This is a genomic window from Cryobacterium algoricola, assembly GCF_004402485.1.
In the GTDB taxonomy this organism is placed as follows: domain Bacteria; phylum Actinomycetota; class Actinomycetes; order Actinomycetales; family Microbacteriaceae; genus Cryobacterium; species Cryobacterium algoricola.
In genome coordinates this window covers 570,205-685,547 of record NZ_SOFG01000004.1, presented here as the reverse complement: position 1 = coordinate 685,547, position 115,343 = coordinate 570,205, and the positions used below count along the sequence as shown (strand labels likewise).

Below are 115,343 nucleotides of genomic sequence, written 5' to 3'. Positions count from 1 at the left end.
CCGTTCGACCACGAGCGCCGGATGACGAGCGTCCTGGTGCGCGATTCCGCAGGCACAGTCACCCTCGTCACCAAGGGGTCGCCGGAGGATGTGCTCCGGGTCTGCCGGGATGTGGCACCGGCCGCACGGCACCTGCTCGACCAGCAATACGAGAAGGGCAGCCGCGTCGTCGCGGTGGCGACCCGGACCGCGGCCGGGCTCACGGGCATCCGCTCCGCCGATGAGACTGACCTCACCCTCGCCGGGTTCCTCGTCTTCCTCGACCGCCCGAAAGAGAGCGCGCGGGTGTCGCTGAAGCGGCTCGAGACCCTCGGCATCTCGGTGAAGATCGCCACGGGGGACAACGCCCGCGTCGCGGAAAAGGTGTGCGGCGACCTCGGCCTCGAGTCGGGAGGCACCCTGACGGGCGGGGAGATCGACGCGCTCACGGATGCCGAACTCGCGGTCCGCGCGGAGGAAGCGAGCATCTTCGCCCGGGTTTCCCCCGAGCAGAAGTCCCGGCTCATCCACGCCCTGCGGGCCAATGGTCGGGCGGTCGGTTTCCTCGGCGACGGCGTCAACGACGCCCTCGCCCTGCACGGAGCCGACATCGGGATCTCGGTGGACAGCGCAACGGACGTCGCCAAGGACGCCGCGGATGTCGTCCTGCTCGACAAGGACCTGGGAGTACTCGCCGACGGGGTCATGGAAGGACGGCGGATCTTCGCGAACACGATCAAGTACGTGCTGATGGGCACCTCGAGTAATTTCGGCAACATGTTCAGCGCGGCGACGGCGTCCGTCGTGCTCAGCTTCCTGCCGATGCTGCCCGGGCAGATCCTGCTGAACAACCTGCTCTACGACGCCGGCCAGCTCGCCATCCCCGGCGACCGGGTCGACAAGGAGCAGCTGCTCGCGCCGTCGCACTGGGACATCGGCTACATCCGGCGCTTCATGTTCCTGTTCGGGCCGATCAGTTCGCTCTTCGACTTCGCGACGTTCGCACTGATGCTCCTGGTCTTCCAGGCCGCGCCCGGGGAATTCCGGGCCGGGTGGTTCATCGAGTCGCTCGCCACGCAGACGCTGATCATTTTCGCGATCCGCACGCGCCGGGTGCCGTTCCTGCGGAGCAGGGCCTCACGCGGGCTCACCCTCTCGGCGTTCTCCGTCGTCGCGATCGGGATGTACCTGCCGTTCTCGCCGCTCGCCGGTGTGCTCGGCTTCGACCCGCTGCCGCTGCCGTTCTTCCTCGCCCTGGCCGGAATGACGGTGCTGTACCTCGTGCTGGTCGAGTTCGCCAAACAATGGTTCTTCAGTCGCCCAGCGCAGCAGCCCGCCGCCACTCGTCAGCGGGTCTCGAGTCACCACCTTGCCCGGCGCGCGGCACGATTCAGCGTCGTGGAACCGGGAGCGGTCGTCGCCAGGCGACGGTCGGCCACCCGGCGCCGGCGGGCCAGGGCCGGACGTAAATAGCGCCACGAGGGCGGCGGGTCAGGAAGCGAGGGCGGTGACGATCGAGTCAGCCCACTCGCGCGCCCTGTCGAGCTCTCCGTCGGCGAGTGGTCCGGTCTTGCCCTCGACGATGAAGCCGGTCGGCCGCGCCAGGACGTGGGCGCCGGCGGACTTGAGCTTGCGGGTCACCTTGCCTGCGGCATCCCCGTGAATCGGAGAACGGAGCCGGGTGTCGAAGGCCGCCGCCTGGATGCCGCGCAGCGATCCCGCGCCGAGCTGGTCGAGGAACGCCAGCATCCGCGGGGACGGACGCCAGCCGTTGATGGGGCAGCCGAGGACGAGGAGGTCCACTCCGGTCAGGCTGTCCGGGCTGACGGTCGAAACGAGCACCGCACTGCCGCCGAGCGCATCTGCGATGGCCGCTGCGACGGTTTCGGTGGTGCCGAAGTTGGAATCGAATACAACGAGCGCGCTCACGAGCGGCCTCCAGCCGGAAACGATGGTTCAGATGCTCCCAGTGTGCTCCCGGCCCGTGGGGCTGTCGAGGCTCGCTCGTGCCGGGGAAGTGCCCAGAACGGGTGCCATGCCGGTGCGGATCAGTCGTCGAGACCGCGCGCGACGAGGGCCTCGCCGATCGCATCCGCCGCGTACAGGGAGCGCACGACGACCGGAACCGCGAGAGCGAGCAGGGAGCTCTGGGTGCCGCGGGCCCGGCGTGCTTCGAGCACGTCGGTGACGATCTCGGCGACGAGGGGGATGCAGCGCAGCGTGATCGCCACGAGCAGACCGACCCGGTCGGCATCGACCCAACGACCGAACGGGCGGAGCAGCCGCTGGAACCCCTCGAGCACCGCCGTCACGGTGGTCGTCAGCGTGAACAGGGCGGCGAGGGCGACGGCCACGAGAAGCCGCAAGGCCATGACGGCAGCCGGAACCCAGCCGGACAGAAGTGCCTGGATCGGCACGGCGATCAGGAGGATCCAGAGGATCGGACCGACCTGCTGCCAGGCCGCGCGCGCGGGCACGCCGGCCAGGAGATACAGGCCGGCGACGACGCCGAGCGCGATCAGGAGCTGCCACGGTTCGCCGAGAAAACCGACCCAGAGCACGCCGGCAGACAGGACGGCGAGCTTGAGCAGCGTCGGAGCCCGGTGGAGAAGTGAGTGCCCGGGCGAATAGAGGCCGATCATGCGAGCAGAGCCCGGTAGGCGTCGATGGCCACCGACGGTGCGCCGTCCGCGATGATGGCCCCCTCCTCGATGCAGATCACCCTGTCGAAGTCCTCGAGCAGGTCCAGCTGGTGGGTGACCACGATCACTTGCTGGGTCATGGCCCGGAACAGGTCGGCGATGCGCCGGGAGTTGCGGGCGTCGAGGAGCGTCGTCGGCTCGTCGGCCACGACGACCTGTGGCTCGCCGACGAGGACCGCGGCGAGGGCGAGCAGTTGCTTCTGGCCGCCGGAGAGTCGATGCGCCGGATGGGTCGCGTGGGCGGTGAGCCCGAAGCGGTCGAGTGCCGCCCGGGTGCGCTCGGCGATCTCGGCGGCGCTCAGGCCGCGTTTGCGGAGGCTGAACGCGACGTCTTCCTCGACGGTGGGCATCACGATCTGGTTGTCGGGATTGGTGAAGATGAAGCCGACCCGGCGTCGTACTTCGCGCGCGTTCTTCGTGACGAGGAGGCCGTCGACCGTGACGGTGCCGGCATCCGGTGTGATGAGTCCGTTGATCAGCCGGACGAGGGTGGATTTGCCTGAGCCGTTCGCGCCAACGATCCCGATGCGGCGTTCGGAGAGGGTGAGGCTCAGGTCGCGGAGCACGCGGCGCTCGCCGAAGGAGTGCGACACCCCGTCGAAGACGATCGTGCTCACGGCGGCCTACTCGTCCGAAGCCTGGGCCTGGGCCTGGGCCGAGGTCGCGGTCGAGGTGGGGGAGGACACGGCGACCGCGCGGCGGCGGGGGATGAGGCCCGGGTATGCGCGGTGCACCTGCCGGGCGACGAGCACCGTGACGACGGCCTTGAGCAGGTCTCCGGGCAGGAACTTCGAGGCGTCGATCAGGGCGCCCCAGATCGGGAGGTGCAGGGTGAACGCCGTGACGGGGACACCGACGGCATAGATCACGACGATGCCGCCGAGCACGGTCGCGCCGAGGGCAGGCCAGAACGGGTATTTCGGGAGGAGTCGGCCGGTGAGGTACCCGATCACGAGCACGCCGATGAGCCAGCCGTAGAGGTACCCCGCGGACGGCGACGTCGTGAACCAGGCGAGACCGCCGCGGCCGCCGGCGAGCAGCGGCAGCCCCGCGGCGGTCAGGGCGAGGAGGAGCAGGACGGCGAAGAAGCCCTTGCGTGCCCCGAGGATCGCGCCGGCGAGCATCACGCCGAGGGTCTGCAGGGTGATCGGAACCGCGATCACGCCGAGGGACAGGGGCCCGGGGACGCCGAGGGCCGCGATCAGCGCGGCGAAGATGGCGATCTGCGCGAGGTCGCGCACGGTCAGGGTTCTGGCGGTCATGGTTTTCAATGTACGAGCAGGGCGGGGGCGCTTTCCAGAGGAGACCTACAAAGAATCCGGTGGATCTCTATCGGGAGGTGCCCGATTCGGCGGCCGTGATCGCATCGGCGGCACGCACGAGGGCGAGGTGGGTGAGTGCCTGCGGCGTATTGCCGGCCTGGCGGCCCTCGCCGACGTCGTAATCCTCGCTCAGCAGTCCCACGTCGTTGGCGAAGCCGACGAGCCGGTCCATCAGCGCCCTGGCGTCGTCGCCACGCCCCGAGCGTGCATACTGCTCCACGAGCCAGAACGAACAGGCGAGAAACGGATGCTCGCCGCCGGCCAGTCCGTCGACCGGGACCTCCGTGCGGTAGCGCAGCACCAGGCCGTCTCTCAGCAGGTCGGCCTCGATCGCGGCGACCGTGCCGAGCATCCGGGGATCCGTCGCGTCGTGGAAGCCCACCTGGGGAAGCACGAGCAGGGAGGCATCGACTTCGGTGCCGCCGAAGTACTGCGTGTACGTGCCGAGTTCGGTGTTGAAGCCGCGCAGCTCGATGTCGCTCCGGATCTCGTCCCTGAGGGCGGTCCAGCGCTCGACGGGGCCGTCGAGGCCGAATTCCGTGCAGCCCCGCACCATCCGGTCGAAGGCCGCCCAGACCATCACCCGCGAGTGGGTGAATTCGCGGGCCGGTCCGCGCACCTCCCAGATGCCCTGGTCCGGCCGGGACCAGTTCCGCTCGAGGGACCCGATCAGGGCGCGCTGCAGCGGCCAGGAGAATTCGCCCTCGGTGAGGCCGCTGTGGCGAGCGGCGTGCAGTGCGACCATGACCTCGCCGATCACGTCGGCCTGGAACTGGTCGACGGCGCCGTTGCCGACCCGCACGGGGCTCGACCCGCGGTAGCCCGGCAGGCTCGTGACCTCGCGCTCCGGGAGGTACCGTTCCCCGGCGAGGCCGTACATGATCTGCACGTCGTCCGGGTCGCCGGCGATCGCGCGCAACAGCCAGCCGCGCCAGTCGTGGGCCTCGGTGTCGTAGCCGTGGGCGAGCAGCACGGTCAGGGTGAGTGCCGCGTCGCGGAGCCAGACGTACCGGTAGTCCCAGTTGCGGTGACCGCCGCGGAATTCGGGCAGGGAGGTCGTCGCCGCCGCGACGATGCCGCCGGTGTCCTCATGGGTGAGTGCCCGCAGGACGAGCATCGAGCGGACGACTTCGTCCCGGTACGGGCCGTCGTGCGTGCACGACCTGGCCCAGTCCGTCCACCAGGCGGTCGTGGCAGCCAGGGCGACGTCGACGTCGACGCGTCCGGGTGGCGGCCGGTGTGACGGATGCCAGGCGAGCTGCAGGTCGACAACCTCGCCCGCGGCGACCGTGAACGTGGCCGTGTGCCGGTGATCCGCGGATGTCAGTGCCGGGCCGCGCACGGCGATGGCGTCCGGCCCGGCGACGGCGAGCAGGACCGTCTCGTCGTCCTGCCGGACCTGGCGCACCCAGGGAATGCTCGCGGCGTAGCCGAAGCGGATGCGCAATTCCTCGGTCATCTCGACGGAACCGGACACGCCGCGCACCCGGCGCAGCACGTCCGGCCTGCCGTCGCCGTGCGGCATGAAGTCGAGGACCTCGACCTGACCGGTCGGGGTCGTCCAGACCTGGGAGAGGATGAAGGTGCCCTCGAGATAGCGGCGGGTGCTCGTGGCGGCGGGGTCCGCCGGGGCGAGCAGCCAGCGCCCGTGGTCCTCGGTGCCGAGGAGCGCTCCGAACATCGAAGCGGAGTCGAAGCGCGGCAGGCAGAGCCAGTCGATGCTGCCGTCACTGCCGACGAGGGCCCCCGAACGGCAGTCGCCGATCAGGGCGTAGTCCTCGATGTTCAGCGGCATGCAGACATCCTGTCATCGCACGGGTGCGCTCCGAGGCGAGCGGATGCCCGGTTCAGGATGCAGAGGAAATCCTCAGGCGACGAGGCGGGCGCGTTCCGCGGGCTCGACGGCGGTGTAGCCCGGGAGCGGGACCGCGGAGACGAACCGTTCGGGTTGCGCGGCCGCCGGCTTGCGGGCTGCAGCATCCGGTTCGGCCCAGACGGTGATGGGAGCCGGTGTGAACGACAGGGCCGCCGGTTCGCCGACCGACTCGCCGCGCAATTCGGACGTCGCACTGCGGAGCGCCGACGTCAGGGAGGCCGCCACCTGGCGGGCCTTGAGTCCGTGGAAGATCACGTCGGTGTCCGCGGGACTGCGGGGAACGAGGGTCCAGAGTCCCTGCTCGCCGATCAGCCGTGACAGCTCGCCGTGGAAGAGTTCGAAGACCTCGTCGTCGCTGAGCTCCGGGGTGGGTATCACCGGCACCGGGATGACGGGTGCGGCACGCCGTCGTCGACCAAACATCGGGAGCCCCTTTCGATCGATGGCTCTTTCTGCTATTAGTGTGACGGCCCTGGGCAGGATTGAGCGGCGGACACGCCGGTCACTCGCGAGTCCGAGTCGGAAGCCGCGGGTTTTCTAGCTGTCGATTTGCCGCTCATCGGCATCTTTGACGATGGTGCCTATCGCGACGGCTGCGCTCAACGCCCAGCCGATCCACATGAGCACCAATCGCCAGTCGCGCGGTCCGCGCCGGGTGGCCTGCAGGATGTTCCAACCGCCGGCGACGACGCCGAGCATCGCGCTGCTGAAGATGAATTTTCGCATGGGTCCTCCGGGAACCACGGTACCCGGATCGGGGCGGCGACGGGCGCAGGCGCGAATCATCGTCCGGCATGTTTCCGTCCGGTGAACAATCTGACCGATCGTGCAGGAACTGACCGATCGGTCAGCTAAAGTAGTCCAGTGCAGATCGAACCGGAAGCCATACTCCCCGTAGTGACCGCGACCGCGACCGTCCGTCCCGGTGCGGGCGCCGAGTTGCGGGTCATGGCACTGCAGCAGTTCGCCGCCGTGGGATTCGCCGGAACCTCGCTGCAGCAGATCGCGGCATCCGCCGGATACTCGAAATCGAGCGTGCTCTACCATTTCGCCTCGAAGGACGCTCTCCTCGGTGAAGTGCTGACTCCGGCCATCGAGCGTCTCGAGGCCATCCTCGGCGATTTCACCTCCACCTCCGAGGACGCGGCCTCCCGCAGGCAGTTCGTCGAGGACTTCGTCGATTTCCTGCTCCAGTACCGGCTCGAAGTCCATGTGCTGATCAACCAGGCCCAGTCCCTCAAGGGCATCGCCGTGATCGACAGGGCCAGGGCCCTGATCGTGCGCCTCGGAGACGCCCTCTGCCAGGAACACGCGACGACCATCGACCGGATGCGCTTCGGTGTCGCACTCGGCGGTGCCGCGTATTCCCTCGTCGCAGGCCTGACCTTCTTCGATGAGGACATCACGCCGCCCGACGACCTGCGTCCCGCCCTCATCACTCTCCTCTCCGAACTCCTCGCCCCCGTCGCCGTCCGCACCACCCAGCCCAGGAAGTAATCACAATGGCAACCCTTCTGTATCGGATCGGCCACTTCGCCTATAAGCGCGCGTGGCTCGTCATCGGCGTCTGGGCGCTCCTCCTCATCGGGATCCTCGGCGGCGGCATCGCCCTCGGCGGCAAGACCGCGGAGTCGTTCGCGATTCCGGGCACCGAATCGCAGGATGCGATCGACCAGCTCGCCGCCGTCTTCCCCCAGGCGGCGGGCGCCTCCGTGCAGGTGGTCTACCGGACACCCGACGGGGCATCCGTCACCGCGGAGCCGTACAAGACGGCCATCACCGACATGGCGACCGCACTCGAGGCCGTTCCCGGCGTCGTGTCCGTGATCACCCCGTATTCCGAGTACGCCTCGAGCGCCATCTCGAGCGACGAGGCGACCGCGCGCAGTGTCGTGCAACTCGACGGGCCATCCGCAGACGTGACGGACGCGACCCTCAACGCCGTCACGGCGACGGCCGCGATCGCCGAGAAGGCCGGTCTCGAGGTCGCCTTCGGCGGCCAGGTCTTCTCGTCCAACACCTTCGGCATCACCATCACCGAGGTATTCGGCCTCCTCTTCGCCGGGGTCGTGCTGCTGATCACCTTCGGCTCGCTCGCCTCGGCGGGAATGCCGCTGCTGATGGCGCTCATCGGCGTCGGCGTGGCCATCGGCGGCATCACGGCGATCTCCGCGTTCGTGCCCGTCTCGAGCACCGCGCCGATGCTCGCGATGATGCTCGGGCTCGCGGTCGGAATCGACTACTCGCTGTTCATTCTGTCGAGGCATCGGACCCAGCTCGCGAGGGGTGTCGAACCGCACGAATCGGCCTCGACGAGCGTGGCCACCGCCGGGAGCGCGGTCGTCTTCGCCGGGCTCACCGTCATCATCGCCCTGCTCGGACTGCTCGTCGTCGGAATTCCCTTCCTGAGCGTGATGGGCGTGGGAGCCGCGGTCGCCGTCTTCATCGCCATCCTCGTCGCCATCACCCTCCTGCCCGCCATCCTCGGCCTGGCCAAGGGCCGCCTCACCCCGAGACCCGGCGGGCGCGCCCACAACCGGGCGACCATGCCGGACACCGGCCGGCCCACGATGGGCCGCCGCTGGGTCGGCCTCGTGATGAAGGCACCGATCGTCGCCGTGATCCTCGTCGTCGGAATCCTCGGCACCCTCGCGATCCCCGCCCTCAGCCTCGACCTCAACCTGCCGGACGGCGCCTCCGAGCCGGTCGACTCGACCCAGCACAAGGCATTCACCATGATCGAGGAGGGCTTCGGCCCCGGCTATAACGGCCCGCTGATCGTGGTGGTCGACATCACCCAGACCACGAACATCTTCCCGGACCTCGAGACGATCAGCGCCAAGCTGCGCACCCTGCCCGACGTCGCCTTCGTCGGCAAGGGCACCCCGAACGCCACGGTCGACACTGCAATCATCCAGGTGATGCCGAACAGCGCACCGAACGACCCGAAGACCAAGGACCTCGTCCGGGCCATCCGCGACCTCGCGCCGGGGATCGACTCCGAACTCGGGACTCCCGTCACGGTGACGGGAGCGACGGCCGTGTCGATCGACATCTCGAACCGGCTGAGCAACGCGCTCATCCCGTTCGCGCTCATTGTCGTCGGGCTCTCCATCATCCTGCTGACGATGGTGTTCCGCTCCGTCTTCGTGCCGGTCAAGGCTGCGATCGGGTTCCTGCTCTCCGTCTTCGCCTCGATCGGCGCGACCGTCGCGATCTTCCAGTGGGGCTGGTTCGCCGACCTGCTCGGGGTGAGCACGCCAGGCCCGATCCTGAGCTTCCTGCCGATCCTGCTGATGGCCGTGCTCTTCGGACTCGCCATGGACTACGAGGTCTTCCTCGTGTCCGGGATGCGTGAGGAGTACGTCAAGAGCAACGACGCGCGCCAGGCCGTCGTCTACGGCTTCGCACACGCCGCCCGCGTCGTCACCGCAGCGGCGCTCATCATGTTCTTCGTCTTCTTCGCCTTCGTGCCAGACGGAACCGGGGCGATCAAGGGCATTGCGTTCGCCCTCGCCGTCGGCGTGTTCCTCGACGCGTTCCTGGTGCGGATGACACTCGTGCCCGCCGCGATGGCCCTCGCCGGCCGTGCGGCCTGGTGGCTGCCGCGCTGGCTCGACCGGCTGCTCCCCAACGTCGACATCGAAGGCGAAGGACTTCGCCACCACATGCTCGACAGTCACTGGGCGAAGGCGCAGGACGGCGCCATCACCGCAGACCAGGCAGTCTTCGGCCTGCCAGGCAGCACGATCGGCCCGCTCACTGTCTCGGTGCCGACCGGATCTGTGCTCGTCCTCACCGGGACCACCGCCCATCGCCGGGTGGTCGCCGCGACGCTCGCCGGCCGCCTCGACCCGGTATCCGGTCGACTCCAGGTCCTCAGCTATCCGCTGCCCTCCGAACGCGGTCGCGCTTTGCGCGTCGTCGCGCTCGCCGACGTCGGCGACAGCCGCGACAACGGCCTGACCACGGGCGAACTGCTCGCCGAACGGCTCGACCTCACCCAGCCCCGGTTCCGCTCCCGCAGCCGCCGCGCCCAGCTCGACGGCTGGATCGGACGCATCAATCGCGCCGTCGCCGACGACATCTCCCCGGTTCCGGCGATCACCGCGGACACCCCGGTGTCCTCCCTCTCCGCCGTCTCCCGTGCCGCGGTTCTCGTCGCTGCGGCGCTCGCCGAGCGTCCGGGCGTCGTCGTCATCGACCTCGGCGACGGGCTCCCCGCCGATCCCGCGGGCCCCGGCATCGGCGTCGTGGTCGCACGGCTCGCCCCCGCAGACACCACGCTGATCCTCGCAGCGGCTTCGCAGCATCCGCTCACCGCCGCCGGCCGGGCCGTTCAGGTCGTCGACCTCGAAGAGCTCGCGCCCGCCGAAGCGGCGGAGCTCGTTTCCGTCGGCGCTCTCGGCGGGTACCCGCCGCTCGAACCGGAGCCACGTCATGCGACCCGGCCAACGGACACCCTCGACCCCCGCGACGCCGTCATCGGCGCCGACTCCCTCGATGGAAAGGCCGCACTGCGATGAGCACCAGGCTCGAACGACTCTTCAGCCGCACGCCGGGCCAGCGCCGCTGGACCTTCGGCGCCGTACTCGCCGGACTGATCGTGGTGCCCCTCGCGGTCGCAGGCGTCTTCGCCGGCGCGCTCGCGACCGCGGACCAGCGGCTCGACACCCTGCCCGCGATCGTGGTCAACAACGACACGTTCGTGACGACGACGGCCGCGGACGGCACCAAACAGACCGTGCTCGCCGGGCGCCTGCTCGTGACCGAGCTCACCGCGCCGGCCTCGTCGCAGACGGCTTCGACCGGGTTCGCCTGGACGATCTCGAATTCCGCGGACGCTGCGGCGGCACTCGCCTCCGGCAAGGCGTACGCGGTGCTCACCATCCCCGCCGACTTCTCCAAGTCGATCACCTCGATCGGCACCGCGGCGCCGACCCAGGCCGAACTCGCCATCCGCACAGACGACGCGCATTCCTATCTCGCCGGAACCGTCGCGGGGACGGTCGGTTCCGCGATGACGGGCGTCTTCGGCAGGCAGATCACCACCCAGTACCTGAGCGGTCTGTACGCAGGCCTGACCACGCTCGGCGGGTCGCTGACCACGGCAGCGGATGGCGCAGGCCAGGTCTCCACCGGGGTCACCGGAGTGGCCACCGGCCTGGATTCCCTCTCCGGGGGCGCGGCCTCCGCGGCCACCGGTGCGGCCTCCGCCGCGACAGGGGCGTCGAGCTTCGCGACCGGCGTGACCGCGTACACGAACGGCGTGGATTCCCTCAGCGCGGGTCTCGCCAAGCTCAACACCGGTACGGCAGGGCTCAGTGCCCTCAGCAGCGGAGTCGCCCAGTACACCGGGGGAGTCACGCAGGCGGCGACCGGGTTCACGGACCTGAGCGAGGGCTTTGACAAGATATCGGCGGCGATTCTCGCGAACCCTGCTAATGCCGGATACAAGAAAACCCTCGATGACTATGCGGCCGGACTCGCGCGTTACCAGGGCGGACTCGACACCCTGTCGACGCAAGGCGCCGGCCTCAGCCAGCAGACGACATCCGCCCTCACGGGAGTGCAGGGCGGCGTCGCGCAGAGCGCGACCGGGGCCGCGAAACTCGCAGCGGGCTCCGCATCGCTCCGTTCGGGTGCGACCGGCCTCGCCTCCGGGGTGTCGAGCCTCTCCAGCGGCGTCTCCCAACTCGCGACGGGGACCGCTGCCGCGGCGACCGGGGTGCACCAGCTCGAGACGGGCGCGAGCCAGCTCGCGACCGGGCTCGCGTCCGGCGCCGAAAGCGCGAAGAAGCTGAACCAGGACGATCCGGCGCAGTCGGCTTCGGTCGTGTCGGAGCCCGTCGCCATCACGACGAGCCGCGACAACCCGATCACCACGATCGGCCCGCTCCTCGGGATGGTCTTCGTCCCGGTCGGCCTCTGGATCGGCGCCCTCGCGATCTTCCTCGTGATGCGCCCGGTGACGAGGACGGCGCTCGCCTCGACGGCCTCGACCGGACGCCTCGTCTCCCGTGGCTTCGGCCGGGCATTCGGCCTCGCCGCGGCCCAGGCGGTCGTCGTGGTCGCACTCCTGCACGCATCGCTCGGCGTGACCTGGACCCTGCTCCCTGCGACGCTCGGCTTCGCGGTCTTCCTCGCGTTCGTGTTCGTCGCGGTGCACCAGTTCCTCACCGTCGCGTTCGGACGGGTCGGGATCGTCGTGTCCCTCGTGCTCCTCGCCCTGCAACTCACGGCGGTCGGCGGGCTCTACCCGATCGAGCTCGTCTCGGCGCCGTTCCAGGCGATCAGCCCGTTCCTGCCGCTCACCTGGGCCGTGCGCGGCATGCAGGGGATCGTCTCCGGCGGCGGCGCCGGCGCGCTCGACGCCGTGGGTGTCCTGCTGCTCTTCGCGGTGGTGTGCATCGGCCTGACGTTCTGGGCCGTGGCCGCCAAGCGCGGTCCGCGCTCCTTCGCCCTGGCCCTCGCCCGGGGCTGACATAGCAGTTCCTTCCGCGAAAGCGGGTGAATCGTCGGTCTGAGCGCATCAGACCGACGATTCACCCGCTTTCGCGCGTGTGTGGGCGGGTGTGGGGGTGCCGCTAGTGCTGCTGGCCGGGACGCAGGGACTCGTGGGCGCGGGGCGAGCGCGGGGCGCGGCGCACCCGACGCTGGGCGGTGTGCAGGCGGGCGAACGCGAGGGTCTCCACGAGCAGCACGAGGCGTTCCTGTTCGGTGCGGGCCTTGCGGGTGTTGACCTCGGCGACGATGCGACCGTCCCAGCCCGTGCGCGCGAGCAGGTTGAGCACCTCGGCGACCGGCTCGTTGCCCCGACCGGGAAGCAGGTGCTCGTCGAAGACCTTGCCCTCGTCGAGGGAACCGGACCCGTCGCAGAGATGCACGTGCCGGAGGCGGTCGCCGAGCTCCGTCGCCATGGCGAGGCTGTCGAGCCCGCTCAGGGCGCAGTGCGAGAAGTCGAGCGTGACAGCGTCGCAGTCCATCCGGGTGGTGTCCCAGCCGGGGGAGTACGCCTTCATGCTCCGGCCGCCGAACTTCCAGGGGAACATGTTCTCCACCGCGATCTCGATGCCGCTGTGCGCGCCGATCTCGCGCACGGAGTCGAGGAACGTGACGGCGAAATCGGCCTGCCAGCGAAACGGCGGATGCACGACGACGGTTCGCGCCCCGACCTCGGCCGCGAGCGCTGCCGAGCGTTCGAGCTTCACGAGCGGGTCCCGACCCCAGACGAAATGAGTGAGCAGGAGCACGGGAGCGTGGATCGAGAAGATCGGCAGCTTGTACTTCCGCGACAGGGCCAGGAGCGCACCGGCGTCCTGGGTGACCTCGTCACGGGAAACCATGATTTCGATGCCGTCGTAGCCCGCGAGTTTCGCGAGCCGGAATGCGTGCTCTGTCGAGAGCGGATAGGCGCACGTGGTGCTCATGCCGATGCGAATCATTGGCGCCAGAGTAAACCCGACTGCTGAACAGCGGGTGTCCCGTGCCCCAATTTTCAGGGGGCTCCATCCGGCCTGCTGGTATCCTTGGAAGTTCACCGAGGTGCGTGCGCCATGCAGGTACCGGAACGGACCAGCCATTTCGATTGAAGCCGTTGACACGCCCGCAGCCGAGCCGAAGGTCACGTACGCCCTCGTCGCCGTCTCGAACCGGCTGCCCGTCGACTTCGTCGTCGCCGAGGACGGCACCGAAAGCTGGAAGACCTCACCCGGCGGTCTCGTCACCGCACTCGAGCCGCTGATGCGCTCTTCGGACGGCGCGTGGGTCGGCTGGCCCGGCGTCGCCGACCGCGAGTTCGCCCCGTTCGAGAACGACGGCATCAACATCGTTCCCGTCTCGCTCACCGACGCCGACCTCGAGGACTACTACGAGGGTTTCTCCAACGACACCCTCTGGCCGCTCTACCACGACGTGATCTCCCCGCCGAGCTTCCACCGCGAATGGTGGGAGGCGTACGTGCGCGTCAACCGGAGGTTCGCCGAAGCGGCCGCCGAGGCCGCCGCATCCGGCGCGACGGTCTGGGTCCACGACTACCAGCTGCAGCTCGTGCCGCGAATGTTGCGGGACATGCGTCCAGACCTCGTGATCGGCTTCTTCAACCACATTCCGTTCCCGCCGTACGGCATCTACGCGCAGCTCCCGTGGCGCAAGCAGATCCTCGATGGCCTGCTCGGCGCCGACCTGATCGGCTTCCAGCGGCTCGCGGATGCCGGCAACTTCTCCCGGGCGGTCCGTCGCCTCTTCGGGTACTCCACCCGTGGTGTCGCGATCGACGTGCCGGGCGCCGGGGGACACCACCGCCGGGTGATCGCCAAGCATTTCCCGATCTCGATCGACGCCGTCGCATACGCCGACCTCGCGAAGCAGCCGGAGATCCAGGCCCGCGCGCGCCGCATCCGCGAAGACCTCGGCAACCCGAAGACGATCATCCTCGGCGTCGACAGGCTCGACTACACCAAGGGCATCGGCCACCGGCTGAAGGCCTTCGGCGAGCTCCTCGAGGACGGGTCGATTTCCGTCGAGGACGTCACCCTCGTGCAGGTCGCGAGCCCCTCCCGGGAACGGGTCGGCGCATACATGGCCCTCCGCGACGAGATCGAACTCGCCGTCGGCCGCATCAACGGCGACTATTCGACGATCAGCCACACCGCGATCAGCTATCACCACCACGGGTATCCGCGCGAGGAAATGGTCGCCCTGTACCTCGCAGCAGACGTCATGCTCGTCACCGCCCTCCGCGACGGGATGAACCTCGTCGCGAAGGAATACGTCGCCGTCCGCGGCGACAACGACGGCGTGCTCGTGCTGAGCGAATTCGCCGGCGCGGCCGACGAACTCAAGCAGGCCGTGCTGATCAACCCGCACGACATCGACGGGATGAAGGCGGCCATCCTGCGCGCGATCGCGATGCCGCGTCCCGAACGGCAGCGACGGATGCGCGCCCTGCGTCGCAAGGTGTTCGACAACGACGTCGCCGCCTGGTCCTCGTCCTTCCTGCGCACCCTTACCGAGGGCGCGGCCGTGCAGCCCGGCGTGCCCGATGACCTGGTGCACGCGCTCCGCGACTTCAGCTCGGCCGACTCGCTGCTCGTCGCGCTCGACTTCGACGGCACCGTCGCCCCGATCGTCGACAACCCGCAGGACTCGCGTGCCGTGGCCGGCACCCGCGAGGCCGTCGAGCGCCTGATCGGGATGGACGGCGTGCGTGTCGCCCTCGTCTCCGGCCGGTCGCTCGCCAGCCTGCGCCAGGTCGCCGAACCGCAGATCGAGGTTCTCCTGACCGGATCGCACGGCATCGAGGTGCAACTGGACACCCCGGACGAAGAGCTCGGTCTCAACCAGGACGAACTCGCCCAGCTCGACACGCTCACCCGCGTGCTCGAGCGGGTCTCGGCATCCGTGACGGGCGCCTGGATCGAACGGAAGCCCGCCGGGCTGGCCCTGCACACCCGCAAGGCGACAGCGCAGGCGTCCCAGGCCGTGCAACGCGACGCCCGCGCGCAGCTCGGCGCCGTTCTGCCGGATCTCACCGTGCGCGAGGGCAAGAACGTGCTCGAATTCGCCGTGCGTTCGAGCTCGAAGGGCGATGCGCTCGAACGGCTCCGTCTGTACACGGGCGCCGACCGCGTGTTCTACGCCGGAGACGACGTGACGGACGAAGACGCCTTCACCGCGCTGCGCCCGGGCGACCTGGGCCTGAAGATCGGCGCGGGCACGTCCCTCGCCGGCTACCGGGTGCGCGGGCCGGAAGAAGTGCCGCTCGTGCTGCAGCTGATCGCCGACCTCCGGGAGGCTGCGGGAAAGACCGGAACTCCCAGCGAACGGTAACCCTGCGGCAAAGTTCCCGAAACACAGGTTCTAGAATCACTACATGCCTGAGATCGATCTGAAACCGCGTAGTCGCGACGTCACCGACGGAATCGAAGCCACGACCTCCCGCGGAATGCTCCGCGCGGTCGGGATGGGCGATGCAGACTGGGACAAACCCCAGATCGGCATCGCGAGTTCCTGGAACGAGATCACCCCGTGCAACCTGTCCCTCGACCGCCTCGCGCAGGCGGCCAAGGAGGGCGTGCACTCCGGTGGCGGCTACCCGCTGCAGTTCGGCACCATCTCCGTCTCCGACGGCATCTCGATGGGCCACGAGGGCATGCACTTCTCCCTCGTCTCCCGTGAGGTCATCGCGGACTCCGTCGAGGTCGTCATGCAGGCCGAGCGCCTCGACGGCTCCGTCCTGCTCGCCGGCTGCGACAAGTCCCTTCCGGGCATGCTGATGGCCGCCGCCCGTCTCGACCTCGCGAGTGTCTTCCTCTATGCCGGCTCGATCGCGCCCGGCTGGGTCAAGCTCTCCGACGGCACCGAAAAAGACATCACCATCATCGACTCCTTCGAGGCCGTCGGCGCCGTCAAGGCCGGGCGGATGTCCGTGGAGGACGCCAAGCGGATCGAATGCGCCTTCGCCCCCGGCGAGGGTGCCTGCGGCGGCATGTACACGGCGAACACCATGGCGAGCGTCGCCGAGGCCCTCGGCATGAGCCTGCCGGGATCCGCGTCCCCCGCCTCAGCCGACCGCCGCCGCGACTACTACGCGCACCGCTCCGGCGAGGCCGTCGTCAACCTGCTGCGCCTCGGCATCACGGCCAGGGACATCCTCACCCGCAAGGCCTTCGAGAACGCGATCGCCGTGGCCATGGCCTTCGGCGGCTCCACGAACGTCGTGCTGCACCTGCTCGCGATCGCCCGCGAGGCCGAGGTCGAGTTGAGCCTCGACGACTTCAACACGATCGGCGACAAGGTTCCGCACATCGGCGACCTGAAGCCGTTCGGCAAGTACGTCATGAACGACGTCGACCGCCACGGCGGGGTGCCCGCCGTCATGCGCGCCCTGCTCGAGGCCGGCCTCATCCACGGGGACGCGCTCACCGTCACCGGCAAGACCGTTGCGGAGAACCTCGCGGAGATCGACCCGCCGGACCTCGACGGCGAGGTGCTCCGCACGCTCGACAACCCGATCCACAAGAGCGGCGGCATCACCATCCTCAAGGGTTCGATGGCTCCGGAGGGTGCGGTCGTCAAGACAGCCGGCTTCGACAGCGACGTGTTCACCGGGCCCGCCCGCGTCTTCGAGCGCGAGCGCGCGGCGATGGACGCCCTCACCGAGGGCGCCATCGAAAAGGGCGACGTCGTCGTCATCCGTTACGAAGGCCCCAAGGGCGGCCCCGGAATGCGGGAGATGCTCTCGATCACCGCGGCAATCAAGGGCGCCGGTCTCGGTGCCGATGTACTACTGTTAACGGACGGCAGATTCTCAGGCGGCACAACCGGACTGTGTATCGGCCACATAGCACCCGAAGCGGTGGACGCAGGTCCGATCGCCTTCGTGCGCGATGGTGATCTCATACGGGTCGATATCGCAGCTCGCACGCTCGACCTACTGGTCGACCCTGAAGAGCTCGACGCCCGACGAGTCGGCTGGGCGCCTCTCCCCCCGCGCTACACTCGCGGCGTGCTCGCCAAGTACACGAAGCTCGTGCAATCGGCGGCCGTTGGCGCCGTCACGGGGTAGCGCTCACCATTCGTACTCGACCTTAGGGACCTGACTCAATGACCGCGGAACAGAACCCCGTGCCATCACCCACGCCCTCGCCGACTTCGGCCGCCTCACCGTCCGCCGCGGCGACGGCCGCGGCCGGCTCCGGTGAGCCCGAACTCCTGACCGGCTCCGGTGCCATCATCCGCACCCTCGAACTGCTCGGCGTGACCGACGTCTTCGGGCTGCCCGGCGGCGCCGTCATCCCGCTGTATGACGAGCTGATGACCCAGGACGCCATCCGGCACATCCTGGTGCGCCACGAGCAGGGCGCCGGCCACGCTGCGGAGGGCTACGCCTCGGCGAGCAACCGCGTCGGCGTCGCCATCGCGACCTCCGGTCCCGGTGCCACGAACCTCGTCACGGCGATCGCGGACGCCTACATGGACTCGGTGCCGATCCTGTGCATCACCGGCCAGGTCTTCTCGACGCTGATGGGCACGGATGCCTTCCAGGAGGCCGACATCGTCGGCATCACCATGCCGATCACGAAGCACTCGTTCCTGGTCAAGCGGCCGGAAGACGTTCCCGGTGCGATCGCATCCGCCTACCTGATCGCCTCGACCGGCCGGCCGGGTCCCGTTCTCGTCGACATCACCAAGGACGCCCAGCAGAAGACGGCGCCGTTCATCTGGCCGCCGAAGATCGACCTGCCCGGCTACCGGCCGATCACCAAGGCCCACGGCAAGCAGGTGCAGGCGGCCGCCCAGCTGCTCGCCGACGCCAAGAAGCCCGTGCTGTACGTCGGCGGCGGAGTCATCCGCGCCCGCGCATCCGCCGAGCTGCTCGCCTTCGCCGAACTCACCGGCACCCCCGTCGTCACGACGCTGATGGCTCGCGGCGCCTTCCCCGACTCGCACGACCTGCACCTCGGGATGCCGGGCATGCACGGCACCGTCCCCGCCGTCCTCGCCCTGCAGGAGGCCGACCTCATCATCGCGCTCGGCGCCCGCTTCGATGACCGGGTCACCGGCAAGGTCAGCGAATTCGCACCGAACGCCACGATCGTGCACGTCGACGTCGACCCGGCGGAGATCTCCAAGATCCGTACGGCCGATGTGCCGATCGTCGGAGACGCCAAGGACGTGCTCGCCGACCTCGCCGTCTCATTCTCCGCGGTGCTGAAGACGACGACGCCGGACTTCACCGAGTGGTGGACCTACCTGGACGGTCTCCGCAAGGAGTACCCGCTCGGCTATTCCGAGCCGGCCGACGGCCTGCTCGCTCCGCAGTACGTGATCAAGCGCATCGGCGAACTCACCGGGCCGGAGGGCATCTACGCGGCAGGCGTCGGCCAGCACCAGATGTGGGCGGCCCAGTACATCAAGTACGAGCGCCCGAACTCCTGGCTCAACTCGGGAGGCGCCGGCACGATGGGCTACTCCGTTCCCGCTGCGATGGGCGCGAAGGTCGCCGAACCCGACCGGGTCGTCTGGTCGATCGACGGCGACGGATGCTTCCAGATGACCAACCAGGAGCTCGCGACCTGCACGATCAACAACATCCCGATCAAGGTCGCGATCATCAACAACTCCTCGCTCGGCATGGTGCGCCAGTGGCAGACCCTCTTCTACGACGGACGGCACTCCTTCACCGACCTGAACACGGGGCACGGCTCCGCGATGGTGCCCGACTTCGTGAAGCTCGCCGAGGCGTATGGTGCGCTCGGCATCCGGGTCACGAGCGCCGACCAGGTCGACGACGCGATCAAGCTCGCCCTCGCGACGAACGACCGTCCGGTCGTGATCGACTTCGTCGTGAGCCGGGACGCGATGGTGTGGCCGATGGTGCCGCAGGGTGTCAGCAACAGCTATGTGCAGTACGCCAAAGACCACGCACCGACCTGGGGAGAGGAGTAAGCCCATGAGTTCCCACGTCCTGAGCCTCCTTGTCGAGGACAAGCCCGGCCTGCTCACCCGCGTCGCCGGCCTCTTCGCCCGGCGCGGTTTCAACATCGAAAGCCTCGCGGTCGGCCACACCGAGATCCCCGGCCTGTCGCGGATCACCATCCTCGTCGACGTCGAGGACCTCCCGCTCGAGCAGGTCACGAAGCAGCTCAACAAGCTGATCAACGTGATCAAGATCGTCGAGCTCGACCCGGCGCAGTCCGTGCAGCGCGAGCACCTGCTCGTCAAGGTGCGTGCGGACAACACGACGCGGTCCCAGGTGCTCGAGGCGGTGACGCTGTTCCGTGCGCGGGTCGTGGACGTGGCCACCGACTCCGTCGTGATCGAGGTCACAGGGGATTCCGGTAAGACGCAGGCGCTGCTGCGCGTGCTCGAGCCCTATGGAATCAAGGAAATCGCACAGTCCGGACTGCTCGCCATCGGCCGCGGGTCCAAATCGATCACCGAACGCGTGTTCAAGAGCTAGCGTTCGCCCAGCACCCCCTTTCTTCACCGACCTTTCTTCACCAAACAACTAGGAGATAACCACTCGTGTCTGAGATTTACTACGACAAAGACGCTGACCTGTCGATCATCCAGGGCAAGAAGGTAGCCGTCATCGGCTACGGCTCGCAGGGACACGCGCATGCCCAGAACCTCCGCGACTCGGGTGTCGAGGTCGTCATCGGCCTCAAGGAGGGCTCGAAGTCCAAGGCCAAGGCCGAAGAGGTCGGCTTCACCGTCCTGAGCACCGCCGAGGCGGCCAAGTGGGCCGATGTCATCGTCATCCTCGCGCCCGACCAGGTGCAGCGTCACCTGTACGCCGCTGACGTGCTTCCGAACCTCGCCGCCGGAAAGGCGCTCGTCTTCGGACACGGGTTCAACATCCGCTTCGGTTACATCACCGCTCCGGAGGGCGTCGACGTCGTCATGGTCGCCCCCAAGGGACCGGGACACACCGTGCGCCGCGAGTTCGAGGCCGGCCGTGGCGTTCCCGTCATCGTCGCCGTCGAGAAGGATGCGACCGGCAATGCCTGGCCGCTGACGCTCAGCTACGCGAAGGCGATCGGCGGGCTCCGTGCCGCCGGCATCAAGACCACCTTCACCGAAGAGACCGAGACCGACCTGTTCGGCGAGCAGGCCGTGCTCTGTGGCGGCGTCTCGCAGCTGATCCAGTACGGCTTCGAGACCCTGACCGAAGCCGGCTACCAGCCGCAGGTCGCCTACTTCGAGGTGCTGCACGAGCTCAAGCTCATCGTCGACCTGATGTGGGAGGGCGGCATCGCCAAGCAGCGCTGGAGCGTCTCCGACACCGCGGAGTACGGCGACTACGTCTCCGGCCCCCGCGTGATCGACCCGCACGTGAAGGAGAACATGAAGGCCGTTCTCGCCGACATCCAGAGCGGCGCGTTCGCCGAGCGTTTCATCGCAGACCAGGACGCCGGAGCACCCGAGTTCCTCGCGCTCCGCAAGAAGGGCGAAGAGCACCCGATCGAGGCCACCGGCCGCGAGCTGCGCAAGCTCTTCGCGTGGAACGCCTCGAACGACGACGACTACGTCGACGGCGAAGCCGCCCGCTAGACACCGCACCGCGCACCACGCACCGCGTACACCGCACGACGAACGGCGGGGCTCCTCCACCCGAGGGGCCCCGCCGCTTCGCTTAACGCCGACGGCCTCCGACGGCTACTCTGGCCCTATGACTTCAGCACCACGCGGCGACGTTCCGCACGACGACGACGACGCGCTCGGCTGGGCCGGCGACGACGATCCCACCCTGCAGACCCGGTCGGAAGACGCCGACGCCCGCGAAAGCTCCCGCACGCCGGTCGAGCCGGATACCGGTTCATCCGCGCCGGCATCCGAACCGGCATCCGAACCGGCATCCGAACCGGTCTACGCCGCGCTGCCGGACGGCTGGAGCGTCAAGGGCCCGACCGCTGCGATCGAAGCGGATGCCGCGGCCCGCGGCTCTGACCGCTCGCCGATGAGCTCATTCACCCTGATCTCCCTCGGTGTCTTCGGCGGCATCTACCTGCTCTTCACGATCGGCTGGTTCATCGGTGTGAGCCGGATCGACAACCCGCTCGGCGACGCGCTCGCGAGCTTCATGTTCAGCCTGGGAACGTGGCTCGCCGTCGCCGCCCCCGTCGCCTGGTTCGCGGTGACGCTCTGGCTGACCCCGACCCGGCCGCGCGGCCGAATCCTGTGGCTGCTCCTGGGCGTCGTGCTGCTCGCCCCACTCCCACTGCTCGTGAGCGGAGGGGCCGTCGCATGAGCGAGCCCGTCGCACTCCCGAACCCGTCCGGCACCGGCACTGCTGGAACCGACGCCGCGTCGAAGCGCCGCAGGCCCTCCTGGCCGTTCCTGGTCGTCGCCGTCTTCTTCGGACTCTTCTACGCCTGGGACGTCTGGTCGGGCCTCGGGAACCTGATCGGCCTCTCCCTCAACGCCGGGTCCCTCGACACCCAGCTCAGCGGGTTCGGCTGGGGAATCCTGCTCGCCGGGGTGCTCCTGCCGATCCTGATCTTCCTGCTCGCCGCCCGGATCGGCCGGGGCAGGCCGCTCTACGCACAGGCGGCACTGTTCCTCGTCGGCCTGGCCCTCGCATCCGCCCTGGCCCTCGACATCTACCAGTTCGGGCTCGGCAGCCTCATCGTCTGATCGAGGCGTCGGGCCTGGTCGGCAGGCTCAGAGAATGGCGAGCACGACGAGGGCGATCAGCGCGATCTGCTCGACGACGCGGATCCGGAGCGGGATCGCGGCCCGGCCGAAGCGCTGCGGGTCGCGGGCGGCGAACGCGTTGGCCGGGAACACCGCGATCAGGAAGATCACGAGCAGCACCCCGGTCACCCCGGTCGTGGGAGGCCAGAGCAGGCCGAGGCCGCCCAGCATTTCGCAGACACCCGTGAACATGACCAGGACGACAGGGCCCCGCGCGCCGAAGATTCCCGTGAAGCGGAGTCCCGGCGGGATCATCGCCGCCATCGTGCGCTGGACCACCGGGACGAAATGGGTGATCCCCGCGCCGAAGAAGAAGACGGCCAGAAGGCAGCGCAGGACGAACTGGAGGGAGTCCAACGTAACAGTGCTCATTGGGGAATATTACGGCCGATAGACTCGACGCAATACTGGCGCCCCACGGTCGCGGCGCGAGCCACAATTGCTGCTGCTATCGGAGGTTCTGTTTTCGTGTCAAAACCAGTCGTTCTTATCGCTGAAGAATTATCACCCGCAACCGTCGACGCACTCGGACCCGACTTCGAGGTCCGTACTGTCGACGGCACGGACCGGCCGGCCCTTCTCGCCGCGCTCGCATCGGCAGACGCCGTGCTCGTGCGCTCCGCGACCAAGGTCGACGCCGAGGCCATCGCGGCAGCGCCCCTGCTCAAGGTGATCGCTCGCGCGGGTGTCGGACTCGACAACGTGGACATTAAAGCAGCGACGGCCGCCGGTGTGATGGTCGTCAATGCGCCGACTTCGAACATTATCTCCGCCGCCGAACTGACCGTCGGCCACATCATTAGCCTGGCCCGCCACATCCCCGCAGCGAGTGGCGCTCTCGCGGAGGGGCAGTGGAAGCGCTCCAAGTACACCGGCGTCGAACTCTACGAAAAGACCGTCGGCATCATCGGCCTCGGCCGCATCGGCGCGCTGATCGCCGCTCGGATGCAGGCCTTCGGCACGAAGATCATCGCGTTCGACCCGTACATCACCTCCGCCCGCGCGCAGCAGCTCGGCGTCGTGCCCGTGACGCTCGAGGAACTCCTCGCCCAGTCCGACTTCGTCACCATCCACATGCCGAAGACCGCGGAGACGACCGGCATGATCGGTGCCGAGCAGTTCAAGCTCATGAAGCCGACCGCGTTCGTGATCAACGTCGCCCGTGGCGGCCTCATCGACGAAGACGCCCTCTACGACGCCCTCACCGCAGGCACCATCGCCGGGGCCGGCCTCGACGTGTTCGTGTCGGAGCCCCCGACCGGCTCCAAGCTCCTCGGCCTGGAAAACCTGATCACCACCCCGCACCTCGGCGCATCGACAGACGAAGCCCAGGAGAAGGCCGGAGTCTCCGTCGCCAAGTCGGTACGCCTCGCCCTCTCCGGCGAACTCGTTCCCGACGCGGTCAACGTCGCCGGCGGCGTCATCGACCCCTACGTGCGTCCCGGTATCCCGCTCGTCGAGAAGCTCGGCCAGGTCTTCTCCGGCCTCACCGCACAGAGCCCGCTCACGAGCGTCGACATCGACGTGCGCGGCGAACTCGCCGACTACGACGTGAGCGTGCTGCGCCTCGCCGCGCTCAAGGGCATCTTCACGAACGTCGTGAGCGAGACCGTCTCCTACGTCAACGCGCCGCTCCTCGCCGAGCAGCGCGGCATCGCGGTCCGCCTGCTCACCGACAAGGAATCGCCGGAATACCGCAACGTCATCCAGATTCGTGGCGCCCTCGCCGACGGCTCGCAGGTGTCCGTCTCCGGCACCCTGACCGGCACGAAGCAGATCGAGAAGATCGTCGAGATCAACGGGTACGACGTCGAGGTCACCTTCGCCGAGCACCTGATCGTGATGGTCTACACCGATCGCCCCGGAATCGTCGCCGTCTACGGCCGCGAGTTCGGCGACGCCCAGATCAACATCGCGGGCATGCAGATCGCCCGCCACGAGGCCGGCGGCAAGGCGCTGAGCGTGCTGACCGTCGACTCACCCGTCTCGACGGCACTGCTCGGGACCGTGCGCGACGCGATCTCGGCCGACGTGATGGTCGAAATCGCCATCACGGAGTAGCCGGTCCATCGGTCATCCGACCGATCACGGCGAGCAACCGGTCCAGTCTCGCCGCCGACACCACGTCGGTGGCGGGCTGGGCCGGGCTCGCGATCGTGGCTCCGAAGTACAGTCCGTCACTGATCAACAGGATCGCCTCCGCGACGTCCGGATCCCCGACGGTCTCCTCGATGACTGCCAGCCACCGGCGCCGGGTTGAGACCATTGCTGCATTCGCGAGAGGATGCGACCCCTGCGCCAGGCGCACGGTCGCGGCGATCGTGCGGTCGAGTGCCGTGCCCACACTCAGGGAAGTGCGGATCAGGTAGTCGACCGGCCCGGCCGGAGCCGACCTGATCTGTTCGATGTCGGTGGCGACGAGATCTCCCAGTCGGGTCAGGAGTCCCTGGACCAGGGCATCCTTCGTGCCGAAGTGATATAGGAGCCCGCCCTTCGACAGGCCGGCCTCCACCGCGACATTCTCGAGGGTTGCCGCCCGTTCGCCCTGGTCGATCAGGAGACCGGTGAACGCGTCGAGGATCCGGTACCGGGTCGAGGACTGCTCGGCTGACCGGATCGGTGGCTGTGCGGGCACGGGTGTCATAGTGCTACTGTACCGTCTGGACGGTACAGTTCGTACCGTCCCCTCCTGCGACGGTTTAAGCCGTCCCTCGCCCGGAAAGTTGCTGCACAGTGTCAACCCCCACCCGCCCCCGCACCCTCTTCATACCCGGCGCCGCGCCCGTACGCCGCTGGTGGGCACTTGGGGTGCTGATGCTGCCAGTGCTGCTCGTGTCGATCGACAACACCGTGCTCAACCTCGCCCTGCCGCAGATCTCCGAGGCCCTCAGCCCGAGCGGCACCCAGCTGCTCTGGGTGATCGACATCTACCCCCTCGTGCTCGCGGGGCTACTGGTGTCGATGGGCAGCCTCGGCGACCGGATCGGCCGACGCCGCCTGCTGCTGATGGGCTCCGCGGGCTTCGGAGTGATGTCGGTGATCGCGTCTTTCGCCCCGAGCATCGAATGGCTCATCCTCGACCGTGCGGCCCTGGGCATTTTCGGGGCAATGCTGATGCCGCCGACACTCGCGCTGCTGCGGTCCGTCTTCACCGACCGCAACGAACGCCGCCTCGCCATCGCCATCTGGGCGAGCGGCTTCGCGGCCGGAAGCGCACTGGGGCCCGTCGTCGGCGGCCTCATCCTCGAGAACGGGGAGTGGGGATCCGCCTTCCTGCTCGCTGTGCCGCTGTTGCTGCCCCTGCTCGTGGTGGCGCCGCTGATCGTGCCAGAATCCCGGGACCCGAACCCGGGCGCGATCGACGTGCCGAGCATCCTGCTGTCGCTAGTGACGATGTTCCCGATCGTCTTCGGCATCAAGACCCTCGCCGATACCGGTTTCGGTGTCGCCGGAATCGCGTCGATCGCGGTGGGACTGGTGGCCGCGCTCCTCTTCATCCGTCGGCAGCGGTCTCTTCGCGTGCCGATGCTCGACCTCGCGCTCTTCCGTCGCGGCTCGTTCAGCGGCGCCGTCGGGGTCAACTTCCTGAGCGTCGTCGCTCTCGTCGGCGGACTGTTCTTCGTCTCGCAGTACCTGCAGCTCGTCCTCGGGCTCGAGCCCCTCGCCGCCGGTCTGGTGCTCGTGCCCGGCCTGCTCGCGATGATCCTGGCCGGATTGCTCGTCGTCCCGATCGCCCGGCGGGTCCGGCCGTCGGTCGTGGTCCCGGCCGGGCTGTTGTTCTCGGCGGCCGGGTACACTGCGTTCGCGGTCGGCGGCGCCGGATTCGGCCCTGCCGGTGTGGCCGTCGCCTTCGTCGCCCTCGGGATCGGGATCGGGGCCGCCGAGACGGTGTCGAACGAATTGATCGTCGCGAGCGCACCGCCGGAGAAGATGGGCGCGGCATCCGCTGTCGGGGAGACCGCCTACGAACTGGGTGCGGTGCTCGGCACCACGGTCCTGGGCAGCATCCTCACCTCCGCATACCGCTCCGCGGTGGTGCTGCCGGACGGGCTCGGCGCCGGACAACGGGCGGCGGCGGGGGAGACCCTCGGCGGGGCCGTTGCCGTCGCGGCCGACCTGCCTGCCGGAGCAGGCCGGATGCTGCTCGAATCCGCGAGGGAGGCCTTCCTGAGCGGAATCGGCCCGACCGCCTGGATCGGAGCCGGACTCGTGGTCGTTGCCGCTCTGGTCAGCTTGGTCGCGCTGCGCTCGGCGCGGTGAACGGGCCTCGGGCGCTGGCGTGCCGGCACTGCGGGGATCACCCGACCTGACGCGTCGCAGTAGGGTTTGGGTACAGCAATCCGAGCCCCCAGGAGTCCCATGTCCCGTCAGATCAAGCTCGCCGTCATTCCCGGAGACGGGATCGGACCCGAAGTCGTCGCAGAAGCCGTCAAGGTGCTCAGCGCCGCGACGGTCGCCGATGACGTCGAGTTCGCGCTGACCTGGTTCTCGCTCGGCGCGACCCGGTTCCTCGAGACGGGCGACGTGCTCACCGATGCGGACCTCGGGGCGATCGCCGCCCAGGACGCCATCCTGCTCGGCGCCGTCGGGGGAGTGCCCGGCGACCCGCGCCTCGCGAACGCGAACATCGAGCGGGGCCTGCTGCTCCGGCTGCGCTTCTCGCTCGACCACTATGTCAACCTGCGCCCGAGCGTGCTGTTCCCCGGTGTGCCGAGCCCGCTCGCTGCCCCGGGCAACGTCGACTTCGTCGTCGTGCGCGAGGGTACGGAAGGACCGTACGTCGGCAACGGCGGCGCCATCCGCCAGGGCACCGCGCACGAGGTCGCCAACGAGGTCTCGGTCAACACGGCCTTCGGAGTCGAACGCGTCGTACGCTTCGCCTTCGAAGTCGCCCAGGGCCGCCCGGCCAAGCATCTGACGCTCGTGCACAAGACCAACGTGCTCGTGTTCGCGGGCGGACTGTGGCAGCGGATCGTGACCGCGGTCGCCGCGGAATACCCCGACGTGAGCGTCGACTACCTGCACGTGGACGCCGCGACGATTTTCCTCGTCACAAATCCGAGTAGATTTGACGTCATCGTCACGGATAACCTCTTCGGCGACATCCTCACCGACCTGGCGGCCGCAATCAGCGGCGGCATCGGCCTGGCAGCATCCGGGAACATCAACCCGGACGGCCGGTTCCCGAGCATGTTCGAACCGGTGCACGGTTCGGCCCCCGACATTGCGGGCAAGCAGCTTGCGGATCCGACGGCCGCCATCCTTTCCGTCGCCCTCATGCTCGATCACCTGGGACTGACGGATGCCGCGGCCCGGGTCAGGGACGCGGTGGTCGCCGATATCGCGGCCCGTACCGGAAACGGAGCATTCACGGCGTCGCGCGGTACCAGCGAGGTGGGCGACGCCATCGTGACTCGAATGACAGACAAGGGACTCCAATGAGCCAGGCAGCACTGAGCGACACCACCACCACCACCGAATCCACCACTGACCCGACGACGGGTGCTTTCCCGCTGACCTTCAGCCTGACGCCGTCCACGATGGCGCGCACGAGGGCCGAGCGCGAGGAGATCCTCGCCGACCCCGGTTTCGGCAAGAAGTTCACCGACCACATGATCTCGATCGACTGGACGGTCGAGGAGGGCTGGCACGACGCCCGGGTCATCCCGTACGGCCCGCTGCAGCTCGACCCTGCCTCGTCCGTGCTGCACTACGGCCAGGAGATCTTCGAGGGCCTCAAGGCGTATCGCCACGCCGACGGTTCGATCTGGACCTTCCGCCCCGAGAAGAACGCCGACCGCTTGCAGCGTTCGGCACGCCGGCTCGCCCTGCCGGAGCTCTCCGAGAGCGATTTCATCGAGTCCATCCGGCAGATCATCGCCGTGGACGGCGACTGGGTGCCGTCTGACCATGAGACGAGCCTCTACCTGCGTCCATTCATGATCGCGAACGAAAGCTTCCTCGGTGTGCGCGCCGCCCACAAGGTCGGGTACTACGTCATCGCGAGCCCCGCGGGCGCCTACTTCGCCAACGGCGTCGCCCCGATCAAGATCTGGCTGTCGACCGAATACGCCCGCGCCGGCCGCGGCGGCACCGGGGCCGCGAAGTGCGGCGGCAACTACGCCGCCTCGCTCCTGCCGCAGATGCAGGCCTACGACAACGACTGCGCCCAGGTGCTCTTCCTCGACGGTGAGACCGGTTCGCACATCGACGAACTCGGCGGCATGAACGTGTTCTTCGTCTACGGCACCGACACGCTCGTCACCCCGAGGCTGACCGGAACCATCCTCGAGGGCGTCACGCGCGACAGCATCATCCAGCTCGCCCGCGACCGGGGGCTGACCGTCGACGAGCGCGACGTGACCCTGGACGACTGGCGCGACGGAATCGCATCCGGTGCCATCACCGAGGTCTTCGCGTGCGGCACCGCCGCCGTGGTCACCCCGATCTCGCAGCTCAAGGGCCCAGGCGGCCTCGCCATCGGCGATGCGGATGCCCCGGCCGGCACGATCACCATGGCCCTCCGCCAGGAACTCACCGACATCCAGTACGGGCTGCTGCCCGACCGGCATGGCTGGCTCACCCGCCTCGACACGCCTGCGGGCCAGGCGTGAAGGTCGCGCGGTTCAGCCTCGATGGCGTGATCGCCTTCGGCATCGTCGACGACGATGAGCTTGTCGTGCTCAAGGGCGATCCGATGTTCGCCGGATACGACCCGACCGGCGACCGGGTCGCCCTGCGCGACGTGAAACTGCTCGCGCCGGTGATCCCGCGGTCCAAGATCGTCGGCATGGCGCACGCGTTCTACTCCGATGACGAAGAACGCGAGCAGGCCGAACCGCGCGAGCCGCTGTTCTTCCTCAAGCCGAACACCTCGGTGATCGGGCCGGACGACCCGATCTTCCTCCCTGCGCAGTCCCACGACGTGCGCGTCGAGGGCGAGCTCGCAATCGTGATCGGCAAGATCGCGAAGAACGTGACGGTCGAGAACGCGGAGGACGTCATCTTCGGGTACACGATCGCGAACGACGTGACGGCGCGCGATCTCCTCGAGCGCGACGGCCAGCTCGCCCGCGCCAAGAGCTTCGACTCGTTCTGCCCGCTCGGCCCCGTGATCGACACCGAGTACGACTGGACCAGCCTGCATCTGACCGGTCGGGTGAACGGCGAGAAGTTCCAGAAGGGGACGGCTGAGCTCTACAAGCACTCCGTCGCCGAGGTCGTCGCGTTCGTCTCGAGCGTCTTCACGCTGCTCCCGGGCGACGTGATCCTCACGGGCGCACCCGACCGGGCCGAGAAGGTCCACGACGGCGACGCCGTGCAGATCGAGATCCCGGGCATCGGGATCCTGACGAACCCGGTCAAGCGGCTCTAGTCGAGTCGGTCAGGGGTGCCAGGACTGGACCTGGGCGGTCGCCGTCGCGAGGAGCGCGAGGGACTCGTCCCGGTTCACCCTGGCGAGCAGCATGACACTCATCGAGAGCGAGGCGAGCGTGCGTGCGCGCTCGTCGAGAACGGTCGGCGCGGCATTCGTGCCCGGTTCGGACTCGGCCGCGGCGCCGGCGAGGGCGTTGCGCAGCGCCGCGGTGAGTTCGGCACGATAGTCGTCGACGACCTTCCTCGCGAGCGCGTCGTGGCCGGCGAGTCCCGCTGCGCAGTTGACCAGCAGGCACCCCCGGCGGGGAGAATCGTCCGGCAGCGAGGCTACGGCGAGGCTCAGCCCGGCGTAGTACTCGAGCAGGGCGACCCGGCCCGCCGATTCGGCGAGCAACGGACGCAGGCGTGGGCGGATGACCGTCGCCAGGTAGTCCGCGACGGCCGCATCGAAGAGACCGCGTTTGCTCCCGAAAGCGTGGTAGAGGCTCGAGCGGCCCAGCCCGGTGACGCGCTCGAGGTCGGCGAGGGACGCCGCCTCGAAGCCGCGGTCCCAGAAGAGGTCGCGCGCCGCTGTCACCACGAGGGGAGTGTCGAAGCTCGCCGTGCGGCCCATCTCGGTCTCCAGTCACTGATCGGGTTTTTGTGTACCGTTCGATTCAGCATATACTAAACCGGTCGGTACAAAAACGTTCCGAGCGCCACGTTCGGCACAGACCAGTACAGGAGTCACCCATGACCGCGCCCAGCACATCCACCACGTCCAGCACCCAGATCCAGCTCGCCGCACGCCCCGTCGGATGGCCGACGGCGGCCGATTTCCGCACGGTCCACGTCGACCTCCCTGACCTCGCGCCCGGTGAGATCCGCGTCGCCAACGAGTTCGTCTCCGTCGACCCGTACATGCGCGGCCGGATGAACGACGTGAAGAGCTACTCGCCGCCCTACGCGCTCGATGAGACCATGACCGGCGGCGCGGTCGGCCGGGTCGTCGCCACTGCCGCAGACGGAGTGGCCGTCGGTGACGTCGTCGTGCACCAGTACGGCTGGCGCGACCTCGTGCAGGCCCCCGCCGAGGGCTTCCGCGTCGTCCCCGAGCTGCCCGGCGTTCCGCTCTCCGCCTACCTCGGCGTGCTCGGGATGACCGCGCTCACCGCCTACGTCGGCCTCCTCGACATCGCGGGCATGCAGCCCGGCGACACCGTCTTCGTCTCCGGCGCTGCCGGCGCGGTCGGCAGCATGGTCGGGCAGATCGCACGGCTCAAGGGCGCAGGCCGCGTCGTCGGCTCTGCGGGCACGCCCGAGAAGGTCGCGCTGCTCACGAGCAAGTACGGCTTCGACGCCGCCTTCAACTACAAGGACGGCGACATCGCCGGCCAGCTCGCCCTCGCCGCGCCCGACGGCATCGACGTCTACTTCGACAACGTCGGGGGAGAACACCTCGAGGCCGCCCTCGGCGCCTTCAAGGACGGCGGCCGCGCGGCCCTCTGCGGCGCGATCTCCAACTACAACACGACGGAGGCATCCGCCGGACCCCGCAATATGTCGAACATCGTCACCCGCGGGCTCACCCTGAAGGGCTTCACCGTCGGCAACTACCTGCAGCACTTCGGCGCGTTCTCGGCCGAGATGTCCGGCTGGCTGACCAGCGGCGCCGTCGTCTTCGACGAGACCGTAGTCGACGGGATCGACAACGCGGTCGAGGCCTTCCTCGGCCTCATGCGCGGCGAGAACACCGGCAAGATGGTCGTTCGCACCGTCGCCTGAGCCGACTCGGTCCCGCTCCATGACCCGCATTCATCACAATTCGACCCTGGGAGAACCATGAATCAAGTACTCTTCGTGGTCAGCGCAGCTGACCACTGGACCCTCAACGACGGCACCCTGCACCCGACCGGGTACTGGGCCGAGGAGCTCGCGGAACCGCACCGGCTGTTCAGCGAGGCCGGATGGTCCATCACCATCGCGACTCCGGGCGGGGTGGCGCCCACGATCGACCGGGGCAGCCTCACCGCTCAGGCCGCGGGCGGCGAAGACCGGGCCGCGGAGATCATCGCCTACCTGGGCTCGATCGGCGAGGAACTCGACGCCCCGCGCACCCTCGACGACATCGTCGTGGCTGACTACGACGTCGTCTTCTACCCCGGCGGTCACGGGCCGATGGAAGACCTCGCGGTCGACGCGACGTCCGGCGCGCTCATGACGGAGGCGCTCGACACCGACCGGATCCTGGCCGTGTTGTGCCACGCCCCGGCCGCCCTGCTCGCCGCGAAGCGTGCGGACGACAGCTGGCCGTTCACCGGTTATCGTATGACCGGGTTCACCAACGAGGAAGAGGTCATCGGGGGGCTCGCCCCCAAGGCGCCCTGGCTGGTGCAGACCCGCCTGGTGGAGCTCGGAGCGGACTTCGTCGAGGCGGCGCCGTTCACCGCGCACATCGAGGTCGACCGGAACCTCTACACCGGCCAGAACCCGGCATCCTCCGGCGAGCTCGCGGCCCGGATCATCGCGGTCGTCGCTGCCCGGTAGGAGAGCCGCGCGCGCCTGAGGTGTCGCAGATCGAGGTTCCGCGTGCGCGCGAACCTCGATCTGCGACACCTCACTTCGTGGGCGTGGGTGTGCGGCGTCAATGGCCGAGGGCGCGGAGCGCGTCCTGAACGTCGTCGGCATCGTTCCAGAGGTGGAACGCCACGCGGGCGCGGCCTGCCCGACCGGATGCCGTGAGTCCGGCGGCCGTGAGGCGCGCGAGGTCGGTGCCCGCGGCATCGGCCCATGTGACGACGGCCCGGCCGGCCTGTTCGGCCGGGTCGATGCCGAGGCCGGCCCGGAAGGCGTCGGCGAGGCCGACGTCGTACCGTCGCACCTCGGCCAGGTCGAGCGTGCCGAAGAAGTCGAGCGCGGGCTCAGCGCCGACCCAGGCCGTCCACGCCGGCGACACGTCGAAGCGGCGGGCGTCGGCGGCGAGCCGCATGCCCGGTCCATAGCAGGAGCCCCAGACGTCCTGGCCGGCGTACCAGCCGGCGTGGGCCGGGCGCACGACGGCGCCGAACGATTCGGCGACAGTCAGGAACGCGACGCCCCGCGGCGCGCACAGCCACTTGTAGGCGTGGCAGATCGTGGCGTCGAAGACCGAGGCGTCCACCGGCATCCACCCGGCTGCCTGGGTCGTGTCGCACAGGGTGAAGGCGCCGTGGCGGCGGGCAGCGGCGAGGATCGCGGTCGTCTCGGCGACAGCTCCCGTCGCGGACTGGACGAGTGACCAGGAGACCAGCCAGGTGTTGCCCGTGATGCTCTCGGCCAGGTGCGCGAGGGGAACGTGCCGCACGGTGACGCCGCGATGGGCCTGGTTCAGGAACGGGAAGACCATGGAGCTGAAGTCGCCGTCGACACAGAGCACCTCTGCCCCGTCCGGAACGCTCGCGGCCACGAGCCCCGCGAGCACCGAAGCCTGGGACCCGATCGCCACCCGGCTCACCGGTACCGCCACGAGCCGGGCGTAGGCCGCGCGCACCCGTTCGACGACCGCGGCGTACCCGGCGGCCGAGGCCGAGCCGCTCGCCCAGGCGTCGAGGTCGGCGCGGAGGGCCGCGACCGTTCCGGCCGTCGGCAGCCCGAGTGTGCAGGCGGCGAGGTACCCGCGGCCGCCGGGGAACTGCGCCCGGGCGGCGGCGATACCCAGTTGCGGACGGGCGATGCGCGGGCGGGTCGCGTCGGGGGAGTCTGGGGTGGTCACTCCACCAGCATCCGCCGCCTCTACTCATTCGACAATCGCCAGTGAGTGATGGAACTCATAACCTCGAGTTATCCTTGAGGATGCCTGCCACCGATTCCGGCCTCGACTCCCATGCGCTGCGGGTCGTTCAGGCCCTCGCCGAGCACGGTTCCATCACCGCGGCGGCGCGCGCCCTCGGCTACAGTCAGCCCGCGGTGAGCCAGCAGCTCAAACGACTCGAACAGCGGGTGGGCCTGGCCCTGGTCGAGCGGGTCGGCCGCGGCGTGCGCCTCACCGAGGCCGGCCGGCTGCTCGCCCGGCACGCCCGCACCGTGACCGGAGCCCTCGACGCCGCCGCAGGCGACCTCGCCGAGCTCCAGGGCCTCCGGGCCGGCCGGGTGCGGGTCGCCGCGTTCCCCTCCGCGTCCGCGACGATCGTGCCGCGCCTGCTCGCCGACCTCGGCGGGCGGCATCCGGGGCTCTCGATCACCTACGTCGAGGCGGAACCGCCGGAGGCCGTTGCCCTCGTCCGCGAGAACCGGGTCGACCTCGCCCTCACGTTCAGCTACCCCGGAGACCTCGTCGACCCGCACAAGGACAGCGCGGAAGGGCTGTCGGTGACGGCGCTCGGCAGGGACGAGATGCTGCTCGTCATCCCGGCCGGCCACCGGCTCCGCGACGAGGAGTCCATCCACCTCGGAGACCTCTCCGGAGAACGCTGGATCGGCGGCTGCCCGCGCTGCCGGGGCCACTTGCTCGAACTCTGCGAGCGAAGCGGGTTCGTGCCGGACGTGTCCTATGAGACCGACAATGTCGCGGCGGTCTTCGGCATGGTGGCGGCCGGGATCGGCGTCGCTATGCTGCCGGCCCTCGCGATCGAGTCCGGCGTGCGGCAGGGGGTCCTGATCCGGCCCACCCGGAGGCGCGAGTACCGGACCCTGCACGCCGTCACCGCAGACGGGGCTGAGGGCGTTCCCGCGCTCACCGAGACCCTCCGCAGGCTCGGCGTGCTCGCGGCATCCGCGGGGTAGGGCGCCTCGCGCCGACCGACCCCGGGCCCGCTCACCCGCGTGATCCACGCGCCAAGTAGACTCGATACCGATGTCTGAGACCACTGTGTACCCATTTTCCACCGCGACCGGCACGGATGTCCGCGTGCGGTTCTGCCCCTCACCGACCGGAACCCCGCACGTGGGTCTCGTTCGCACGGCCATGTTCAACTGGGCATACGCGCGGCACACCGGCGGCACCTTCATCTTCCGGATCGAGGACACCGACCCCGCCCGCGACAGCGAGGAAAGCTACCTGCAGCTCAAGGACGCACTGCGCTGGCTGAAGCTCGACTGGGACGAGGGTGTCGACGCCGGGGGACCGCACGGGCCGTACCGCCAGTCCGAGCGCTATGACATCTACCGCGACGTCGTCGAGAAGCTCAAGGCCTCGGGCCACATCTACGAGAGCTTCGCGACCGGCGAGGAGATCGAGGCCCGCAACGTGGCCCTCGGCCGCGACCCCAAGCAGGGCTACGACAACTTCGAGCGCGACCTCACCGAGGAGCAGCGCGCCGCCTATCGCGCCGAGGGTCGTGCGCCCGCGCTGCGGCTCAAGGTGCCGGACACCGAGATCAGCTTCGACGACCTGGTCCGCGGCGAGATCACCTTCCCGGCCGGCTCGTTCAGCGACTTCGTCGTGGTGCGTCCCAACGGGCATCCGCTCTACCCCTTCGTCAACCCCGTCGACGACGCGCTGATGGGCGTCACCCACGTGCTCCGCGGTGAGGACCTGCTTTCCTCCACGCCGCGTCAGATCGCGCTCTACCAGGCGCTGATCGAGATCGGCCTGACGACCTTCATCCCGCGCTTCGGCCACCTGCCCTACGTGATGGGCGACAAGAACAAGAAGCTCTCCAAGCGCGACCCCGAATCGAACCTGTTCCTGCACCGTGAGCGCGGCTTCATTCCCGAGGGACTGCTCAACTACCTCTCGCTGCTCGGCTGGTCGCTCTCCAAGGACCAGGACGTCTTCAGCGTGGACGAGCTCGTCGCGGCCTTCGACGTCGAGGACGTCAACCCGAACCCGGCGCGCTTCGACCTCAAGAAGGCCGAGTCGATCAACGGCGACCATATCCGCCTGCTAGAGCCCGCGGACTTCGCCGCCCGTATCGTGCCCTACCTTGTCTCCGCCGGGGTCGTCGACCTGCCGCTCGGCGACGCCCGCGAGGCCGTGCTCACGGCCGCCGCGCCGCTGATCCAGGAACGCATCGCCCTGCTGGGCGAGGCGCCCGGCATGCTCGGCTTCCTGTTCGTCACGAGCGAGGCGCTCGTGCACGAAGCGGATGCCCTCGCCAGCCTCCCGAAGAACGCCGCCGACATCCTCGCGGCGTCGGTCACGACCCTCGAGAGCATTCCTGAGTCCGAGTGGACCCACGACCGCGTGCACGAGGCGCTCACCAGCGCCCTCATCGAGGGACTGGGGCTCAAGCCCCGCGTCGCCTTCGGGCCGTTGCGCGTCGCGATCTCCGGCCGGAAGGTGTCGCCGCCGCTCTTCGAGTCGATGGAGATCCTCGGCCGCAGTGAGTCGCTTGCGCGACTGGTGCTGCTGGCCGGCAGCCCGGCGGTGGTCGGCAGCCCGGCAGTTGTCGAGGGCCCGGCCGCCTGAGGGCGACTGCCGTGATTCGCGGCTCACGACCCGCCGATGTGCTGCTCAGTTTGGCCAGCATCCGGTCTGTGGGTTAGAGTTACGAGTCGGCCGATCTTCGGAGAGGCCAACGGCCAATGGGGTATGGTGTAATTGGCAACACGACTGATTCTGGTTCAGTTGTTCTTGGTTCGAGTCCAGGTACCCCAGCTTGAAAACCCCTGTGTTTCCTGAGGAAACCAGGGGTTCTTTCTTTGTCCGGACCCATCGTTTTTCGCCGCACGTGCCACGGTGGTTGCCAGAGGCCCTCTTCTTTTCTCGTCTGGGTCGAAAGCGAGACAACACGACACGGCACAGAATTTGAAGTCAGGCGATAACGGCCCCCTCGACAAGCCTCTAGACGCTCGCCCTGCCCCGGGTCTATGCTCTTCCGCAGATCAGTTCTCAGCTCCCGCAATGCCGCGCCACTTGACCACCCTGAACAACTGAATTCTCGCGATGCCCGCTGTGTTCGGGTGTCCTCCGTCCGCGCCCCGAATCCGCGTATTCATGGGGTGAGCGCCCGGAGCCGAAACGTCCGCAGGACGTGGACCGACGCACGAAACCAGGATCGCAGGCCAGCGCGGCTCCTGAACACAAAGTGGGACACGATGACCGACATCGGAACCGGATTCCTCAACGGGATCGAAGCATTCGCCAATTCACGCCTCGGTGCCCTGAGCGGCACGTCCTTTAAAGACACGGTGCCGTTCCTCGAGTCGATCGTCACGTTCGGCGCCGTCGGCGACGTGAAACCGACCTTCGACAAGCTCAAGGCGGACATCAAGGCCGCCGTCGCTCTGGTCGAACCGATTGCCGACAAGATCAAGAAGCAGACCGAGCTCATCGCCAAGATGGTGAAGGAATCGGCAGACGACATCGACAAGGACGACTTCAACGTCGATACCGCCGCGAGGGTCGCTGTGCGCATCGGCATGGCCCTCGCCGCCATGGACGAGGCGTTCAACATCGTCGCCAAGGAGCTGGCCAGGAAGGCGGACGGCACCGTCGACGAGGCCATCCGTTCCGGTCTGATGGACGTGTGGAACCCGTGGGCGCAGCCGTTCAAGAATCTCGGCGCAGGTTCGGGCAAGCTCCTGAACAGCTTCGGGAAGAATGTGCTCGGTGTCGATGACCTGGTGAAGAAGCTCGGTGACAACCTCGCCCTGGACCGCACCGACGGGAAGTTCCTCCTGGCTGCCACATTCCTCCGCTCCGGCCAGGTGAAGCTCGGCGCGATGACGCTCGACCAGGTCACGTTCGAGGCGTTCCTGCAGTTCAGTGACCGCGAGATCGCGAACCCCACGGCCGAGGAGAAGACCAGCCTGCTCGAGCGTGACGGAAAGTGGTTCCTGGGCGATGTGGCGATCCTCGGCTTGCGCTTCCGCACCATCCTTCAGCCCGGCCTCACGAGCGACCCCTTGCTGGCGAAGGTCATGCCGGGCTCGGAGGACCCGAAGGCCACGACTCTCACGACGGTGTCGCTCGATACCGGACAGGGGTTCTACCTCGGAGACGGCCGCGGCAACGAGAAGGCGGTCCTGCCCACGCGTTTCTCCTTCCCGGGGGTCGAACTGCGCGAGGTGGCGTTCGGGCTCGTGCGCAACCCGGCCCGTGAGGTCACCGGATTCGAACTCACCACGTCCATCGCGGCGAAGCTCGGCGATGTCATCGGGCTGCAGATCGTCGGCTCCGGTTTCGTGGTGACCCCCGAGGGTCAGGCCGAGCAACAGGCCGTCTTCAACCTCCCCGTCTCGCCGCGCTGGCCAGATGCGATCGGCCTGCGAGTGAAGGCGGGCCCCGTCACGGGTGGTGGGTTCATCCAACGCGTCGAACGCACCTACAAGGTCGACGGGCAGGATGTGAAGCGGGTCGAGTTCGGCGGGGTCGTCCAGCTTCAGATCCTCAAGTTCGGCCTGTCGGCCATCGTCATCCTCTCGCCGGATCCGTTCTCCATCGTGCTCGTCATCGGCGTGCGCTTCCCCGTTGCGATCGACCTCAGCATGGGATTCACGCTGAACGGCATCGGCGGCATCCTGGCGCTCAACCGGGGTCTTGACCTCGAAGAGCTGCGCTCCGGGATGAAGGAGCACATCCTCGACAAGATGCTGTTCCCCGACAACCCCGTCGCCGAGGCGCCGAAGCTGCTCGATAAGGTCGCGCACGTGTTCCCGCCGAAGGACGGTGGCTTCGTCTTCGGCCCGATCGTCGAACTCGGCTGGGGCTCGCAGGCGAAGTTCGTGGAGATGAAGCTCGGCGTGGTGCTCGCACTTCCCGATCCGATGATCGTCATTCTCGGCTCCCTGCGGGTGCGGGTGCCGACGAAGGAGGCGCCGATCACCGACATCCGCGCCGACGTCTTCGTGGCCATCACCCCCGACTACCTGCTGCTGTTCGCGAGCATGCGCGACTCCACGGTGGCCGGCATCAAGATTTCGGGTGACCTCGGCCTCTACATCCAGTGGTCGGGCACCGGAGCGTTCGAGTTCTCGGTCGGCGGCTTCCACCCGGAGTACGAGAAACTGACGGGCGGCAAGCCGAAGCTCGGCGACATGGACAGGGTCACCATCGACCTCTCGCCGTCCAAGGCGATCAGCTTCGTCATCAAGGCGTACTTCGCCATCACGGCCGGCTCGGTCATGCTCGGCGTCGACGGGCGCCTCAACGCAGACTTCTCCGTCATCGTGGCGAAGGCCTGGCTCACTCTCGACATGATCTTCATCTGGGCGCCGCGCTTCGCATTCAAGATCACCATCGAGGTGGGTGTCGAGGTCGAGCTGCTCGGCTTCACGCTCTGCTCCATTGTTTTCCGCGGCTCGCTCGAAGGCACCACACCGTTCCGCCTGGCGGGCCACATCAAGGTCGATGTCTGGTTCCTTCCCACCTTCGACGAGGACCTCGGACCCGTCGAGTGGGGTGAGAAGCCCACGCCGATCACCGCAACGGTCGATGCCCTCCAGATCGCCGCAGCGGCGATGAACGAGCCAGACGCCTGGAAGGTGCAGCTGCCCGACCACGCAGCGCAACTCGTCACCCTGGCCGAGGTCGACGACATCGAGGGCCGAATCGCGCATCCGCTGGCCGGACTCGAGGTGTCGCAAACCCAGGTGCCCTTGGGCGTCGCGATCGCCCGCATCGGCTCGGCAGCGGTGAAGGCCGACATGGTGACCATCGGCACGCCGACCGCGACCCCGGACTCCGGGCTCGTCGGCGCTGTCAGCGAACTCAAGACGGCGTTCGCCCCCGGGCAGTTCTTCGCGCTCGAGGGCGAGTCCCTGCTCGCCCGCTCGGGCTTCGAGGACATGACCGGCGGATACCGCATCGCCGCTGCGACCACCCCGAAGGTCGGAACCGCGACGCCGGCGACGGTGGCCTATCAGACCTACGTCCGCAATCCCGACGAGCCGTCGGCGATGATCGAATTCACGGGGGCGTTCGCCGTCATCTCCAGCTCCTACGCCACGAAGACCAACGTGGGCAGGGCTGTGCGCGAGGTCGGGAATCCCTACACGCAACCGGCTCCGCCGAACGCCGGCGTCACGGTCTCCGACAAGGGCACGTCGACGATAGCGGATGCCGCCACCGGCGCCACGCTGCTCGCCGGCCTCGGCGAACTGAGCGCTACGCAGGCGGCGCTCGTGACAACCGCCGTCAACACCGAGAGCGCCGCGACTGCGACGCGCATGATCGTGAAGGGGTGACCTGATGGCCGACCTGGATGCCATCGCAGCGAGCGTCATCGCGCCGCTCGACCGCACCGCCACCCACGTGGTGCCTGACGCGTTCGCCCTGATGATCGCTCCCGAGGACGAATTCGACGAGAGCGCCGTGGCGATCGAGTCGCTCGAGTTCGCATCGACCGTCGTCGGCGGCCTCGCCGCGGCGGCGAGCGCTCCGCCCGCCGGCAGCGTGCGTTCCAGCTCCCGGGTGGAGGTGCCCCTGGGCGACAGCGCCGGGGGGACGGCATCCGCAGCCCTCTCGGTGACCCTGTACGGTCCGGGCGACGTGCGGGGCATCGACCCGGCGCAGATCGTGCGGCGCTTCCCCGCACCGGGCGCCCGCACGGCCGAGGAGACCGTGCTGGCCCACATCGAATTCGATCGCCCCGAGTTGCCCTGGGCGTTCAGCGCCGCCCAGCAGGCTCCCGTCATGCGTCCCTGGCTCACTCTTGTCGTGCTGGAGCGCTCGACGGTCACGCGCGAGCCGGCGACCACCGCACTGCTCCCCGTCTTCCAGGTGGCGCTCGCGCAACTGCCCACGCTCACCCACGCCGACCTCTGGGCGCATGCCCAGGTGCCGGCCACGACGTCGGGGCAGGACCTCTCCGCCCGCTTCTCACCGGCGCACGCTCCCGTCAACCTGTCTCGGGTCATCTCACCGCGCATCCTGAAGCAGGACACCGACTACATCGCTGCCCTCGTGCCGACGACCGACGTGGGAGTTCGGGGAGGCCTCGGCGTCGCGGGCGGCACCCTCGACCCGGCCTGGACCAGTTCCTCACCCGACCCGATGCGCCTTCCGGTCTACGACAGCTGGGAATTCCGCACCGGTCCCGACGGCGACTTCCGTTCGCTCGCGATCAAGCTGCAGGGCATCGCGGCACCCTACGAGGTCGGGCGGAAGTTCATCGACACGTCGCAACCGGGCAAGCCGCTGCGGGCGCTCGCTGCCGACGAGGTCGGGCGCAAGCAGGTGCTGCGCTGCGCCCTGTTCTCGCCAAGCGCGCCGTCGACTCCTGAGCAGCAGATCGCGGAGACGGCGGTCTGGCCCGACGACATGGTCGACGACCTGCGCGCCGAACTCGATCTGCCTGCCGCCATCGAGGGCACGCAGAAGCAGACGGACGGTGTGCCCGACCTGCCCATCATTGGGCCGCGCATCTACGCGAAGCTGCACCGTGGCAGCGCCGTCATCGAGGGCTCCGACTGGTTCGCCGAGCTGAATCTCGCTCCCGTGAAGCGCATCGTGGGCGGACTCGGAACCCGAGTGGTGCAGCGGGACCAGGAGCGGCTGATGCAGTCGGCGTGGGCCCAGCTCGGGGAAGTGGAGGCGGCGAATCGCGCCATCCGCCTGGCCCAGCTGGCTGAACTGCTCGCGACCAGACTCCACGGCAGGCTCGGTGAGCTGCAGGCCGGGCACCTGCTCCAGGTCGCTGCTCCTCTCGCCACCCGGATCTCGGTCACCGCGGGCAGCACGCTGTTCGCCGATGTGGTCCTGAGTGCGACCCCCGTCGCAGCGACCGAGAGCGCCTTTCGAAGGGTCACCCGCCCGGACGGACCGATGATCCGGAGAACGGATGCCGCCTCCCGTCAACGCGCCGGCAACGTCGTGGGAACCGACGCGGGGCTCCGCGACTTCACCCGGGTGTACGCGAACCCCGAGGGCATCGGGCGACTCACGGCCGACGTCGTCGCCCACCTCGACCTGCAACTCGTCAGTGCGGCGATCGGCGCTCCTGTCGACACCATCGGCGGCCTCTTGAAGGAAGCGAACGCACGCGTCGAGGGCACGGGCGGCTTCGCCACCTACCTCACGGAGCCGAGTCGCTGGAGTGCGGTCGACACCGGCTTCGACCTGGGCGCGGACATCGCCACCCGGTGGAGCGAGAGGCTGCTGCGCTCCTCGTCCGTTCCCGCGATCGAGTCCATCCGCGCCCAGCGCATCGGCCCGCTCGCTGCCGAGCTCTCGCTCTCGACAGCGACAATTGCGAGCCCCCTGCGCGAGCGCCTGAAGGGCAGGGCCGTGAAGCTGAACGACCGGGTACTGGTCGATCTCGGGGTCTTCGATGTGCACCCTGTGGATGTGCACCCCGTCGATGTGCACCCGGTCGATGTGCACCCGGTCGACCTGCACCCCTTCGAGGTCGGCCCGATCGTCGCACCGTTGAACCCGCGAGCGCCGATCATCAGGCGATCACCCATCGGCGGCGCCGTTGGCCGCCTCCCGCAGGGCGGCGGTGCGGTGCGGGTTCCACTCGGCGGCGGTGAATTCCGTCGCATCCCGGTCGTAGGCCACGTGCTCATCGGCGGACGCGGACTCAGAGTCATCGACGCGCAGCACCTCACGAAGCTCGGCGACCTGAGGGACGCGGCCGAACTCGATGCCGGGCTGGCACAGTTCGCGGCCCTGGCCGAGGTGAAGCTCACCCCCGCCCTCGACCGCATCAACGAGCTTCCGCTCGACGTGTTGCGCGCCGAGATGACGTCGCTCATCGATCCAGGGGCACTGCTCACGATCGATCCCGTGCCGCACCGCGACACCCTGGCCGTCGCATCCGCTGCCATCGCCACGGCGATCGATCCCAGGCACACCGTGCGCTCGTCCCTCGCCGGTCGACTTCACCTCAGCAGCGGCCTCGCCGATCGCTGGTTCGCCCAGCCGCGGATCGCACCGATCATGGCGTCGCCGCGTTTCGACCGGCCGATGTACCGCGCACTCGAGGAATACGACCGGGAATGGCTGGTTCCCGGGCTCGGTCTCCTGCCGGCCGACGACTTCGTCACGGTGCTCTCCACCAACAGTGAATTCATGGCGGCGTTCTTCGTCGGTCTGAGCGACGAGATGGGGCGGGAGCTGCTCTGGCGAGGATACCCGACCGACCAGCGCGGCACCTACTTCCATCGCTTCTGGAACCCGAAAGCAGACGAGCTGGCGACGCCCATCCACCTGTTCCCCGCGACGCCCCTGGCATCGCAGATTTCCCTCGGTGGCGGCGACGGCCGCGCAGTGATCGTGGTCAAGAGCGAGCTTGTGCGGCGATTCCCCGATCTCATCATTCAGGCGGTGAAGAACCAGGGGACCGTGCGCGATCCGGTCTTCGAGAAGGTCGGCTCGCCCCAGCAGACCGCCCGCGTGCTCTTCTCCGAGGTGCTAGATCCCGACATCGCGCTCGTGGGCGTCGATCTTTCCGTCGACGAACTCGACGGAGAGCAGTGGTGGATCACCATCGCCGAGCATCCCAGCGCCACCCGATTCCAGCGACCGGCCGATGCCCAGCTGCCGGCAGACCAGAAGCACCTGACCGACACGGCAGCGCATTCCGCCGCCTATGCCGAGAAACACCTGCACCGGCCGGTGCGAGTCGCGTTCCAGGCGACGGACCTCATCGTGAGAGAGGCGTAGACCATGCCCGTCGACACCCCAGCCGTCCTGGCCAGAGTTCGCGAGCGCATCGCCATCCTGGCCGAGCAGCGCCGAACGCTCATCCGTCGTCCGGCCGACCACCTTCGGCGCGGCGAGATCCTCACGCTCGACGACGACCTGCGCGCGATCATCGGCGGGCTGCGGGATCACCTCGACCCGTGTGATGCCTCTCCGGAGGTTCCCCTGGTGCTGCTGCCCGTCCGTATCGAGAGCAAGCTGACACCGGGCACGTCGACGCTTCGGGTGCGCATCTCGCCCGACGAGGCGCACATCGACAGCCTGCTGCGCTCGGTGACGGACGCCGAGGTCGCGGCCGGGGTGGCGTACTGGTCGGCCGTCTGGGTCGACGCCGCCGATGCGTTCGCCTGGCCCGCACTCACCGCGGCCGTCGGGGAACGTCGCGCCGGGTGGGTGGCCGAGGTCACGACGCCCACCAACCTCGCCACCCGAGGACAGGGTGCCCCGGTCTTCCCGGAATCACCGGAAGAGGTGGCCCACGGCACCGTGGCCCGCTGCCTTCCCGACCAGTTCGTGGTGCGGGTGTTTCCCAACGGAGCAGCACCGATTACGGTGACCGGTTCGCCGGTGGCGACCGACGTGCCGCTCTCGCCGATCGCGTTCGGCGACGACGAACTGAGCCAGGTGGCCGGCCTCACCGTGCCGCTCGGCTCGGAGTGGACAGTCGACTTCGATGCGGCAAAGAACGCGGGCCTGGGGGTGGAGGTGCAGCTGCCCGTCGGCACCACGCTCATCGACCGCATCGTGGTGGTCGGAACGCGCAACTCGGTCTCCGAGGAGGCCAACGCCGCCGACTTCGTCGACCTCCTCACCAGCCACAGGTTCACCGACGGCGTCTCGCTGCTGGCCCCCGGAACCGTCACCAACAATGCGGACGCCGAGCGCTCGCCGTATCACCCCGCCGCAAGCGCCGGTGGCCCGCAAGTGGAACCGCGCATGCCGTCGCGGGACGCGACTCGACTCGCGGCGGCCCTCGGCCTCGACGCTGCGTCCGTCGAACATCTCCTGCCAGCTGGACCGGTCTCGACCCAGGACGAGGCCCAGGCCGCCGCCAATACCGCACTTTGGTTCGCAACCTGGGAGCCTGTGCTCGAGCGTCTCGATGACCTCGCGATCCCCGCGGTCACCCCGGGAAGCATCGAGTCGGCCCGGCGCCTGCACCGTGACTACGTTCGCGGAGCGGGGGTGGCGCCGACGCTGCGCATCGGCGCCCAGCCCTACGGCGTGTTGCCGGTCGCGGATCTCGATGCCTGGAACCCGCGCTCCGGTGAGACCACGGCGCAGCTGGTGCCGCTCATCCGGCGCACGCTCTCCCGTTGGGCGAGCCGAGCGCCCGTCGTTCCCCATGTGCGTCCCGGCGGGCAGCTCGACGACCAGGACCTGCTCGACATGCTCGGCACCAGCCCGGTCGCCACGGGCGTGCGCGCCCGACCGGCGGTCGACGGCCCGCAGCTCGCGTCGTTCGCCGCTGCGACCGGAGCGGATCCCGCCCAACTGCTGGCTGAGGCTCGCCTGCGAACGGCCATCATGGCGCAGTTCTCCGTCGACGCCGCCAAGATCCTGCAGACTCCGGCGCCGCACGACGACTCCCGCACCATCGGCCTGCCCCTCGTTTCGGAGCGCGATGCCGATGTCGTGGCCGAGATCCTGGCCGGGACCACGCCGAAGGTCGACAGCGTGCTGCAGGCGCTGCTCGCCATCGCCTGGGACGGCGCCAAGCGACTGAGGTTCCGCGCCGCGCCCCAGGAGTTCGTCGGCCCGCTGGTCGATTTCGTGGAGCTCGACCCCGAGATCAGGAGGATCATCACGGTGGCGGCATCCGCCGACGCCGCCATCGACGACACCGCCCCCGAGCGCTTCTTCGCCGCCGCCGAGCGGGTCGCTTCCGTGCGGCACTTCGACGGACAGCCGACCGAGCGTGTGAGCATCGCCGCCTTCGAACCGGTCGCCGAGGCCCGCACCTCCCTGGCACAGGTGGCACTCGATCTCGGCGACACGCCGCAGGCGAAGTGGCTCGGCAGCAGCGCCATCACCGAACTGCTCTATGCCTTCGGAGTGGGCGGCGAGGTGCGAGCCGCCATGATCGCGCTTGCGGCGGCCCCGCTCGAGGAGCGCCGCATCGCCGTCGCCTCTGCTCTCGATCTGGCATCCCATCGAGTCGACGCGTGGGCGACGGGCGTCGCGACGGCACGCCAGGGCACCCTGGCGGCAACCGCCCCGGTCGGAATGACCATCGGCGCGTTCGGCTACGTCGAGCAGATCCGTCTCGGAACGGCCCGGAGCGATCCGGATGGCTGGATCCACGCGCCGAGCAGCTCGCACGCCGTCGCCGCCGGCGTGCTCGCGAGCGCGCACCGTTCCAACATCGGCGCACTGCCGGGGAAGCAACCGTTCGCCATCGACCTGTCGAGTCGGCGCGGCGTCGAACTCCGACGCGTGCTCGAAGGCGTCGCGGCCGGGCAGTCGATCGGCGCCCTGCTCGGGTACCAGATCGAACGCGGCCTCGCCGGGACCTCGGCGGCCCGGTTCCAGCTGAGCCTGCGGCAGATCGCGCCCGCCGCCACCGATCAGCTCGGCAACGACGAAGCGCAAGAGGTCGCGGCAGCCCGCGTCGCCGCCGCCGACGTCGTCGACGGTGCAGAACTGCTCCGGCTGTTCCCGCTCGATACGCTCACGGCGGCCGACCCGCCGCTGCGCGCCCGCCTCAGCCTGAAGCCCGACAACGCCTTCGTCGAGAATTGGGACCCCGTGTCGAACCCGGAGTGGGACCTCCTGGTCGCAGCCCTGCGCGGAGCCGCCGCCACCCTCGACGCCGTCTCGGATGCCCTTCTGAGCGAGAGCGTCCTGCAGTACTCGTCCGGCAACCCGTCGCGCGCCTCCGCGGCAATGGACGCCATGGCCAGTGGCGCCGCCGTCGACCCCGACCTCGGCATCCTGGGCGTGCGCCAGACCGGACGCATCCTCACCCACGGCGTGTTCGCGGCCATCCCGGCCGGTGCGACCGGTTGGTCGGCCACCCGCCCCCGCGCCCTCGCCGAACCGAGGCTGGAAGCGTGGGCGGCGCGCCGACTCGGTGATCCCGCCGACATCTCGGTGACCGACGCCCCCAACCGTCACACCCTCGCCGAGGCCGGCTGGGCCGCTCTCGACCTGGTCTTCGCGGACGACGCGGCTTCCCTCGACCGTGAGCTGCGTGCAGCCATACCCGCCCTGGGCGACTCTCCGCTCGCGGACGGACTGCTGCGCGTCGCCACTTTCGCCGGCAGCCTCCGCTCGCTCGCGGCCGGAGGAACCCCGCTCGGTCCCGACTCGCTCGTGCGCACCGGAGTCGCCCCGGAACGCCTGATCGACACCGACGAGTTGATCGCGCGTATCGGCGCCGTGCTCGACGCCCTCGCCGCCGCGCTCGCCTCCGGCCAGGCGGTCATCGCCGCCATCGACCCCGACAGCCTGGCCGTCGACGAGAATGCCGTGGCCGACGTGATCGACGCCGTGCGCGGGCTCGCGGCCTTCGGCGTTCCCTTGGTTCCGGATGCTGCGATTCCATCGAACGTCGCGTGGGCCGTCGGCGCGTGGCAGGCGGCGTTCGCGCGACTGGGGCAGGCCCGGGCGACACTCTCCGCCCTGAACGACCCGGCCCGCGACACCCCAGCCGCCCCGGGAGAGATCGTCGATGCCTGTCGCGCCGTCGCCGAGGGGATCCTCGGCGACGGTTTCCTGCTCCTGCCCCTGCTGACGAAGCCCGCCGGCACCGACTCGTTCCACGCCGCGATCACCACGCCGGCCATGAAGAAGCAGCCGGCGCATGCACACGTCAACGCCTTCGTGCGTGATCACGCCTCGGTCCAGGCCGGCGTCGGACGTCTCGCCGAGGCGCAGCTACTCGGTGGGGCCCTCGGCATCCCGATCCCGCTGCGCATCGTGCAGCTCACGGAACACGATGAGGCCACCGGAGTCCCGGCCGCGGGCACGGAGCGCTGGCTGGCCGGGCCTCTCCCCGACGACATCCCCTGGCCGGCGGCATCCGCGAGCCATCTCGTCGTCGAACTCGTCGGTGGCCATGACGACTTCGCCGGGGCGTTCGCCGGACTCGCGATCGACGGCTGGGCCGAGACGCTGCCGTTCCAACCCGACCCCCGGGCATTCGATCCGGCGGCGCCGGACAACCCGCTGCGGGCGGCCAGGGCCACCACCGGGCTCGCCGTGCACGCCAACCAGGCATCGGCGAGGGCGCCGCAGGTGCTGCTCTCCGCCGTCTCGCCTGACGGCACCCGGTGGACGACCGATTCCGTCGTGGCGACGGTGTTGGAGGCCGTGGAACTGGCCAAGGCCCGGCTGGTGACCTACGAGCACGCTCCGGGCGACGCCGCCATCCTGCCCGCTATCTACGTGGCGAGCCCGTGGCTGCAGGTCCGCACCGGGCTCCAGTTCACGGAATTGGCCACGGTGAAATGGGCCGGCGCCGGCATCCCGTTCCTGTCGGAGGTGAAGTGATGGCCGTCAAGATCCCCATCGACATGATGGTCAGCGCGGTGACCGACCAGAACCTGGCGGCGATCCTGAAGCTGCTGCAGGTCGCCGACCCACCGGCCATGGTGCGGCTCGAGCCCGACTCGGTCACCGGCGACCCGGCCCCCGGCGCCGAAGCGCGCATCGGCGATGCCGCGTGGATGCTCGGTCGGCAGTGGCAGTTCGGCGAGCTCACCGGCGAAGACGCCGGATCCGTCGTGTCGGTGAATGTGACGTCGAGCGCGCTGCCGATCACGGCCTGGGCCCCCCTGCCGGGCGACACGATCGACCTGGCCGACGCCGACTGGCGGCCCTGGCGCGAGGGCGCGCTTCTCGAGGAGCTCATCCAGGACGTGCCGGAGCTCGCGTTCGGCGACGGCCTGCGACAGCGCGCCGAGGCAGGAGCCCAGCTCGTGGACCTCCTGACCGACGCCGGCGAAGAGACGCTCGCACGCTCGCTCACGGGCCGGCATCCGCTCGCCCTCGACGACGACCCGAACGATCCACTCGGACTCGACGACCCGCAGGCCGCACGCCTCTTCGCTGTGCTCGGCGGCGCCGTTCCCGACGGGGGAACACTCGCCATCGAGCTGCGCGCCGGAGATCCCGGCTGGATCGACGAGGCGACGGATGCCGTAGCCGCGCGTTCGGCGATCGCCGAGTGGCTGGCCTGGCTGGACGGCGAGCCCGATTCCGGGGGCGCCTGGTCGACCGAACGCCTGGAGTACCGCTTCGCGCTGCGTTTCGGAGACCAGGCCAACGCCGTGTTCGCCAGGGGCACCCAGTTCGGCTCGGCATCCGTGCGCTGGAGCGACCTCGACTGGGTCGAGGGCGCCACCGCCGAACTGCCGGACGCGGCACCGAGCGGCACCCCCGTCGGCAGCGAGGCGACCATGCTCGCCACTCCGCTACGGTTCCCCGGCATGCCGGCCGACCGCTACTGGCAGCTCGAGGACGGCGCGGTCGACGTGGGCGCCATCGAGGCGCAGACGAACGACCTCGCGAGGCTCTGCCTTGCCGAATTCGCGCTGTCCTCTGGCGACGACTGGCTGGCCGTACCGGTCGACGGCCTGCTCGGAGCGGTCAACAGGGTCGGAACCGTCACCCTTACCGACGACTTCGGCGACGCGGTGACGGTTCCGGAGCTCGCCGATCCCGCATTCACCATGTTCGGCGTTTCGTCGGCGGCCGGGCGGATGCTCCCCGGCATCGTGTTGCCGCCCGTGGCCGTCGGCACACTCGTGGGCGAAGCCCTTGAAGACGTGCTGTTCCTGCGCGACGAGATGGCGAACATGGCCTGGGCCATCGAGAACTCGGTGCAGGGTCGAAGCGGCGACCCGCGGCGGCGCGCGAGCGAGCGGCCGCCCGTTCCCGATCCGTGGCCGGAGGGTCTCACCCAGGACGAGCGGGCATACCGGCTGCAATCACTCGTGCCCGCGCACTGGATCCCGCTGGCACCCGTTGCGCTGACGCCCGGCCAGGTATCACTGCGCAAGGCGGCACTGCTCCGCGACGGAGTTCCCGTCATCCCGAGCGGCATCACCCTGCGTCCGACACCCCTCACCTTCCCCGGAGAAGAACTGCCGAGGGAGGGCGTGCACCTGCGCGCCGTACCCGTGCTGGCGAGGCGGGCCGACGGGCGCTACGCGCGGTGGGCGGCGTATCGGGTGCGCACCGGTCGGGGAGAGGCCTCCAGCCGTCTCGCCTGGGACTCGGCACTCTCATTCACCGACATGACGCACCCGCCGACAGCGTAGGTTCCGGCCAGGCCTCAGCGCGGTCCAGGCCTCAGAGCTGTGCCGACCGGATCCGCACTTCAGCGGCCACAGATGCGAGCGCAGCGGTGAACGCCTCGAGCTGTGCAGCGTCCAGGCCCGAGGTGGAGGCCGACAGCATGTCGGTGAAATCGCGGTGGATCTCGCCCATGACGTCATGCCCGTGGGGAGTCAGCTCGAGATAGAGACTGCGGCGATCACCGGGGTGGTCGATTCGATGAAGCAGGTCGATCTCGACCAGGCGGCGGGAGATCGCCGTGACCGCTCCCGTTGTCATCCCGAGGTGGGTTGCGAGGTCTTTCGGAGTGATCGACCCCATCCGCGCGATCCGGAAGAGCGCACGGAGTTCGGTTCCTGACACGCCGGCACGCTCGGCGATGCGGTGGCGGTTACCGTCGAGGGCACTCACGAATTCGGTAGCGGCGGCCGGGAAGCCGCTGAGCGTATGCGGGTGCCGTTCCGAGTGGTCCATGTTTCCTCCGGCCTGCGCTGGAGCGAGCCTTGTGTCGTCACGACTGGTGCATCTGATCTTAGCGAAATCAGGCCAAAAAGATGTTGACGATTTAGCTTACTTAACATGTAATTGAAACACTAAGTTATCTCGGGAACGCTGACCTTCTACGGAGCACGCCATGATTCCAGATATCCTCTCGCACGGACAGTACGAGACCGTCTACAACTTCCTGTCGCTCGTCATCGCGTCGCAGCTCTTCACCGCCGTCTTCCTCGTGATCGCCCTGCCTCGCATCCTGCCGCGCTACCGGCAGGCCATCACGGTGGCCATCGTGGTCTGCGGCATCGCCGCCTACCACTACTTCCGCATCTTCGACTCGTTCAAGGCGGCGTTCGTGACCGATGCCGTCGGCGGAACGGGCGACTACTCCCAGGCCGTCGGCGCCGGGTTCAACGAGGGCTACCGCTACGTCGACTGGCTCCTCACCGTTCCGTTGCTCCTCGTCGAACTCGTCGCGGTACTCGCGCTCGCCCGGTCGGTCCAGTCGGCGCTGCTGCGGAGGCTCGTTCCCGCCGCTGCGCTCATGATCATCCTGGGCTATCCGGGGGAGATCAGCGGCGACAATGGCCTGCGCGGGCTGTTCGGCCTGCTGTCAACCATCCCGTTCGCCTACATCCTCTTCGTGCTCTTCGTCCAACTGAGCAAGTCGCTCGACCAGCAGCCGACCGGTGTTCGCAGGATCCTGAGCCAGCTGCGGTTCCTGCTCCTGCTCAGCTGGGGCGTCTACCCGATCGCATACCTGCTGCCGCTGCTCAATATCTCGGGAGCGGATGCCTGGGTCTTCAAACAGGTCGGCTATTCCGTCGCCGACATCCTCGCCAAGGCCGTCTACGCCGTGATCATCTACCAGGTCGCCCGAATCAAGTCCTTCGACGACGACCCCGCTTTCGCCCGAGACGAGCTTTCGCGGGACGAGGTCGCGACCCGCTCCTGACTCCGTACGCGGGACGGGTTGTGCGGTCGATGAGGGAGTGCGCGATAGAGTAATAGTTGATCCACATCAACCATTGGACATCTTCCGTGACGTCGTCTGCACTTTCCGTCCCGGTATCGGCCAACCTGGACGACACGATCGTGATGTCCCCGGTGCGGCGCAACGTGGCCATGATCGCCGTGCTGATGTCGATGCTGATGACGAACATCGACACCTCGATCGTCAACGTCGCGCTTCCCCAGCTGGCGCACGACCTCGCCGTGACTCCGGCGGATGCCGTCTGGGTCGCGACTGCGTTCCTGCTCGCGGTGTCCTGTTCCATACCTGCGATGACGGGCCTGGCCGACCAGATCGGGCGCAAGAGGATGTTCCTGATCGGCACCCCGGCGTTCACGGTCGCGTCGCTGGCGTGCGCCCTCTCGCCGACCTTCGGTGCGCTCGTGGCCGGACGGGTGCTTCAAGGCGTTGCCGCCGCGATGCTCTTCGCCGTCGCGATCCCGATCTACCGCCGCATCTTCCCGCCGGAGCGCCTGGGATTCGTGCTGGGCATGAACGCCATGGTCGTGGCCCTCGGCATCTGTGCAGGCCCCACCCTCGGCGGCCTCATCCTCGCTCAACTCGACTGGCCATGGCTGTTCCTGATCAACCTGCCGATCGGGGCTGTGTCGACCGTGCTCGGGATCGTGTTCCTCCCGAGCCGGCATCCCACCCGCGGCGGCTATGACCTTGCGGGGGCCCTCGCTGCGGCAGCCGCGATCGCGTGCTTCCTGCTGGGCATCCATCAGCTCACCGACACGTCGACGCTTTGGATCGCCGGGACCCTCCTGATCGGGTGCGGACTCCTGGCCACGGTATTCGTACTGATCGAACGGCGGGCTGCCCGGCCCGTTCTGCCGCCGAGCCTGTTCAACGGGCGTGTCACACTCGCAGTCCTCACTGCCTTCTGGTCGTTCTTCGGCCAGGGTGCCGCCTTCGTGGCTCTGCCGTTCCTCTTTCAGAGCGCCTATCACGCGAGCCCGCTCCAATCCGCCCTGCTGTTCACGCCCTGGCCGCTCATCATCATCATCGTGTCGCCGCTTTCCGGTCGACTTGCCGATAAATACCCCGGTGGGGCCCTCCCCGTGATCGGCCTGACGGTCTTCACTGTCGGACTGCTCGCCCTGTCCTTCCTCGGCGGCCAGCCGCCGCTCTGGCTCGTGCTCGCGAGCACCGGCCTGACCGGGCTCGGCTTCGCCATCTTCCAGCCGCCGAACAACCGGGACATGATGGCGGCGACTCCCATCCGGCACGCGAGTGCGATGGCGGGGGTGATGAACGTGAACCGGACCCTTGCCCAGTCGATGGGCGCCAGCGCCGTGAGCATCGCCCTGGTGCTGGTGGGTGCCTCATCCGTTTCGCCTGCCCTCGAAGCGCAGGGAGCCAACAACGCCCTGTTCCTGGCGGTCGCGGGATCCGCCGTCGCCGTGATCGTGAGCATCGTCAAGATGCGCCACCTCACGACCCGCATGCCGGAATCTGGGAGGATGAAAGGACGTCCGGTACCACCGGCATCCCTCTTCTGAGTCAGGAACCACCATGACGTTCGGCGAATCGATCTCGACCGTGTTCAGCAAGTACGGTCAGTTCACCGGAGTCGCCAGTCGCTCGGAGTACTGGTGGTGGGTCCTCTTCGTGACAATCGTCGACTTCGCGCTCAACGCCCTGGACTCGGCGATGAATCCGACCTCGGCTTTCGGATTGTTCTCCGCGCTCTGGATCGCCGTCATCGTGCTGCCGTTCCTCGCGGTCGCGGCCCGACGCCTGCGGGATTCGGGCCTCTCCTGGAAATGGCTCTGGTTCCTGTTGTTCCCGATCGTCGGCGTGATCATCCTCATCGTGCTGCTCTGCCGGCCGAGTCGATAGTCACCGAAGCCGGGATGCTGTCGTCATCGCTCGCGCTGGGGGGCGCGCTTCGACCTGACGATGAGAACGGGGCATGCGGCGTGGTGGACGAGCTGATTGGAGACCGATCCGACGAGGAGTCCCGTGAAGCCACCGTAGCCACGTGAACCGACGATGAGGAGGTCGGCGGTCTGTGCCGCCTCGAGGAGCACCGTGACGGCGCCGCCGCGCACGATTCGCCCGGTCGCGGTGAGGCCGGAATCGGCGGCGGTTGTGAGGGCATCCGCCTGGATGCGCTCGCAGACCTCCTTGAAGGAGTCTTCGGGAACGATGTCTCCGGGAGTTCCGGCCATGATCGGATAGGACCAGGTCGTGACGATGGTCAGGTCGGCGCCGCGCAGCTTCGCCTCGACGATCGCCCAGTCGAGGGCCGTCAGTGACGGGTCGGATCCGTCTACGCCCACCACAATGTGAAACGCTCCAGTGTCGCTCATGGGATTCGTCCGCTCTCTCGGCAGGACGGCTGGCCCTGTCAGGTCATCATGCGGCACTTGCGGCGTGCGGTCAAGGCGCTCGGAGAAAATGCCCTGACCGCACCGCCAATGTGAGTCCTACTGGCAGTCCTTGTTTGTGAGACCGCTGCCGGCACCTGAGGTCTTGCAGTGCACCACGTTGCCCGCGGTCTTCGAAGCGTTGTTGACCTCGTAGCCGGGGACGCCGCCGGTGACTGTGTTGGCGGCGAAATCGTTCCTGCCGCCCCAACCGGAGAGCACGGAGTGCACCTGGAACGCGTCCTCGAGGGTTGAGGACCCGGAGTTGCCCGAGACCGAATACCCATTGCCCTTCACGTCGACCCAGGAGTCGGCCGAGTTGTCGCCGGAGTAGCCGGAGTGGCGGAAGGTGTTGCCGGTGATGCGCCCGCCGGTCGTGCCTTCCTTGATGTCGATGCCCTCGGCAGCGTTGTCCTCGATGCGGTTGTTCTGGATCAGCACATTGTCCGACTTGTCCGGGGAGGACGAGGAACCCATGACGGAACTCCAGTTACTGTTCGCACTGCCGACGTAGACGCCTTCGCCGTAGCTCGCCGAGGTGAGGCCGGTGTCGTGCACGTAGGAGTTCTTCAGAACCACGTTCGTGCTGCTGTGGCGCACGTGCACCCCCTCCTGGCCGATGTGTCCGACGTCGACGCTCGAGATGACCGTGTAGTCGGAATCGTCGAGCACGATGCCCTTGGCCGCCTTGTCGACCCGGAATCCCGTGAGATTCCAGTGCCCTCCCGTGACGTGCAGGGCATAACCGGAACCGGTCGACCCGGTCGTGAGCACGGAGGCCCGCGAGCCGGTGAGGGTGATCGGCGCCGTCCCGGTTCCGACGGCCGAGGCCTCGAACTTGCCGGAGTAGGTGCCGTCCGCGAGGTGAATGGTGTCGCCGGGCTTTGCGGCGCCGAGCGCGGTCTTCAGCTGAGCGGATGTCGACACATTCGTCACCGTCGCGGCGTGCGCCGTTACGGGGGCGAGGACGACCCCCGCGAGCGCGACGGCGCCGGTCAGGAGGGCGGTGGCGGCCACGCGGCGCGAGGAGAGCCGCCGGTCGATGGGGGAGAGGGGGAGTGAACGCAACGGACGAGCGAATGAGTGGAGCACGAAATCAACTGCTTCCTGTGGAGTGAAACAGGAAGACTGCCTGACCGGTCGAACCTCGGGTGGACCACGAGGCCGACAACTCCCTGTCGGAGTGGAGAGGGCACCACAGAACGTCGTCGACGGCATGACGGTATGACCGCATGGATGGATCGACAGAATATGGCAAGTGACTTCGGCAGCACCCTGTAATAAGACAGGAGCCGAACCGGTCGCGTGCACGATGGCAGAGGCGGGGCGGGGATCAACAGCAGCCTGCAGATTACGGCAAGAATGCTGCCGGAAACTTGGAACGTTAGTTCACCCGACGATACACGTTCCTGAGGAAATCTCAAATGAATATTTGGTTTTCCCGAGGGTCAGCCGGCAGCGCAGCGAACATTCGAGGATCCCTCGCCGGCATCGGCGGAGGTGTTGCTGCACTCGACCACGTTGTCATTGGCCGGCTTGAGGGCGAACCCGTAGCCGGGGCCGTTCACCGTGGCCTGGTTGTTGCGGAAGATGTTGCCAATGCCCCAGCCGTCGAGGATCTGATGGGTCTGGAATCCGTCCATCGGTGAGTTGACGCCGGTGTTGCCGTCGATGATCCAGCCATTGCCCTTGACATCGACCCACGAATCGGCGCTCGTGATGCCCGAACCATCGAAGCTGTTCTGCTGGAGGAATCCGTTGCTCGTGCCCTCCTTGATGTCCACACTTTCCGCGGTCGTCGCCGAGATCCGGTTGCCGATGATCGTGTTCCGGTCGCTGCGGTCCGGCTCGCAGCCGCTCACGTCGCACCAGTTGCTCTCGGCCGTTCCGACGTAGATACCCTCGCCGAATTTCGGCCGGCGGAGCCCGGTGTCACTGATCTGGTTGTCTGCGACGCGGTTGTCGGTGCTGTTGTTGCGCAGGTGTACCGCCTCGTCGCCGATCTGGGACACCTGGAGGCCCTGGATGAGGGCGTTCCGGGTTTGGTCCGCCATGACGCCTTTCTGGCCGTTGCGCACGGCGAACCCGATCAGGTGCACGTAGGCGACGCGATCGAGGTGCAGCACGTAGCCGCCCTGTACACCGCCGCCGTCGAGGATGCTTCCGGCCGTGCCGCAGAGCGCGACCGGCGCATCGGCGGTGCCACCGGTGCGGAGAGTGAAGGTGCCCTGATAGACGCCGGGGGCCAGGCCGATCACGCTTCCGGGATTGACGGCGTCGAGGGCCGCCTGGAGCTCGCGCGCGGTCGTCACTGTCACCGTGAACGGCGGGCAGCCGGCCACGGTCTCGGGTGCAGGAGAAGCCGGCGAGGTGGACGGGGGCGTCGTGGGTTGCGTGAGGTTCTGGGTCTGGCCCGTGATGGCGACGATGACCATGATGGCGACGCTGACGACCGCAACTCCGAGGACGCCGGCGGTGAGCACCCACTGAAGGCGCGACGGCGTCCGGCGGCGCGCCGGGGCATCCGCCCGGTCTCCGGAATCGGGCATCAGGGGGCGCCGCCGACGGACTCGCGCGAGACGATGCCGCGTGAGAGCGATGTGAGCGGCACACGCTCGGCGTACGGATGCCGGATCGCGCCGAACTGGGGACCGCTGCGGGTGAGTGCCGTCACGAGGAGCAACAGCGCGAGCAACAGCCAGATCACGGTGAGCGGCTGGAACAGGGACCGGGCCAGCGTGAGGGCCGTCGTCGCGCGCTGCCAGCCGGAGAGGTTGTTGCCCGCGACGACTGCTCCGGACGAGGTCTCGTCCCACACCGGAACGGCGCCGGAGCCCGAAAGCGCGTTGCTGACGACCCGCACAGACGTGGCGTCCCCCACGAGGCTCACGGCGTGGTTGGAGACGGCCCGGATGGTGTTGTCGGTGACACTGGCACCGGCGTTTCGGACGTACACGCCGGTCTGGCTGCCGCTGATCGCGTTGTTGCGCACACTCGTGTCGGTCACCCGGTCCCGGATCGCGATCGACTGGCGGGCCTGGTCCTTCAGGGTATTGCCGGCCACGACGACGCCCGACGCCCCGTCATCGAGCACGATGCCCATGTCGTTGCGCGCGATGAGGCTCGAGTACACCCCAAGAGCCTGACCTCCGCTGAGTTCGATGCCGTACCTCCGGTTGTCTTCGACGGTGCTGCGGGTCACTGTACTCGAACCGAAGGATTCCACACCAGTGCCGATGGCGCTCGGACCGTCGGCCAGCGAACGGCCGTCGATCGACACGCCGTTGCGCCCGTTCTCCGTCGCCGTGATCTGGTCGAACATGATCCCCCAGCTCGACCTGGCCACCGTGAATCCGTCGACGCCGCTGTTGACGGCGCTCGTCCGGGTTACCGTCGTGTCGGACACGAACCGGTGGAAGACGAGGCCATCGACGAGGCTGTTCATGATCCGGGTGTCGGTGATGGTGACACCCGCGGCGTGAGTGACGAAAAGACCGAAGGCGTTGCCGTCGATCGTGACGTCCTGGAACCCGGCCGACAGAGTCGCCGCGGAGGGCCCGTTCGCGGCGGCGGATCCGGCGGGCGCACGCAGGAGTTGCGGGGGGAGCACGGGGGCGCCGGCGAGGGGGGCGCCGGCCAGCGGGCCGGCGGCGGCCGTGCCGGGGGCGCCGGCCGTGCCGGAAGCATCCGCCGTGACCGAGCCGTCGGCTCCGGACGTGTCCGTCCCGCTGGCATCCGTCCCGGAGAGTGCCAGCCCGCCCGTTTCCCCGCTCCAGAAGCCGAGGTTCGCAATGCGGGCGTGCCAGACCGAGACCGTGCCGTCGATCATCCGGAGATAGGCGCGACCGTCGGACGTATCGGTGTCGACCGCCCCGGTCCGGGTGTTCCAGCTTTCGATGGCCACGGGCGCCGTCGCCGTGCCGTTGATGAGGACGGAGCCGCCGAGTCCGATCACGGACACGAACGTGCTCGGGTCGCTGCGGAGCCGCAGTGTGAGTCCATCCGTGGCGGTCAGCGACAGGGTTGCGCCGGTCAGGACGACGATGTTCTCGGAGAGCAGGTAGCCGCCGTCCGCTTGCCGTACGAAGGTCGTCGGGGCGACGGTGAGCAGGTCGGACACGAGGTAGGGCTGCGCACGGGCCGGCAGGACGAGGGTCACGGAACTGCCCGTCGTGAGTCGATAGGGGCCCTGGAGCCCGGCGACACGCCACTGGGTGGATGCCGAGACGCTGCGGATATAGCTGAGCCTGGCCTTCTCCGTGTTCACCAGGGTCGTCTCGCGGGTCGGGTCGCCGGGATAGAGCACGCCCTGGACATTTCCGTTGCGCGCGATCTCGGCCCGCCCGAAAGCGCTTGTGGGGGAGTGGAACACTCCCGTTGCAATAAGGATGAGGGCTGCCGCGAGTACCCCGGCGAGGATGCCCGCGAGCGTGCCCAGCAGCACGATACGTGCGCCGGGAGGACGCCCGGACTTGTGGTGCCTGCTCACGGTCGCTTGCACTCTCGGCACCCGGGTGCGGGGGACCCGGACCGGCGCGACCCTGGTCCGTGTCACGGGGCCACCGCCGCTGGGGTGAGGGTGCGCGCGTCCTGGCCGTCACCGCCGATGGTGTCGTTGTGGCGGGTGAGCCAGCCCTGCCGGTTCATGGTGACGAGGGCATACGTCTTGATCGGGAGGGCGACGATGATGACGGCGAGGGCGAGCAACGGCAGGAGCAGCAGGTCCTTCGGGTGTCGGCGCAGGTGTGAGATTCCACGGATGCCGCGGCCGAGAAGCAGCCAGCCGATGGCTGCTGCGAACCCGACGACGCTCAACTCGAGGCGACTGAAGACCAGGTAGAACAGGGTGATGCCCATCGTGAGCGGGGTGAGCAGGATCTGGAGCACGGTCACCTTTGTGATGAACGGTACCCGCCAGAGCCAGCCCCTGGCCATGGCGGTGAGGTAGCACCGGTAGGAGTTGCGGCTCCAGCGCACGCGTTGCTTGACGAAGGCCCGGAAGCCGGTCGGGAACATCGACAGGGCGCGTGCGGATGCCTGGTGCACGGTTTTGTAGCCGGAGGCGAGCACGAGCCACGTCAGGCGGCCGTCGTCTCCGGAGATGCAGCGTCGGCCCAGGAAGAACTCGTTCTCGAGGTGGTCGAGCACGGGCAGGACCGCCGCCCGCCGATACACCGCCGTCCGCCCGGAAACGCAGGGCACGGCCCCTGCCCGCCCCATGGCGGGCACGTAGTCGAGGTAACGCAGGTCGACCAGCCAGTCTGCGATCCGTCGCCAGACACTCGTGCCGCTCTGGTACACGTTCTGGCGGGTACCGACCGCTCCGACCAGGGGGTCCTCGAAGGGCATCTGTACGTTTCTGAGCAGGTCCGGTTCCCACCACGTGTCCGAGTCCGTGAGAACGAGGAGGGTGTGCCTCGCCTCCCGGATCCCCGCCCCGAGCGCCGACCTCTTGCCCACATGATGGAAGAGGATCGGTCTGACGCGTGGATCGCCGATCCGGACGATGCGTTCGTAGGTGTCGACATCCGCGACGTCGAGCACGATCAGGATCTCGTTGGGGTTCTGGGCCCGCCAGGTATCGAGGCAACTCAACAGGATCTCGGGGTCCTCATGGAACGAGGGCACGATCACGGAGGTCGACGTTCGGAAGTCTGTGACGATCGCTGGGGCCCGATGCGACAGGATGAACCGGTACAGCCAGAGCCCCCAGACGATGGTTCCCGCAATGGCCAGGGGAAAATAGGAAACCACGACCCCCGCGTCGTGCACAACCGCACTCGCGATGGCGCCCCAGTCCAACGCGTAGCCGGGGTCAGCGGACACTGTCGATTCTGGGGGCATAGGGATCGGGTTCCTTGTGCTCGATTGTGCTGGTCAGCGGCGCCATTGAGCTGACTCGTCGAAGGTGTGCAGCGATTCAGTTCCGGGGTTCCGGCCGTACTCGCGAGTACGGCGTCAGGTCCCTACTGAACCAAAGTAGACAATTCCTCACGTTTTGCAACCGCAGTGTGTGGATACACAGGGATCTCAGCAGGTGGGCTAGTCGCTCCGCGGTTCGCGGGCATCCGTCGTGAACGGATTGACCCCGGTAATGCGTTCGACGAGGCCGATGGCGTGACGCAGGATGGCGCGGGGATCGGCAGAGTCGTCGGATTCCGAGGCCTTGCGCATCGCGAACCGGAGAACGCTGACCGCCAGCCCGACGACCATGTGCGCTTCGTCGAGGATGTCCGGCGTGGTCGCCGCCGTGCGCCCGCGGGTGGCGAAACGAAGGAGCACGATCTCCGCAAGCCGGTCCTCGAGTTCGGCAAGGCGGGTGATCTCACTCGTGAAGAGTTCTGGTGTGTTCTCGATGAGCGTGCGCCTGGCCCGGAGAAGCTCCCGGTCGGGCTCGCTCGCGTCGATCGCGGACTCGATCATCAGGACGAGTTCGGCGAGCACCGATCCGCCGGCGCCCGCGACGAACGTCTCCACGGCTTCCTCGGTCGGGATGGGCGCGGATGCCCCGAGGAAGGCGGCATCCTTCGTCGAAAAGTAGTTGAAGAAGGTGCGTGGAGAGACCTGGGCGGCCTCGCAGATCATCTCGACGGTGACGTGGTGGTAGCCATGTTCGCTGGCCTGGCCGATGGCGGCCGCTTCGAGCGCGGCCTGGGTGGCTGCGCGCTTGCGAGCGCGCAGCCCGTCGTCCTGCCCGGCGTCGGAGGGGGCGGTGTGCGTGGTCCCCGCCCCGTTACTCATACCGAAGGGCGTCGATGGGATTCTGTCGTGCGGCGGCCCTGGCCGGAAGGGTACCGGCGAGGAACGCGATGAGCATCACCACGCCGACGATGATGGCGATCGAAGCCGGTGCGAACTGCACGACCTGGAGGCCGGGCAGTGCAGAGAAGATCCCGTTCGCGAGGAGATTGCTGATGAGCGAGCCGACACCGATCGCGGCGACGACGCCGAGCGCGCTGCCGAGGAAGCCGATGAAGACCGCCTCCATGCTGAACAGGGCATAGACCCGGCCGCCGTTCATGCCCATGGCCTTCATCAGTCCGATCTCGCGGGTGCGTTCCTGCACGCTCATCAGCAGGGTGTTGACGATGCCGAACCCGGCGGCGATCAGGGCGATCACGGCGAAGGCGTTGAGCACGCCGATGATGACGTTGATCACGGTCTCGAAGGCGCCGATCGTGTCTGCGACGGTCTGGGACGAATATCCTTGTGCGCTGAGGTCGGCCTTGATCGTGGAGATCTCAGCCTTCGTCGCCGAGGCGTCGAAGTGCGCGACGGCGGTGGCATAGCCTGCGGAAACTCCGGCCGGCTCTCCGGTGATCGCGACGGTGTGCAGGTGGGCGACGAGGCTCCGGTTGAGGGCGGCACCGCTGCCGAGCAGCGTCTCGTTCTGCACGCCGACGACGGTGGCCGTGACGGTCTGCTGGGTTCCGGTGTAGTCGGTGATGCCGATGCTGACCGGCGTGCCGACGGCGGCCTGGGCGTTCGCGTAGCCGAGGTTCTTCAGGTACGTCGTCGGCAGGAGGAGCTGGTCGCTCGAACTGCTGTTGTCGAGTTGCGTTCCAGCGGCGAGGTCTGCCGTCGTGATGGTGCCGGTCTGGCTGACCGTGAGCTCGAACTTTCCGTTGTCGGCATATTCGACGTAGTCCGGCGAGACCCGCACGGCGGGGTCGACGCTCAGGATGCCGGCGGTCGCCTTGATCTTCGCGAGGTCGGCCGCGGTCAGGGCCTGGATGGTCGAGCCGGGGCGAGATCCGTTGCCGAGGCTCACGGTCGTGGACTTGCTTGGGTCGTAGGCGGCCGGTCCGTCGCTGGCCGTGGCCGTCGCATCCGCTGCCTTGGTGATGGTGAGCACGTCGGCGGCACCGATCGCCGAGACCTGACCGTTGATGTATGCGGTCACTCCGGTGCCGATGCCGCTCGTGATCGTGAGCGTGAAGGCTCCGATGAAGATGGCGATGACGGTGAGGCCGGTGCGGAGCTTGTTGCGGAAGCTGTTCTGGATGGCGGAGCGGACGATGTCGAGGAACTTCACGAGTGGGCTCCGCCTCTCTTGTGGGTTCCGGTTGGCGAGTCGGCTGTCTCTTCGAGGCCGTCGCGGATGAAGATCTGGCGGTCGCAGCGGGCGGCGAGCTCCGTGTCGTGGGTCACGATGATGAGCGTGATGCCGTTCTCCTTGTTGAGCTTGAAGAGGATGTCTTCCACGACCGTTCCGGTGGCGGAGTCGAGGTTTCCGGTCGGCTCGTCGGCGAAGATGACCTTGGGGTTGTTTACGAGGGCGCGCGCGATCACCGCGCGCTGCTTCTGCCCGCCGGAGAGGTTCTTCGCCTTGTTCTTGGCCTTGTCGGCCAGTTCGAGCTGTTCGAGTGCAGCCATGCCGCGGGCTTTGCGTTCCTTGGCCCCGACGCCGGCGATCGTGAGGGGGAGGACGACGTTCTCGAGCACGGTCGCGTTCGCGGTGAGGAAGAACTGCTGGAACACGAAACCGAAGTCCTGGTTGCGCAGCCGGTTGAGTTCCTTCGCCTTGAGCTTCTTGGCGTCGGTGCCTTCGACGAGGAGGACGCCGGAGTCCGGATCGTCGAGGAGCGCGAGAAGGTGCATGAGCGTCGACTTTCCCGAGCCGCTCTTTCCGACGATGGCTACGGACTCGCCGGCCTGGATGTCGAGGGAGACGCCTTTGAGCGCATCAAAGCGGTTGGCTCCGCTGCCATAGGACTTGCCGATGACCTGCGCGGACAAAACGGGAACACTCATGCGGGCTTTCCTTCGTTGGGTGACTGGAGCGCTTCGCTCGACCCGCGGAAGCCGTACCGGCCAGCGGATGCTGGCGATAACGGTGCGCAGACAATAAATTCACAGTAGTTGCACATTCACGGCGCTCGCTGGGAGAGGACTGGGAACCAGCCGACGTTTACATCCCAGTCATCCCAGCGTACGACGCGCATTTCGGGTGCCGCACCGGCGGATGCCGGACTGCCCGGTTCAGAGGTCGAGGGACTCGTTCGGTTCGAGGACGAAGAACTCGCCGCCGGCCTGTTCGGTCGCTGCGGCGATGCGCAGATTGGAGAGGTCCTTGCCCGCCCTCGACAGCAGCATTTCGTGGGTCGGAAAGGTGCGGCGCGGCTTCACGGCGAGCACATAGTCGATCACTTCACTGATCTTCAACCAGGGTGCGCCGGCCGGAACGGCGAGCGTGTCGACAGCCACCCCTGCCGGGACCGTGAAGGCGTCGCCGGCGTAATACAGCCGGTCGTTGACGAGGACGCCGACGTTGTCGATCACGGGGATCGACGAGTGGATGACGGCGTGCGTGCTTCCGAAGAAGCGCAGGGTGAACTCGCCGACCGTGACGGTGTCGCCCTCATGGACGACCTCGACGGGGTAGCCCTGTGCTGCGGCGGCAACCCCGGCCGGACCTAAGATCCGCACGTCGGGGCTGAGGGCGATGATGCGGTCGAGTTGTTCGGGAGTCCAGTGGTCGGGATGCTCGTGGGTGATGACGATGGCATCCGCCCTCGCCGTGTCAGTCAATGCCGTCGTGTACGAACCCGGATCGATGAAGAGTTTGCGTCCCGCTACCTCGACGATCAGGGCCGCGTGCTCGAGCTTGGTCAGTTTCATGTCGGGTCCGTTCTCTCGGGTGTCTGGACCGAGCTAATACCCAGATGACTGCGTGATGCAAGCCGAGGACGTGCCGTGTCGTCCGCTCGGTTTGGAGCGGACCCGATCCGTGTGGCATACTCGGTAAGTTGCAAAAACGGCCCCATCGTTTAGCGGCCTAGGACATCGCCCTCTCACGGCGGTAACGCGGGTTCGAATCCCGCTGGGGTCACAATTGCCCGGTTCCCTTGAAAATAAAGGGAACCGGGCGTTCTTGTTTAAGCGCCCCAGAGTGCTCGTTTTCGGGTTCGGCAACATCCGATTTCGCGACCTGACTTTCGCGAGCGGTCTATGCCTGGCGAGCCCATGTCTCACGAGACGGAACAGGTTCCCACTTCCAGGCCGCGGGAGCCCCGGCATCGACCGTCTTGTAGATCGGAGCTCCGCGGATACAAAGTCCCCAGAATTTGACTTGACCGCAGTCAGCGCAATCCAAGAAGCTCACTATCGTGTACCTCAATTCGGATCGAGCAAGGTCGATCATGTCTGCCAACGGGACATCTCCCCGGAGGTACCGCATGCGACCCTCGGCAACCCGATCCGCTAATTCAGCGGTCGTGCCGAGAACGTCAACGTTGTGCGGTGGAGGTCCGGCGGTATGTCTCAATGCCGATTCACAGGTGTCGCACGTTGCGTTCATCCCTCCACCCTAAGCAGCCCCGGTCGTGCACAGAAGTTGATCCCCTTCTCGGAACCCCAATGGGCCGTTCAGAGTTCGAGAGTCCCGCAAGCCGTTCCCTTCTGATACAGCTTCGGCGCGCTCCCCTCGAGTTTTTCGAGTACATTCACCTGGATCGAGGCGGAGCCGACGCTTCCCATCAAGATTGGTACTTCCGGAGAATTCCAAGCAGAACTGTCGAATTGGATCGGACGCATTCGTTGCAGTAGTGAGGCCGCCCACCAGGGGTGGCGCGAAGGGAGTAGCACCATGAAACTCACCATCAGCCTGCAAGTCACCCTGGATGGCGTCGCTCAGGCGAACGGCGGGAACAACGAGGAGATGGACCCCGGATTCACTCGCGGCGGCTGGGCGCGTGCGTTCGGTGATACGGATGCCGCGCAATACATCCTCGATACCTGGCGGCGCCCGGATGCGTTCTTGCTTGGCCGAAGGACATTCGGCCTGTTCGAGACGTACTGGGGCACCCGAAGCAACGATGGTGGGTTCGGGGAGGCGATCAGCTCGAAGCCGAAGTACGTGGTCTCGAACACCCTGACCAATCCGGCCTGGGAGCACACGACGGTGATCTCGGGTGACGTCGCCGCCGAGATTCGCGAGCTCACGGCCCAGCCGACTGGTGAGCTCCTCGTGGTCGGGAGTGCGGCGCTCGCCCGCTGGCTCCTCGAGAACGAACTTGTGGATGAGTTGAACCTCGTCCAGTTCCCGGTGATCGTCGGGCAGGGCGAGCGGCTCTTCCCGCAGAACGGCTTGGACTTCGGACTGCACTTGGAGGATTCGGTGGTGTTCGGCACCGGTATCGTTGCGCTCACCTACCGCGTGGGCGGCCGCCCCGTGTACGCCTGAGCGAGAGGGCCGACACTATGCAGTACTTGATCAATGTCATCGACGACCGAAGCGAGTCCGGCACCGTGGAGGAGGCGGCCGCGATCGACGCGTTCAACGAGAAGCTGGTCGCCGGCGGGCACTGGGTGTTCGCGGCCGGCCTGGCCGACCCGTCGGCGTCGACCGTCATCGATGGCCGCGGAGACGATCCGGTGTGAGCGCTCACTGCGGGTCGCAGAGCAAGGTTGAAAAATGGGCGCGAAATGGGCGCACAGCCAAAATGGCAAAATTTTGGCAACACTCTTTTGAGAACAACGTGGACCAAGCCGAATCTCTATGATCATGAAGACGCCAATGATCAGGCATTTGAATTTTTACTTTTGGCATGAAGGCGGCAAGAATCGCCCTCTCACGGCGGTAACGCGGGTTCGAATCCCGCTGGGGTCACAATTGCCCGGTTCCCGTGAAAATAAGGGGAACCGGGCCTTCTTGTTTAAGCGCCCGAGAAGGCCCGTTTTCGGGTTTTGGCAACATCTCGGCAGCATCCGATTTACGGGCCATCTGATCGAGAGCCGTCGCAATACTGTCCGGTGCCACCAGTGCAGCACGGGCGCGCAAGGTCCTTGTGCCCGACGGGGAACGAGTCCAGCGTGGACGCATGAGACGAATTACGTTCGGTGGCGCCTCGTTCTTGACGGCAGATCTAATCGGTGACGCGCTCGTTGCCCTCTTGGTCGTCCTCAACGTCAAGAACAGCGCCGCGGTCGCGCGCATCCCGGTCGTGCTCATCGACGGCACGAGCGTAACTGCGACATTGCTCCTCGCACCGGCCAGCCCTTTCATGTCCATTCCAGAAGAGTCAGCGTGGCCTGAACCCGATGCGTCGGAAACCGTCACGCACCTCGCGAATCTCGAAGTGCTGGCTTCCGCTCCGAGCCAGACCGAGTACCTGGAAACGATCGCAGTCCCGGACTACGAATGGAGTGACCCGGACCTGAACGATCTCTGACGATGCCGAATTGGGTGCCCGAACGCAAACGGTCTGTCTCCCTGAGGTAGCCAACGGATATCGGGATCGTGACGATGCGAATCCGGTTGTACCGATGGATGCTATTCCGACGTCGATGGAGTACCTTGCGGATATGCAGCGGAGGCGTGTGAATCAGGTAGGCAGCAGGAATCGAGGGTGCGATGTCAATGCCTGACCGATTAGCCGCGACAGAGGACTCGTTGAACGCTCTGACGGGGCACGAATCGCGCCTGTTTGAGCCCCTCCTAGCTCTGTTGCCCGTCGATGGGCTGTCCATCTCCACGTTCGGCCACATTCTCGCCGCTGAAACAATTTCCGCGAGCGACGCGCAATCATTCCGGCTCGACGAACTGCAATTCGATCTTGGTGAGGGCCCGTGCTGGGACGCGCTGGAGACCGCGAAGCCCGTCCTGGAGCCGGACATTCGTGAACGGCCCAACCACGTGTGGCCGGCCTTTTCGGAAGCAATCATCGCCGAAAACTTCGGTGCGCTCTTCGCCTTTCCCTTGATGCTGGGCCCGCTGCGCATCGGGGCGATCGACCTCTACACGAATCAGCCCTATCGACTCGGCGAGCAAGACATCCAGCACGTCGAGATCCTCGCAACCGTGGTCAGCCGGATGGTTCTCAATCGAGCACTCCGACTGTCCGAGAGCGACCTCGTGGGCGAGGCCGACACGGCCACCCGGCGGGCATTCTCTCGCCGGGAAATCCATCAAGCAACGGGTATGGTCCTGGCGCAACTGGGCATCCCCGCAGCGGATGCCTTCCTTGTGATCCAAGGCCATGCATTCGCCGCCGGACGATCCATGCTCGACATCTCAAGCGAGATCATCGACCGGCGATTGAGCTTTGCCGTGAACGAACAGCAGATCGAAGGGTCTCATGATTGACAGCACCCGAGAAGATCGCTTGATCGACACGTTCGCGACCCTCGCCGATACCCTCGTCGCCGACTATGACGTGGTCGATCTCTTGCAGACACTGGTTGAAAGGTGCGCGGATGTTTTCGACATCGCGGCGGCGGGAATTCTCCTGGCCGACGCCGACGGTGAGCTGGAGGTGATCGCCTCGACAAGTGAGGCGAGCAGGCTGGTCGAGGTCATGCAATTGAGCGCCCGGGCGGGCCCCTGCGTGGAATCCTTCACGACCGGCTCTGTCGTTTCTCTGCCGGACGTCGAGGACAGCCCGCCCGAGTGGCAACGTTTTCGGGACAGTGCACGCGAGCAGGGTTTCGCCGCCGTCTTCGCTATCCCGCTGCGGTTGCGCGAGACGACAATCGGTGCACTCAACCTGCTGTCCAGCGTTCCCGGCGCCTTGCCGCCCCAGGACGTTCGTGCCGCGCAGGCCCTGGCCGATGTCGCGACGATCGGAATCCTTCAGGAACGCACGCTCCGGGAAAGCATGTCCGTCCGCGAACAGCTCACCAACGCATTGACGTCCCGGGTGGTGATCGAACAGGCCAAAGGCGTGCTTGCGCACTCTCGCGGCATCTCGATGGAGGAGGCATTCACCGTGCTCCGGACGTACGCCCGCACTAACCGCTTGCTGCTGTCGCGAGTGGCCCAAGGTCTTGTCGAACAAACCCTGGTGATCTGAGGCATCCGGCTCAAGGGTGTTAGGCTGCTGAACGTTCTTACGAACCCTCATCAGGACGCGAACGCGCAGCCCCCAGCGAGACTGGGAGGGCCGCGGTCGTATGGTGGGGCCAGACGGATGTGACCCCATGGTCGCTCCAGCTCACGCCGCTTAACGGTGTCAGGGCCGGTCTAGGCCTACCCGCCCGATACAGCGAGCCCCGTCCAGTCGGCTGTGAAGCCGATCTTGTCGTCGTGCTCCGGAGAATCCGTGACCCAGATCGTTGCCGAATACGCGCAGGAATCCGCCGCCTCGGCGGAGCGCACAGCCTCGACATCCCGAGCACCTGAAATCGCCGTCAAGGCCGACCACCTGTACAAGGTATTCGGTCGTCGACCACATGACATCGTCAAGAAACTCGAAGCAGGCGCGAGCCGCGAAGACCTTGCCCATCTCGGAACAGCCGCCGTGATCGACGCCTCCTTCGAGGTGCGGCGCGGCGAGATCTTCGTGGTGATGGGCCTGTCCGGTTCGGGCAAGTCCACTCTGATCCGGATGCTCAACGGCCTCCTGGACGCGACCTCCGGAACCGTGACCGTCGGCGACACTCGGATAACGGGCATCCCGGCCGCCAAACTGCGTGAGGTACGTCGCCAGAGCATCTCCATGGTCTTCCAGCATTTCGCCCTGCTGCCGCACCGCACAGTCATCGACAATGTCGCGTACGGTCTGGAAGTGCAGGGCATGCCCCGCAACGAACGGCTTGCCAAGGCCCGCACCATCATCCGCCTCGTGGGCCTCGACGGCTGGGCCGACAACCTGCCGTCCGAACTCTCCGGCGGGATGCAGCAGCGCGTCGGCCTCGGACGCGCTCTGGCCGCCGACACCGATGTGCTCCTGATGGACGAGGCGTTCTCTGCCCTCGACCCCCTGATCCGCCGCGAGATGCAGGAACAGCTCATCGAGCTGCAGGCCGAGCTCGGCAAGACCATCATCTTCATCACCCACGACCTCAACGAGGCCATGTTCCTGGGGGACCGGATCGCGGTGATGCGCGACGGTCGCATCGTGCAGATCGGCACCCCGGAGGAGATACTCACAGACCCGGCCAACGATTACGTTGCCCAGTTCGTTCAGGATGTCGACCGGGCGAGGGTGCTCACCGCCGGCAGCGTGATGGAGCCGGTGCGGTCTGTTGTCACCGTGACGGCCGGCCCGCGGGCTGCCCTGCGCACCATGCGTGACCTGCAGACCTCTGCGACGTTCGTGCTGCGTCGTGACCTCAGCTTCGCAGGGGTCGTGCGCGACCGCGACGTGCTCAAGCAGGTCAAGTCCGGACACAGCGACCTGCGCGCCATCATCAACGAGGCAACGGCCGTCTCTGCCGACACGGCGTTGGTGGACCTTGTCGAACTCGCGGTCGAGAGCGACCTGCCGATTGCCGTCGTCGACGAGCGCAACAGGCTGCTCGGCGTCATCCCTCGGGTGACCCTCCTTGCCGCTCTCGGGAATGTCACCACCGCGACGGGGGAGCTACCGGTCACCGAACCGCCGTCCACGATCTCGTTGAGCGTGATCAGCGAAACCCTTCGCGAAACCGCGTCGGAAGGAGCGCCGCTGTGAACGACTTCCGTATCCCGCTCGGCAGCTGGGCCAAAGCCTTTGTCGAATTCATCACCGAGAATCTCAGCTTTATCTTCGATTTCGTGCGGGCCATCTTCAGCGGAGCCTACGATGTCGTCGATCTGGTGCTCGCCGCTCCGCCATTCTGGGTGATCATCATTGTGGCCGTGGTCCTGGGGATGATGATCCGCGGTTGGAAGTTCGCCGTGGGTACCCTCGTCGGCTTGCTGGTCATCGTCGGCGTCGACCAGTGGGAGAACGCGATGGACTCGCTCGCCCTGATCCTCGTCGCGAGCGTCCTGGCTATCGTCTTCAGCATTCCCCTCGGAATCCTGGCCGCCAAGTCCGATCTGGCTTCCAAGATCATCCGGCCGATTCTCGACTTCATGCAGACCATGCCGGCCTTCGTCTATCTGATTCCCGCGCTGATCCTCTTCCGAGTGGGAGTGGTTCCCGGCATCGTGGCGACGATCATCTTCGCGATGGCTCCGGGCGTCCGGCTGACCGAGCTGGGTATCCGCAGTGTAGATCGTGAGGTCGTCGAGGCGGGCGAGGCATTCGGTGCGTCGCCCACGAGGATACTGCGCCAGATCCAGCTGCCCTTGGCGATGCCCACCATCATGGCCGGTGTCAACCAGGTCATCATGCTCTCGCTGTCGATGGTCGTCATCGCGGGAATGGTCGGTGCGGGCGGTCTTGGACAGCAGGTCGTCGCAGCTCTGAATCGTATCGACGTGTCGCTGGGATTTGAGGCGGGGCTCGCTGTCGTGATCCTCGCGATCTTCCTCGATCGCATCACCGCGGCGCTGGGCACGGGCCACACTCCGATCGGTCAGCTTCTTGCCGGCCGCAAGCGCCGTCGACAGGCATCGGTGGCCGCCGCGAGCGCGATCAGTGAAGCCGACGCCGACATGAAGACTCCCCAGTTTGCCGGCGTCTGAGCGACGACCTCGCAACGGGCGTCACGTCGCCGACACCACGGAAGCCAGGACATCGTTTCGTTCTGCCCCGCACTAGAACCTCACGGAGATATCTGTCCCCGTGTCCAGTCCGGCTGCCTCGGCAGCGGACGCAACCGTCTACCCGGTCACCCACAGCAGGTGACAAGAAAGGAAGACACATGAATCACCGTTCCCTCAGCATCATCGCCCTCGGAGCCGCCGGACTCCTCGCCCTCACGGGCTGCGCAGCAGCCGAGGCAAAGCCCGTCGGCAACGGCAACTCCGACAACAAAGACCTCACGATCGCCGTGTTCAACGGCTGGGACGAGGGTGTGGCGGCGTCCGAGTTATGGAAGGCCATCCTCGACGACAAGGGCTACAACGTCAAGCTCGAATACGCCGACGTCGCGCCGGTCTACGCCGGGCTGTCCACCGGTGACTACGACCTGAACCTCGACGTCTGGCTGCCCAACACGCACGCCTCCTATTTGAAGGAATACGGCGACAAGATCACCGATCTGGCGGCGTGGAACACCGAGGCCAAGAACACCATTGCCGTGAATGCGGATGCTCCGATCAACTCGATTGCCGAACTGGCCGCGAACGCGGACCTGTTCGGAAACAAGATCGTGGGAATCGAGCCGGGAGCCGGCCTGACCGAGGCGGTCACGAACAAGACGATTCCGACCTACGGCCTGGAGAAAATGGACTACCAGACCTCGTCAACGGCCGCGATGCTCACCGAGTTGACCGCAGCCGCCAAGTCAGGCGAGAACATCGCCGTCACCCTCTGGGAGCCGCACTGGGCGTATGGCTCCTTCGATCTGAAGAACCTCGAGGACCCCGAGGGGACCCTGGGAGCGGTAGAGACCATCCACGCCTACGGCAAGAAGGACTTCGGCACTGACTTCCCGCAGGCAGCCAAGTGGCTCGCCGGGTACAAGATGGACCTCGATCAGCTGTACTCGCTCGAGACCGCCATGTTCGTCGACTATGACGGCCAGGACTACGGCCCCATCGTTACGAAGTGGATCGCGGACAACCAGGACTACGTGGACTCGCTCACCAAGTAAGCCACTGTTGTGACGAACGGCCCGTGCTCCGGCACGGGCCGTTCGTGCGTTCGGGCATCGTCACCCGCATTGTCAGGGCCTGGCCGTCACCGTGCGGAGGACGGCAGTGAGTGTGAGCCAGCCGCGGAGCATTCCGGTCGAGTCGACGACGGGCAGGCCATCGCTCTCACTGGCCGCCAGCACCCGATCCAGCACGCTGTCCAGGGTGTCATCGGGGCTCGCGGCCGGGGGCGTCTCGATCAGGGCACTGAGAGTGATGGCGCTGCTGTCGTCATCGTTGCCCAGGGAGTCAGAGATGGCGGCGACGGTCACGATTCCGATGAACGTTCCGTCGCTATGAAGAACCGGCAGGGCGCGTTTGCCTGAATCGATGAGTATCCGCGCTCCTGCGGCAGGGGTGAGCCGGGAACTCACCGGATCGGGAGCATCCGTCATGACTTCACGCACGAGCGTGGAATGCAGCAGGATGCCGCCGGGACCCCCATCGACGCTCACGCCGCGGCGACGAAGTTTGAGGGTGTAGATCGTGTCCCTGCTGAGCAATCGGGACACGCCCGTCGCGATCACGATCGCGAGCAGCAAAGGAAGGATTATCGAATATTCCCCGGTCAGTTCGAACAGGATAATGGCTGCCGTGATCGGGGCGCGCGTGGCTCCGGCGAAGACCGCCCCCATGCCGACCAAGGCGAACGTTCCGGTTTGCCCAGCGAATACGGGAAATACCATGCCGGCGACGTCGCCGAATCCGGCACCCAGCATCGCGCCGATGAAAAGGGACGGCGCGAAGACGCCACCGGAACCGCCGATGCCGATGGTCAGGCTCGTCGCCAGGACCTTGCCGACAAGAAGCAGCGCCACGAACCCGAGTGCATAGCCGCCCTGGACGCCCTTTTCGAGCACCGGGTAACCGACCCCGTACATCTGGGGCAGGGCAAAAAGCACCAGGCCAAGCACGAGCCCGCCGGCGACCGGCCTCAGCCACTCCGGTTTGCCCCGCCAGGCCCAGTCGCAGAGGTCTTCCACGGCGTACAGGACCTTCGTGAACCCGACTCCGGTCAGGCCTGCGGCGAGTCCGAGCACGGCGAAGAGCGTGAATTCCGACGGGTTGACGATGGTGAACGTCGGCAGGCTCAGGAAGGGGTGATCGCCGAGGATCGAGCGGCCGACGATCGATGCGGTCACTGAGGCCAGGACGACCACGCCGAAGGAACGGGCGGCGAAATCCCTGAGCAGCAGTTCGAGGGCGAAAAAGACTCCCGCGATCGGAGCATTGAACGTGGCCGCGATCGCGCCGGCAGCACCGCACGCGACCAGGGTCCTCAACTGGGACTCGGGCAGCCGGACTGCCCGCCCCAATGTGGACCCCAACGCAGACCCGATCTGGACGATAGGGCCCTCGCGCCCCACCGACCCACCGGAACCTATGGTGATGGCCGAAGCGAGCGACTTGACGATCGCAACCTTGCCGGGAATCCGGCCACCCCGTTTGGTGATGGCGTACATGACCTCTGGGACGCCATGCCCCCGGGCTTCCGGTGCGAATTTGTTCACCAAGGGGCCGTAGAGGAGACCGCCAATGGCCGGCGCGACGATCACGAATGCGCCCCCCAACCACGGAACCCAGGGATTGGCCGGATGGCCGACGGAGGCTGAGTAGTCGACCGTTCCCGTGAAGATCAGAGTCGCGGTGGCCACCAGCCAACGAAACGCGACTGCGCCGAAACCGACACCCGCGCCGACCACGACAGACATGAACGTGAGTCGTGCGGAGCCGGTGAGGATGCGGTTGAACCATGTGCGCATGGGCTCTAACGACAGAGGCCCCATTCGTCCCCGCAGGCTCAGAGTGGGCTGTGCCATCAGGGCTCCGTAATGTGTACTTAGACAATTGTTGTATGTGTGCAATAATCACGGTATCACTTGCCTGGAACGGGGTTTGACCGATGGACGTCCTCACTGCAGCCGACGCACGAGCGGCTGATGCGACCCTTGCAGCCTCCCGGGCCTTGCTCGGCGTCGTTGCCCGATCTGTTGTCGCCACGCTGGATGTAGTTTCCCTGCCGCAGTTCCGGGTCCTGGTCGTGCTCAGTTCGGCCGGCCCCACCCGGATGGGTACTGTGGCAGAGCGAATGGGGGTCATCCCCTCGACGTTCAGCCGCTTCATCGATCGCATGGTCGCCGGAGGCTGGGTGGAGCGGGCGGCCAGCCCAGACAGCCGGCGCGAGGTTCTCCTCGAGCTCACCGCGAGTGGACGGCGACTCGTAGACGACGTCACCGAACACCGCCGGGCGGACATCTCCGCCATTCTGTCGACAATGACGCCGGATCAACAGAGCTCGCTTCAGCACGCACTGCAAGCATTCGCGGATGCTGCAGGGGAGCCCCAGGCCGCGGATCTGCTGACCCTGGGGCTGTGAGCGCGTCCCACCCGAAATGGGTGTGGTTCAGGCGGAGACATTCCTGCGGGTCAGGAAGGGCGTGTTCCTCGTCAGGGGCTCTTTTGTTTACCCGGTTCCTGATATTGTGCTGCCGGTACGCGAGCGACTGAGGAGCTGACCAGCCGTTCCGTACCATCAACGGTTACGGGAAGGGGGACAGGTGATGGCCTTGGATGGGTTCGGTGCGAGATGGTGAGCGAGTCGAATTTCCAGAACACGAGCGGGCCGGTTCGGCTGGTCAGGTCGGTGCTGGACGCGGGTGACGAGTGCCTGCAGGCAGTGGCCGACAACGCTTTTCAGGTGAACGGGAACAGCCAGTCGGCGCTGCGACTGGCGGTGTCGCTCGGCGTTCGGCTCGACGGAGCGGGACCCGGCTCCGGGAGAACCGAGCGACTCTTCGACACGCTCGCCACGGTCGCGGCAGCAGACCTGACCGCTGCCCGCGTCGTCGAGGCGCACCTGGACGCGCTTTCGATTCTCGAGCAGGCCGCCGACTCCGGCGCTGGAAGCCACGTCGAATCCGGGGACGGACGAACGTGGGGCGTGTTCGCAGCCGAAGGACGCGGCACGCGCCTCGAGGCGCGCCAGACCGAATCGGGCTGGCGGCTCGACGGCGTCAAGCCCTGGTGCTCGCTCGCCGGCTCCCTCAGCCACGCGCTCGTCACCGCGCATACCTCGGAGACCACCCGTCGCTTGTTCGCTGTCGACCTGCGCGTGCCGGGAATCACGGTGTCGGACGGCACCTGGGTGGCCAGGGGACTCGCAGCGCTTCCGAGTGGCCCGGTGGACTTTCGCGGCGTTCCCGCGGAGCCGATCGGCGTCGACGGCTGGTACCTCGACCGGCCGGGCTTCGCGTGGGGAGGGATCGGGGTCGCGGCCTGCTGGTGGGGCGGCGCCGTCGGCGTCGCCAGACGCGTCTACCGGGACGCAGAGGAGCGCACGCCGGATCAGATCGGTCTTGCTCACCTCGGCGCGATCGACATACTGCTGACGGCATCGGGGCAGGCACTTGCGGCCGCCGCGACGTCGATCGACGACGGGACCGCGACCGGAACACGCGGGGCCGTGCGTGCGGCCCGCGTGCGAGGGCTCGTCGCCGGCACTGCAGAGAGCGTGATCGAGCGGGCCGGGCATGCCCTGGGGCCCTCCCCCCTCGCCTTCGACAGCCGCCACGCGCAGCGTGTCGCCGACCTGCAGTTGTACATCCGACAGCACCACGCCGAGCGCGACGAGGCCAGGCTGGGAGTCCTGCTGCTCGATGGCGCACGGGCAAACGCACCGTGGTGACCTTCAGCCACCGGGACCCCGGCACCGCTGAGCAGGCCTGGGCGGACACACCCTGGATCACGAACGCGGTACGACTCGAACTCGATGATCTCGCCCGGCTGATCGTCGTCGCAGCGCACCCCGACGACGAGACCCTCGGTGCAGGCGGCCTGATCGCCGGTGCGACACGACGCGGGATCCCGGTCGACGTGCTCGTCCTGAGTGACGGCGAAGCGTCCCACCCCGCGTCCCAGACACATACCCGGGAACGCCTGTCGCGTGTGCGCAGGACCGAGGTGACGGATGCCGTCGCGCACCTGGCGCCATCAGCTCGCCTGCACTTCGCCGGACTGCCCGACGGCGACCTTGCCGAAAACCGGGAGGCGGCGGCGCGGGCGCTGGCGTCGGTGCTCGGAGCGCCGCCTTCCGGCGCGGAGGCAGAAACGGGAGGAGCAGCCACCGGCATCTGGATCGTGGCACCGTGGCGTGACGATGGGCATCCCGACCACACTCTCGCCGGCGATGTGGCTGCCGCGGGCGCAGCGTGGGCGGACGCCCGCCTGCTCGAGTACCCGATCTGGGCCTGGCACTGGTCGACACCGGACGGGGAGTGGCCGCTGGACCTGATCCGCAGGTTCGAGCTCAGCTCCGAGGATCACGTGCGGAAGTCGCAGGCCCTCGCGCTGCACCGCAGCCAGGTACGGCCACTGTCCGACCGGCCCGGAGACGAGGCCGTCGTACCTCCGGAGATGGCCGCCCATTTCGCGAGGGGCTTCGAGATCTTCGTCGACCGTACCGCGGCCGAGGCGCCGCCCCCGGATGTACCAGGGATGGCAACCCTGACGAAATCGTTCTTCGACGGGTTCTACCGGGAGGCGCGCGACCCGTGGGGTTTCGAGACGCGCTGGTACGAACGTCGCAAACGCGCGCTGACCCTCGCTGCACTGCCGCGCGAACGATTCGGCACCGCCCTGGAACTGGGCTGCTCGATCGGAGTACTGACGGCCGACCTCGCCGACCGGTGTGACACGGTGACGGCCGTCGACATCGCGGAGCAACCGCTGTCGATTGCGCGCGAACGGCTCGGCGGTCGCTCCGGCGTCAGCTTCGCACGGATGACCCTGCCCGGTGAATGGCCCACCGGTCTCTTCGATCTCATCGTGGTCTCCGAAGTCGGCTACTACCTGGCGACCGTCGACCTTGAACGGTTCTTCCAACGGTGCAGGGACAGCCTCGCTCCTGGGGGCGTCCTCATCGCCTGTCATTGGAGACATCCGGTTCCGGAGTATCCACTCAGCGGCGACCGGGTCCACGAAATACTCGCGACTGTGCCCGGACTCGTGCGCACCGTGGCGCATCGAGAATCCGACTTCCTGCTCGAGGTCTGGCAACCCGAGCCAGCACGGTCCGTGGCCCAGGACGAGGGACTCGTTCCGTGATCGGGCCCGGTGAAATCGACCATGTGGTTATCGTCATCCCGGCGCACAATGAGGAGGACCTGCTTCCCCGGTGCCTCGCTGCGCTGGGAGCCGCAATCGAGTCCGTGCTCGCGATCCTCGATCCGGTGCCCCCGACCGTATCGGTCGTGATCGTGCTGGACCGCTGTACTGACGGGACCGAGTCGATTGCCGCGGGCTTCCCCGGTGTGCACCTGGTCCGCAGCGACACGGGAGCCGTCGGCGCGGCGCGGCGTGCGGGGGTCCGCGGCATCCTGAAATCGGCGGGGGACTTCACGGGTCGCACCTGGATCGCGTCGACGGATGCCGATTCAGCCGTCCCGGTGAATTGGCTGACGAGCCAGCTTGCCTTCGCCAGGAACGACGTGCATCTGGTGCTCGGTACCGTGGAGCCGGATGACTGCCTCGACGGCGAAATACGCGATCGCTGGGCGATGGAGCAGCGGCTCGTTGAGGGACATCCGCACGTGCACGGGGCGAATCTCGGTGTGCGGGCCGACCGGTACCTCGCTGCCGGGGAGTTTCCCGGGATCGACTCCGATGAGGACATCGCACTCGTCGCGGCGCTTCGGGGACTGCGGGTGTGTGAGATTCGTACGGCACGCATCCCCGTTCGTACGAGCGGGCGCCTTGTCGGGCGCACTCCCGGCGGCTTCGCCGGCTACCTGCGCGTGCAGGCCGCTCGCCTCCGCGTGCTCGGGGAGACGGAGGTGGAGGCGATCGACGCGGCCGGCACCCTCCCCGGAGCGAACCGATTAGCCTGATACCTGGCCCAGAGCGCTTCCATCCAGCGCCCGAGTGGCGAACCAGTCCTCCAGCTCGGCCGCCGGGACCGGGTGGGACATCAGGAACCCTTGAGCGACATCGCAGCCGAAGCCGATGAGCTCCGAGTATGCCGTGGTGTCCTCGACCCCCTCTGCGACCATACGCAGACCGAGGCTGTGGGCCATGTCGATTGTCGAGACTACGAGGGCGGTCGCGCGCGGATCGTCCTTCATCGGGATGATGAAGGACTTGTCGAGCTTCAGCTCGTCGATCGGCAGGTCGCGCAGGTAGGCCAGGGAGCTGTATCCGGTCCCGAAGTCATCGATGGAGATGCGAATGCCCGTTGCCTGCAGCCGGGTGAGGATGCTGCGCGCGCGTTCCCGGTCGGAGAGGAGGAAATCCTCGGTGATCTCCAGAACCAAGAGTGCGGGGGACAGGCCTCGGGAGGCCAGCATCGCGCTGATCCGTTCCGGCAGCACCGTATCGATCAAGGAGCTCGGGGACATGTTCACGGCCATCGTGAGGGTCCTGCCCTGACCCGTCCACGTCGCGGCCTGGTCCAGGGCCTTGCGCAGGACGATCTCGGTCATCGCGTGCATGAGCCCGGACTCCTCGACGAGACCGAGGAAATCGTCCGGCTGCAGCAAGCCGCGCGTCGGATGGTTCCAGCGGACGAGGGCCTCGACCCCGCAGACGTCGCCCGTTTTGAGGTCGATCTTGGGCTGGTAGTGCATCACCAACTGGTCGTCGACAAGTGCGAGGCGCAACTCCTCGAGCAGGTGCAACCGATCCTCCCCGTGAGTGTCGTCGGTGCCCCGGTAGACGTGATGGCCGCTGTGGGTCGCCTTCGCCGTGTACATCGCCATGTCCGCCTTGCGGAGGAGCATGGTCAGGTCTTCCCCCTGGTCGGGGTAGCCGGCGATGCCGATGCTGGCACTGGCCTGCACCGAGATGCCCGCGAGGATGAACGGCTGGGCCAGTGTCGCGCGCAGTTTCAGGGCCACCGCTTCCGCCCTGACCGAATCCGAGCCATCGAGAAAGATGACGAACTCGTCACCACCGACGCGCGCGAAGAGGTCCTCGGTGCGCAGCTGACCCGAGATCCGGCCGGCGACCTGGAACAGCAGCAGGTCGCCGACATCGTGACCGAGGCTGTCGTTGACCTCCTTGAACTTGTCGAGATCGAGCAAGAGGAGCGCGCTGGTCCGGTGCGGATTCGCGGACAGCAGTGCGGGCACATCGGCGTAGAGGGCACGGCGGTTGGGCAACCCGGTGAGTTCGTCGGTCCGTGCCTGGCGATGGGCGTCCGCAATGCGGATGCGCTGGCGAAAGACCAGGGGCACTGCCGCCAGGGCGAGGGTCAGGGCCGCCAGGACGACGGCGAGCGGGGAGATCTTCAGCTGCGTTCCCAGGATCAGGACAATGAGCCCGGCGGCCGTGGCGATCGCGGGAACCGTCTGTTCGGGGAGCGCCCTGGTCGAACGGGGTGGCTGCGAGCCGAGGCGCGCCTCCCTGTCGACCGAAGACGCGATCAACGCGAGGCTCAGCGGCCAGCCGATGTCGAGGGGGCTTCCGATGACGTAGAGGCCGTTCAGGTGCAGGGACACGCTGATGATATCGGCGGCGGTGAAGATAGCGAGTCCGAGGACGAGGAGGGTCCAGCCTGGGCCGATGGCGGTGCCGTGGGAGGCCGCAATCCCGACGAAGAAGGCGACGAGCAGGACATCGCCGAGGGGATATGCGAATGCGACCGTCGTGGAGAACGATCCAGGGGCCGCGACGGCCGCCTTGAGGATCGGATCGAGCAGCACGGCGAGCAGGGCCGCCGCGCCGAGAGAGCCGACGGCGCTGTCCAGCACGATCGGAGACGCGAGACCCCGGATGTTGCGCCTCGCGAGAACGACGAGCGCGGCGAACATGAGCGGGTAGAAACCGAGGAAACCGACATCCGCCCAGGACGGATGCGGCAGGGACACACCCCCGGTCGTCGCCAGTGCGAAGTACGTGTCCCCGGCCGCGAGCACCGTCACGGCAGCGGACATCAGGTACAGGTCCCTGCGCCGGGATCGCCCCTGTGCGATCGCAACCCAGCACACGACAGCGGGAATCCACAACGCGAAGAATCCGAGCACGAGCGAACTCACGTCGCCCGCGGTCCCGAAGATCGTGGCGACCGCGAATGCGGCCACAAGCAGCCCGAGGGCCCAGTTCGGCCATCGGCCGAATCGGCCCGTTCGTCGAGTCGCGCTGACGCGCTCGGTGCTGATCTCGGCTGGCATAGTTCTCCCTCTCGATAAACCTAGCTGCGTCGGTCTCGTCCGAAATAAACCCCAACGTGCGGCATCTCGATATAGATTGATCCCGGGGGAGCCAGAGCGGCGATTGATTTGCCGCACGGCCGGGTATAAAAATGGGGGACACGTGAATACAAAGCCGAACACACGTCGACATTTCGACGCTCTCGGCGGATTACTGGGTTTTGTCGCGATGAGTGCCGTTGCCGGCGTTCTGGTGGCGGCAGCCGTGACGCCCGCCCTGGGCCTCTCCGGTCTCGCCGCGACGAACGCGATCAATGTCTTCGAGAACCTGCCGGACTATCTGAAGATCGACCAGCTCTCGCAGAAGAGCAACATCTACGCGACCCGCTCCGACGGATCCGAGGCTCTTCTGGCCTCCTTCTACGACCAGAACCGTGTCGAGGTCGGGTCCGACGCGATCAACCAGTTCGTCAAGGACGCCGCGACCTCCGCCGAGGACCCGCGCTTCTACGAACACGGCGGCATCGACCTGCAGGGCACGCTCACCGGGATAGTCACGACCGTAGCCACGGGAGACGTGCGCGGTGGTTCCTCGATTACGCAGCAGTATGTGAAGAACGTCCTCGTGCAGAAGTGTGAAGTGCTCACCGATGAGGTGAAGAAGTCGGATTGTTATGACGCGGCGATCGCAAAGTCTCCCGACCGCAAGCTCAAGGAGATGCGGCTCGCGATCGGCGTGGAGAAGAAGTACGGGAAGGACGACATCCTCCGCTCGTACCTGAACATCACCGGTTTCGGCGGCACCGTTTACGGCATCGAATCGGCCGCGGAGTACTACTTCGGCGCGACCGCGCTCACGCTGACGCTCCCGCAGGCGGCGAGCCTCGTCGCGATCGTGAATAACCCGGTCAAGTTCCAGCTCGACCAGCCGGACAGCGTGACCAACGGCGCCGCGAACGGCTACGCCGCGAACAAGGACCGCCGCGACTACGTCCTCGATCAGATGCTCAAGTACGGCAAGATCAATCAGGCCGACCACGATGCCGCAATCGCCTCGCTCATTGAGCCGAGCATCCATGTGCCGTCGACCGGCTGCCAGACCGCCGCCGGCAGTGCGTTCTTCTGCGACCTCGTTGTGAACATCCTGCAGACCAACACGACCTTCGGAGCGGATGAGGCCACGCGCCTCGCGAACTTCCGTCGCGGCGGCTACAACGTGTACACGACCCTCGACCTGGACCTCCAGAACGCCGCCGAGACCACGATGAAGGCCAACGTTCCCGACACCTACCCCGGCTGGGACGTGGGTGGCGTGATCGTCTCCGTCGGCGTCGGCACCGGCAAGGTGCTCGCGATGACGCAGAACAAAGAGTACAGCCAGGACCCGAATGTGCCGATCACGGGTTCGAACCTGACCGGCATCAACTACAACACCAACGTCGACCAGGGCGGCTCGCATGGCTTTCAGCCGGGATCGACGTACAAGGTCTTCACGCTCGCCGAGTGGCTCACCGAGGGTCACTCGCTCAACGAACGCGTGGACTCCAAACGAAAGTCGAATTGGGGCACCTTTCGGGACAGTTGCCTCGGAAACCAGAGCTTCGTCTTCAACCCCAAGAATGACTCCGGCGAGGCCGGCGCCAACTACAGTGCCCTCGAGTCCACGATCGGGTCGATCAACACCGGCTTCATCGGCATGGCTAAGAAACTCGACCTGTGCGGCATCCGCAAGACCGCAGAGGCCTTCGGTGTGACCCGAGCCGACGGTGACCCCCTGCAGGAGGGTGCCTCCGCGGTGCTTGGCACCAACGAGGTCGCGCCGCTGAGCATGGCGGTCGCCTTCGCCGGCATCGCCAACAAGGGCACTACCTGCAGCCCCATCGTGATCGACCGCATTACCGGCACGGACGGAGCCGCGATCCCGGTGCCCGCGAGCACGTGCACCCAGTCCGTCGATCCGGCCGTCGCAGCGGGCATGACGACCGCGATGCAGCAGGTCATGACCAGCGGTAATGGAACCGCGCATGCTTCCTATGTCTCGACGAGTCCGAAAGTCTCGATGATCGGTAAGACCGGAACCACGGACGGCAACAAGGACACCTGGATGAGCGGTGCCTCGACCAAGGTCGCCACTGTGGTCGGCGTGATGAGCGTCACCGGAGACCGAGACCAGCGCACCACCCGGTTCGACAGCGGTCCCGCGGCCACGGCCCGGCACCGGATGTGGCCCGTCGTGATGAGCGTCGCCAACGCCAAGTACGGCGGAGACGCCTTCCCGGTCGCGTCCGGCGCGATCGTCAACGCCGTGCAGGTCCCGATCCCCGACCTCCGCGGCAAGAGCATCGCCCAGGCGCAGTCGACGCTCGAGTCCGCAGGATTCCTCTTCGTGAACGGCGGAGTCACCGACTCCGAACTGCCTGCCGGCGTTGTCGCGAACACCGACCCCGCCGGGGGCACAAGCGCCTCGCGCGGCTCCGCGGTGACGGTGCGCACGAGCAACGCGGCGCTCGTGGTGGTGCCGGACGTCGTCGGAAAACGTGAGGCCGAAGCCCGGGCGGCCTTGTCGAACTTCGCCGTGGTGAAGAACGAGACCATCGTGAGCGACCCCGCCCTGGTCGGCACGGTCATCACGACCTCGCCGGCGGCAGGGAGCGGAGCCCGACCGGGCGACGCGGTCACGATCGTGGTCGGACGCCTCGCCACTGCGGCAGGCTGAGCCGCGCAGGACCCGCGGTCGCTTCGCAGCGAGGCGAGACTCAGCGGCCCGGGTCTCGCGTCGCCCGTCCGGACAGGACCCCGGCGAACACAACGGCGAGCACACCGGCCAGGGGGACGACGACCAGGCCGAGCCGGAGTGAGGATGCGTCCGCAATTGCGCCGACGACGGGCGGCGAGACGAGGAAACCGACCCTGAGCAGCCAGGCGAGGATCGTCAGTCCGGAGCCGGGGCGGAATCCGGGCAGTTCGTCTGCCGCGTGCATGGCCGCGGGGATCAGGGTTGCCACCCCGAGTCCGGCGAGGCCGAATCCGACCACGGTTCCCGGGATCGACGGGACCAGGAGGGCGCTCCCCATACCGACGCAGACGATCACGCCGCCCGTTCTCGCGACATAGCGCTGGCCGAACCTGTCCACGAGCCGGTCGCCGAGCATCCGCCCGATGAACTGCATGCCCTGGAGCGCGATGAAGCCCAGGCCGGCGACGAAGGCCGATGCGCCGAGGTCCACGGAGAGGTAGATGGCCGACCAGGAGCTGCCGGCGTCCTCGACGAGTGCCCCGGACGCGGCGATGAGCACGAGGGCGAGGAGTACCGCGTATTTCGTCAGGACGCCCGCCGCTCGCCCGGCGCGGGTCTGAACTCCGGACGGGACGGGGTTCGCTCGCACCTCAGCGGGTTCGGGTCCGGGCAGGAGCATGCGGTAGGACAGCATGGCCAGGAGGCTGAACAGCACGGCGGAGAGGGTGAGGTGGATGGCAAGGGGAATGCCGAGCCCTGCGGCGAGGGCGCCGAGCGCGCCGCCGGATACAGCACCGATGCTCCAGACCGCGTGGAACGAGTTGAGGATCGAGCGTTTGTACAGCCGCTGCACCCGAAGCGCGTGCGAATTCTGGGCGACGTCGGTGATCGAGTCCATTGCGCCGGCCAGGAACAGCCCAGCCGCGAGCGGAAGCCAGCTGGGGGCCACCCCGGCAAGTAGGATGCCGATCGCCGTGAACACCGTTGCGACGATCGCCACGCGAGACGAGCGGAAGCGGCGCACGAGCATCCCGGCGGTCAACCCGGCGAGGAGCGCACCGAGCGGGTAGGCGGCGACCGCGAAGCCGAATTCCGCGTTCGTGAGGCCGAGGTCGGCCTTGATCTCGGGATAGCGCGGCAGGAGGTTCGCGAAGATCGCGCCGTTCGTGAAGAAGAGCACGCCGACCGCAACGCGGGCCCGGCGTGCCGCGACCGGGGGCCGCGACACCGAGGCCGGGGCAGAGCCGCCAGAATCCTCGGTCGCACCCGTGCTCTCATCCGTGCTCTCAACGTTCACGGTCGAAGGCTACAGCGTGGCAGCGGCGCCTTCCGTGGGCGGGCGCTGGAGGAGCTCGATCAGCAGGATCGCGACGAGGGCGGTGACGGCGGTGCCGATGATCACACCAGTCGTCAGCGGACGGACGAACACCACGACGGCCGCAGCAACCAGCGCAACCGCGACCCGCGCGTATCGCCGCACGGAATAGAGCCAGACGCCGAAGGCTCCCGTGGTCCCGCCGCGTCGTTCCGCCGACGAGCGGATGCTCCTGGCGGAGTCCACGGTCAGCCGGCGGACCACGATCGCGCCGCGGAAGGGACCGGCGAGATAGGCCACCACAGCCACCGTCACGCCTGCTGTCCCGACAGCGAGTGCGGTCGCGGTGATGAACGGCACGATCGCCTCGTAGGTGGCCAGTGCGGCATCCCGCGGCATGTACTGCGGCGAGACCGAGCCCGCGAAGATGATGCGCCCGACGGTGATCCCCGCCGCCAGCACCGCCATCGAGAGCGCGAGCAGAAGACCCGCCCAGATCAGCGCACGCGCCTTCAGCCTGGCCACGACGACGCCGGCCGCCAGGAACAACAGGCTCGCCCAGGGCAGAACGAAACCCAGGATATCCAGGATCTGGTACGCGACCCGGGCCTGGACGAGGGAGTCGGACTGGGCGACCTGCACCGTGCGGTTGATTTCCGGGATCCGATCGGCGAGTGCGAAGCCCTGGGAGACGAGGGCGCTCTTCACCGCTGCGATGAGCGGTGCCAGCTGGATGCCGACCTCGCCCTGGGCTCCGATGGTGAGCGGCCCGCTCGTGTCGCCCTGAAGGGCCGCCATGAACTGGGAATGGCTGACCCGCAGGGTCTGCTCCCAGATGTTTGCGAAGGCGTCTGACGCGATCAGTCGCTGGGTCGCCGTGCGGACCAGGGAGCGCGCACCCTCAATCGCCGGTTGTTTGAGCAGGCCCAGGGCGGCCTGCGCCCTCGGCGCCAGGTTGAGCTGGGCGATCCCATCGAAGAGGTCCGTGGCAATCGACTCGAAGTTGACCTGGTCGTCGATCACCGTCGTGATCTGGTCAACGAGGAACGCTTGGAATGCCGGGTCATCCACAAGAGGCGAGAGGGTGGCCACGAATCGGCCGGTGTCGGTGACTTCGGTTTTGGTCCACGTCGCGACGACGGCGACCGGGGCGAGAATGACGCCGATGGCGATCAGGAGTGCGGCGCAGAATGCGCGGAGCCGGAGCGAGGCCCTGGTGGGTTCGTACCCTGCGGGAGTGCCGGGCGGTGCGGTCTCCAGCCGGGCCTGCAGCTGGGCGACCTGGGCGGAAAGCCGTTCGACCTGTTGCTCGGGGGTTTCGATCTGCGCCATCGGGTCCCTGCCTCTCGAGAGTGCGCGGCGCTCTCCCGCGCAGGCCCATTATGGCTCGGTCTGTGGGATTCGGCCCGGAAATCCGCTAGACTGGCCCCCGTGAAGGGGAGTATCCCTCAGGACCCACTGGGTCTGATGATCTGATCGTCAACACGGACCGCGGCGCAGGGGTTCCGGTCGGATCGGCGGCGTGCATTCGTCGCGGGAGAGACTTTCAGGTTTCCTGCCTGCCCTCCTTCCCTCGAAAGGCCCCTCCGTGGATCTTGCCCTGCCCCTCTGGTTCGAAATCGGTTCCCTGGTCCTCCTGACCCTCGTCCTGGTCGGCGACCTGCTGATCGTGTACAAGCGACCGCACGTTCCCTCGATGCGCGAGGCCAGCCTGTGGGTCGTCTTCTACGTCGTGCTCGCGCTGCTGTTCGCGCTCGCGATGCTGCTCCTGGCCGATGCCGAGCACGCCGGACAGTTCCTCGCCGGCTGGCTCACCGAGTACAGCCTCAGCATCGACAATCTCTTCGTCTTCGTGATCATAATGGCGAGATTCTCCGTGCCGCGGAAATACCAGCAGGAGGTGCTCATGGTGGGCATCATCATCGCGCTCGTCCTCCGCCTGATCTTCATTCTTCTCGGCGCCTCGCTGATCGAGAACTTCAGTTGGATCTTCTATATCTTCGGCGCCTTCCTCCTGTACACGGCCGTGCATCAGGCCGTAGCCAAGGAACCGGATGCGAACGAGGCCGACAACGCCTTCGTGAAGATGATCCGCCGCCGCCTCAGGATCTCCCCGACCTTCGACGGGTCGAAGATCCGCACCACCGTCATGGGCCGCCGGGTCTTCACCCCGATGCTGATCGTGTTCATCGCCATCGGCACGACGGACCTCGTGTTCGCCCTCGACTCGATCCCCGCCATCTTCGGAATCACGACGAGCCCGTTCATCGTGTTCACGGCCAACGTGTTCGCCCTGATGGGACTGCGGCAGCTCTACTTCCTGCTCGGCGGGTTGCTCGAACGACTGGTGTACCTCAAGTACGGCATCGCTTTCATCCTGTTCTTCATCGGCGTCAAGCTCGTCTCACATGCGCTCCACACCAACGAGGTCCCCTTCATCAACGGCGGCCACGGTGTGGGCTGGGCTCCGGAGATCGACACCTGGACGTCGCTCGGCGTGATCGTCGTCTCGATGGCCGTCGCCACGATCGCGAGCCTGATCAAGGCGAACCGCGACGCCCGCGCACGCGGCCACAGTCTCGGCGAGGAGCTGTCGCTCACCGAGAAGGAGTAACGCGGTCGCACCGTGCCGGGGCGACGCGAAAAGCCCCCCGAATTGGTACCGTGGATCTCTGACGCCTCGTCGAGGCGCGATCGGGCCGGCTCGGAACACGCGCCGCAGGACGAGGGAGCACCGGTTTGGTCCAGAGCGCGGACACGATGACCCTCCCCACGGTGACGATCTCGTTCGGTGTGGGCGCGCGCAGCGAGGTCGGCCGGGTCCGGCAGCTCAACGAGGACAGCTTCATGGCTCACTCTCCGGTCTTCCTCGTGGCCGACGGGATGGGGGGGCACGCCAACGGCGACGAGGCGAGCCAGACCGTCCTCCGGGTGTTCGAAGAACACATCGAGTCCGGCCGTCCCTCGACGCCCGAACGTATCCTCGACGCGATCCACTCGTCCAACGACGCGGTGCGCGACCTGAGCGGCGCAGACGATTTCGGAGCCGCGGTGAGCGGGACGACGCTGGCCGGCGTGGCCTTCGTCGACGCCGGAGCGGATATCGGCCTGCACTGGATGGCATTCAATGTGGGCGACTCCCGCATCTACACCTGGGATGGGGTGTACCTGGCCCAGCTGTCCGTCGATCACTCCGCGGTGCAGGAACTCGTCGACGCGGGGCTGATCACGGCGCGGTCAGCCGAACTCCATCCCGAGCGGAACATCATCACGAGGGCGATCGGGACCGATGAATTCGTCGACGCGGATGTCTGGCTCGTGCCGGCATCCGGTCACCGTGCCTTTCTGATCTGCTCCGACGGCCTCACCAAGGAGCTCGAGCCGGACGACATCTCGAGGCTCCTCACCGAGCAGCAGCCCAACGGCCAGCAGGCCGTCGTGGACGCCCTCGTCGACGAGGCGCTCGCGCGCGGCGGGCACGACAACGTCACGGTCGTCTTCGTCGAATCGGTCGTGTCACCGTCGTGACCTCCGGCGAAGACTCGGCGCGAAGTGTTAGCCTGTCCGAGTGCTGTACGGTCGACTCCTTCTTCTCTGCCGCGACGAGTCCCAATTCTGAGGCCTCCCTCGTCGCGGAGACTGTCGTTGGCTGCCATCAAATCTTGAGGAAGACGCACACACATGACTAACGCATCGATGTCGGGCGAACGCCCGCGCACCCTGGCCGAGAAGGTCTGGGACAAACACCTGGTCAGCAAGGGTTCCGATGGAACCCCGGACCTGATCTACATCGACCTGCACCTCGTGCACGAGGTCACGAGCCCGCAGGCGTTCGACGGCCTGCGCCTCGCCGGGCGCCGGCTGCGCCGACCGGACCTGACGATCGCGACCGAGGACCACAACACTCCGACGCTCGCCATCGACCGGCCGATCAAGGACCTGACGAGCCGCACCCAGATCGAGACCCTCCGCCGCAACTGCGAGGAATTCGGGGTGCGTCTCCACTCGCTCGGCGACATCGAGCAGGGCATCGTGCACGTCGTTGGGCCGCAGCTCGGACTCACCCAGCCGGGCATCACCGTCGTCTGCGGTGACTCGCACACCTCGACGCATGGCGCCTTCGGGGCGATGGCCCTCGGCATCGGCACGAGCGAGGTCGAACACGTCATGGCCACCCAGACCCTGCCGCTGCAGCCGTTCAAGACCATGGCCATCACGGTCGACGGCACCCTGCGCCCCGGCGTGACCGCCAAGGACGTGATCCTCGCCGTGATCGCGAAGATCGGTACCGGCGGCGGCCAGGGCTATGTGCTCGAATACCGCGGCAGCGCCATCCGTGCCCTCTCGATGGAGGGCCGCATGACCATCTGCAACATGTCGATCGAGGCCGGTGCCCGCGCGGGCATGGTCGCACCGGATGCGACGACGTACGCCTACCTGAAGGGTCGCGCGCACTCGCCGGCCGGTCAGGACTGGGACGACGCGGTCGCGTACTGGGAGACCCTCGCGACCGACGAGGGCGCCGTCTTCGACGCCGAGGTCGTTCTCGACGCCGACACGCTCGAACCCTTCGTGACCTGGGGCACCAACCCCGGCCAGGGCGTCTCGCTGAGCGAGACCGTGCCCGATCCGGCCGGAGTCGCCGACGCCAACGAGCGGGCCGCCGCCGAGCGCGCCCTCGAATACATGGACCTCGCGGCGGGCACGCCCATGAAGGACATCCGGGTCGACACCGTCTTCCTCGGTTCCTGCACCAACAGCCGCGTCGAAGACCTGCGTGCGGCCGCTGAAATCGTCAAGGGCCAGACCATGGCGCCGGGCCTGCGGATGCTGGTCGTGCCCGGGTCCGCACGCGTGCGGATCGAGGCCGAGGCCGAAGGCCTGGACAAGATCTTCACCGACTTCGGCGCCGAATGGCGCTTCGCCGGCTGCTCGATGTGCCTCGGCATGAACCCCGACCAGCTCGCCCCCGGCGAGCGGTGCGCCTCGACGAGCAACCGCAACTTCGAGGGTCGCCAGGGCAAGGGTGGGCGCACCCACCTGGTCTCCCCGCTCGTCGCGGCGGCAACGGCGATCCGCGGCACCCTCTCGAGCCCCTGGGACCTGGTCGCCGCCGGCCTCGTCACGGCCGACGCGATCCCCGCCGAACTGGCCCCTGCTGCGGCACCGGCACTGGATGGAGCACTCTGACCATGGACAAGTTCATGACCGTCACGGGCGTCGCGCTGCCGTTGCGCCGCTCCAACGTCGACACCGACCAGATCATCCCCGCCGTCTACCTCAAGCGCGTCACCAAGACCGGTTTCGAAGACGCCCTCTTCGCGGCGTGGCGGACCGACCCCGAGTTCGTCCTGAACCGTCCGGAGTACGCACAGGCCAGGATCCTCGTCGCCGGTGCGGACTTCGGCACGGGTTCCTCCCGCGAACACGCCGTCTGGGCGCTGCGCGACTACGGCTTCGACGTCGTGCTCTGCCCCCGGTTCGGCGACATCTTCCGCGGCAATGCCGGCAAGCAGGGTCTGCTGGCCGCACAGATCACCGAGGACGACGCGCAGAGGCTCTGGAGCATCATCGAGGCCGACCCGGGAATAGAACTCACCGTCGATCTGGTTGCGCGTACAGCACGCGTCGGCGATTTCACCGTCCCGTTCCAGGTCGACGACTACACCCGTTGGCGCCTGCTCGAAGGCCTCGACGACATTGGCCTGACCCTGCGTGATGAAGCGCGGATCGCAGAATTCGAATCCCATCGGGAGCCGTGGCGGCCCCGTACTCTTCCAGCAAGGCAGGTAAGTTTGTGAGCACCATCAGCGAGATCGCCCAGAACCGTGAAGACGCAGCCGTGAAGGCGCAGCTTCTCGAAGACGAACAAAACCGTGAGAACGCGCAGAGCTGGGGGGCCGCTGTGGGGCTGCAAGGCGACAAGATCACGATTCGCGGCGGAATCCCGCTGATCGGCAGGATCGAACTCAAGGGCGCGAAGAACCTGGTCACCAAGGCCATGGTCGCCTCCCTGCTCGGCGAGAGCCCGAGCATCCTGAAGAACGTGCCTAACATCAGCGACGTGCGCATCGTGCGCGAGCTGCTCGCGGTGCACGGGGTCAAGGTCACGGACGGCCCTGAGCCCGGCGAACTGCTGCTCGACCCCGTCGACGTCGAGAGCGCGCACTTCGCCGCGATCGACGCGCACGCCGGGTCCTCCCGCATCCCGATCCTCTTCTGCGGGCCTCTCCTGCACCGCCTCGGCGAGGCGTTCATCCCCGACCTCGGCGGATGCCGCATCGGCGACCGGCCGATCGACTTCCACCTCGAGGTGCTGCGCAAGTTCGGCGCCGTCGTCGACAAGCAGCCCAACGGCATCCGGATGTCCGCCCCGAACGGGCTGCACGGCGCCAAGGTCTCCCTTCCGTACCCGAGCGTCGGCGCGACCGAGCAGGTCCTGCTCACGGCCGTGCGCGCGGAGGGCATCACCGAGCTCAAGGGCGCGGCGATCGAGCCCGAGATCATGGACCTGATCAACATCCTGCAGAAGATGGGTGCGATCATCACGGTCGACACCGACCGGGTGATCCGCATCGAGGGCGTCGAACGCCTCGAGGGCTTCAATCACCGGGCCCTCTTCGACCGGAACGAGGCCGCGAGCTGGGCGGCCGCTGCGCTCGCGACCGACGGAGACATCTTCGTCGGCGGCGCCCGCCAGTCCGAGATGCTGACCTTCCTCAACGTGTTCCGCAAGGTCGGAGGCGCCTTCGAGATCCACGACGACGGCATCCGCTTCTATCACCCGGGAGGTGACCTCAAGCCCGTCGTCATCGAAACCGATGTGCACCCCGGCTTCATGACCGACTGGCAGCAGCCGCTCGTGATCGCCCTCACTCACGCCCATGGCGTGTCGATCGTGCACGAGACCGTCTACGAGCAGCGGTTCGGCTTCGTCGACGCCCTCGTGGAGATGGGCGCGACGATCCAGATCCACCGCGAGTGCCTCGGCGGCCACCCGTGCCGCTTCGGGCAGCGCAACTTCAACCACTCCGCTGTCATCGCGGGCCCGACGAAGCTGCACGGCGCCGACATCGAGGTTCCCGACCTGCGCGGCGGCTTCAGCCACCTGATCGCGGCGCTCACCGCCGAGGGCACCTCGACGGTCAGCAATGTCGGAATCATCAGCCGCGGCTACGAAAACTTCATCACCAAGCTGCGGCTGTTGGGGGCGGACTTCGATCTCGAAGGATAATGGCTCTGTGCCAGTCAACGGAGCAAGCCCGTCATCCGAACCGTCCGTCGAACCTGATCAGTCAGCGAAAGCGGTGAGGGTGCGCAAGGAGACCTTGCAACCCTCCGTGTTCTGGATCCTCGCGACGATCGTGCTACCCGCGGTCAACCTTGCGGTGCGCTATCGAGTGACGGACGCCCGCAAGCTCCCGCAGACCGGGGCATTCGTGCTGTCTCCTAATCACTTCAGCGAGATCGACCCGATCGTCGTCGGTGCACTCGCGTGGAAGCTCGGGCGTGCCCCCCGGTTCATGGCGAAGGCATCCGTCTTCAAGATCCCGGTACTCGGCTGGCTGCTGCGCAAGTCCGGCCAGATCCCCGTCGAACGCGGTGGAGTCGCGCGCGGCAACGAGCCCGTCAAGGCCGCCAGACGGCTCGTCGAACGCGGCCAGATGGTCATCGTGTACCCGGAAGGGTCGCTCACCCGCGACCCCGAGCTCTGGCCGATGCGCGGGAAGACCGGTGCCGTGCGGATCGCGCTCGAGCAGGGCATCCCGATCGTGCCGATCGCCCACTGGGGCACCCAGGACCTGATGCCGCGGTATTCGAAACGGATCAGCCCGTTTCCCCGAAAGACCATCCACGTGAAGATCGGCGATCCGCTGTCCTTCGACGAGTTCAAGGGACGCGGCCTCGACACGGCGACCCTGAACGAGGCGACGGCCATCCTGATGGATGCCATCACCGGGCTCCTCGAGGACCTCCGCGGCGAGAAGGCCCCGGCGAAGCGCTGGAACCCCTCCGAGCACGACCAGAAGGAGACCGGCCGTTTTGAAGGCTAAACAACGGCAGGGTGTCCCTGCCGGAACGCGCGTCGCCGTGCTCGGAGCCGGAAGCTGGGGCACGACCTTCGCCAAGATCCTGAGCGACGGCGGCGCCGACGTCGTGCTCTGGGCGCGTCGGCCGGAACTCGCCCGCGAGATCACTGAGGGCCGGAGGAACAGCGACTACCTTCCGGGAATCAATCTCCCGATCGGACTGCGCGCGACCCCGCACCTCGACCAGGCCCTCGCCGGAGCCGAACAGGTCTTCATCTCGGTGCCGAGCCAGTCGCTGCGGGAGAACCTGGTCCTGATGGAGCCGTTCCTCGAGCCCGACGCGATCCTGGTGTCGCTCATGAAGGGCGTCGAACGCGGCTCCGGCCAGCGGATGAGCCAGATCATCGAAGAGATGCTGCCCATCGACCCGCACCACATCGCCGCGATCTCCGGACCCAACCTCGCACTCGAAATCGCGAGGGAACAGCCGACGGCCGCCGTCGTGTCCTCCACGAGCCTCGAAACCGCCCAGGCCGTCGCGATCCTCGCGACCAACAGCTACTTCCGCTCCTACGTCAACACCGACGTGATCGGCACCGAATTCGGCGGTGTGCTGAAGAACCTCATCGCCGTCGCGATCGGCATCGTCGACGGTGTCGGCTACGGCGAGAACACCAAGGCCTCGATCATCACCCGCGGCCTCGTCGAGATGACCGACTTCGCCGTGGCATACGGCGCCCAGCCGGAGACGCTCGCCGGCCTCGCCGGCCTCGGTGACCTCATCGCCACCTGCCAGTCCCCGCTCTCCCGCAACAACACGGCCGGGCGACTCCTCGGCCAGGGCTACAGCATCGCGGACGTCGTCAAGCAGATGCAGCAGACCACGGAAGGCCTCGCATCCGTCGGCCCGATCCTCGACCTCGCCCGGGCGAAGGGGGTCGACATGCCCATCGTCGAACAGGTGCGGCAGGTGCTGGCCGGTACGCTGAAACCGCGGGATATCGCCCCACACCTCACGACGGATTCGGCGGAACCGCAGGGCGAAAGGACAATTGATGACGGACAAGCTCACGGTAGCGCTGCTCTTTGGGGGTCGGTCAAGCGAACACTCGATCAGCTGCGCCACGGCCGGCGGAGTCCTGGCGGCAATTGACCGGTCGCGCTACGACGTGATCCCGATCGGGATCACCCGCGACGGGGCGTTCGTGCTCGAAGCGGATGACCCAGCGCACTTCGCGCTCGGATCCTCGGCTGCCGAACTGCCCGTCGTCACCGACAACGGCACCCGGGTGCAGTGGCCGGAATCGGCGCTGGACCGCACGCTCCGCGTCGTCGACGTTCCCGGCGGCCCCGCCCGCTCCCTCGGCACTGTCGACCTCGTCTTCCCGATCCTGCACGGCCCCTACGGCGAAGACGGCACCATCCAGGGCCTGCTGGAGCTACTCGGGCTGCCGTTCGTCGGCTCCGGCGTGCTCGCCTCGGCCCTCGGCATGGACAAGCACTTCACCAAGACCGTCTTCCAGCAGGCATCGCTCCCGGTGGCACCGTGGCGCACGATCACCGCGGCCGACTGGGCGGAGGCGCCGGGGATGGCGTATGCGGCGCTCGCTGAACTGGGGCTGCCGGCGTTCGTCAAGCCGGCCCGCGCCGGGTCGAGCGTCGGTGTGAGCCGGGTCACCGACCCCGCCGAGCTGGTCCGTGCCATGGAGACCGCCCTCGCGGAGGACGACAAGGTACTGATCGAGGCCGGTCTCGTGGGGCGTGAACTCGAGGTGGCGGTGCTGCAAGGCCGTCCGGGGGAGCCGTCGCGGGCATCCGTCGCCGGAGAGGTGCTCGTCACCGGGCGCGACTTCTACGACTTCGACGCCAAGTATCTGGGAGCGGCGGGCATCGAACTGGTCTGTCCCGCAGCCCTGGAACCGGCGGAACTCGTCGAGATGCAGCGGATGGCGATCCGGGCGTTCGACGCGATCGACGGCGCCGGACTGGCGCGGGTCGACTTCTTCCTCACCGACACGGGCTGGGTGATCAACGAGATCAACACCATGCCCGGCTTCACGCCGATCTCGATGTTCCCGACCTGCTGGCTGCAGAGCGGCTACACCTACCCGGCGCTCATCGACGAACTGATCTCGGTCGCCCTCGCTCGCCGCGGTGTTCGAACCAATTCGACGGAGATTTTGGTCTAACCGGCCCGAATCCGGTCTCCCGCGTCCTCTTCTCGGCAAAAACTCCGTCGAATTGGTTCGGATCGGGGGTGGGGCACGGATCGCCGGCCCGCGTGCGTCAGGGCGAGGGCTGCCGGCCTACGCAAGGTCGGAGATTTTCGCGACACGCCGTGCCATCCGGCGGCGGATGCCGTGGTTCGCGAAAAACTCCGACCTTGCGGTTCAGCCGGGCGAGGAAACCGCCGGGACTACGGCGCGGGCGTTGCCGTCGGCGCGAGGGTTCCGCCGTCGGTGGGCAGGGTCAGGTCGGCCGCGCCCAGGCACTTGGCCGTCGCCGGGATGACCGCCATCACGGCGGCCAGGTCGACGAGCACGGTCGATCCACTGACGACGCCGGAATCGATGACGACCTCGCTCGCGGGCGTGCGCCCGTAGGTCGTGTACCGGTAGAGCGGAGCGGCGGAGTCGTCTTCGATCCAGTCGATGCCGTTCACGTTGAGGCACGGCAGCGTCGTCGGGGCGGGCACGGCAACACCGCAGTGCAGCAGCACGGCGGCCGGGCTGCCCCACGCACCCGTCGCTTGCGCGTTCGTCTCACGTTCGGCCTGGTCTGCGACGAGGGTCGGCAGGTGCACGACGATGTCCGCGCATCCGGGGTTCACCGCATCGGCCGCGGGCTCGAGGGCGACGCTCGCCGTGCATCCGCTCAGGAGCACGACGCCGGCCAGGGCGAGTGCCACGGTGGCCGGGGTGCGGCGGGAGGTACGGCGGGCAGTCATCGCATTCAGGCTACCGTTTGAAGATGACCACTGCTGCGAAGACCCCTGCCGCGAACTCACCGACGGCCACTGCGGGGGAATCGCGCACTGAGCACGGTGTCGATGTCGGTGTCGGTGCAGGTGCTGCGGCCACCGCCTCGACGGACCCGGGGTCGACGGGCGCCGCGCCGGTGCAGACCCTCGCCGAGCTGAGCGAGGGCCAGGTGCTCGCCCGGATCTTCCCGCGGCTGCCCGACGCCGCGACCCAGCTACTCGGACCCGGCGACGACGCGGCCGTGCTGCGCGCTCCCGACGGACGGTTCGTCGTCACGACCGACATGATGATCCAGGGCCCGGACTTCCGGATGGCCTGGTCGACCCCGCACGACCTCGGCTGGAAGGCCGCGGCGACCAACCTGTCCGACGTCGCCGCGATGGGCGCCCGCCCGACCGCACTCGTGGTCGCGATCGCGGCCCCGCCCTCGACCCCGATCTCGGTGATCGAGGGCATCGCCGACGGACTGCGGGACTGCTGCGAGGCCCTTGCGCCCGGCTGCGGCGTCGTCGGTGGCGACCTGTCCGCCTCGGACGCCCTCACGCTGGCCGTGACGGCCTTCGGCGACCTCGAGGGCCGGGAACCCGTCTTGCGCTCCGGAGCGCGCCCAGGCGACGTCGTGGCCCTTGCCGGGGGGCTCGGTGAGGCCGGAGCCGGCCTCGAACTACTCTTCCGTCACGGCGTCGACGCGAACGGCGTTCCCGATGCCGCTCTCGCGTCGGCGGTCCGGGAACAATACCCGGTCGAGGTGGGTGCCCAGCTGGCGCCGTCACCGCCGATCGACCTCGGCCCTGCCGCCGCCATAGCGGGGGCGACTGCGATGATGGACCTCTCCGACGGTCTCTTCATCGACGCCGGGCGTCTGGCGAAGGCGAGCGGCGTCGGTATCGACTTCGCCGCCGACGCTCTCGGCGACAGTATCGGCCTCGCGCTCGGCGGCGGTGAGGACCACGGCCTCCTCGCGACCTTCCCGGCCGACGCTGTGGTGCCGGAGGGCTTCCGGGTCATCGGCACGGCGACGGATGCCGCGGGCGCGGTCCTCGTGGACGGCCGCACGCATGAGCAGGGCGGCTGGGACCCGTACCGGGGCTGGGACGGGGCCCTCGGCTGATGCTGCACAGGGGCTGGACGCCCGAGACTCGCCCCTGACGCCGAGTGTCGCCGCTCGAACGGCGACGGTCGGCGCGAACGGCGACACTCCACGCGGCTGCGGCGGTAGGGCGGCGGCTAGTTGTCGGCGAGCACCGGGGCGGCGTACCAGACGGTCGTGTCTCCGTAGTCCTTGCGGCGCTCGGCGGCGAGACCCGGGCCCCAGAACGGCTCGGGGGAGCGGGAGCTGCGCTCGACGACGACGAGCGCGTCCGGGTCGAGCAGGGGGGTCAGCGCGAGCAGGTTGTGCCCGAGTTCGACGTCGGAGAGCTCATACGGCGGGTCGAGGAAGACGAGCTCGAACCCCTCGCCCGTCGCCGCGAGAAAGGACTGCACGGCCTGCGCGGAAACGCGGATCGAGGGACCGTCCTTCTTCGGGGCGGCCTTGAGCACCGCGTCGGTGTTCTTCCGGCACATCTGCGCGGCCCCGTAGCTGTTCTCGACGAGAGTCACGATCCGGGCACCCCGACTCGCGGCTTCGAGCCCGAGAGAACCGGAGCCCGCGTAGAGGTCGAGCACCCGGGCGCCCATGATGACATCGCGGGCGTCGAGGGCGGAGAAGATCGCCTCCCGCACCCGGTCGCTCGTGGGCCGCGTGCCTGACTTGGGAACGGCGAGGGGCTGGGAACCGGCGAACCCGGAGATGATGCGCGTCATGTCCGTTCGAGCCTAGCCGGACCGGAGTGTCGGCGGCCGCGCCTACGATCGAAGCATGACGGATGCGACCGCGGCGGCCGGTGTGAAGTTCATCGGTGCCCTGACCCTGGATACCCCACTCACGGCAATCCGCCCCGTGACGCCTGCCGAGGCGAAATCGCTCGCCAAAGCGTTCGACATGCGTACGGTCGGCGACCTGCTCAGCCATTACCCCCGCCGCTACGCCAGGCGCGGCGAGCTCAGCGCGATCAGCGAACTGCCGCTCGACGAGCAGGTCACGATCTTCGCCGAGGTGCGCTCGGTCTCCACCCACGAGATGAAGACCCGTAAGGGCTCGATCACGACCGTCAAGATCTCCGACGGCCGCGGCATCCTCACCCTCACGTTCTTCAACCAGGCCTGGCGCGAGAAGTTGCTCGTACCGGGCACCCGCGGCATGTTCACCGGCAAAGTGACCTCGTTCAAGAGCCAGCTGCAGCTGGCGCATCCGCACTACAAGCTCTTCGTCGCCGGGAGTGACGAGGAACAGGAACATGAGATCCCCACGGAAGGCGAGGCCTGGCTCGTCGAGCCCGTCCCGGTCTACCCGGCGACCGCCGCGGTCACGAGCTGGGACTTCCAGACGATCGTCGGAAAGGTACTCAAGCATCTCGGCCCTGTCGAGGACCCGCTCCCGCCCGCGCTCCGCGCCGAACGCGGCCTGCTCCCGCACCGCACGGCGCTCGAGCTCATCCATCAACCCGTCGTCGACGCCGACTGGATCAGGTCCCGCGACACCCTCCGCTTCACCGAGGCGTTCGTTCTGCAGAGCGCGCTCGTGCAGTCGCGCAACGCCGCCAGGGCGACCCAGTCGACCGCCCGTGTGCCCGTCTCCGGCGGGTACCTCGAGCGCTTCGACGCCCGACTGCCGTTCACCCTCACGGCTGATCAACAGACGGTCGGGGCCGAGATCGCGAGGGACCTTGCCGACACCGCTCCGATGAACCGGCTCCTGCAGGGCGAGGTCGGCTCCGGCAAGACGCTCGTCGCGCTGCGGGCGATGCTCGCCGTGGCCGATACCGGGGGACAGGCCGCCCTGCTCGCTCCGACCGAGGTGCTCGCCGCCCAGCACCTGCGGTCGATCGTGCAGATCCTCGGCCCCGACCTGGCCGCCGAACTGGTGCCCGTGCTGCTGACCGGCAAACTACCCGTCGCCCTCCGCAGGAAGGCGCTGCTGCGGGCGGTGTCCGGCCAGGCCAGGATCGTGATCGGCACGCATGCCCTGCTGGCCGAATCGGTGTCATTCTTCGACCTCGGACTCGTCGTCATCGACGAACAGCACCGCTTCGGCGTCGACCAGAGGGAGGCCCTTCGCCTCAAGGGCGCGGTGCCCCCGCACCTCCTGGTGCTGACCGCGACGCCGATCCCGCGCACGGTCGCTATGACGGTCTTCGGCGACCTCGACGTGTCGACGATCGCCATGCTCCCGGCCGGCAGGCAGGGCATCCAGACCTACGTGGTGGCACTCGCCGAAAAGCCGCAGACCTTCTCGCGCGTCTGGACCAGGCTGGCCGAGGAGCTCGCTCTCGGCCGTCAGGGTTTTGTCGTGTGCCCTGCGATCGCGCCGAAAGAACTCGAAGAGGGCGAGGAGATCGATCAGGCGACGGATGCCGGCGCGTCCGACCCGACGCTGGCCACACCCCCGGAATCCGTCGAGGTCGTGCTCGAGAGGCTGCGAGCCCGGCCGGAGCTCGATGGGGCCAGGATCGAGCCGCTGCACGGCCGGATGACCGCGGACCAGAAAGACCAGACGATGGTCGCCTTCGCCGCGGGGGAGATCGACGTGCTCGTCGCGACGACGGTGATCGAGGTCGGCGTCGACGTACCGAACGCCTCGGTGATGGTGGTGCTCGACGCCGACAGGTTCGGGGTCTCGCAGCTGCACCAGTTGCGCGGCCGCGTCGGCCGCGGCGGAGTCCCTGGACTCTGCCTGCTCGTCACTCGCGCGGAAATCGACTCGCTCGCACGGTCGCGGGTCGAGGCCGTTGCCGCAACCCTCGACGGCTTCGAGCTCGCCGAAATCGACCTCGAGCTGCGCAGGGAGGGAGATGTGCTCGGCAGCACACAGTCCGGCGGGCGCTCGTCGCTGCGTCTGCTGCGGGTCGCGACCGATGGTGAGCTCATCCTGGAGGCGCGCACCCACGCACAGGAGCTCGCGGCGCAGGACCCCCTGCTTGAGAGCGTGCCGGCCCTGCGGGATGCGGTGCGCAGACGTCTCGACGACGCGGAGCGTGCCTCGCTCACCAAGGGCTGAACGGCCTCGGCGAACGAGCGCCCGACCAGCGGAATCGTGACTCGTCGGCGTGCCTTCGGACGCCTGGCGACCCGCGAAGTGGGGGTGAATGCCGACCTATCCCGAGCCGCGAGCGCGGTGCTACGGTGCCTCAACAATCCAACAGGTCCTTCCCCCGGCCGCCGCACCCGTGCGATCGGAAACAGTTTGGGTGTCAATCCGAGCTCGGAGAACCGCTTCAGCTACAAGAATGCCGTCCGCCGGGAATCGTCGGCCACACGGCACTGGAACGCGCCCGGCGCGCGCACTCGCCCACCATTCGATTCCCGACGCCCGAACGGAAGTTGACATGACCCAGTCCGATCCCGCATACCCGAGCGACACACTGCGAGTCGCCACGCGCAATCCCCGGTGGCGGAAGCTGAGGTGGCGCGCCTTCGGCACCGTGTCTGTCATGCTCCTGTCGCTGGGATCGGTTCTCGGAACGGCCTTCCCGTCCCAGGCCGCGACGACCGACCCCGTGACGGTCGTCAGCCTCACCTTCGACGACGGCAACGCCGACCAGAGTGACGCCGTGTCGATCCTCGACGCAGCCGGACTCAAGGGAACCTTCTTCATCACGACCGGCTGGATCGGCGCATCCAAATATCTGACCGTCCCGCAACTGACGGCGATGGCAGCAAGCGGACACGAGATCGGGGGCCACACCGTGAGCCACCCCGACCTGACCACCCTGCCCGCCGCCGAGGTGACCAAGCAGATCTGCCAGGGCCGGAATACCCTCGACGCCTGGGGATTCAAGACGGCGACGAACTTCGCGTATCCCTTCGCGGCGGCGACTCCCGCCGTCGCGGCGGCTGTGAGTGCGTGCGGCTTCAACAGCGGCCGCATGCTCGGAGACGTCGGCGGCACCACCGGCGTGTTCGCCGAGACGATTCCGCCGGCCAACGCGCTCCAGACCCGGGCTCCCGAGGAAGTCGACTCGACCTGGACCCTCCCCACCCTGCAGAAGACCGTGACGGATGCCGAGACCCACGGCGGCGGCTGGGTCCAGCTGACCTTCCATCACGTGTGCGACACCGCGCCGGGGGTGTGCGACCCGCTGAACCTGACCATCACGCCCACTCTCTTCCAGCAGTTCGTCGACTGGCTCAAGGTCCGCACGCCCACATCCGCAGGATCGAGCACCAACACGATCGTCAAGACTGTTCAGGATGTCCTGGGCGGAACAGGAAAGCCGTTGGTCGCGTCCACGAACAGCTTCCGGGCGGCTCCGGCCGCCGGTGAGAACGGCGTGCTGAACCCCAGCCTCGAGACGGCGAGCACGGTTGTGCCGCCGGCCGGGACCACGCTGCCACCGGAGTGCTGGCAGCAGGGCGGGTTCGGAGTGAGTACCGCGACCTTCACGACGCTCACCACAGCCGCAGAGGCGCATACCGGTACAAAAGCAGAACAGCTCGTGGTGACGGGCCTGACGAGCGGCGATGCGAAACTCGCCCTGATGCAGGACCTCGGCACATGTGCACCGACGGCGACCCCCGGTCACACCTACTCCCTGAGAGCCTGGTACAAATCGACCGTGCCCACCCAATTCGACCTCTACTTCCGCAATGCGGACGGTGGCTGGATCTACCAGACATCGGGCCCGTTGTACAACGCGGCGACCGCGTACACCCAGGTGGCCTGGACGACTCCGGTCGTGCCTGCCGGCGTCACCGGGATCAGCTTCGGACTCAACCTGATCAGCAACGGCACGCTGGTGACCGATGACTATGCCCTGTACGACACCGTCGGGGCCCCTGCGACCCTGGTGACGCCGGCCGTCCCGACCATCACCGGCGTTGCCGCGGTCCGCCAGGTGCTCACCGCCGTCCCAGGAGCCTGGACTCCGGTCCCGATCGTCTTCACCTACCAGTGGTCGGTCGGAGGTGTCGCCGTTCCCGGTGCAACCGCAGAGACGTACACACCCGCGCTCGCGGACCAGGGGAAGACCGTCACCGTGACCGTCACCGGCACGGCGGCCGGCCTTCCGGCCGTCTCCGCGACGAGCGTGGCGAGTGCGGCAATAGCCGCACCCGCCGCAGCGACGGCGACGCGGTTGTGGGGCCAGGATGCCTATGGCACGTCGGCCGCGATCTCCGCGGGCACGTTCCCGACGCCGGGTGTCCCGGTCGCGTACGTCGCGACGGGTGAGACCTACCAGGACGCTCTCTCCGGTGCCGGTGCTGCCGGGGTGAACAAGGGTCCGGTGCTCCTCGTTCAGCCCAACGGCATTCCAGGTGTCATCGCGGCGGAGCTGGCGCGGTTGAAGCCGGCTCGGATCGTGGTGCTCGGCGGCAATCTGGCTGTCTCGGACGGTGTCTTCGCGAGCCTCTCCGGGGTTGCTCCGACGACGCGGTTGTGGGGCCAGGATGCCTACGGCACGTCGGCCGCGATCTCCGCGGGCACGTTCCCGACGCCGGGTGTCCCGGTGGTCTATCTCGCGACCGGGGCGACGTACCAGGACGCGTTGTCCGGGGCCGGTGCTGCCGGCGTGAACCAGGGTCCGGTGCTCCTCGTCCAGCCCAACGGTATTCCGGGCGTCATCGCGGCGGAACTCGCCCGGTTGAAGCCGGCCCGGATCGTCATCCTCGGCGGAAACCTCGCGGTTTCCGACGCGGTCATGGCCCAGTCGCTGGCCCTCGTCGGCTAGAGCGCGTACGAAGGCCGGGCGGGAGACCCCGCCCGGCCTTTCGCGCGCGCTGTCGGCCGACGGATATGGCCTCCCAGCAGGGCGAATGCCGAGAGTGTTCCGCTCGGGGAGGCGCGAGGCGTGCTCGCGCGTTAGGGTATTGCGTATGCGCAGGATCGCCGTTGTCCCTGGATCATTCGACCCCGTCACACTGGGTCACCTCGACGTCATCGAACGGGCGGCGGGCCTCTTCGACGAAGTGCACGTGCTCGTCGTGCACAATCCAGGCAAGACGGCACTCCTGCCGATCAGCCAGCGGGTCTCCCTGCTGCAGCGCGCCATCGCCGACGCCGGCCTGCCGGACACGATCACCGTCGCGTCCTGGAGCATGGGACTGCTCGTCGACTACTGCCTCGAAGTCGGTGCGAGCGTGCTTATCAAGGGCATCCGCTCCCAGGTCGACGTCGCATACGAGACTCCGATGGCGATCGTGAACCGCAACCTCGCGGGCGTCGAAACCATCTTCATGCTGCCTGACCCGGCGAATGCCCACGTTTCCAGCTCCCTCGTGCGCCAGGTCGCCGCGCTCGGCGGCGACATCTCCCCGTACGTGCCCCGCGTCGTCGCGGAGTACCTGCAGAAGGCGCCCGTGTGAGCGTCCCGCCTGCTGGCGCGACAACGGATGCCCCATCGGGCGTCCCGACGCAGCGCGCCACGGGCATCCACTCGGCACCGGAAACCGGGCCAGGGACCGACGCCGGACCCGACGTCGAGCCTGACCTCGCACTCGGTCTCGACCTGGTCGCGGAGGCCGGCCGGGCCATCGTCCGCAACGTTGAAACGGTCATCGCCGGCAAACACCCTGCCGTCGTCACCGCGCTGACCGTGCTCCTCGCCGAGGGCCACCTCCTCATCGAGGACGTGCCCGGCGTCGGCAAGACCATGCTCGCCAAGGCCCTCGCCCGCTCCGTCGACTGCTCCGTCAGTCGCATCCAGTTCACACCGGACCTGCTTCCCTCCGACGTCACGGGCGTGAGCGTCTTCAACCAGGTCGACCGCAGGTTCGAGTTCAAGCCGGGTGCCATCTTCGCGAACATCGTGATCGGCGACGAGATCAACCGGGCGAGTCCGAAGACCCAGTCGGCTCTCCTCGAATGCATGGAGGAACGCCAGGTCACCGTCGACGGCGCCACGTACCTCCTGCCACTGCCGTTCACTGTCGTCGCCACCCAGAATCCGATCGAGATGGAAGGCACCTATGCCCTCCCAGAGGCCCAGCGGGACCGTTTCATGGCCCGGATCTCGATGGGCTACCCAGACACCACGTCCGAACTCGCGATGCTCGACTCCCGCGACACGTCGAGTCCGCTCGCCGGAATCGACGCCGTCGTCACCGGCGTGCAGCTGCGTGCCATGATGACCGCCGCCCGCGGTGTCTTCGCCTCCAGCGCCGTCAAGCAATACGCCGTCGACATCGTGCGGGCCACCCGCTCGGACAAGGACCTCCGCCTCGGTGCGAGCCCCCGGGCGACCCTGCAGCTCATCCGCGCGGCCAAGGCGCAGTCCGCGCTGCAGGGCCGTGACTTCGTGCTCCCCGACGACATCGATGCGCTGGCCGTCGCCGTGTTGGGCCACCGGTTGGTGGCGAGCAGCCGGGTGCTCGGGCACCAGCACCAGGATTCGAGCCCGCTGCTCGAGGACATCGTGCGCCGGATCCTCGCGGCGACCCCGGTGCCGCTCGGCGTCTCCGGCCGCCCCTAGCCGCCATGTCCGCGCGGCGACCTCCCTCACGGCCGGTTCGTTTTCCCCGGCTCACCCTCCGGGGCGGCGCCTTCCTCTGCGGGGGAGCGGTGCTGACGTTCGTGTCGTTCTCCGAGAACCGGCGGGACCTGCTGTTCATCGCCCTCCTGCTGATCGCGGTGCCGCTCGCCGCCGGACTGTCGGTGGCACTCCGGCCCGTCCGGATGCGCGTCGGTCGGGACTTCCGCCCGAACCTGGTGTCCGCGGGCGGTGAGACGACCGAGCTGCTGACCCTTGAAAACCTGGGGGTGCACCCGCTGTCGGGGGCGCACTGGCGGGAAACCGGCCCGATGGGCATGACGCCGATGCCCAGGGACCTCCCGCTCCCGCCGCTCGCCGGACTCGGCGGCGCCTGGGGCCGGCGCGGCGGCCGCGACGGCTTCGGCGATGCCCCCGACGCGACCGCCCGGACCGTGCGCCTCGAGCTCCCGCTGTCCCCGCACGCGCGGGGACGGTACGAATACGGGCCCATCGTCCTCGGCCAGTCTGACCCGTTCGGACTCGTCACGGGCCGCTGGGCGGTCGGCGGCCGGAACGAACTCGTCGTCACTCCGCGAGTCACCCCCCTGCCAGGCCGGGGACTCGCGAGCATGCTCGGCGGCGGAGAAGCCCTCGAACGCCAGCGCTTGCTCAACCAGAATTCGGACGAGCTGATCGCTCGTGAGTACCGGCCGGGGGACTCGTTGCGCCGGGTCAATTGGCCGGCCACCGCACGCCACGGCGAGATCATGGTGCGGCAGGAGGAACACCGGAGCGATTCAGGGGTGCGGTTCGTGCTCGACACGCTCGCGCCGGGCGACACGGGCACCCGTGAGGACGAGCGCGGACGGCGTGCACGAGCGTTCGAGCTGGGAATCGAAGTCGCGGCATCCGTCTGCACGCATCTGCTCGCGGCCGGCTATCGGGTGGACGTCGTCGAGCTCGGCCCTGCCCAGCTCGGCACCGCCGGGCTCGGCCGAACCCCGCTCGACCGTGCCTCGAACGGCACCGTGGGTACGACCGGTGCCGCCCCGTTCGGCGCGACAGGTCCCGGCGACTCGCCAGGGCCAGGAATCGCTGAGACGGGTGCCGTCAGGTCCGGAGACCCGGTCTCCTACCGCGGAGCGGGTGGCGTGTCGCATCTTCTGGAAGACCTCGCGGGCGTCGTCCAGCTCCCAGCCGAAGGCGAGCGCGCCGGCACCGGAGTACCGGGCGGGAACGTCGCACCCGCGCGGGCACGCGCTCCGCGCGGGGCGCTCCCGACCTTCGCCGTGCTCGGCGCCGGGGGCGGCCTCGACCTCGCCGTTCTCGCCGCACTCGCGGCCAATGCCCGGCCGGCGATCGCGTTCGTGCTCGACGTCGTGCCGACGGATGCCGTTGACCGGCTCCGGGAGGCCGGCTGGCGGTGCGTTCCGGTGCGTTCGGCGTCCGCACTGCCCGCAGCGTGGCTCGACGCCGTCGGCGGCCGGGAGGCGCTCCATGAGCCTGCGTGAACGCACGCTTCCCGAGCGAACGCTGCCGGTGCGGCCGTCGCCGCCGCCGGTGCCGCCGGGGCGCCCGGGCAGCCGGCGGAGCGGCTCCCGCTGGCCCGTGACCGGTGCGCTCGCGGTGCTCCTGCTCGTCGGGATGACCGCGCTCGGCCCCCTCCTGCAGGGCACCGGGTGGTGGTGGCTGATGGCGGTCGAAGCGGGAGCCGTGCTCGTCGTCTCCGCGGGCATCCGCTCGCTCGGCCCCCAACCCTGGGTCGTACCACTCGCCGGTGCCGGCGTGGTCGTCGGGAGCGTGACCCTGCTCTTCGGCGGAGGAACGGGGGTGCTCTGGCTCGTGCCGACCGGCGACACGATCGACCGGTTCCGCACGCTCGTCGACGCGGGGATCGCCTCAGTGCAGTCCCAGGGGACCCCGGCCGATCCCGTCACCGGAATCCTGTTTCTGCTCTGCGTCGGGGCCGGTGCGATCGCGGTGCTGATGGATACCCTCGCGCTGACTCTGCGGGTGCCGGCGCTCGCGGGGCTGCCCGTGCTCGTGCCCGTCGGGGTGCCGGGGCTCATCCTCGACAACGGCGCAGACAAGCTCACCCTCGTGCTCACGGCGGCGGCGTTCCTGCTCCTGCTGCGGGTCGACGTGCTCGGCCGGCGCGGCGGGCGCCCGGCGGGCAGGCTCGGTCTTGCCCGGCCCGGCACCGGGGCTGTCCTGGTCGGTGGGCTCGCGATCGCGACGGCACTCTCGCTCAGCGTCGTGGTCCCCAACCTGCCCGGCGACGGACGGGTCGGCGGCCGCGCCACCGGACCGCTGCTCTTCGGCGACGGGGTGAGCGCGATGGTCAACCTCGGCCAGGATCTCCGCAGCTCACAGGCCGGCGCCGCGTTGCACTACCGGACGAGCGCCGCTCAGCCGCCCTACCTCAAACTGCTCACCCTGGACCGCTTCGTCGGGCCGAGCTGGACCGCGCGCCTCGAGCCGACGAACACCGGGAACACCGTCGACGCCATCGACCGGCCGCCGGGGCTCTCGGCCCAGGTCGCCACGACGGAGGAGTCCACTCAGGTCGTCATCGACGGGGTCGCGTCGGCCTGGCTGCCCACCCCCGGCGCGGCGACGAAGGTGTCAGGGCTCGTCGGCGCCTGGTACTGGAACGGCCCGACCGGAACGATTTCGAGCACGAACAGCAGCACACGCGGCCAGAAATACACCGTCACCTCGCTCGTCCTCCAGCCGACTCCCGAGCAGCTGCGCGCAGCAACGGGCCGGTACCCGGTCAGTGTCGATTCGAGTCTGCGGCTGCCCCGGAACAGTCCCCTGATCATCGAGCAGACCGCGCGCGCGGTGACGTCGGGCACGGCGACGCCGTATGACGCCGCCGTCGCCCTGCAGGAATACCTGCGGGGGAACGAGTTCACCTACGACACCACGGCACCGGTCGCGGACGGCTACGACGGTGGCGGGGTCGACGTCGTCGGCACGTTCCTCGCGGTCAAGCGCGGCTATTGCGTGCACTTCGCCTCCGCGATGGCGGTGATGGCGAGGTCGCTCGGCATTCCGGCCCGGATTGCGATCGGCTATCTCCCCGGCTCACGCTCCTCGAACCCGATCGAGGGCAGGGACCGCTTCAATGTCGACGCCCACGACCTGCACTCGTGGCCGGAGCTGTACTTCACCGGCATCGGCTGGTTGCCGTTCGAGCCGACTCCCGGGCGGGGGACCGTTCCGAGTTACACCCAGCCGACCGGCCCCTCCATTCCGCTCGGCGGCGCGGTGGCCGGGGTGCCGTCGACCGCGCCGCGCCCGTTCAACGACTCCGGGCAGGCCCTGCCGACGGGAGGCGGGTCCGCGACGACACCCGGGAGCGACACCGGAACGCCCGCACGCGTTGCGCTCATCCTCGGAGCGCTCGTCATCGTGCTCGCCGTGCCCGGGGGCATCCGCCTGCTGCGGCGCAGGCGACGGCGCCGGGATCTCGCCAGAGGGACGGCAGGGGGCGCCGAGGCGTGGCGTGAGCTCGTCGACACGGCCGTCGACTTCGGGGTCGACGTGCGAGCGACGGAGACGCCGAGGGAACTCGCGGCGCGGATCGGCGCCCTGCCCGGCCTCACCGGTACCGGTGGGGCCGTAGCCGGTGCGGCACTCGGCCGGCTGCTCGCCGCGGCCGAGCGACACCGGTACGGGCGCCCTGCCGCTGGGGCGCCGCAGCCGGAACTCCTCGGCGACCTCGACACGGTCTCGATGAGGATCAGCATGGGTGCGAGCACGGCCGCGCGGTGGCGTGCACGCCTCCTTCCCGCCTCCCTCTGGCTCTTCCTCCGCGAGCGGGGGCGCGCACCCGTCACAGACGCGTAGAATCTCCCCCCGTGACCAAGTTTCAGAAGACCCCGTACAAGGTCGACGTGCGTGACCTCATCAACCGCCCCGGCACCATGCGTGAGCGCCACATCGACCTGATCGTTCCCGACGACCTCGGCGAGGGACTCGTTGCCGTCAAGGCCGGGTCGACGCTCGACGTCAACATCCGTCTCGAGACCCTGCACGAGAGCCTCCTGGTGTCCGCGCAGATCTCCGGAATCGCCTCCGGCGAGTGCGGAAGATGCCTGATTGACATCGACTTGCCTGTCCGAGTCGAGTTTAACGAGGTTTTCGCGTACTCTCTTGATGAAGCTTATGAGTGTGCGGTTGTCGAGGACCATGTGGATCTTGAACCGCTCATCAGGGATGCAGTGGTTCTGTCACTGCCTTTCCAGCCGGTCTGCCGGCAGGATTGCCCGGGTCTCGACCCCGAGACCGGGCAGCGGCTTGCCGTTTCCCCTGAATTCGAACCAGAAGTAATGCGCGATCCCCGCTGGGCAGCGCTTGTGAATTTCCAGGCTTCCGAAAGCATCGGCACGGATGAAGACATCCGTGCTGAAACGGATAGAAGAGAAGAGAAGTAGTCATGGCAGTCCCGAAGCGCAAGCAATCACGCTCCAACACCCGCTCACGTCGTTCCTGCTGGAAGGCCGAAGCCCCCACCCTGGTCAAGACCATGGAAAACGGCAAAGTCGTCTACAGCCTCCCGCACCGCGCCAAGGTCGTCACCGACACCGCCGGAACCGCGATGTTCATGGAGTACAAGGGCCGCAAGGTCGCCGATATTTAATTCGGCGATGCATACGCCCCTGGTACCGCTCCTCCGACGGATGCCGGGTCTTCTGACCCGGATCATCCGCGCGGCGCGTCGCGGTACCACCGGGGCGGTCGCCGTATGACCGGGAACCGAGCATCCGGACAGCCGATGACCGGTTCGGAGGCCGACCCGTCGGCCCTCGTCGCCGCGCTCGGCGTCCAGATCGATGAGGGCCTGCTTGCACTGGCGCTCACGCACCGGTCTTTCGCGTACGAAAACGGCGGCGTCCCCACCAACGAACGCCTGGAATTCCTCGGCGACTCGATCCTGGGCCAGGCCGTCACGGTGATGCTCTATCGCACCTACCCGCTGCTCGACGAGGGTGACCTTGCCAAGCGCCGGGCCAGCCTGGTGTCGAGCGTCGCCCTTGCCGAAATCGCACGGGGCCTCGGCCTCGGCGCGTACATCCGGCTCGGGCGAGGCGAGATCCTGACCGGTGGCCGCGACAAGTCATCGATCCTCGCTGACACCGTCGAGGCACTGATCGGCGCCGTCTATCTGGACACCGGTGCCGACGCGGCCACGGCGTTCGTGCTGCGCCTGATCGCGCCGATGCTCAACGACCCTGGTCACTTCGGTGTGTCCATGGATCCGAAGACGAGCCTGCAGGAAGCGGCGGCTCGCCTCGATGCCGGCGTGCCCGTTTACGCGATCGCCGAGAGCGGACCGGATCACTCCAAGGTGTTCATCGCGACCGTCACAGTCGGCGTCGTCGTCGCAACGGGCGAAGGCACCAGCAAGAAGCACGCCGAGATGGCCGCAGCCCTCGAGGCGTGGAACCAGCTCGTTCCGCGCTGACCGGGCGATTCGATGCCCGAGCTTCCTGAAGTCGAGGTCGTCCGCGCGGGCGTCGAACCCGCCGTGACCGGCGCCACCGTGACCGCCGTCGAGATCTTCGAGCCCCGCTCGCTGCGCCGCCACGATCCGCTGTCCGGTCCCTTCGCCGAGCAACTCGAGGGGCACGTGCTGCTCGGCGCCGTCCGCCGCGGGAAGTTCCTTTGGCTGCCGATCGACACCGGTCGCGCCCTCGTTATCCACCTCGGGATGAGCGGGCAGGTGCTGCTCAGGGAACCGGGCTCGGCGGCAGACCGCCAGTTGCGCGTCCGCCTGCACCTCGATCACCCCGACCACGGGGAACTCTGGCTCAACTTCGCCGACCAGCGCATCTTCGGCAGCATGGCCGTCGACCGGATGCAGCCCACGGCCGACGGGCTGCCGGGCGGATTCGCCGGGGCGGGCGTCGGCGCCTGGAGCGGGCTGATCCCCGGCCAGGTCGCGCACATCGCGCGCGACCCGCTTGATCCGGACTTCGGAACGGACGCGGCCCTGTCCGCCTTGGCCCGTCGCGGCTCCGGGATCAAGCGGGTACTGCTCGACCAGACCTGGGTCAGCGGCATCGGGAACATCTACGCCGACGAAGCCCTGTTCGCGGCTGGACTGCACTACGACCAGCCGGCATCGTCCCTGTCGCGCGCCGAGGTCATCCGCTTGCTCGATGCCGTGCGGACGGTGCTGCAGCGCGCCCTCGCCGAGGGCGGGACGAGCTTCGACGCGCAGTACGTGAACGTGAACGGGCAGTCCGGCTACTTCTCGCACAGCCTCGCCGCCTACGGCCAGCAGGGCAAGCCGTGCCCGCGCTGCGGTACGCCGATCGTGCGCGAGCAGTTCATGAACCGGTCCTCGCACCTCTGCCCGGTCTGCCAGCGCCTCCGCTGACCTCCGACCCCGCCCGCCCTGCGCGGAGGCATAACTCCTGCAAATTCCGGGTGCTGCGGTCCACAGCCGCGGAATCCCGCGGCCGCCGGTCGGCGTCGGCAGAATGTGCAGGAGTTATGCCTGGGGGAACGGGTCAGGTGCGGCGGCGCCAGCCGCCCTCGTAGCCGATCGGCTCGAAACCCAGAGCCTCGTTGATGGCGAGCATGTGCCGGTTCTCCTCCGCGTTGAAGGTGATCACCGACGGATGTCCCGGGTCATTGCGCTGAAGATTCTCCAGATTCCGGGCCTTGAGCAGCAGACCCAGCCGGTGTCCGCGATGCTCCCGCAGCACGAGGGTGTCCTCCTGGTGCACGGGCCGGTCCGTCTCCGCGGGGGCGGAGAGCCCGGTGAACCCCACGAGCTTCCGAGAATCACGGTGGACCACGGCCGTCGTGTACATCGTCCGCGGGCCGGTCTCGGCGAGGGCCTGCGTCTCGAGGAGACGGTCGGGGTGCCAGAATTCCTGGGGTTCCTCGAGGCCGGCGGTCGGGGCATCCGTGCTCATGCGCTCGTAGAGCCACGCCATGTCGGTGCGCCACCGGGCCGGTGTGATGCCCTCCCACTGCGCGATGTCGTAGTCGCGGCCCGCGTGCTCCTCTGCTTCGCGCAGGAGCCGGCCGACCCGCTCCTGCGCGGCGGGCAGCGCCAGACGGCTGCCGCGCTCGACCTGCTCGAGCCGGTAGCTGCGCCGGAGCAGGAACCGTACCTCGGGGTTCCGCAGCGGGAGTGAGCCGAATCCGGTCGGCGCCGTCAGCCGTTCGCCGGGCGCATCCGCCGAGGCCGCGTAGACGATCTGGTTGCGGCAGCCGTCCGCCTCGGAGGTCGCCTCGAGCAGGGAGGCCAGCGCCGTTCCGATGCCACGGTTGCGGAACTCCGGAAGGACGTCGACCCGGAGCCAGGCGGTTTCGGTGTCGGATCCTTCCCGCTCGTAGATGCCGCGCGCGACGATGCGGCCGGCCCCGGCCCCGGTACCGGCCCCGGTACCGGGACCGAGATGGTCGCCCGCCCGCAGAACGAACAGCCGCTTCGGCTCCCAGTCCTGGTTGAGCCAGTCCGGGAGCGCCTCCTCCGCCGTCACGGACAGCTCTCCGTTCCCATAGGCATCCGCTTCGACCGCATTGTGAACGTCCGCGGCGGCGGCGAAGTCGTCCCAGCCTTCCGCTCCCGGCTGCCGGGGAATCGGCAGTTCTTCGATCCTGCGCCTGAGCTCGTCCATGCAGGAACAGTAGCCAACGGTCGTTCGCGTCGAAACCCCGCCGCTGACGCCGCGCCTCCCGGGCCGGGCGGATGCGTCCGGTACCGTGGGAGAGCCGATATCTACTCACGGGAAGGGCGCACGGGTGTACTTGAAGAGCCTCACCCTCAAGGGGTTCAAGTCGTTCGCGCAACCCACGACCTTCGCCTTCGAGCCCGGCGTCACGTGCGTCGTCGGGCCGAACGGCTCCGGCAAGTCCAACGTCGTCGACGCGCTCGCCTGGGTGATGGGGGAGCAGGGCGTCAAGACGCTCCGCGGCGGCAAGATGGAGGACGTCATCTTCGCCGGCACCTCGACCAAGGGCCCGCTCGGCCGCGCCGAGGTGACGCTCACGATCGACAACACGGATGGCGCGTTGCCGATCGACTACACCGAGGTCACCATTTCGCGCACCCTTTTCCGCAACGGGGGCAGCGAGTACGCCATCAACGGCCAGAGCTGCCGGCTGCTCGACGTGCAGGAACTCCTGAGCGACTCCGGCCTCGGCCGGGAAATGCACGTGATCGTCGGTCAGGGACAGCTTGACGCCGTGCTGCGCGCGAGCCCGGAAGACCGGCGCGGTTTCATCGAGGAGGCGGCCGGGATCCTCAAGCACCGCCGCCGCAAGGAGAAGACCCTCCGGAAGCTCGACGCGATGCAGGCCAACCTGACCCGGCTGAGCGACCTCGCCGGGGAGATCCGCCGCCAGCTCAAACCCCTCGGGCGCCAGGCCGAGATCGCCCGCGAGGCACAGACCATCGCCGCCGTCGTGCGCGACGCGCGAGCCCGCCTGCTCGCCGACGACGTCGTCGGCCTGCGCCGGACCCTCGACGCCCACGGCCGCAGCGAGAGCGAACGGCACTCCGAACGCATCGTGCTCCAGGAACAGCTCGACCAGAAGCAGCTGCGCCTGCACCGCCTCGAGGAAGCCCAGATCGGCGATGCCGTCGACGTCGCCCGGCGCACGAGCTTCGGCCTCGAATCGGTTCAGGAACGGCTCCGCGGCCTCTACACGCTCGCGAACCAGCGGCTTGCCCTGCTCGGTTCCCAGGCCGAATCGGTCGACGCCGGCCCGAGCGTGACCCCGGCGATGCTCACGGACGCCGCGGCGGAGATCGTCCGCCTCACCGAACGCATCGCGGTCGCCGAGGCCGCCTGGGCCGCCGCGCGCGCGGCCACGTCGACCGCCCGGAGCGAGCTCGACGCCGTCGATGAGGAGATTTCCGCCCAGACGGCGCTCATCTCCCGCCACGACCTCGAGGCTTCCAAACTGCGCGGCCAGGCCGAAACCGCAGCCTCCCGTCTCGCCTCGGTCCGTGGCGACGTACTCCGTCAGCAGAACGCCCGGGATGCCGCCGCCGGGCGTGTGCAGGAGGCACAGTCCCTCCTCGAGGCCCTGGAAGCGGAGACCGAACAGGCCAACGCGGAGAACGCGGGCACCGGCACTGTGGGCGGCGATCCTGCCGATACCGGCGAAGCCGACGGGAACACCCGGCTGTCCGAGGACTACGCGTCCGCTCAGGCCGTCGTATCCGCAGCGGAGGGCGAGGTCGAGCGTCTCCGCGAAGAACTTCACCTCCTCGAACGCGAACGCGACGCCCTCGCCGCCCGCGCGAGCGCCCTGTCCCTGGCCCTCGACCAGAAGGACGGCTCCTCGGCCCTCCTCGGGGCCCGGCTGGACGGCATCCGCGGGCTCGTCGCAGAACACGTGCGCGTGCACCCCGGCTACGAGGCGTCGATCGCCGCGGCCCTCGGCTCCCTCGCCGACGCCGTGATGGCCGACGACCGCGCCGCCGGTTTCGCGGCACTCGACCGGGTCAGGGCAGACGACCTGGGCCGGGTCGAGCTCATCCTCGCGACGCCAGAAGCCTCCGGAACGGGCAGCGCCCCAGCGGATGCCGCCGGCGGCACCCCCGGCCGGCGCGGGTCCGGCGCGCCCGCCCGCCCGAGCCTCGCCGAGTGGCCAGGCCTGGTCTGGGCAGGCTCGGTCGTCGACGCACCGGCCGGTGTCCTCGGACTCCTCGAGAACACCGTCATCGCCGAGGACCTCGACGCTGCCCGTTTCGCAGCAGGCCTTCTCACCTCCGGCCTCGCAAACCCCGGCTCCGGCACCTCCGGCGTCTCCGGAAGCACCGGCACCTCGCTCACGATCATCACCCTGGCCGGCGACGTGCTGAGCGAGTTCGTGCTCCGCGGCGGCTCCGGCGCGCAACGCAGCAAGCTCGAACTCGTCGCCGACCGCGACTCCGCGGCGGACCGCCTCGGCGAGGTCCGCTCCCGCATCGAGCAGGTCAGCGGCGATCTCGCCGAGCAGCGCGGCCTGCTTCGCCTCGGCAAGGAACAGTCGGTCGCGGCCCTCGCCGCGCTCCGCGCCTTCGACGCCCGCCTCGCCGCGCAGGCCGAGAAGACGAACCGGGCGACGGTGCGGCTCGAGGCCGCCACTGCGGAGCTCGAGCGCCTCGCGGCCGGCGTCCTCGTCGCCGAGCAGGCCGTCTCCGGCGCCGAGGCAGAGGCCGAGCGCACCAAGGCCGGGCTCGTCACCCTGCTCTCCCGCCCACGTCCGATCCTCGACGTGTCGGTCCGTGATGCCCTGCACGCCGAGCTCGAAGCTGCGCGCGAGAACGAGGTCGAGGCGCGGCTCCGCGTCGAGACCGCCCGCGAGCGGGTGCGCTCCGGCGAGGCCCGCGCTGCCGGCCTCGCGCGGCAGCTCGAACGCGATCAGGCCGCAGCCGAGGCGGCCGCACGGCGTGCGGTCATCCGCCGTCGCCAGGTGGATGCCGCGACCTACGTCGCCGAGGCGCTCCCCGCCGTTCTCGCCGCCGTCGACGTCTCCGTCAGCGAAGCCCGGCTCCGCCTCGCGACCGCCGAGGCCGAGCGCCTGAGCCAGAACGAGGAACTCGCGGCTCTGCGCCGCGAGGACGGAGCCCTGCGCAGCCGCCTGCAGGCCGTGACCGAGAGCGTGCACGGCCTCGAACTGCAGATCTACGAGAAGAAGCTGCACCTCTCCGGCCTCCTCGAACGCGCCGGCAGCGAACTCGGCCTCGTCGAAGACATCCTCGTTGCGGAATACGGGCCGGACCAGCCGGTTCCGCCCGACGACGACCCGGACGGTGAGGCGATGCCCTTTGACCGGGAGCAGCAGCAGCGCCGCCACGCCGCAGCAGAGCGCCGCTTCGCCCAGCTCGGCAGGATCAATCCGCTCGCGCTCGAGGAATTCGCCGCGCTCGAGCAGCGCCACAAATTCCTGACCGAGCAGCTCACCGACCTGACCAACACCCGGGCCGACCTTCTGACGATCATCGACGACCTCGACGTCACGATGGGCGCCATCTTCGGAAGCGCTTTCGAAGACACCCGGCTGGCCTTCGCCGAGGTCTTCCCTGTCCTGTTCCCCGGCGGGTCCGGCAGCATCCGCCTGACCGACCCGGACGACCTGCTCACCACCGGCATCGAGATCAGCGTGAAGCCGGCCGGAAAGAAGATTGAGCGGCTCTCGCTGCTTTCCGGCGGAGAGCGTTCCCTCGCGGCCGTCGCGCTGCTGATCGCGATCTTCAAGGCCCGCCCGAGCCCGTTCTACATCATGGACGAGGTCGAGGCGGCACTCGACGACGCCAACCTCGGCCGGCTGCTCACGATCTTCCAGGACCTCCGCGAAGCCAGCCAGCTCATCATCATCACGCACCAGAAGCGCACGATGGAGATCGCCGACGCCCTTTACGGCGTCTCGATGCGCCAGGACGGTGTCTCTGCGGTCGTCGGCCAGCGGATCGTGCGCCAGGAGGAACAGGCGTCCTGAGCCGGGGTCCCGAGCAGGACGGCTGCGGCGGCCTCAGAGCAGGGCGAGCACCTCCGCGCAGGCGTCGGTGACCCTCCGGCACTCGGGCGCGCAACTCGTCCAGTCCGGCCGGTGCTGCAGCATCCGCTCGCACGCGGCAGAGGACGCGCGACTGGCCTGGATGCAGGTATCGAGCATTGACGCGGCCGTCGGCCCGTCGGTTCGGGTGTGCCACGACAGGACCCGACTCGTCGAGGTGCAGATCTCGATGCAGTCGAGGTCGGCGAGGAAGCACGCCGTCACGTCGCCGTCGCCGGACTCGGCCAGGCAGGCATCCGCACAGTCCTCGCTCGCGGCGATGAGCGCGTCGCACGCGGCGACGCAGGCGGCGGTCCGCGCCGCGATCGTGTTGAACTCGCTCGCACCGAACCCGCTATCGTACCCCGCACCCGACATGCCGACACTCTAGCCCTATCGGCGACGTCCGGTCAGGCCTGCGGAGGCAGCGCAGCGATCAACGGGTGATCGAAGGTCAGCACGCCGGTCTTCGCCGCGCCGCCCGGCGACCCGAGCTCCTCGAAGAAGTCCACGTTGGCACGGTAGTAGCCGGCCCACTGCTCGGGGAGGTCGTCCTCGTAGTAGATCGCTTCGACCGGGCAGACCGGCTCGCAGGCCCCGCAGTCGACACATTCGTCCGGGTGAATATACAGTGACCGTTCGCCCTCGTAGATGCAGTCGACCGGGCATTCGTCGACGCAGGCGCGGTCCTTCACGTCCACGCACGGCAGCGCGATGACATACGTCACGAGGAGACGAGTTCCACGGAGCGGCTGATGCCGACCTGTTCGTTCCGCGGGACGACCTTCACCCGTTCACGCTCGACCGTCGAGGGATCCGCGGCCCCGAGTGCGCGTTCGTGGGCGTCGAGCACGAGCCAGCCGTCCCACTCGGTGAAGCGGATGCCGCGGGCGGCGAGCACGGACAGGATCGCGTCTCCGTCGTCCTCGACCGGTTCCGGCAGGAGCCCGTCATCGAGATCGGCGACGAGCCGCGTGACTGTCTCGAGCGCGTCGCTTTTGGTGTGCCCGATCAGGCCGACGGGTCCGCGCTTGATCCAGCCGGTCGCGTACAGGCCGGGAACTGGCTGCGCGGCCGGGTCGAGGACCCGGCCGCCGTCGTTCGGGATCACGCCGCGTGCCTCGTCGAAGGGCACCCCGGTGAGAGGGCTGCCGCGGTAGCCGACGGCACGGTAGACCGCCTGGAGCGGGTAGTCGAGGATCTCACCTGTCCCGGTGACACCGCCGGGGTTGGCGGGATCGGGCGCGGTGCGCTCGAAGCGCATGCCCTCGACCCTGTCCGTGCCGTAGACCTCGACGGGGGAGTGCAGGAAGTGCAGGTGCAGGCGGCGCGAGGCCCCGCTCGGTTCTTTCGTGAGCCAGCCGTTCAGGGTGCGGCTCATCACTTTGACCTGGTTGTTGGACGCGGCGAGGAACTGCTCTGAGGCCTCGTCCCTCGGGAAGTCCTCGTCGTAGACGATCACGTCGACGTCAGGAACCGCGCCGAGCTCCC

Annotated in this window: 92 protein-coding genes and 3 tRNA genes (2 of these 95 only partly in view); 63 read left to right on the top strand and 32 right to left on the bottom strand. The window is 68.1% G+C overall.

Going from position 1 to position 115,343, the window contains the following annotated elements:
- Positions 1-1,452 carry the 3' portion of a magnesium-translocating P-type ATPase gene (gene mgtA, locus E3O44_RS03620; RefSeq protein WP_134532546.1) on the top strand. Its footprint begins 1,260 nt before the window's first position, so 1,452 of the gene's 2,712 nt are visible here — the last part of the coding sequence; its start codon lies off the left edge, out of view; its stop codon occupies positions 1,450-1,452.
- An 18-nt stretch (positions 1,453-1,470) separates the two neighbouring features.
- On the opposite strand, the gene E3O44_RS03615 is transcribed toward mgtA, so the two are convergent.
- The 7 genes from E3O44_RS03615 to E3O44_RS03585 all read right to left on the bottom strand — a co-directional run bounded on the left by E3O44_RS03615 (position 1,471) and on the right by E3O44_RS03585 (position 6,605).
- Entirely contained in the window at positions 1,471-1,908 is a 438-nt protein-coding gene (locus E3O44_RS03615; RefSeq protein ID WP_134532544.1) for a flavodoxin family protein, read from the bottom strand.
- Between the two features lie 119 nt (positions 1,909-2,027).
- Positions 2,028-2,621, bottom strand: coding sequence for an energy-coupling factor transporter transmembrane component T family protein (locus tag E3O44_RS03610; protein ID WP_134532542.1), 594 nt, complete (start codon positions 2,619-2,621; stop codon positions 2,028-2,030).
- Positions 2,618-3,298, bottom strand: a complete 681-nt coding sequence (locus E3O44_RS03605) for an energy-coupling factor ABC transporter ATP-binding protein (protein ID WP_134532539.1) — start codon at positions 3,296-3,298, stop codon at positions 2,618-2,620. Before E3O44_RS03605 ends, E3O44_RS03610 begins: the two co-directional genes overlap by 4 nt.
- A 6-nt stretch (positions 3,299-3,304) precedes the next feature.
- Entirely contained in the window at positions 3,305-3,943 is a 639-nt protein-coding gene (locus E3O44_RS03600; protein ID WP_134532537.1) for a biotin transporter BioY, read from the bottom strand.
- Positions 3,944-4,010: 67 nt separating this feature from the next.
- Positions 4,011-5,798 (bottom strand): glycoside hydrolase family 15 protein, encoded by a 1,788-nt coding sequence (locus E3O44_RS03595; RefSeq protein WP_134532535.1) that lies wholly within the window; start codon positions 5,796-5,798, stop codon positions 4,011-4,013.
- Positions 5,799-5,870: 72 nt separating this feature from the next.
- Positions 5,871-6,302, bottom strand: coding sequence for a hypothetical protein (locus tag E3O44_RS03590; protein ID WP_134532532.1), 432 nt, complete (start codon positions 6,300-6,302; stop codon positions 5,871-5,873).
- 114 nt (positions 6,303-6,416) lie between these two features.
- Positions 6,417-6,605, bottom strand: coding sequence for a hypothetical protein (locus E3O44_RS03585; RefSeq protein WP_134532531.1), 189 nt, complete (start codon positions 6,603-6,605; stop codon positions 6,417-6,419).
- Between the two features lie 138 nt (positions 6,606-6,743).
- Between E3O44_RS03585 and E3O44_RS03580 the strand changes: the two genes are divergently transcribed.
- From E3O44_RS03580 to E3O44_RS03570, 3 genes are read left to right on the top strand one after another with little or no spacing between them, the layout of a single operon-like run.
- On the top strand, positions 6,744-7,376 hold the full coding sequence (locus E3O44_RS03580; RefSeq protein ID WP_241975994.1) for a TetR/AcrR family transcriptional regulator: 633 nt from the start codon (positions 6,744-6,746) through the stop codon (positions 7,374-7,376).
- A gap of 5 nt (positions 7,377-7,381) precedes the next feature.
- Positions 7,382-10,405, top strand: coding sequence for an MMPL family transporter (locus tag E3O44_RS03575; RefSeq protein WP_134532528.1), 3,024 nt, complete (start codon positions 7,382-7,384; stop codon positions 10,403-10,405).
- Positions 10,402-12,363 carry a YhgE/Pip family protein gene (locus E3O44_RS03570; protein ID WP_134532525.1) on the top strand — a complete coding sequence of 654 codons (1,962 nt, stop codon included), beginning with the start codon at positions 10,402-10,404 and terminating at the stop codon, positions 12,361-12,363. Before E3O44_RS03575 ends, E3O44_RS03570 begins: the two co-directional genes overlap by 4 nt.
- 103 nt (positions 12,364-12,466) lie before the next feature.
- Here E3O44_RS03570 and E3O44_RS03565 read toward each other — a convergent pair whose 3' ends face one another.
- Complete coding sequence (locus E3O44_RS03565) at positions 12,467-13,324, bottom strand: sugar phosphate isomerase/epimerase family protein (protein ID WP_134532522.1); 858 nt, start codon at positions 13,322-13,324, stop codon at positions 12,467-12,469.
- 136 nt (positions 13,325-13,460) lie between these two features.
- Between E3O44_RS03565 and E3O44_RS03560 the strand changes: the two genes are divergently transcribed.
- The 7 genes from E3O44_RS03560 to E3O44_RS03530 all read left to right on the top strand — a co-directional run bounded on the left by E3O44_RS03560 (position 13,461) and on the right by E3O44_RS03530 (position 22,022).
- A complete protein-coding gene (locus tag E3O44_RS03560) occupies positions 13,461-15,710 on the top strand; it encodes a bifunctional alpha,alpha-trehalose-phosphate synthase (UDP-forming)/trehalose-phosphatase (protein ID WP_241976051.1) in 2,250 nt (749 codons plus the stop codon).
- A 43-nt stretch (positions 15,711-15,753) separates the two neighbouring features.
- Entirely contained in the window at positions 15,754-17,448 is a 1,695-nt protein-coding gene (ilvD, locus tag E3O44_RS03555; protein WP_134532517.1) for a dihydroxy-acid dehydratase, read from the top strand.
- 38 nt (positions 17,449-17,486) lie between these two features.
- Positions 17,487-19,331, top strand: a complete 1,845-nt coding sequence (locus tag E3O44_RS03550) for an acetolactate synthase large subunit (protein ID WP_134532514.1) — start codon at positions 17,487-17,489, stop codon at positions 19,329-19,331.
- 4 nt (positions 19,332-19,335) lie between these two features.
- On the top strand, positions 19,336-19,845 hold the full coding sequence (gene ilvN, locus E3O44_RS03545; protein WP_134532511.1) for an acetolactate synthase small subunit: 510 nt from the start codon (positions 19,336-19,338) through the stop codon (positions 19,843-19,845).
- A gap of 65 nt (positions 19,846-19,910) precedes the next feature.
- The gene (gene ilvC, locus E3O44_RS03540) at positions 19,911-20,939 is read left to right on the top strand and encodes a ketol-acid reductoisomerase (protein ID WP_134532509.1); all 1,029 of its coding nucleotides are present in this window, start codon (positions 19,911-19,913) and stop codon (positions 20,937-20,939) included.
- Between the two features lie 118 nt (positions 20,940-21,057).
- Positions 21,058-21,636 (top strand): hypothetical protein, encoded by a 579-nt coding sequence (locus E3O44_RS03535; protein ID WP_134532506.1) that lies wholly within the window; start codon positions 21,058-21,060, stop codon positions 21,634-21,636.
- Positions 21,633-22,022 (top strand): hypothetical protein, encoded by a 390-nt coding sequence (locus E3O44_RS03530; protein WP_134532504.1) that lies wholly within the window; start codon positions 21,633-21,635, stop codon positions 22,020-22,022. The genes E3O44_RS03535 and E3O44_RS03530 overlap by 4 nt, the downstream gene beginning before the upstream one ends.
- A 27-nt stretch (positions 22,023-22,049) precedes the next feature.
- Here E3O44_RS03530 and E3O44_RS03525 read toward each other — a convergent pair whose 3' ends face one another.
- Positions 22,050-22,454 (bottom strand): DoxX family protein, encoded by a 405-nt coding sequence (locus E3O44_RS03525; RefSeq protein ID WP_134532502.1) that lies wholly within the window; start codon positions 22,452-22,454, stop codon positions 22,050-22,052.
- A 96-nt stretch (positions 22,455-22,550) separates the two neighbouring features.
- On the opposite strand from E3O44_RS03525, the gene serA reads away from it, so the two are divergent.
- Complete coding sequence (gene serA, locus E3O44_RS03520) at positions 22,551-24,143, top strand: phosphoglycerate dehydrogenase (RefSeq protein WP_134532500.1); 1,593 nt, start codon at positions 22,551-22,553, stop codon at positions 24,141-24,143.
- Here the strand turns inward: serA and E3O44_RS03515 are convergent.
- Positions 24,133-24,726 (bottom strand): TetR/AcrR family transcriptional regulator, encoded by a 594-nt coding sequence (locus E3O44_RS03515; RefSeq protein ID WP_134532495.1) that lies wholly within the window; start codon positions 24,724-24,726, stop codon positions 24,133-24,135. The genes serA and E3O44_RS03515 overlap by 11 nt on opposite strands.
- Before the next feature lie 89 nt (positions 24,727-24,815).
- Here E3O44_RS03515 and E3O44_RS03510 point away from each other — a divergent pair, with 89 nt between their 5' ends.
- The 4 genes from E3O44_RS03510 to E3O44_RS03495 all read left to right on the top strand — a co-directional run bounded on the left by E3O44_RS03510 (position 24,816) and on the right by E3O44_RS03495 (position 29,457).
- On the top strand, positions 24,816-26,342 hold the full coding sequence (locus tag E3O44_RS03510) for an MFS transporter (protein ID WP_241975993.1): 1,527 nt from the start codon (positions 24,816-24,818) through the stop codon (positions 26,340-26,342).
- 99 nt (positions 26,343-26,441) lie between these two features.
- Positions 26,442-27,524 (top strand): 3-isopropylmalate dehydrogenase, encoded by a 1,083-nt coding sequence (locus E3O44_RS03505; RefSeq protein WP_134532493.1) that lies wholly within the window; start codon positions 26,442-26,444, stop codon positions 27,522-27,524.
- On the top strand, positions 27,521-28,696 hold the full coding sequence (locus E3O44_RS03500) for a branched-chain amino acid aminotransferase (RefSeq protein WP_134532491.1): 1,176 nt from the start codon (positions 27,521-27,523) through the stop codon (positions 28,694-28,696). The genes E3O44_RS03505 and E3O44_RS03500 overlap by 4 nt, the downstream gene beginning before the upstream one ends.
- Complete coding sequence (locus tag E3O44_RS03495; RefSeq protein WP_134532489.1) at positions 28,693-29,457, top strand: fumarylacetoacetate hydrolase family protein; 765 nt, start codon at positions 28,693-28,695, stop codon at positions 29,455-29,457. The genes E3O44_RS03500 and E3O44_RS03495 overlap by 4 nt, the downstream gene beginning before the upstream one ends.
- A 9-nt stretch (positions 29,458-29,466) precedes the next feature.
- Here the strand turns inward: E3O44_RS03495 and E3O44_RS03490 are convergent, their stop codons facing one another.
- A complete protein-coding gene (locus tag E3O44_RS03490; RefSeq protein WP_134532487.1) occupies positions 29,467-30,072 on the bottom strand; it encodes a TetR/AcrR family transcriptional regulator in 606 nt (201 codons plus the stop codon).
- A gap of 119 nt (positions 30,073-30,191) precedes the next feature.
- On the opposite strand from E3O44_RS03490, the gene E3O44_RS03485 reads away from it, so the two are divergent.
- On the top strand, positions 30,192-31,223 hold the full coding sequence (locus E3O44_RS03485; RefSeq protein WP_134532485.1) for an NADP-dependent oxidoreductase: 1,032 nt from the start codon (positions 30,192-30,194) through the stop codon (positions 31,221-31,223).
- 57 nt (positions 31,224-31,280) lie between these two features.
- Positions 31,281-31,985 carry a type 1 glutamine amidotransferase domain-containing protein gene (locus tag E3O44_RS03480; protein ID WP_134532483.1) on the top strand — a complete coding sequence of 235 codons (705 nt, stop codon included), beginning with the start codon at positions 31,281-31,283 and terminating at the stop codon, positions 31,983-31,985.
- Positions 31,986-32,082: 97 nt separating this feature from the next.
- Here the strand turns inward: E3O44_RS03480 and E3O44_RS03475 are convergent, their stop codons facing one another.
- Positions 32,083-33,129: an aminotransferase class V-fold PLP-dependent enzyme gene (locus E3O44_RS03475; RefSeq protein ID WP_134533010.1), complete on the bottom strand. Its 1,047-nt coding sequence runs from the start codon at positions 33,127-33,129 to the stop codon at positions 32,083-32,085.
- Between the two features lie 140 nt (positions 33,130-33,269).
- Between E3O44_RS03475 and E3O44_RS03465 the strand changes: the two genes are divergently transcribed.
- From E3O44_RS03465 to E3O44_RS03435, 7 genes are all read left to right on the top strand, one after another.
- Positions 33,270-34,199 carry a LysR family transcriptional regulator gene (locus E3O44_RS03465; RefSeq protein ID WP_134532481.1) on the top strand — a complete coding sequence of 310 codons (930 nt, stop codon included), beginning with the start codon at positions 33,270-33,272 and terminating at the stop codon, positions 34,197-34,199.
- Positions 34,200-34,269: 70 nt separating this feature from the next.
- Positions 34,270-35,826 (top strand): glutamate--tRNA ligase, encoded by a 1,557-nt coding sequence (gltX, locus tag E3O44_RS03460; protein WP_134532479.1) that lies wholly within the window; start codon positions 34,270-34,272, stop codon positions 35,824-35,826.
- 117 nt (positions 35,827-35,943) lie between these two features.
- A tRNA-Gln gene (locus E3O44_RS03455) sits at positions 35,944-36,015 on the top strand.
- A gap of 440 nt (positions 36,016-36,455) precedes the next feature.
- Positions 36,456-39,545, top strand: coding sequence for a DUF6603 domain-containing protein (locus tag E3O44_RS03450; RefSeq protein WP_134532477.1), 3,090 nt, complete (start codon positions 36,456-36,458; stop codon positions 39,543-39,545).
- A 4-nt stretch (positions 39,546-39,549) separates the two neighbouring features.
- Complete coding sequence (locus E3O44_RS03445; protein ID WP_134532475.1) at positions 39,550-42,966, top strand: hypothetical protein; 3,417 nt, start codon at positions 39,550-39,552, stop codon at positions 42,964-42,966.
- A gap of 3 nt (positions 42,967-42,969) precedes the next feature.
- Positions 42,970-47,499 (top strand): hypothetical protein, encoded by a 4,530-nt coding sequence (locus E3O44_RS03440; protein ID WP_134532473.1) that lies wholly within the window; start codon positions 42,970-42,972, stop codon positions 47,497-47,499.
- Positions 47,499-49,271, top strand: coding sequence for a hypothetical protein (locus E3O44_RS03435; protein ID WP_134532471.1), 1,773 nt, complete (start codon positions 47,499-47,501; stop codon positions 49,269-49,271). The genes E3O44_RS03440 and E3O44_RS03435 overlap by 1 nt, the downstream gene beginning before the upstream one ends.
- Before the next feature lie 31 nt (positions 49,272-49,302).
- Here E3O44_RS03435 and E3O44_RS03430 read toward each other — a convergent pair whose 3' ends face one another.
- Complete coding sequence (locus tag E3O44_RS03430; protein WP_134532469.1) at positions 49,303-49,761, bottom strand: MarR family winged helix-turn-helix transcriptional regulator; 459 nt, start codon at positions 49,759-49,761, stop codon at positions 49,303-49,305.
- Positions 49,762-49,921: 160 nt separating this feature from the next.
- Here E3O44_RS03430 and E3O44_RS03425 point away from each other — a divergent pair, with 160 nt between their 5' ends.
- The 3 genes from E3O44_RS03425 to E3O44_RS03415 all read left to right on the top strand — a co-directional run bounded on the left by E3O44_RS03425 (position 49,922) and on the right by E3O44_RS03415 (position 52,639).
- A complete protein-coding gene (locus E3O44_RS03425; protein ID WP_134532467.1) occupies positions 49,922-50,737 on the top strand; it encodes a bacteriorhodopsin in 816 nt (271 codons plus the stop codon).
- A gap of 86 nt (positions 50,738-50,823) precedes the next feature.
- Positions 50,824-52,299 carry an MFS transporter gene (locus E3O44_RS03420; RefSeq protein WP_134532465.1) on the top strand — a complete coding sequence of 492 codons (1,476 nt, stop codon included), beginning with the start codon at positions 50,824-50,826 and terminating at the stop codon, positions 52,297-52,299.
- A 13-nt stretch (positions 52,300-52,312) separates the two neighbouring features.
- Positions 52,313-52,639 carry a DUF805 domain-containing protein gene (locus E3O44_RS03415; protein WP_134532463.1) on the top strand — a complete coding sequence of 109 codons (327 nt, stop codon included), beginning with the start codon at positions 52,313-52,315 and terminating at the stop codon, positions 52,637-52,639.
- A 23-nt stretch (positions 52,640-52,662) separates the two neighbouring features.
- On the opposite strand, the gene E3O44_RS03410 is transcribed toward E3O44_RS03415, so the two are convergent.
- The 9 genes from E3O44_RS03410 to E3O44_RS03370 form a co-directional block, all read right to left on the bottom strand.
- Positions 52,663-53,112 carry a universal stress protein gene (locus E3O44_RS03410; protein WP_134532461.1) on the bottom strand — a complete coding sequence of 150 codons (450 nt, stop codon included), beginning with the start codon at positions 53,110-53,112 and terminating at the stop codon, positions 52,663-52,665.
- A gap of 117 nt (positions 53,113-53,229) precedes the next feature.
- Positions 53,230-54,237 (bottom strand): NosD domain-containing protein, encoded by a 1,008-nt coding sequence (locus E3O44_RS03405; protein ID WP_166792521.1) that lies wholly within the window; start codon positions 54,235-54,237, stop codon positions 53,230-53,232.
- 380 nt (positions 54,238-54,617) lie between these two features.
- Positions 54,618-55,718: a right-handed parallel beta-helix repeat-containing protein gene (locus E3O44_RS03400; RefSeq protein WP_134532457.1), complete on the bottom strand. Its 1,101-nt coding sequence runs from the start codon at positions 55,716-55,718 to the stop codon at positions 54,618-54,620.
- Positions 55,718-57,658, bottom strand: a complete 1,941-nt coding sequence (locus tag E3O44_RS03395) for a right-handed parallel beta-helix repeat-containing protein (protein WP_134532455.1) — start codon at positions 57,656-57,658, stop codon at positions 55,718-55,720. Before E3O44_RS03395 ends, E3O44_RS03400 begins: the two co-directional genes overlap by 1 nt.
- A gap of 62 nt (positions 57,659-57,720) precedes the next feature.
- Positions 57,721-59,013 (bottom strand): glycosyltransferase, encoded by a 1,293-nt coding sequence (locus E3O44_RS03390; protein WP_134532453.1) that lies wholly within the window; start codon positions 59,011-59,013, stop codon positions 57,721-57,723.
- A 198-nt stretch (positions 59,014-59,211) separates the two neighbouring features.
- Positions 59,212-59,910, bottom strand: a complete 699-nt coding sequence (locus E3O44_RS03385) for a TetR/AcrR family transcriptional regulator (protein ID WP_134532451.1) — start codon at positions 59,908-59,910, stop codon at positions 59,212-59,214.
- A complete protein-coding gene (locus E3O44_RS03380; protein ID WP_134532449.1) occupies positions 59,903-61,204 on the bottom strand; it encodes an ABC transporter permease in 1,302 nt (433 codons plus the stop codon). Before E3O44_RS03380 ends, E3O44_RS03385 begins: the two co-directional genes overlap by 8 nt.
- Positions 61,201-61,923, bottom strand: coding sequence for an ABC transporter ATP-binding protein (locus E3O44_RS03375; RefSeq protein ID WP_134532447.1), 723 nt, complete (start codon positions 61,921-61,923; stop codon positions 61,201-61,203). The genes E3O44_RS03380 and E3O44_RS03375 overlap by 4 nt, the downstream gene beginning before the upstream one ends.
- A gap of 228 nt (positions 61,924-62,151) precedes the next feature.
- Positions 62,152-62,790, bottom strand: a complete 639-nt coding sequence (locus E3O44_RS03370; protein ID WP_134532445.1) for an MBL fold metallo-hydrolase — start codon at positions 62,788-62,790, stop codon at positions 62,152-62,154.
- Positions 62,791-62,928: 138 nt separating this feature from the next.
- Here E3O44_RS03370 and E3O44_RS03365 point away from each other — a divergent pair.
- The 10 genes from E3O44_RS03365 (at position 62,929) to E3O44_RS03325 (ending at position 70,578) form a co-directional block, all read left to right on the top strand.
- A tRNA-Glu gene (locus E3O44_RS03365) sits at positions 62,929-63,001 on the top strand.
- Positions 63,002-63,757: 756 nt separating this feature from the next.
- Positions 63,758-64,354, top strand: a complete 597-nt coding sequence (locus tag E3O44_RS03360; protein WP_134532443.1) for a dihydrofolate reductase family protein — start codon at positions 63,758-63,760, stop codon at positions 64,352-64,354.
- A gap of 17 nt (positions 64,355-64,371) precedes the next feature.
- Entirely contained in the window at positions 64,372-64,551 is a 180-nt protein-coding gene (locus tag E3O44_RS03355) for a YciI family protein (RefSeq protein ID WP_134532441.1), read from the top strand.
- A 164-nt stretch (positions 64,552-64,715) separates the two neighbouring features.
- Positions 64,716-64,780, top strand: a tRNA-Ser gene (locus E3O44_RS19115).
- A 211-nt stretch (positions 64,781-64,991) separates the two neighbouring features.
- Positions 64,992-65,342: a hypothetical protein gene (locus tag E3O44_RS03350; protein ID WP_166792520.1), complete on the top strand. Its 351-nt coding sequence runs from the start codon at positions 64,992-64,994 to the stop codon at positions 65,340-65,342.
- Positions 65,343-65,563: 221 nt separating this feature from the next.
- On the top strand, positions 65,564-66,256 hold the full coding sequence (locus E3O44_RS03345) for a GAF and ANTAR domain-containing protein (protein WP_166792519.1): 693 nt from the start codon (positions 65,564-65,566) through the stop codon (positions 66,254-66,256).
- Complete coding sequence (locus E3O44_RS03340) at positions 66,249-66,962, top strand: GAF and ANTAR domain-containing protein (RefSeq protein ID WP_134532435.1); 714 nt, start codon at positions 66,249-66,251, stop codon at positions 66,960-66,962. Before E3O44_RS03345 ends, E3O44_RS03340 begins: the two co-directional genes overlap by 8 nt.
- 330 nt (positions 66,963-67,292) lie before the next feature.
- Entirely contained in the window at positions 67,293-68,564 is a 1,272-nt protein-coding gene (locus E3O44_RS03335) for a quaternary amine ABC transporter ATP-binding protein (protein ID WP_134533006.1), read from the top strand.
- Positions 68,561-69,505 (top strand): ABC transporter permease, encoded by a 945-nt coding sequence (locus E3O44_RS03330; RefSeq protein WP_134532433.1) that lies wholly within the window; start codon positions 68,561-68,563, stop codon positions 69,503-69,505. The genes E3O44_RS03335 and E3O44_RS03330 overlap by 4 nt, the downstream gene beginning before the upstream one ends.
- A 179-nt stretch (positions 69,506-69,684) precedes the next feature.
- Positions 69,685-70,578: a glycine betaine ABC transporter substrate-binding protein gene (locus tag E3O44_RS03325; RefSeq protein ID WP_134532431.1), complete on the top strand. Its 894-nt coding sequence runs from the start codon at positions 69,685-69,687 to the stop codon at positions 70,576-70,578.
- A gap of 72 nt (positions 70,579-70,650) precedes the next feature.
- Here E3O44_RS03325 and E3O44_RS03320 read toward each other — a convergent pair whose 3' ends face one another.
- Positions 70,651-72,381, bottom strand: a complete 1,731-nt coding sequence (locus E3O44_RS03320) for a chloride channel protein (protein WP_241975992.1) — start codon at positions 72,379-72,381, stop codon at positions 70,651-70,653.
- Positions 72,382-72,521: 140 nt separating this feature from the next.
- Here E3O44_RS03320 and E3O44_RS03315 point away from each other — a divergent pair, with 140 nt between their 5' ends.
- The 4 genes from E3O44_RS03315 (at position 72,522) to E3O44_RS03300 (ending at position 76,503) form a co-directional block, all read left to right on the top strand.
- On the top strand, positions 72,522-72,995 hold the full coding sequence (locus tag E3O44_RS03315) for a MarR family winged helix-turn-helix transcriptional regulator (protein ID WP_134532429.1): 474 nt from the start codon (positions 72,522-72,524) through the stop codon (positions 72,993-72,995).
- Between the two features lie 321 nt (positions 72,996-73,316).
- Positions 73,317-74,303, top strand: a complete 987-nt coding sequence (locus tag E3O44_RS03310; protein ID WP_134532427.1) for an acyl-CoA dehydrogenase family protein — start codon at positions 73,317-73,319, stop codon at positions 74,301-74,303.
- The gene (locus E3O44_RS03305; protein ID WP_241975990.1) at positions 74,300-75,721 is read left to right on the top strand and encodes a bifunctional PIG-L family deacetylase/class I SAM-dependent methyltransferase; all 1,422 of its coding nucleotides are present in this window, start codon (positions 74,300-74,302) and stop codon (positions 75,719-75,721) included. The genes E3O44_RS03310 and E3O44_RS03305 overlap by 4 nt, the downstream gene beginning before the upstream one ends.
- 23 nt (positions 75,722-75,744) lie before the next feature.
- Positions 75,745-76,503 (top strand): glycosyltransferase, encoded by a 759-nt coding sequence (locus E3O44_RS03300; protein WP_166792518.1) that lies wholly within the window; start codon positions 75,745-75,747, stop codon positions 76,501-76,503.
- On the opposite strand, the gene E3O44_RS03295 is transcribed toward E3O44_RS03300, so the two are convergent.
- Positions 76,495-78,783: a putative bifunctional diguanylate cyclase/phosphodiesterase gene (locus E3O44_RS03295; RefSeq protein WP_134532421.1), complete on the bottom strand. Its 2,289-nt coding sequence runs from the start codon at positions 78,781-78,783 to the stop codon at positions 76,495-76,497. The genes E3O44_RS03300 and E3O44_RS03295 overlap by 9 nt on opposite strands.
- 208 nt (positions 78,784-78,991) lie before the next feature.
- Here E3O44_RS03295 and E3O44_RS03290 point away from each other — a divergent pair, with 208 nt between their 5' ends.
- Complete coding sequence (locus tag E3O44_RS03290) at positions 78,992-81,478, top strand: transglycosylase domain-containing protein (RefSeq protein WP_134532419.1); 2,487 nt, start codon at positions 78,992-78,994, stop codon at positions 81,476-81,478.
- 40 nt (positions 81,479-81,518) lie between these two features.
- Here the strand turns inward: E3O44_RS03290 and E3O44_RS03285 are convergent, their stop codons facing one another.
- Both E3O44_RS03285 and E3O44_RS03280 read right to left on the bottom strand, forming a co-directional pair.
- Positions 81,519-82,796, bottom strand: a complete 1,278-nt coding sequence (locus E3O44_RS03285; protein ID WP_198415861.1) for an MFS transporter — start codon at positions 82,794-82,796, stop codon at positions 81,519-81,521.
- Between the two features lie 9 nt (positions 82,797-82,805).
- Entirely contained in the window at positions 82,806-84,146 is a 1,341-nt protein-coding gene (locus E3O44_RS03280; protein ID WP_134532417.1) for a hypothetical protein, read from the bottom strand.
- Between the two features lie 256 nt (positions 84,147-84,402).
- Here E3O44_RS03280 and E3O44_RS03275 point away from each other — a divergent pair, with 256 nt between their 5' ends.
- The 8 genes from E3O44_RS03275 (at position 84,403) to E3O44_RS03240 (ending at position 93,033) form a co-directional block, all read left to right on the top strand.
- Positions 84,403-85,428: a TerC family protein gene (locus E3O44_RS03275; protein WP_134532415.1), complete on the top strand. Its 1,026-nt coding sequence runs from the start codon at positions 84,403-84,405 to the stop codon at positions 85,426-85,428.
- 125 nt (positions 85,429-85,553) lie between these two features.
- Positions 85,554-86,342 (top strand): PP2C family protein-serine/threonine phosphatase, encoded by a 789-nt coding sequence (locus E3O44_RS03270; protein ID WP_241975988.1) that lies wholly within the window; start codon positions 85,554-85,556, stop codon positions 86,340-86,342.
- 153 nt (positions 86,343-86,495) lie between these two features.
- Positions 86,496-88,004 (top strand): 3-isopropylmalate dehydratase large subunit, encoded by a 1,509-nt coding sequence (gene leuC / locus E3O44_RS03265; protein WP_134532413.1) that lies wholly within the window; start codon positions 86,496-86,498, stop codon positions 88,002-88,004.
- Between the two features lie 2 nt (positions 88,005-88,006).
- Positions 88,007-88,615 carry a 3-isopropylmalate dehydratase small subunit gene (leuD, locus tag E3O44_RS03260; RefSeq protein WP_134532411.1) on the top strand — a complete coding sequence of 203 codons (609 nt, stop codon included), beginning with the start codon at positions 88,007-88,009 and terminating at the stop codon, positions 88,613-88,615.
- A 104-nt stretch (positions 88,616-88,719) separates the two neighbouring features.
- Complete coding sequence (gene murA / locus E3O44_RS03255) at positions 88,720-90,048, top strand: UDP-N-acetylglucosamine 1-carboxyvinyltransferase (protein ID WP_134532999.1); 1,329 nt, start codon at positions 88,720-88,722, stop codon at positions 90,046-90,048.
- Positions 90,049-90,127: 79 nt separating this feature from the next.
- Positions 90,128-90,868 (top strand): lysophospholipid acyltransferase family protein, encoded by a 741-nt coding sequence (locus tag E3O44_RS03250; RefSeq protein WP_241975986.1) that lies wholly within the window; start codon positions 90,128-90,130, stop codon positions 90,866-90,868.
- 37 nt (positions 90,869-90,905) lie between these two features.
- Entirely contained in the window at positions 90,906-91,997 is a 1,092-nt protein-coding gene (locus E3O44_RS03245; RefSeq protein WP_241975984.1) for an NAD(P)H-dependent glycerol-3-phosphate dehydrogenase, read from the top strand.
- The gene (locus E3O44_RS03240) at positions 91,900-93,033 is read left to right on the top strand and encodes a D-alanine--D-alanine ligase family protein (RefSeq protein WP_134532406.1); all 1,134 of its coding nucleotides are present in this window, start codon (positions 91,900-91,902) and stop codon (positions 93,031-93,033) included. Before E3O44_RS03245 ends, E3O44_RS03240 begins: the two co-directional genes overlap by 98 nt.
- Before the next feature lie 227 nt (positions 93,034-93,260).
- Here the strand turns inward: E3O44_RS03240 and E3O44_RS03235 are convergent, their stop codons facing one another.
- Positions 93,261-93,791, bottom strand: a complete 531-nt coding sequence (locus E3O44_RS03235; RefSeq protein ID WP_134532404.1) for a DUF3515 family protein — start codon at positions 93,789-93,791, stop codon at positions 93,261-93,263.
- A gap of 23 nt (positions 93,792-93,814) precedes the next feature.
- Between E3O44_RS03235 and thiL the strand changes: the two genes are divergently transcribed.
- Positions 93,815-94,936: a thiamine-phosphate kinase gene (gene thiL, locus E3O44_RS03230; protein WP_134532402.1), complete on the top strand. Its 1,122-nt coding sequence runs from the start codon at positions 93,815-93,817 to the stop codon at positions 94,934-94,936.
- A gap of 116 nt (positions 94,937-95,052) precedes the next feature.
- On the opposite strand, the gene rsmD is transcribed toward thiL, so the two are convergent.
- Complete coding sequence (gene rsmD, locus E3O44_RS03225) at positions 95,053-95,631, bottom strand: 16S rRNA (guanine(966)-N(2))-methyltransferase RsmD (RefSeq protein WP_134532400.1); 579 nt, start codon at positions 95,629-95,631, stop codon at positions 95,053-95,055.
- A gap of 55 nt (positions 95,632-95,686) precedes the next feature.
- Here rsmD and E3O44_RS03220 point away from each other — a divergent pair, with 55 nt between their 5' ends.
- The 10 genes from E3O44_RS03220 to mutM all read left to right on the top strand — a co-directional run bounded on the left by E3O44_RS03220 (position 95,687) and on the right by mutM (position 108,726).
- Positions 95,687-97,924, top strand: a complete 2,238-nt coding sequence (locus tag E3O44_RS03220; RefSeq protein WP_134532398.1) for an ATP-dependent DNA helicase RecG — start codon at positions 95,687-95,689, stop codon at positions 97,922-97,924.
- Positions 97,925-98,252: 328 nt separating this feature from the next.
- Positions 98,253-100,595: a cell wall-binding repeat-containing protein gene (locus E3O44_RS03215; RefSeq protein ID WP_166792517.1), complete on the top strand. Its 2,343-nt coding sequence runs from the start codon at positions 98,253-98,255 to the stop codon at positions 100,593-100,595.
- A 145-nt stretch (positions 100,596-100,740) separates the two neighbouring features.
- Positions 100,741-101,229, top strand: a complete 489-nt coding sequence (coaD, locus tag E3O44_RS03210) for a pantetheine-phosphate adenylyltransferase (RefSeq protein ID WP_134532394.1) — start codon at positions 100,741-100,743, stop codon at positions 101,227-101,229.
- Positions 101,230-101,372: 143 nt separating this feature from the next.
- Complete coding sequence (locus tag E3O44_RS03205; protein WP_241976049.1) at positions 101,373-102,335, top strand: AAA family ATPase; 963 nt, start codon at positions 101,373-101,375, stop codon at positions 102,333-102,335.
- A gap of 89 nt (positions 102,336-102,424) precedes the next feature.
- Entirely contained in the window at positions 102,425-103,846 is a 1,422-nt protein-coding gene (locus tag E3O44_RS03200; protein ID WP_166792516.1) for a DUF58 domain-containing protein, read from the top strand.
- Positions 103,833-106,190 carry a transglutaminase TgpA family protein gene (locus E3O44_RS03195; RefSeq protein WP_134532390.1) on the top strand — a complete coding sequence of 786 codons (2,358 nt, stop codon included), beginning with the start codon at positions 103,833-103,835 and terminating at the stop codon, positions 106,188-106,190. The genes E3O44_RS03200 and E3O44_RS03195 overlap by 14 nt, the downstream gene beginning before the upstream one ends.
- A gap of 11 nt (positions 106,191-106,201) precedes the next feature.
- Entirely contained in the window at positions 106,202-106,777 is a 576-nt protein-coding gene (locus E3O44_RS03190; RefSeq protein WP_134532388.1) for a YceD family protein, read from the top strand.
- 2 nt (positions 106,778-106,779) lie between these two features.
- A complete protein-coding gene (rpmF, locus tag E3O44_RS03185) occupies positions 106,780-106,983 on the top strand; it encodes a 50S ribosomal protein L32 (RefSeq protein ID WP_134447547.1) in 204 nt (67 codons plus the stop codon).
- Positions 106,984-107,118: 135 nt separating this feature from the next.
- Complete coding sequence (rnc, locus tag E3O44_RS03180) at positions 107,119-107,808, top strand: ribonuclease III (protein ID WP_134532995.1); 690 nt, start codon at positions 107,119-107,121, stop codon at positions 107,806-107,808.
- A gap of 12 nt (positions 107,809-107,820) precedes the next feature.
- Positions 107,821-108,726, top strand: a complete 906-nt coding sequence (mutM, locus tag E3O44_RS03175) for a bifunctional DNA-formamidopyrimidine glycosylase/DNA-(apurinic or apyrimidinic site) lyase (protein ID WP_134532386.1) — start codon at positions 107,821-107,823, stop codon at positions 108,724-108,726.
- A gap of 133 nt (positions 108,727-108,859) precedes the next feature.
- Here mutM and E3O44_RS03170 read toward each other — a convergent pair whose 3' ends face one another.
- Positions 108,860-109,981, bottom strand: coding sequence for a GNAT family N-acetyltransferase (locus E3O44_RS03170; RefSeq protein ID WP_134532384.1), 1,122 nt, complete (start codon positions 109,979-109,981; stop codon positions 108,860-108,862).
- Positions 109,982-110,105: 124 nt separating this feature from the next.
- On the opposite strand from E3O44_RS03170, the gene E3O44_RS03165 reads away from it, so the two are divergent.
- Entirely contained in the window at positions 110,106-113,795 is a 3,690-nt protein-coding gene (locus tag E3O44_RS03165; RefSeq protein WP_134532382.1) for an AAA family ATPase, read from the top strand.
- 33 nt (positions 113,796-113,828) lie between these two features.
- Here E3O44_RS03165 and E3O44_RS03160 read toward each other — a convergent pair whose 3' ends face one another.
- The 3 genes in view from E3O44_RS03160 to E3O44_RS03150 are tightly spaced (at most 32 nt apart) and all read right to left on the bottom strand, a layout consistent with a single transcriptional unit that may run on beyond the window.
- Positions 113,829-114,230: a four-helix bundle copper-binding protein gene (locus E3O44_RS03160; RefSeq protein WP_134532380.1), complete on the bottom strand. Its 402-nt coding sequence runs from the start codon at positions 114,228-114,230 to the stop codon at positions 113,829-113,831.
- A gap of 32 nt (positions 114,231-114,262) precedes the next feature.
- A complete protein-coding gene (fdxA, locus tag E3O44_RS03155) occupies positions 114,263-114,580 on the bottom strand; it encodes a ferredoxin (protein ID WP_134532378.1) in 318 nt (105 codons plus the stop codon).
- Positions 114,577-115,343, bottom strand: the 3' portion of a protein-coding gene (locus E3O44_RS03150; RefSeq protein WP_134532377.1) for an FAD-dependent oxidoreductase. It continues 637 nt past the right edge of the window; only the last 767 of its 1,404 coding nucleotides appear in the window; its start codon lies beyond the right edge, outside the window — the gene reads right to left on this strand; its stop codon occupies positions 114,577-114,579. Before E3O44_RS03150 ends, fdxA begins: the two co-directional genes overlap by 4 nt.

What these genes read in the sequence shown, in the direction of transcription:
- E3O44_RS03445 (WP_134532475.1), top strand. Translation starts at nt 39,550, where the DNA reads ATGGCCGACCTGGATGCCATCGCAGCGAGCGTCATCGCGCCGCTCGAC.
- E3O44_RS03440 (WP_134532473.1), top strand. Translation starts at nt 42,970, where the DNA reads ATGCCCGTCGACACCCCAGCCGTCCTGGCCAGAGTTCGCGAGCGCATC.
- E3O44_RS03295 (WP_134532421.1), bottom strand. Translation starts at nt 78,783, where the DNA reads ATGCCAGCCGAGATCAGCACCGAGCGCGTCAGCGCGACTCGACGAACG.
- E3O44_RS03525 (WP_134532502.1), bottom strand. Translation starts at nt 22,454, where the DNA reads ATGAGCACTGTTACGTTGGACTCCCTCCAGTTCGTCCTGCGCTGCCTT.
- E3O44_RS03385 (WP_134532451.1), bottom strand. Translation starts at nt 59,910, where the DNA reads ATGAGTAACGGGGCGGGGACCACGCACACCGCCCCCTCCGACGCCGGG.
- E3O44_RS03610 (WP_134532542.1), bottom strand. Translation starts at nt 2,621, where the DNA reads ATGATCGGCCTCTATTCGCCCGGGCACTCACTTCTCCACCGGGCTCCG.
- E3O44_RS03435 (WP_134532471.1), top strand. Translation starts at nt 47,499, where the DNA reads ATGGCCGTCAAGATCCCCATCGACATGATGGTCAGCGCGGTGACCGAC.
- E3O44_RS03565 (WP_134532522.1), bottom strand. Translation starts at nt 13,324, where the DNA reads ATGATTCGCATCGGCATGAGCACCACGTGCGCCTATCCGCTCTCGACA.
- E3O44_RS03595 (WP_134532535.1), bottom strand. Translation starts at nt 5,798, where the DNA reads ATGCCGCTGAACATCGAGGACTACGCCCTGATCGGCGACTGCCGTTCG.
- rnc (WP_134532995.1), top strand. Translation starts at nt 107,119, where the DNA reads ATGACCGGTTCGGAGGCCGACCCGTCGGCCCTCGTCGCCGCGCTCGGC.
- E3O44_RS03215 (WP_166792517.1), top strand. Translation starts at nt 98,253, where the DNA reads ATGACCCAGTCCGATCCCGCATACCCGAGCGACACACTGCGAGTCGCC.
- E3O44_RS03575 (WP_134532528.1), top strand. Translation starts at nt 7,382, where the DNA reads ATGGCAACCCTTCTGTATCGGATCGGCCACTTCGCCTATAAGCGCGCG.
- E3O44_RS03325 (WP_134532431.1), top strand. Translation starts at nt 69,685, where the DNA reads ATGAATCACCGTTCCCTCAGCATCATCGCCCTCGGAGCCGCCGGACTC.
- coaD (WP_134532394.1), top strand. Translation starts at nt 100,741, where the DNA reads ATGCGCAGGATCGCCGTTGTCCCTGGATCATTCGACCCCGTCACACTG.
- E3O44_RS03390 (WP_134532453.1), bottom strand. Translation starts at nt 59,013, where the DNA reads ATGCCCCCAGAATCGACAGTGTCCGCTGACCCCGGCTACGCGTTGGAC.
- E3O44_RS03490 (WP_134532487.1), bottom strand. Translation starts at nt 30,072, where the DNA reads ATGGGCCGCACGGCGAGCTTCGACACTCCCCTCGTGGTGACAGCGGCG.
- E3O44_RS03315 (WP_134532429.1), top strand. Translation starts at nt 72,522, where the DNA reads ATGGACGTCCTCACTGCAGCCGACGCACGAGCGGCTGATGCGACCCTT.
- leuD (WP_134532411.1), top strand. Translation starts at nt 88,007, where the DNA reads ATGGACAAGTTCATGACCGTCACGGGCGTCGCGCTGCCGTTGCGCCGC.
- E3O44_RS03160 (WP_134532380.1), bottom strand. Translation starts at nt 114,230, where the DNA reads ATGTCGGGTGCGGGGTACGATAGCGGGTTCGGTGCGAGCGAGTTCAAC.
- E3O44_RS03590 (WP_134532532.1), bottom strand. Translation starts at nt 6,302, where the DNA reads ATGTTTGGTCGACGACGGCGTGCCGCACCCGTCATCCCGGTGCCGGTG.
- E3O44_RS03195 (WP_134532390.1), top strand. Translation starts at nt 103,833, where the DNA reads ATGAGCCTGCGTGAACGCACGCTTCCCGAGCGAACGCTGCCGGTGCGG.
- E3O44_RS03515 (WP_134532495.1), bottom strand. Translation starts at nt 24,726, where the DNA reads ATGACACCCGTGCCCGCACAGCCACCGATCCGGTCAGCCGAGCAGTCC.
- E3O44_RS03280 (WP_134532417.1), bottom strand. Translation starts at nt 84,146, where the DNA reads ATGGCGCAGATCGAAACCCCCGAGCAACAGGTCGAACGGCTTTCCGCC.
- E3O44_RS03240 (WP_134532406.1), top strand. Translation starts at nt 91,900, where the DNA reads ATGACGGACAAGCTCACGGTAGCGCTGCTCTTTGGGGGTCGGTCAAGC.
- E3O44_RS03600 (WP_134532537.1), bottom strand. Translation starts at nt 3,943, where the DNA reads ATGACCGCCAGAACCCTGACCGTGCGCGACCTCGCGCAGATCGCCATC.
- ilvN (WP_134532511.1), top strand. Translation starts at nt 19,336, where the DNA reads ATGAGTTCCCACGTCCTGAGCCTCCTTGTCGAGGACAAGCCCGGCCTG.
- E3O44_RS03355 (WP_134532441.1), top strand. Translation starts at nt 64,372, where the DNA reads ATGCAGTACTTGATCAATGTCATCGACGACCGAAGCGAGTCCGGCACC.
- E3O44_RS03375 (WP_134532447.1), bottom strand. Translation starts at nt 61,923, where the DNA reads ATGAGTGTTCCCGTTTTGTCCGCGCAGGTCATCGGCAAGTCCTATGGC.
- E3O44_RS03170 (WP_134532384.1), bottom strand. Translation starts at nt 109,981, where the DNA reads ATGGACGAGCTCAGGCGCAGGATCGAAGAACTGCCGATTCCCCGGCAG.
- E3O44_RS03530 (WP_134532504.1), top strand. Translation starts at nt 21,633, where the DNA reads ATGAGCGAGCCCGTCGCACTCCCGAACCCGTCCGGCACCGGCACTGCT.
- E3O44_RS03360 (WP_134532443.1), top strand. Translation starts at nt 63,758, where the DNA reads ATGAAACTCACCATCAGCCTGCAAGTCACCCTGGATGGCGTCGCTCAG.
- E3O44_RS03550 (WP_134532514.1), top strand. Translation starts at nt 17,487, where the DNA reads ATGACCGCGGAACAGAACCCCGTGCCATCACCCACGCCCTCGCCGACT.
- E3O44_RS03290 (WP_134532419.1), top strand. Translation starts at nt 78,992, where the DNA reads ATGAGTGCCGTTGCCGGCGTTCTGGTGGCGGCAGCCGTGACGCCCGCC.
- E3O44_RS03480 (WP_134532483.1), top strand. Translation starts at nt 31,281, where the DNA reads ATGAATCAAGTACTCTTCGTGGTCAGCGCAGCTGACCACTGGACCCTC.
- ilvD (WP_134532517.1), top strand. Translation starts at nt 15,754, where the DNA reads ATGCCTGAGATCGATCTGAAACCGCGTAGTCGCGACGTCACCGACGGA.
- rpmF (WP_134447547.1), top strand. Translation starts at nt 106,780, where the DNA reads ATGGCAGTCCCGAAGCGCAAGCAATCACGCTCCAACACCCGCTCACGT.
- E3O44_RS03350 (WP_166792520.1), top strand. Translation starts at nt 64,992, where the DNA reads ATGAGACGAATTACGTTCGGTGGCGCCTCGTTCTTGACGGCAGATCTA.
- E3O44_RS03570 (WP_134532525.1), top strand. Translation starts at nt 10,402, where the DNA reads ATGAGCACCAGGCTCGAACGACTCTTCAGCCGCACGCCGGGCCAGCGC.
- E3O44_RS03425 (WP_134532467.1), top strand. Translation starts at nt 49,922, where the DNA reads ATGATTCCAGATATCCTCTCGCACGGACAGTACGAGACCGTCTACAAC.
- thiL (WP_134532402.1), top strand. Translation starts at nt 93,815, where the DNA reads ATGACCACTGCTGCGAAGACCCCTGCCGCGAACTCACCGACGGCCACT.
- E3O44_RS03465 (WP_134532481.1), top strand. Translation starts at nt 33,270, where the DNA reads ATGCCTGCCACCGATTCCGGCCTCGACTCCCATGCGCTGCGGGTCGTT.
- E3O44_RS03415 (WP_134532463.1), top strand. Translation starts at nt 52,313, where the DNA reads ATGACGTTCGGCGAATCGATCTCGACCGTGTTCAGCAAGTACGGTCAG.
- E3O44_RS03410 (WP_134532461.1), bottom strand. Translation starts at nt 53,112, where the DNA reads ATGAGCGACACTGGAGCGTTTCACATTGTGGTGGGCGTAGACGGATCC.
- E3O44_RS03235 (WP_134532404.1), bottom strand. Translation starts at nt 93,791, where the DNA reads ATGACTGCCCGCCGTACCTCCCGCCGCACCCCGGCCACCGTGGCACTC.
- E3O44_RS03535 (WP_134532506.1), top strand. Translation starts at nt 21,058, where the DNA reads ATGACTTCAGCACCACGCGGCGACGTTCCGCACGACGACGACGACGCG.
- E3O44_RS03505 (WP_134532493.1), top strand. Translation starts at nt 26,442, where the DNA reads ATGTCCCGTCAGATCAAGCTCGCCGTCATTCCCGGAGACGGGATCGGA.
- rsmD (WP_134532400.1), bottom strand. Translation starts at nt 95,631, where the DNA reads ATGACGCGCATCATCTCCGGGTTCGCCGGTTCCCAGCCCCTCGCCGTT.
- gltX (WP_134532479.1), top strand. Translation starts at nt 34,270, where the DNA reads ATGTCTGAGACCACTGTGTACCCATTTTCCACCGCGACCGGCACGGAT.
- mutM (WP_134532386.1), top strand. Translation starts at nt 107,821, where the DNA reads ATGCCCGAGCTTCCTGAAGTCGAGGTCGTCCGCGCGGGCGTCGAACCC.
- leuC (WP_134532413.1), top strand. Translation starts at nt 86,496, where the DNA reads ATGACTAACGCATCGATGTCGGGCGAACGCCCGCGCACCCTGGCCGAG.
- E3O44_RS03500 (WP_134532491.1), top strand. Translation starts at nt 27,521, where the DNA reads ATGAGCCAGGCAGCACTGAGCGACACCACCACCACCACCGAATCCACC.
- E3O44_RS03370 (WP_134532445.1), bottom strand. Translation starts at nt 62,790, where the DNA reads ATGAAACTGACCAAGCTCGAGCACGCGGCCCTGATCGTCGAGGTAGCG.
- E3O44_RS03585 (WP_134532531.1), bottom strand. Translation starts at nt 6,605, where the DNA reads ATGCGAAAATTCATCTTCAGCAGCGCGATGCTCGGCGTCGTCGCCGGC.
- E3O44_RS03320 (WP_241975992.1), bottom strand. Translation starts at nt 72,381, where the DNA reads ATGCGCACATGGTTCAACCGCATCCTCACCGGCTCCGCACGACTCACG.
- E3O44_RS03485 (WP_134532485.1), top strand. Translation starts at nt 30,192, where the DNA reads ATGACCGCGCCCAGCACATCCACCACGTCCAGCACCCAGATCCAGCTC.
- E3O44_RS03450 (WP_134532477.1), top strand. Translation starts at nt 36,456, where the DNA reads ATGACCGACATCGGAACCGGATTCCTCAACGGGATCGAAGCATTCGCC.
- E3O44_RS03430 (WP_134532469.1), bottom strand. Translation starts at nt 49,761, where the DNA reads ATGGACCACTCGGAACGGCACCCGCATACGCTCAGCGGCTTCCCGGCC.
- E3O44_RS03340 (WP_134532435.1), top strand. Translation starts at nt 66,249, where the DNA reads ATGATTGACAGCACCCGAGAAGATCGCTTGATCGACACGTTCGCGACC.
- E3O44_RS03220 (WP_134532398.1), top strand. Translation starts at nt 95,687, where the DNA reads ATGACGGATGCGACCGCGGCGGCCGGTGTGAAGTTCATCGGTGCCCTG.
- E3O44_RS03400 (WP_134532457.1), bottom strand. Translation starts at nt 55,718, where the DNA reads ATGCCCGATTCCGGAGACCGGGCGGATGCCCCGGCGCGCCGCCGGACG.